This is a genomic window from Streptomyces sp. NPDC002403 (assembly GCF_053593015.1).
In genome coordinates this window covers 111,065-199,242 of sequence record NZ_JBSFBQ010000010.1, presented here as the reverse complement: position 1 = coordinate 199,242, position 88,178 = coordinate 111,065, and the positions used below count along the sequence as shown (strand labels likewise).

Here is an 88,178-nt window from a genome sequence, read left to right as displayed (position 1 = left end):
GGCTGGAGCACGGAACGGATCGGCGCGACGACGACGGAGACCGGGCCGGTCTCCGGGTCGTCCGCCCTCGGGTGCGCCAGCCGCCGCAGCACGGCGAGGCGTCGGCCCACGGTGTCCGAGCGGGGCGAGAGCCGCTCGTGCGGCAGGGTCTCCCAGGACGGGAACTCGGCGATGGTGTCCGGCGGCAGCAGGGTGCGCAGCGCGGCCGCCAGGTCCTCGGCCTCCCGGCCGGTCGCGGTGACGGCGAGCACGGTCCGCCCGGTCTCGCGGGCCAGCGCGGCGACGGCGAAGGGGCGGGCGGCGGGCGGGCCGACGAGGTCGACGTGCATCCGGTGGCCGTCCCCGGCGGCCTTCACCGCCTCGGAGAGTGCCGGGTCACGTACGACGGCATCCAGCAGACCGTGCAGGCTCATGAAGCGCTTCCGTCCGGGTAACGAGGGGGAGGTCCGGCAGCCGGCTGCTGCCAGGCAACACGAAGAGCAACGCGCAGGGCAACGCGAAGCGCCCGACACGTCGCACGGGTCGGGGCTTCCCAGCGTACGACTCCGGTGTGACAGCCGCGCCCGCATTCCGGCCCGGCGGGGTGTCCCGGGGCGGCGTGCCGGACACCGCGCCGCGGGAACCCGGCCTCGGGGCGCGCCTCCCGGACGCACGAATCCGGCCCCGGGGTGTTTGGAGGAACATCCCGGAGCCGGATCAGGTCATCCTACGTCGGTCGTCGCCCGCGCTAGTCCGTGGCGATCGCGTTCAGGACGTTCATCCTGCCCGCCCGGAACGCCGGGACCAGTGCGGCGAACAGGCCCACGAAGGCCGAGGCGACGAAGACCGTGAGGATCGTCGGCCACGGGATCTCCAGGACGCCGAGGCCCTCCAGGGCCAGCAGCTTCTGGGCCGCGGTGCCCCAGCCCATGCCCAGGCCGAGGCCGAGCAGGGCTCCGAAGACCGCGATGACCACCGACTCCAGGCGGATCATCCGGCGCAGCTGGCGGCGGGAGAGGCCGATGGCGCGCATCAGGCCGATCTCGCGGGTCCGCTCGACCACCGACAGGGCCAGGGTGTTCACCACACCGAGGACGGCGACGATGATCGCGAGTGCCAGCAGGCCGTAGACGATGTTCAGGAGCTGGCCGATCTGGTCCTGGAGCTGCTCCTTGAAGTCGGCCTGGTTCTTCACCTCGTACTGCGGGTACTCGGCCAGGGCGCTCTTGAGGGCGGCGTACGCCTCCTTCTCCTTGCCGTCCGCGGCCTTCGCGAACATGAGCATGTTCTGCGGCAGGGTGTCGGCGGGGACGTACCGCGTGGCGGTCGTGATGTTGACGTACATCGCGCCCTTGTCGATGTTCACGTCGTCCGAGGTGATCGCGGCGACCTTCAGCTTCGCGGTCTCGCCGCCCCTGAAGGCGACGGTCATCCGGTCGCCGACCTCGATGTGGTGCTCGGTGGCGTACGTCTCGCCGACGGACATGGCGTCCTTGCCGTACGCGTCGGCCAGCTTCCCGGCGACCGTCTCGCGCCGGACGTCCTCCTGGTACGTGGCGTCGAGGGCGGCCAGGGCCTTGTTCTCGGTGGTGCCGTCGGGGGCGGTCAGACGGGCGCCCAGGACCTTGTAGCCGGTGAGGTGCTCGATGTCCGGCACGGTCTTCAGGGCCTTCGCGGCCTGGTCGACGATGAGTGCGCCGTCGCCGCCGGCCGGCTGGACGATGAAGTCCGCGCCGACGGACTTGTCGAGTTCCTCGGTGGCCGAGGCGACCATGGAGGAGCCGACGACCGAGAGGCAGGCGACCAGGGCGAGGCCGACCATCAGGGCGGCGCCGGTCGCTCCGGTGCGGCGCGGGTTGCGCAGCGCGTTGCGTTCGGCGAGCCGTCCCACGGGGCCGAACATCCGCAGCATGACCGCGCTCAGCACCCGGACCACGAAGCCGGCCAGCAGCGGGCCGATCACGATGAAGCCGATCAGGGTGAGGAGCACGCCCGCGCCGAGGAGCAGCGAGCCCTCGCTCGACTTGTCGGCCTTCGTCGCGGCGAGGAGCGCGGCGCCGCCGGCCAGCGTGAGGACCAGGCCGATCGCGGCCCGGACCCGGCCCGTGCGGCCGTCCGCCGGGGTTCCGGCGTCGCGCAGGGCCGCCATCGGGGAGACCTTTCCGGCCCGGCGGGCCGGGAAGTACGCGGCGACGACGGTGACGACGATGCCGAGCACGAGGCCGACCACGGGGGTCGTCCAGGCGACGGTGAGGTCCTCGGTGGAGAGCTCCATGCCCATGGCGCCCATGAGCTTCATCAGGCCGACGGCGAGGCCGACGCCCGCGCCCACGCCGAGGAGCGAGCCGACGATGCCGAGGAACAGCGCCTCGATCAGCACGGACCGGTTGACCTGCTTGCGGCTGGAGCCGATGGCCCGCATCAGGCCGATCTCGCGGGTCCGCTGGGCGACGAGCATCGAGAAGGTGTTGACGATCAGGAAGATGCCGACGAGGAGGGCGATCCCGGCGAAGCCGAGCATCGCGTACTTCATGACGTCGAGGAAGGAGCCCATCGAGTCCTTGTTGGCGTCCGCGGCCTCCTGCTGCGTCTGGATCTCGTACGCGGCGTGACCGCCGAGCGCCGTGGCGACGTTCTTCTTCAACTGCTCGTCGGCCACGCCGGATTCGGCGGTGACGGAGACCAGGCTGAAGACATCGGGCCTGCCGAGCAGCTTGGTCTGCGCGGTGACGGTGTCGAAGTAGACGACCGCGGCGCCGGGGTTGGTGACCTTGAAGGTGGCGATGCCGCTGATCCGCGCCTTGATGTCGCCGTTGGCGGTGATGGTGCGCAGTTCGTCGCCGAGCTTCAGGTGGTGCTTCTCGGCGGTGTCGGCGTCGACCATGACCTCGGTCGGGCCGCGCGGTGCGTGGCCGGAGGAGATCTCCATCGAACGCAGGTCGTTCGTGGTCCAGTTGCCCGCGATCGTCGGGGCGCCCGTGGTCGAGCCCATGTTCTTGTCGTGGCTGTCGACGACGGTGACGGACATGCTGGAGACCGCGCCCTCGGCCGCCTTCGCGCCGGTGGCCTTCGCGATCTGCCCGACGGCGGACGCGGGGATCGTGACGGGCTTGCCGTTGCCCGGGAGCCGGTCCTCCTCCTCGGGCTTCTTCGGGCTGACCGTGACATCGGCGGCGGTCGCGGCGAAGAGCTTGTCGAACGTGGTGTTCATGGTGTCGGTGAAGACGAGCGTGCCGCACACGAACGCCACCGACAGCAGGACCGCGACGGCGGAGAGCGCCATGCGTCCCTTGTGGGCGAAGAAGTTCCGCCGCGATGTCTTCCAGACGGTCATGACGTCCGCCCGCGCGAGTCGAAGTCCTTCATGCGGTCGAGGACCTGGTCGGCCGTGGGGTTGTGCATCTCGTCGACGATGCGCCCGTCGGCGAGGTACAGCACCCGGTCCGCGTAGGAGGCGGCGACCGGGTCGTGGGTGACCATGACGATGGTCTGGCCCAGCTCGTCGACCGACCTGCGCAGGAAGCTCAGCACCTCGGCGCCGGCCCGCGAGTCCAGGTTCCCGGTGGGCTCGTCGCCGAAGATGATCTCGGGCCGGGCGGCGAGCGCCCGGGCCACCGCGACGCGCTGCTGCTGGCCGCCGGAGAGCTCGGTGGGCCGGTGCTTCAGCCGCTCGGCGAGGCCGACGGTCTCCACGACCTGCCGCAGCCAGGCGGCGTCGGGCCTGCGGCCCGCGATGTCCATCGGCAGTGTGATGTTCTCCAGCGCGTTGAGCGTGGGGAGCAGGTTGAAGGCCTGGAAGATGAAGCCGATCCGGTCCCGGCGGAGCTGGGTGAGCTTCTTGTCCTTGAGCCCGGTGATCTCGGTCTCGTCGAGGAAGATCTGCCCCGAGCTCACGGTGTCCAGGCCGGCCAGGCAGTGCATCAGGGTCGACTTGCCGGAGCCGGACGGGCCCATGATCGCCGTGAACTGCCCGCGGGCGATGTCCACATCGACATGGTCGAGCGCGACGACCCGGGTCTCCCCGGCCCCGTACGCCTTGACGACCTGTCGCGCTCGCGCGGCCACGGCCGTACGCCCACCCGCCACTCGACCGCCGCCCCTCGTCGAGGCGCCGGGCGCCGCGCCTTCCCCTTCGCCCCCGTGCCCGGGAATGGTCACAGCCGTTGTCACGGTTTATCTCCTATGTCGGTCAGCGCTTGGAATGTGTCGACGTACGTACGGAAGTCTGGTGTCGGGAGCGGGTCCCGCGCACTGGTGCCCGGCGCAGTCTCCGGGTGGGGTTTCCCCCACCCCCGCCCCTGCGTGCGACCGCGCCCCACGGTGGGATTCAGCCGCTTTTCGCGGTGTAGGAATACGGTAAGGAACGGGCTCCCGCCGCCACGTCCTCCGCCGGGAGGAAGCACCCCTGGCCAGAAGTAAGGAGCTCCCCCTAAGGGTCTCGGCCCCTGGGTGGAGGCCGGTATCAGGGGCTGGGCCCAAGGGTGCAGTGGCCGTCGCCGCGCGGTCGTCTCCCGAAGACCGCTCCACGCCCGCCGGTCACCCTCCATTCACGGGGCCTCACGCAACTGAGCCATTACCGTGGGTAATTCAGGCCACCCTCTCCCCAACTGCCGTACCCACGAGTAATGTTCGCGCTTCCGACCGCACCCGCACTCCTGCCTTGCCGTCCAGACCAGGACCCGAGCCACGCAAGGAGCAGCACCCCGATGTCGCACGGAAACCCGCCCCCGTCCCCCCACCACCCCGACTATCTGCTCCCCTGGCAGAGCTCGGAACGGACACCGCCCGACCCGCCGCCGGACGAGGCCGGTGTCCCCGCGCCCGCGCCCGGCCGCCACAGCGATCTGCGCCGGCTGCGCACCGCGTACCGGCTGCTGCGGCGCATCGCGGCCCTGACCGCGCTCGGCTACTTCGTGGTCTTCCTGCTGCTCTCCGGATTCGCCAAGGAACTGCTGGACACCCAGCTGTTCGGCGGTCTCAACATCGGCCTGCTGCTGGGGCTCTGCCAGCTTCCCGTGACCCTGCTCGCGATCGTCGTGTACGAGCGGACCGCGCGGCGCACGGTCGACCCGCTCGCCGCCCGGATCCGAAGAGCGGGAGCGGCCCGGTGAACGGATTCGACAACTCCGCCCAGTCGATGTCCCTGGTGGCCTTCCTCGCCGTGGGCACCGTGGCGCTGCTGCTCTGTGTGATGACCGGCCCGGACCGCGACGACCTCGACGAGTTCTACACCGGCTCCCGCTCGCTCTCGCCCCTGCAGAACGGCCTCGCCCTCGCGGGCGACTACCTCTCGGCGGCGACGGTGCTCGGCACCACCGGCATCATCGCCCTGACCGGCTACGACGGGATGATCCTCGCCCTGAGCATCACCCTCTCGCTCGTCCTGCTGATGTTCCTGCTCGCCGAACCGCTGCGCAACACGGGCGGGTTCACCATGGGCGACGTGCTGGTGCGCCGCGCCCCCGGCCGCGCGGTCCGCATCACCGCCTGCGCGGCCACCCTCGCCGCGCTCGTCCCGATGATGGTCGTCCAGCTCGCCAGCAGCGGCGATCTGCTCGCCTTCATCCTCGGCTTCGACACCTCGGGGTTCCGCACCGGCGCCATCATCGGGCTCGGCACCCTGATGATCGGCTACGCGGCCATCGGCGGGATGAAGGGCACCTCGCTGATCCAGATCGTGAAGACCGTCGTCCTCTTCGTCGCCGCCTTCACCATCGCCGTACTGATCATGAACCGGTTCGACTGGAACACCGATTCGCTGCTCTCGGCCGCCCGGCAGAGCAGCGGTGCGGGGGCCGCGTACCTGCGCTCGGGGCTCCAGTTCGACGGCAGCGGGCTGGACATGGTCAGCTCCGAACTGACCGTGGTGCTCGGCGCCGCCTGCCTGCCGCACGTCGCCATGCGGATGGCGGGCGCCCGCTCCACACAGGCCGTCCGGCGCTCGATGTCCTGGGCGGTCGGGGTGGTCGCCGCGATCTGTCTGCTGCTCGTGGTGATCGGCTTCGGCGCGGGGGCCCTCGTCGGCCACGATGTCATCACGGGCGCCGGGGCGTCCGGGAACAGCGCGATCCTCCAGATCAGCGGAGAGGTCGCGAACGGTACGCGGATGGGGGCCCTGATCATCACGACGATGACGACGGCGATCTTCCTCACCCTGCTGGCCTCGGTCGCCGGGATGATCCTGTCCTGCGCCAACTCCCTCGCCCACGACCTCTTCGCGCACGGCCTGCACGGGGTGCGCGACCCGGACCGCAAGCCGCTGCCGGGCCTGTCCGAGATGCGTACGGCACAGTTCTCGGCGATCGTCGTCGGACTGCTCGCCACCGTTCTCGCCGTCGTGGCCAGGCACTGGAACGTACAGGCGCTGGCGACCCTCTCGTTCTGCGTCGGCGCGTCCACGTTCGCCCCGGCGCTCGTCTACAGCATGTTCTGGCGGCGCTTCACCCGCACCGGGCTGCTCTGCACCCTCATCGTCGGCACCCTCACCACCCTGGTGCTGATCACCGGTACCAACCTGGTCTCCGGCTCACCCACCTCGGTCTTCCCCGACCACGACTTCAACTGGTTCCCGTACACCACCACCGGGCTCGTCTCCATCCCGGCCGGCTTCCTGGCGGGCTGGCTGGGAACGGTCCTCCCCCGCCGCACCGCCCCCGCCGCACGCCGGCTCTACCAGAGCGAGGAGCCCCGGATCCTGGCGGGCGCGCAACCGGCACCCCGGCGCTGAACACGGCAGCCGGACAGCGGCCTGTCCGGCACGCGGGACCCACCCCCCGCGTGCCGGTCAGGAGTCGCGCCACGGCCGGGCCGGCTCCGAGGGGGCGGTGAGTCGCCGGAGAGGCGTCGGCCGGGTCAGTCCTCCGCCGGTGTCACCCGTCCGGTGAGCGCCGCGAGCGAATTGCGTACGTGCGCCATGTGCGCCTGCACCTCCTCGCGGCCCTCCTCGTGCTCCCGCACGATCCGCTCCGTCTCCCGGGCCACCCGCTCCTCACGGACCCTGGCCTCCGCGATCAGCTCCGCGGCCCGCGCCTCGGCGTCCTCCTGGCCGTGCCGCGCGGCCTCCTCGGTCTCCGCCAGCGCCCGCCGCGCCTCGGCCAGACGGGCCTCCGCCTGATCGGTCAGCTCGTCGTGGCGCGCCGCCTGCGCGGCCTCGGCACCGGCCAGTTCGCGCTCGGCCGTCTGCCACCGCTCGGCGTGCTCCTGTTCCTGGTGGGCGAGGACGCTCTCGGTACGGCGGACCGTCGCGTCCATCATGGACTCCGCCTGCTCCCGCACCTCCGCGGCCTCCTCGTGGGCCTCTGCGACGGTCGCTTCGGCGGCGCCCCTGGCCGTGGAGAGCGTCTCGTCGGCGTGGGTCACGGCCGCTGCCCGCATGGCCTCGGAGTCCGCCCGCGCCGAGGCCCGGATCCCGCGGCCCGACTCCTCCGCCGCCTCCTGCAGCCCCTGCGCCTCCTCCTGGGCGGCGCCCCGTACGGTCTCCGCCTCGCCCTCGGCGAGCGCCAGGATCTGCTGGGCCCGCTCGCCCAGCGACTCGTAGTTCTGCGGGGCGAGCGTGGCGACGACCTCGCTCAGCCGGACCGACTCCGCCGACAGCTCCTCCACCAGCGCGGTCAGCCGGGACACCTCGTCCAGCGCCGCGTCCCGCTCCGCCGAGAGCCCGGCCACCGCGCGGTCCACCTGCTCCGGGCGGTAGCCACGTCCCCGTGCGCCGACGAAGCCATGTGCGGACACCGGTGCAGAACTCATCCTTGAAGCCTCTTTCCGACTCTCCGACCATCAGCAACAGGTCAAGGATGCGGCAATTAGTACAGAAGTCGGAATCGATCAGCTGCTTTCCGGACGGAAGCGACAGGCATCACAGGCAACACGGACAACGCGTGGCACACAGCACGGCGCCCGGCCCCCTCTCGGGAGCCGGGCGCCGTCCGTGGGACCCGCCGGGTCAGATCAACCCGTCCCACATCTGTTCGAGCAGTACGGACCACCAGCTCTCCGGAGACGCCAGCGCCGCCGCGTCCAGCGCCACCAGCTGGGCCTGGAAGTCGACCGTCCAGCGGCCCGCCTGCTCCGGGTTGAGCCCGAAGCGCAACCGCCACATCCGGCCGAGCAGCGCCATCGAACGCTGGAACTCCGGCAGCCCGGTGTTCACGAACTGCGGCGCCACCGACTGACCGCCCGGCCCCGCCTCGACCGGCACGGCCACGATGTTCGCGGTCCCGTACTGGACACAGATCGCCCGCCCGAAGTCGGACCCCATGACGAGGTACGACCCCGCGTCCGGGGCGGCCTGCACCTGGCGCTGGGCGGCGAGCTCGCCCAGCGTCGGCACCACGGGCTGACCGGGCTGCGCCCAGAAGAACGGCCCGAAGTCGGCGGGCAGCCCCGCCCACACCAGCGTGCGCGCCACGGTCTCGGGCACGCCCTGGCGGGAGACGGCGCGCTGGTCGAAGCGGCAGATGCCCTGCGGCCCGAAGGCCTGCAGCAGCTCGTCCGCGACGGCCTCCGGCGGGACCGCCATCGCGGGCGGCATCTGCGGCAGCGGGGCGCGCACCGGCGCCGGGCGGGCCGGGCCGTCCGCCACCTGGTGCAGCTCGCCCTGGTGGGTGAGCAGATGCTGCATGCCCTGCTGACGGCTGGCGTGGTCGGTGCCGTACGGGGCGACGCTGGTGATCCGCACCTGCGGCCAGGTCTCACGGATCATCCGCGCGCAGTAGCCGCCGGGCAGCTCGCAGGACTCCAGCTCGGTGTGCAGCTCGATGACCTGCTGCGGCGGTACGTTCATCGCCCGCAGCTCGTGCAGCATCTGCCACTCGGGGTGCGGGGTGCCGGGCGCCGAGCGCCGGATCAGCTGCTGCTCGCTGCCGTCCGGCGCGCGGTAGCGCAGCACGGCCTGGTAGCCGGGGCCGACGGTCGGCTGACCGGTCGGCGCCTGCGGATAGCCGTACGCCGGAGGCGGCGGGGTGTGCGGATTCGGCGGTACGGGGCCGGGGGCGCCGCCCTGCGGCAACCCGGGCGGACCGGGGGGCTGCGGCGCACCGGGGCCGCCCATGCTCGGATCGGCGAGCATCGTCGCTGCGTGATGCACCCCACCACCGGGCGGCGGAGGCACCGGAGCACCGGGCGGCGGCACCGGAGCACCGGGCGCACCAGGAGCGCCGGGGACTCCGGGCGGGCCGGGAGGCCGGACTCCACCCGGGCCGCCCATGCTCGGATCGGCCAGCATCGTCGCGGCATGATGCACCCCACCACCCGGCGGAGGCGTCGAACCCGGCGGCGGAGGCGGCACCGGGCCACCGGGCGCACCAGGGGCTCCGGGCGGGCCGGGAGGCCGGACTCCACCCGGGCCGCCCACGCTCGGATCGGCCAGCATCGTCGCGGCATGATGCACCCCACCACCCGGCGGAGGCGTCGAACCCGGCGGCGGAGGCGGCACCGGAGCACCGGGCGGCGGCAGCGGCGCACCGGGCGGCCCCACCTGGGGGGCGAGCTGAGTCGGCAGGTACCCGCCCGCCGGGGCACCGGGCGCACCCGGTCCCGAGGGCGGCGGCACGGGCGGTCCCGGCCTGGCACCCGGGGTCCCGGGGGCACCGGGCGGCGGAGGCGTCGAGGGACCGCCACCACGCGCACCGCGCGGCGGCACGGCGGCCTTGCTGGTGGCCGCATCGGCGATGTCACCGGCAGCCGGCCCCGGACCGCCCTGACCCGGAACACCGGGCGCCGGAGCAGCCGGAGGAACGCCGGGAACAGCCGGAGGCAAGCCCGGAGGCATGCCCGGGGCGCCGCCCTGCGGACCCAGACCCGGTACGAGCGCCGTCCGGGGCAGCTGGCTGCCGCCCGACATCAGGGCGGTCGGCGCATCGGCCGGCACCACCGGCGGCGGGGTGCCGTCGTCGTCGGAACCCGAGAGCGGCGGCGCGAACACCGTGGCCGGCAGCGGCACCGCCCCGTCGTCGGAACCCGCGTTCGTGTCCGTGCCGGCCCAGGGGGTGGACCCGGCGGGCACGTTCGGCGGGGACGCCGGGACACCGTCGTTGGCCGTGGGCTCGTACGCGACCTGCCCACCGGACGAAGCCGACGGTGCGGCGTCCTGACCCCGGTCCTGGTCCCGGCTCTCCCGGCGGTCCGGGATGCCCAGCTTGTCCGCCGCTTCCTGGAGCCACTCCGGGGGGCTCAACAGGAACGACGTCTGGTTGAGGTCGATGCGCTGCGGCGGCTCCGGAGCGGCCGCGGCCGTCGCCTGCGCGCCGTACTCCTCCTCGTACCGCCGGATCACCTCGCCCACCGGCAGCCCCGGCCACAGGGTGGCCTCGCCGCTGTCCCGGGCGATCACCAGCCGCTGCCTGCCGCCGTCCGAGACCGGGCCCTCGGCGCGGTCCTCGCCCCACACCACGAAGCCGAGCTCGAACTCCCGCACCCGCACCTCACGGTGCTGGTACACCGGCACATCGCCGTTGATCCACTCGTCCGCGCGCTCCTGCGCCTGCGCAAAGGTCACCATCGCGCTCACCCCTCCACCGGGACGGCCCGCGCGAAGCCGCCGTCCACCATCAGGTTCGCCACGGTCTCCAGCTCCGGCGGATTGCCCGCCAGGCGCTGCAGGAAGGCGTCGAAGTCACCGCCGCACGGCAGCAGCAGCCGGTCCACCCGCTCCTGCACGGTCCAGCCGTCCCGGTCCCGGGCGTCGTCGTAGGCGCAGAACCAGACCGAGCCGACGCCGTTGCCCTTCACCTTCACCGCGATGATGCCGCCCTGGACGAAGCCGACGCCCAGGTAGTCCTTGGTGAGGTGGTCGCGCAGGCACTTGTTGACGTACACCAGGTCGTTCGCCGCGGCCTGCTCGCGCACCGTGAAGAACGGCTGGTCGACCAGCAGTCCCAGCTCCGCGTCGAGCGCCGCGCCGACCGGCGCCGAACCGCCCGCCGCCTTGAGGAACGAACGGTAGGCGCCGGGCAGCCGGTAGCCGAGGTCCTCCTCGACGTTCAGCACCTGCGCCTCGCTCACCGACACGGCACCCTTCGGCAGCCGGAAGTGCGCGGGCCGGGTCTCCTGCAACGGGCGGGTGCCCCGCTTGCCGTGGTCGACCGCCGTGGCGGCCAGGCCGCCGTGGTGTCTGAGCAGCGCCTTCACCTCGACCGGTACCAGCTCCATGCGCCGGCCGCCGGGCACGTGGTGCCACGTCCAGCCGTGCGGAGTGGCGACCGCCGGGATCGTGTCCCACAGCTCGTGGCCGCTCGCCGCCAGCGCCGCGTTGGCCGAGACGTAGTCGGTGAGCCGGAGCTCGTCGACCCCGAAGCCCTGCGGCGGCTCGGCGATCTCGGCGGCGGCACGCGCGTACGGCGCGAAGTCCGGGCTGCCGTTCTCGTCCATACGCACACCACCGGGATGGCGGGACGCGCGGACCGGGTCCGGGAAATGCACGAGCTGCCCGGCATAGGCCGCGTTCGGTGGCGCGGCTTGCTGCCCGGGCCGACCTGTCGTCATGGCGGTTGCCCCCTGCTGCGTCTGGCTGGTGAGGACCGGCCTGCCCGAGGGGGACGGTCCGGGCACAGCCTATGCGGTGGCGCAAGGGCGGGTCTCGCCCATGTGACCTGTCCTACGGCTCCCCCTCCGCATCCGTCACGAACCGTCACACCCGCGTGACGGACGAGCGACGCGGCCGCCCCGCTCCGGCGACACGGAGACACGTTTCACCGCCCCAGCTTCCCCACCAGCCGGGACATTTGGCAGGCTGTCACCGCAACTCGGGGGCGTGCACATCGCGCAGCTACCGCTGCGGGCACGGGAGGGAAAGCACCATGCACACTTCACAATCAGTCACATCCGGGGATCCGCGCCTCAGCTGGAGCAGCACCGACGCCGACCGCGCACCCCGTCTGCACCACCGTCGCGACGGCATCCTGCCCGCGGTCGCGGCGGCGCTGTCCGTGCGCGGCGAGACACTGACCTGCACCGCGGGCAAGGGCGACCAGCCCCCCGTGCTGCACCCGCTCGTCCAGGACTTCCTCGACACCCTCCCCAGCAGCCGGCGCGAACGTTTCACCGGCCGCTGCCCCGAGGCGATACTGGTCTCCCGGCAGCTCACCGCCGCGGAGGCGACCCGCTCCAAGCGCGCCCAGCGCAAGCCGCTGACCAACGGCGAGGCCCGGCGCGCCCTCAAGCACTCGCGGCTCACCGCACGGCGCATCCGTGAGGACGGCGACCCGATGCACGGCAGCTACGCGCCGCCGTGCCGCTCCTGCACGGCGATGCTCGCCCACTTCGGCGTACGTCCCGTCGACCTCACGACCACCGGGGCGGCGACCACCGCCGAGAAGGGCTGACCGCACGCCGATGCGCGACCGAACCGACCTGCCCGAACAGACGGGCCCCGCCGAACGCGACCGGCACGCCTCCACCCGCTTCCCCGTCGCCGTCGACGCCGCCCTGCGCACCGCGGGCTGGCAGCCCGGCCGCTGGGACATCCGGCAGGCCGAGGAGTGGGCCGACGCTCTGCGCTCGCACACCTCGCCCGCCGGCCACCAGCACGCGGTCTTCCCCGCGGCCGTGGAGGCCTGGGCCGAATTCGGCGGGCTCCGCATCACCGCGTCCGCGCCGGGCCGCCAGATCGCACCCGCCCCGGTGCGCATCGACCCGCTGAGCGGACTCCATCTCGCCCGCACCCTCGGCGACCTCGGCCGGGCGCTGGAGACCGAGGTCAGCCCGCTGGGCGAAGAGGGGGATGGCCAGGCGGTCCTGGCCATCGACACCGAGGGCCGCGTCTACAGCATCGACCACACCGGCGACTGGTACCTCGGCCCGGACATCGACCAGGCCCTGGCGACCCTCATCGCCGGCATCCAGCCGGAACGCCTCGTATCGGGCTGAGCCGTGGGACCGGCCGGTCCCCGATCCGTACGACGCCCCACCGGACCGGCCGGGACCCGAACCCGTAAGACGCCCGGCCGGTCCCACGGCTCAGGCCGCCTCCCCCTGGGCCGGCAGCACCGCCGACACCCGGAAGCCGCCCGCGTCCGTCGGTCCCGAGACGAAGACCCCGCCGAGCCCCAGCACCCGCTCGCGCATACCGACCAGGCCGTTGCCGCCGCTCGGCAGCCCCGCGTCCGCCGTGGCGGCGTCCGACGGGCCGTTCTCCACCTGCATCGCGACCTCCGCGCCCCGGTGCGCCAGCCGGACCCATGTCTTCGCGCCCGCCGCGTGCTTGTGGACGTTCGTCAGCGCCTCCTGCACCACCCGGTACGCGGTCTGCTCGACCTCGGGCGGATACGTGCGCGCCTCGCCGTCCACCGACAGCTCCACCGTCATCCCCGCCGCCCTGGACTCCCCCACCAGGGTCTCCACCTCGTGCAGCCGCGGCCCGTCCTCCGTCGCGGCGGCGGCCGCGGCAGCCGCCGCCTGACCGACCGAGGCCAGCGGCACCTGGGCCGGCCGGGCCGTCACCGGCTCCCCGGCCCGCAGCACCCCGAGCATCTCCCGCAGCTCCGTCAGCGCCTGCCGGCCCATGTCACCGACCAGCGCCGCGTTCCGTACCGCCTTCGCCGGGTCCTTCGGCGCGACGGCCTGGAGCGCGGCGGCGTGCACGACCATCAGGCTGACCCGGTGGGCGACCACGTCGTGCATCTCGCGGGCGATCCGGTGGCGCTCCTCCGTACGCGCCCACTCCGCCCGCTCCTCCGCCCGGTCGGCGAGCAGCGACAGTTCCCGCTCCAGCGAGTCCGCCCGCTCCCGCAGGCTCTCCATCAGCCGCCGCCGGGCCCCTATGTAGAGGCCGAACAGCACGGGCGGCGCGGTGAGCCCCAGCGACATGAAGAGCGAGATCAGCGGCACGTACCAGTCGCCGGGCCCGAAGTCGTCCTGTTCCGCGATGCTCTGCCGCAGCCGTACATAGGTGACGATGAACGTCCCCGCGAAGGACATCCCCGTGAGCACCGCGGTGATCCTGCGCGGTACGTCGGAGGCGGCCAGCGTGTAGAGGCCGACCAGCCCCATCAGGAAGCCCATCTCCGCGGGCGTGGTCGCGATCGCCACCAGCACCACCGCGATCGGCCACCGCCGCCGCAGCACCAGCACCGACCCCGCGAGCAGCCCGAACAGCACCCCCACCGGCACCGGCAACCCGGTGTCCCCGGCGAACGACACCCCCTCCAGCGCGCACTCCAGCGCCGACAGGAGCCCGAGCCCCACGTCCAGGGCGACACCGCGCCGCCGTTCCCACCACCAGTAGCCGCGGGTGGTCGGTCCCGCCGCTTCCCGGTCTGCCCCCGTTGCGGTCATGCCGTCCACCCTACGGGCGGGCGCACCTCATTTTCGGGCGACCCGGACAGCACGTCCGCACGTGGAACGGAGGCGAAACAGCAAGTTATCGCTTGAAATGGCGAATCGAGCAGGCTTTCGCACCGGACGTCCGCATTCCGGACGACGCTCGACACATGACGGAAATCACGAGCAGATATGCAGATTTCGAGGACCTGCGCGAGCAGGCGGTCGCCCTTCGCCGGGAAGGCCTCAGCCTGCGGCAGATCAGGGACCGCCTCCACATCCACAACAACGACATCCTCGGCCGCCTGGTCAAGGGAGAACCGGCTCCGGAGTGGACGAAACGCCCACGCGCCAAGGACGATCTTCGAGAGAAGGCGCGAGAGCTGCGCAGCCAAGGCATGACGTACGACCAGATCCAGGTGGAGCTGGGCTGCTCGAAGAGCTCGATCTCGCTCTGGGTGCGGGATCTGCCGAAACCGAAGCCTCGCTATACCGACGCGGAGCGCCACGCGCTCATGAACGCCGGCCTGTCGCGCCTGCGTACCACCCAGAACGAGGATCGACTCAGGGCCAAGACTCAAGCGCGGGAAGCGGTCGGCCAATTATCGGACCGGGAACTGCTCCTCGCTGGAGTAGCGCTGTACTGGGCCGAAGGCTCCAAGGACAAGACGTACAGCCGTCGAGAGAGCCTCCAATTCATCAACAGCGACCCCAACGTGATCACGCTGTACCTGCACTGGCTCGACCTGCTCGGGGTTCCGCGCGAGCGCATGCGCTTCCGGGTCAGCATCCACGAGTCGGGGAACGTCGCAGAGGCCGAGCGATTCTGGGCAGGCCTGGCGGGCGTTCCCGCCTCCACATTCCAGAGAACGACCCTGAAGAGACACAACCCCAAGACCACGCGCAGGAACACCGCCGAGACCTACCGTGGATGCCTGATCATCTACGTCACCAAAAGCGCTGATCTTTATCGTCGCGTGGAAGGCACTTGGTACGGCATAGTGTTGGGAGCCGCACATTCGGCCAGCTAGCCAGTTGTCCGATTCGACCGCGTTTACCATCCCCTGTGGTGTAATGGCAGCACAGTGGCTTTTGGTGCCATTTGTCCGGGTTCGAATCCTGGCAGGGGAGCTCAGACGCAAGGGCCCCGGCCTCCAAGGCCGGGGCCCTCACCCATGTCCGCCCACCAGCCCCCCGGTATCCTTCGGACGTCCCCCACTCAAAGCCGAAGGACATACCCGTGAGCGCCAACCGCCCGGCAGCCGTCGTCGTCCTCGCAGCGGGTGAGGGCACCCGCATGAAGTCGAAGACCCCCAAGGTCCTGCACGAGATCTCCGGGCGCTCGCTCGTCGGACATGTCGTCGCCGCCTCCCGCGAGCTGGACCCCGAGCACCTCGTCGTGGTTGTCGGCCACGGCAGCGAGCAGGTCACCGCGCACCTCACCGCCGTCGACGACCGGCTGCGGACCGCTCACCAGACCGAGCAGAAGGGCACCGGCAACGCGGTGCGCGTCGGGCTCGACGAGCTGGGCGGCACCGTCGACGGCACCGTGATCGTCGTCTGCGGCGACACCCCGCTGCTCTCCGGTGAGACGCTCGTCGCGCTGGCCGCCACCCACACGGCCGATTCCAACGCCGTCACCGTGCTGACCGCCGAGGTCCCGGACTCCACCGGCTACGGGCGCATCGTCCGCGACCCGGCCGACGGCGCGGTCACCGGGATCGTCGAGCACAAGGACGCCACCGACGCCCAGCGCGAGATCCGGGAGATCAACTCCGGGGTCTTCGCCTTCGACGGCCGGCTGCTCGCCGAGGCCCTCGGCAAGGTCCGTACCGACAACAGCCAGGGCGAGGAGTACCTCACCGACGTCCTCTCCATCCTGCGCGAGGCCGGGCACCGGGTCGGCGCCTCGGTGGCCGGCGACCACCGCGAGATCCTCGGCATCAACAACCGGGTCCAGCTGGCCGAGGCCCGGCGGCTGCTGAACGAGCGGCTGCTGGAGCGGGCCATGCTGGCCGGTGTGACCGTCGTGGACCCGGCGTCCACGCTGATCGACGCCACCGTCACCTACGAGCGGGACGCGATCGTGCATCCGGGCACCCAGCTGCTCGGCGCCACGCACCTCGGCGAGGACGCCGAGGTCGGCCCCAACACCCGGCTCAAGGACACCGTCGTCCGCGCGGGCGCACGCGTGGACAACACGGTCGCGGACGGGGCCGAGGTCGGCGAGGGCGCCACGGTCGGTCCGTACGCCTATCTGCGGCCCGGCACCAGGCTCGGCACCAAGGCCAAGGCCGGTACGTACGTGGAGATGAAGAACGCCACGATCGGCGAGGGCACCAAGGTCCCGCACCTCAGCTACGTCGGTGACGCGACGATCGGCGACCACACCAACATCGGTGCCGCCAGCGTCTTCGTGAACTACGACGGCGTGGCCAAGCACCACACAACGATCGGCTCCCACTGCCGTACCGGCTCGGACAATATGTTTGTGGCGCCCGTCACGGTCGGGGACGGCGCCTACACCGCCGCGGGCTCGGTCATCACCAAGGACGTACCGCCCGGTTCGCTGGCCGTCGCCCGCGGCCAGCAAAGGAATATCGAGGGTTGGGTGGCTCGCAAGCGTCCGGGAAGCGGCGCCGCGCAGGCGGCTCAGGCCGCCGTATCGGAGCGCGACAGCGAAAGCTGACCGGAAACAGGTGCGCCGCGCACGGCGTACCGTGATAGATGCTCACCCCATTTCGGCTGGCTCGTTGCGCATCGGGACACATGCGCGCAGCGCCAGGAACACGTCTGAGGAGACTGTGCTGTGACCGGGATCAAGACGACCGGCGAGAAGAAACTGATGCTCTTCTCCGGCCGCGCCCACCCCGAGCTGGCCGAGGAGGTTGCGCACCAGCTGGGTGTCGGCCTCGTGCCGACGAAGGCCTTCGATTTCGCCAACGGCGAGATCTACGTCCGCTTCCAGGAGTCGGCTCGCGGCGCCGACTGCTTCCTGATCCAGAGCCACACCGCTCCGATCAACAAGTGGATCATGGAGCAGCTCATCATGCTGGACGCGCTGAAGCGCGCCTCGGCCCGCTCCATCACGGTGATCGTGCCGTTCTACGGCTACGCCCGCCAGGACAAGAAGCACCGCGGCCGCGAGCCGATCTCGGCCCGTCTGGTCGCCGACCTGATGAAGACGGCGGGTGCCGACCGCATCCTCACCGTCGACCTGCACACGGACCAGATCCAGGGCTTCTTCGACGGCCCGGTGGACCACCTCTTCGCGCTGCCGATCCTGGCCGACTACGTCGGTGCCAAGGTCGACCGCTCGAAGCTGACGATCGTCTCCCCGGACGCCGGCCGGGTGCGCGTCGCCGACCGCTGGTGCGACCGTCTGGACGCCCCGCTGGCCATCGTGCACAAGCGCCGTGACAAGGACGTCGCCAACCAGGTGACGGTCCACGAGGTCGTCGGCAACGTGAAGGGCCGGGTCTGTGTCCTGGTCGACGACATGATCGACACCGGTGGCACCATCTGCGCCGCCGCCGACGCCCTGTTCGCGCACGGCGCCGAGGACGTCATAGTGACGGCGACACACGGTGTGCTCTCGGGCCCGGCCGCGGACCGGCTGAAGAACTCCAAGGTCAGCGAGTTCGTGTTCACGGACACCCTGCCGACCCCGGGCGAGCTGGAGCTCGACAAGATCACGGTGCTCTCGATCGCGCCGACGATCGCGCGTGCGGTGCGCGAGGTCTTCGAGGACGGTTCGGTGACCAGCCTCTTCGAGGAGCAGTAGGAACAGCGGTACCGAAGATCCACTTTGGGTGCGGCCTCCCCGCCGGGTAGACTCAGCGAGTTGCTCGGCGAGGGAGGCCGTACTCATGTGTACGGCGGTCCGTTATCGACGCGCTCTTCGTAGCAGGCCTGTCGTGGGCCGGGTGACCGTCCGATTTTCGTCACCTCACGAGGAGTGCAGTCATGGCTGAGGTCAAGCTCGCCGCCCAGGTCCGTACCGAGTTCGGCAAGGGTGCCGCCCGTCGCACCCGCCGCGCCAACCTGGTTCCCGCGGTCATCTACGGCCACGGTGCCGAGCCGGTCCACGTCACCCTGCCGGGTCACGAGCTGATGATGGCGCTCAAGACCGCGAACGTCCTGATCGGCCTGGAGATCGACGGCAAGGACGCGCTGGTCATCCCGAAGGCCGTGCAGCGCAACCCGCTCAGGGGCGACATCGAGCACGTCGACCTGCTGACCGTCAAGCGCGGCGAGAAGGTCAACGTCGAGATCGCCGTGCACGTCGAGGGCGACCTCGCCCCGGGCGGCAACCTCCTGGAGTACGTGCAGAACACCCTGCTCGTCGAGGCCGAGGCCACCCACATCCCGGAGTCGGTCACGGTCTCCGTCGCGGGCCTGGACGCCGGTGCGTCCGTTCTCGCCAAGGACATCACGCTGCCGAAGGGCGCCGTGCTGGCCGGTGACGAGGACGCCATCGTGCTCCAGGTCGTCGCCGCGCAGGCCGAGGAGCCGGCCGCCGAGGCCGCCGAGGGTGAGGGCGCGGAGGCCTGAGCCTCGCCCGCACTGCTTGACTGACGGGGTGGCGGTTCCTTGTTCGAGGATCCGCCGCCCCGTTTCCCTGTATCCGGGCCGTCCGGAACCATCCGTACACGAGGAGACCGAGCGCAGATGTCCGACTCCACCGACCCCTGGCTCATCGTGGGCCTCGGCAACCCAGGTCCCGAGTACGCGGCGAACCGGCACAACGTCGGCTTCATGGTGGCCGACCTCCTGGCCGAGCGGATCGGCGGGAAGTTCAAGCGGGCACAGAAGGCGCAGGCGCAGGTCGTGGAGGGCCGCATGGGCCCGCCCGGACCGGCGAACCGGCGGGTGATCCTGGCCAAGCCGATGTCGTACATGAACCTCTCCGGCGGCCCCGTCACGGCGCTGCGCGACTTCTACAAGGTGCCGACCGACCACATCGTGGCGATCCACGACGAGCTGGACATCGACTACGGGGCGCTGCGGCTGAAGCTGGGCGGCGGCGACAACGGGCACAACGGGCTGAAGTCGATGACCAAGTCGATGGGCGCGGACTACCACCGGGTCCGGTTCGGGATCGGGCGGCCGCCGGGCCGGATGCAGGTCGCGGACTTCGTGCTGAAGGACTTCTCGTCCACCGAGCGCAAGGAGCTCGCGTACCTGGTGGACCGGGCGGCCGACTCGGTGGAGTGCCTGCTGGCGGAGGGGCTGGAGCGCGCGCAGAGCGCGTACAACTCGTAGCGGCCGCCGTTGCGCGGTGGCGCGCACAACTCTGACATTCCCGCCGGTACCCCGGCGATTTTCGGCCATGAGTTGACCGGTGGTGCCGGTCTGCCCAAGGATCGCTCCCCATGAAGCGGAGCTCCTCCCACCGCGCCCTGGTCTACGGCCGCAACGCCGCCATGGGCTGTGTCGTCCTGCTGCTGCTGGTGGCGGGTGTGCTGTCGTCCTGGAACGAGGCGCAGCACATCATTCTGGCCAAGGGCCGTGAGCACGGCACGATGACGGTGACGGGTTGCGGCGCCGATGTCTGCACCGGTCCGTTCTCGCCGTCGGGGCAGGCGACCGCGCGTTCCCGGGTGACGGTCGACAGGTCCGTGGCGGCGCGCCGGGGCGACCGGTTCCCCGTGGTGGTGAAGCCGGGCACGGATGACGTGGTGCGTACCGGGACACCGGGCTTTCTGCATGCCTGGGTGCCGCTGGGCGGTGCGCTGGTGCTGGCCGGTCTGGTGATCGGCGGCGGTCTGCGGATGTCGCGGACCGGCTGGTGCACCGGGATCGCGGGCGCGGTCCTGCTCGTGGCGACGTTCTTCGCCCTGTGAGCGGACCGCACCCGCGACCGGGTCGGCTCAGCCGGTGTTGCGCAGACCCGCGGCGACACCGTTCACGGTGAGCAGCAGGGCCCTGGCGAGCAGCGGGTCGGGCTCTTCACCGCGTGCCGCGGCTTCGCGCTGGCGGGCCAGCAGCGAGACCTGGAGGTAGGAGATGGGGTCCAGGTAGGCGTCGCGGATGGCGAAGGTCTGCTGGAGCACCGGGCTGGTGCCGAGCAGTTCGGTGCTTCCGGTGACCTTGAGGACTTCCTGGACCGTCAGGTCGTGCTCGGCCTCGATGGCGTCGAAGACGTGCTTCAGCTCGTCGGGGACGAGGGTGTCGACGTAGTGGCGGGCGATGCGCAGGTCGGTCTTGGCGAGGGTCATCTCCACGTTGGAGAGGAAGTTCCGGAAGAAGTGCCAGTGCTCGTGCATCTCTTCCAGGACGGTGTCCAGGCCGGCTTCGCGCAGGGCCTTGAGGCCGGAGCCGACGCCGAACCAGCCGGGGACGATCTGGCGGGACTGGGTCCAGCCGAAGACCCACGGGATGGCGCGCAGTCCGTCGAGCGAGACGCCCGAGCCGGGGCGGCGGGAGGGCCGCGATCCCAGGTGCAGGTCGGCGAGCTGGTCCACCGGGGTGGAGGCGAGGAAGTACGCCGGCAGGTCCGGGTCCTCGACGAGCTTGCGGTACGCGGCGTGCGCGGCGTCGGAGACGGTGTCCATCGCCGCGTCCCAGCGGGCCAGGGCCTCGTCGGACTGGCGCGGTGCGGTGTGCAGCGCGGAGGCCTGGAGGGTGGCCGCGACGGTCAGCTCCAGGTTCTCCCGGGCGAGCGCCGGGATGAGGTACTTGTCGGAGATGACCTCGCCCTGCTCGGTCACCTTGATCTCGCCTTCGAGGGTGCCCCACGGCTGCGCGAGGATCGCGTCGTGCGAGGGGCCGCCGCCGCGGCCGACGGTGCCGCCGCGGCCGTGGAAGAGCCGCAGCCGTACCCCGTAGCGGTGCGCGACGTCACGCAGCCGGCGCTGCGCCCGGTGGATCTCCCACTGGGAGGTGGTGATGCCGCCGAACTTGGAGGAGTCGGAGTAGCCGAGCATGACCTCCTGCACGTCGCCGCGGAGCGAGACGAGGCGGCGGTACGAGGGGTCGGCGAGCATCTCGTCGAGGATGACGTCGGCGGCGCGCAGCTCGTCGGTGGTCTCCAGGAGCGGCACGATGCCGATCTTGGCCCAGCCGCCGTGCAGGTCGATCAGTCCGGCCTCGCGGGCGAGCACGGCGGCGGCGAAGACGTCGTCGGCGCCCTGGCACATCGAGATGATGTAGGACTCGATGACTTCGGGGCCGAAGCGCTCGAAGGCTTCCTTGACGGTGTGGAAGACGCCGAGGGTCTTCTCGCCGGCGGCGTCGAGCGGGGCCGGGGTCGGGGCGAGCGGGCGGCGGGAGCGCAGTTCCTTGGCGAGGAGCTTCTGCCGGTAGTCGCGGGGCATGTCGGCGTAGCGCCAGGACTCCTCGCCGAGCCGGTCGAAGAGCTGGCCCAGCGCGTGGTGGTGGGCGTCGGCGTGCTCGCGGACGTCCATGGTGGCGAGCTGGAGACCGAAGGCGGCCAGGGTGCGGATGGTGCGGTCCATCCGGCCGTCGGCGAAGAGTCCGCCGCGGTGCTCGCGCAGTGAGGTCTGGATGAGTTCGAGGTCGGCGATGAGTTCGGCGGTGCCGAGGTAGTCGCAGCCGGGGCGGTGCGGGGTGCCGGAGGCGAGGCGCTCGCGGGTGTTGACGAGCTTCTGCCGGATGCAGGTGGCCTTGAGGCGGTAGGGCTCCTCGGCGTTCAGCCGCTTGTAGCGCGGGCTGATCTCGGGGAGGCGTTCGAGGTCCGCTTCGAGGGAGGTCAGCAGCTCGTCGGTGGCGCCGGTGTAGCGGATGGAGTTGGAGAGCAGTCCGCGCAGGTGGTCGATGAGTTCGAGGGCGTCGGTGATGCCGTGCTCGTGCTGGAGGATCAGCACCTCCCAGGTGACGGCGGGCGTCACGTTGGGGTTGCCGTCGCGGTCGCCGCCGATCCAGGTGCCGAAGGTGAGGGGGCGGGTGCCCGCGGGCAGTTCGACGCCGACGCGTTCGAGTTCGGCCGCCAGGTCCTCCAGTACGTCGCCGACTGCGTTGGCGTGCAGCTCGTCGAGGTAGTAGATGGCGTTGCGGGCCTCGTCGGCCGGCTCGGGGCGGACGACGCGCAGCTCGTCGGTCTGCCAGATGAGGTCGATGTTCTCGGCGAGGCGCAGGTCCTGACGGCGCCGGTCGGCCTCGACGACGGGCGTCTCCAGGAGCGCGGCGATGCGGCGCAGCTTGTTGAGCACGGAGCGCCGGGCGGCCTCGGTGGGGTGCGCGGTGAAGACGGGCCGGACGTTGAGGTTCTTGACGGTCTCGCGCAGGTGGGCGGGGTCGGCGTCCTTGAGCCGGTCGGCGGTGCGGGCGAGGAGCCCGCCCTCGGCGGCACGGCGGTCGCGCATCTCGTGGGCGCGGTGGACCTGCTCGGTGACGTTGGCGAGGTGGAAGTAGGTGGAGAAGGCGCGCACGAGCTGCGCGGCGGTCTCCAGGTCCGTGTCGCCGAGGAGCTGGGCCGCGGCCTCGCCGTCGGTGCGGGTCAGGGCGCGGACCCGCTCGACGAGGTCGAGGAGTTCCTGGCCCTCCTGGCGTACGAGGGTCTCGCCCAGCAGGTCGCCGAGGCGGCGGATGTCGGCGCGCAGCTCGGCGCTGGCGGCAGGGGTCTGGTCGGCACTGCTCACGGTGTGCGGCTCCTTGCAGTGGTTGAGCACGGGGGTTCTCCCCGGGGCCGCGGCAGGCAGCGGCCACAGGGGTCTCCGGGGCCACGACAGGCAGCGGTGCTGACGCCACCCCGGGAAAGCAGAGTGCGGACCGCGCTGTCCGACCCCACCAGGATAGGTGTCCACTCCGTCGGCACCGCTCGCGGCCCGATCGGGTTTCCCCTTCGCGGGCGGCCCGTCGCGCTCTCGTGCGGCGGCCCGAGCGCTGTCATACTTACGTTGCCGTAGGTTACGGAACCGTAGCCAGAGCTATCCGTCGTATTCCTCATCCCCAGGGGACTCCCCATGAACACCAGCCCCGCCGTGATCGACGACACCCAGCCACCGGCGGCCGACCGTCAGCCCCTTCCCTCCGCCACGCTCGGCGGGGACAACAAGGGGTCGATCGAGCAGATCGCCCTTCTGCTGTTCATCGTGGTGCCGTTCGTGGCGCTGGTCGCGGCGGTGCCGCTGGCCTGGGGCCGCGGCGTGAGCTGGCTCGATCTGGGTCTGCTCGTGACGATGTACTTCATCGGCTGCCACGGCATCACGATCGGTTTCCACCGGTACTTCACGCATAGCTCCTTCAAGGCGAAGCGCCCGCTGCGCATCGCGCTCGCCGTGGCCGGTTCGCTGGCCGTGGAGGGTCCGCTGGTGCGCTGGGTGGCCGACCACCGCAAGCACCACCGTTTCTCCGACGCGGAGGGCGACCCGCACTCGCCGTGGCGCTTCGGCGAGAGCCTGCCCGCCCTGATGAAGGGCCTGTGGTGGGCGCACATCGGCTGGATGTTCGACGAGGAGCAGACTCCGCAGCAGAAGTACGCCCCCGACCTGATCAAGGACCCGGCGCTCCGCGCCGTCTCCCGCCACTTCATGACCCTCACGGCCGTGTCGCTGGCGTTCCCGCCGCTGGTCGGGGGTCTGGTGACGATGTCGTGGTGGGGGGCGGCGACGGCCTTCTTCTGGGGTTCGCTGGTCCGGGTGGCCCTGCTGCACCACGTCACCTGGTCGATCAACTCGATCTGCCACGCGGTCGGCAAGCGGCCCTTCAAGTCGCGCGACCGGTCCGGGAACGTGTGGTGGCTGGCGGTCCTGTCCTGCGGGGAGTCGTGGCACAACCTGCACCACGCCGATCCGACGAGCGCCCGGCACGGCGTGATGCGCGGTCAGATCGATTCGAGTGCCCGGTTGATCCGCTGGTTCGAGAAGCTGGGCTGGGCGCACGACGTGCGCTGGCCGGACTCCGCCCGGATCGAGTCCCGCCGTATCGACTCCCGGCGCGCCCCCGAGCGCGCCGACGCGGCATGATTGACGACGTGGCGACCGACTCCAGTACCAGCAGCGAGAAAAACCGTCCCTCCTCCCCCCGGCGTACCCGCAGGGTGCGGATGACGGGCAAGGAACGCCGCGAGCAGTTGCTGGACATCGGTCGCACGCTCTTCGCCGACAAGGGCTTCGAGGGCACCTCGGTCGAGGAGATCGCCTCCCGTGCCGGTGTCTCCAAGCCGGTCGTGTACGAGCACTTCGGCGGCAAGGAGGGCCTGTACGCCGTCGTGGTCGACCGCGAGATGCGCCAGCTCCTGGACATGGTCACCAGCGCGCTGACCGCGGGCCACCCCCGCGAGCTCCTGGAGCAGGCGGCGTTCGCCCTGCTCGACTACATCGAGACGTACACCGACGGCTTCCGCATCCTGGTCCGCGACTCCCCCGTGGCCCAGTCGACCGGCACCTTCGCCTCCTTGATCAGCGACATCGCCACCCAGGTGGAGGACATCCTGGGCCTGGAGTTCAAGGCCCGCGGCTTCGACCCGAAGCTGGCCCCGCTGTACGCGCAGGCGCTGGTCGGCATGGTCGCCCTGACCGGCCAGTGGTGGGTGAACGCCCGCAAGCCGAAGAAGTCGGAGGTAGCCGCCCACCTGGTGAACCTGGCCTGGCACGGCCTGGAGAACCTGGAGGCGAAGCCGAGGCTGATAGGGCACCGCAAGAGCTGAACGGGGGGCCGGCCACCCGTTCAGCTCTTTCACCTCGAACGGGGCAGGTGGAGCACTGTTCCCGGCCTCCTCGGCCTGTTCCTGTCAGGGCCACACATGCTTCTGGCCCCAGGTCGGCCGTCGCTGCAACAACCACCGCCGGACCATCGCACACCGCGTCTATCACGTTGCCGAGAAGGACTCACTGAATGATCTGCAGATTCCAGGTGTCCACCACCGGACTGCGCCGATAGAAGACATTCGTCTGAACAGGGTCACACGCGCGGCACCGGCCACGGCCGCCACGAGATCCGCCGCGTTAAGGTGGTCACCGTCAACAACCTGCTCTTCCCCAGCACCCGCCAGGCCGTCCAGATCAAGCGCCGCCGCACCGACCGCAAAACCGGCAAGACCACCATCACCACTGTCTACGCCGTCACCAGCCTGACCACCGAGCAGGCCACCCCCGCCCAGCTCGCGACGCTAATCCGCGACCACTGGAAGATCGAAGCCCTGCACGATGTGAGGGACACCACCTTCGGCGAAGCTCTGCTCCCGAGGCCGATTCGAAGGTCTTGAGTATGGCTCAGCGACGCCTACTGTCGGTCGGTCCTACTCGGCTCCGTTCCTGCTCAGGGCAGTGAGTACGTGATCCAACTCATTCGGCATCACGGCAATGAGAACAGCACCTTCGGAGGAGGTGCACTCAACGATCCTGGACCCACCATTGATCTTCATTGCTTCGCGCAGCAAAGGTGAACGCAGGCCGACCTGCCGCACCCCTGCCGGAAGTGATACTGCCGCACCGGCCCTAGTGCGGGGCTCCCAAGCCATCGTGGAAGGGCCAATCAACATCCGCCCCCGGAGCCATCGGCCTTCAAGCGAGGGATGCCTGAACATACAGGGAACCTTGATCACATTTCCCTGAGTCACACTGTCTGCACGTTGCTTCACCTTCCGGCGAAACAGCCACGTCGTCAACCCTGCCGCTACGAGGAGACCCACTAGTTCGATCACTGGAGCATTCAAGCAGCGCTCAACCCGAGTGCCCACCCCCTCAACGCCTTTTGTGATCCCGTTGCGAAATGAGAACCCGGTCGACAAGCACAGATGCAGGCAGGTAGGAGGCCAAGGCGAGACGGGCGCTGTTGCGGCCGGCCAGGCCAGCGAAGCCATGACGCCGGAGCAGTAGGCTGAGGTACTCGTCACGGAGCGGCAGCACCTCGTCGACGACGAGCAGATCGCATGCTTATCGACATCGGGTCGCTGGCGTGCTGCGCAGCTCGTCGAACTGCTGGACGCTCGGCTTCTCGCCTGTGCACGTGAGCGGGTTCAGCAGATCGTCGGCCCAGTCGCGCAACGGCCGATAGACCACACTGTGCGGCCGCCAGGTACCGGCCAGGGCTCGGTACCTGGCTAGCAGGGTGGGCTAAGCAGTGTCTCCTCGTTGCCCCCAGTCGCTGGGCCAACCGGGCTTTGAGAAAGCCCCGCGAGTACGTGCGTTTGCGGCAGATGCCTTGCTGCTCGAGCCGCACCCGAGGCAGGTGCACCGTTGCCCGATGTTCAGGAGATGTAGTCCACCATCCGAAGGGTCCCCGAAACGGACCTCAGTGCACTACACCTCATTGTGTGCCCCTTCAACCCATTCAGAAGGAAAGATATAAGACACAGGGCAGCAAACAAAACTGCAATAACTGTCGCAGCTTTCCAGCTCAACAAGATTCCGATAATTACTGCTATCGCCACCCAAAGAATTAGAGGCACGCGGCACCCGCTCAAAACTCCCCAAAAGGAAATGCGACCATTCACGCCATTCGCGGATCCAACGCGATCCAAATCTACGTGATGACGCGTCGAGCAATGCACTTTATTCATTCTTGACCCTAATTCACTCGCGGATATAGGCACTCCAATGCGGGAGCACGGCAGGCGCAAAGCCGTAGCGGCTTTGCGCCTGTCGCTTTGAAGGCGACGAATACCTAAGGAAGGAATCCACCACGATTCCACAGAAGCGGCAATCCACCCTTCCTGGGACCAGTAACTATGCTGTTAATTCGAGCATGATCGCCCTTTATCGCCCATCGCGAATAGAACAAATTACCTCCCTTCCTAGCCGCTCCGAGCATTCCTCTACCAAAGAGGGTACCGAAGGCAATTCCCTTAAGTTCAGCTTTTGCCGTTCCGAGCATGTACTTTCCTGCCCCTTGTCTCCGCTCCTCCTCGGAGCTGAGGGCCATATGGGCTGCCAGGCCTCCTGCGTAGAGGGCTGCGGCTCCGACAACGAACAGACCTGCACCGCAAACGACTGACGCAATACAGGCCGCCGTTCCCACAGTGGCAAGAAAGCCGACTCCGATGTTCACCCCCTTATGCTTCCACCAGTCGACACTAGTGAGATTATTCTTCAAATTTCCAAGCTTTCCCATGATGCTGCTCTTGATGCTGTTCTGTTTGCGCTGCTGTTCAGCCTTACGTCGCTGCTCAGCGAGCTTGGCCTGTGCCCGGTACTCCGCCGCTTTGTTCGCCCGCTGCTTCGCGTAGTAGTCGTTGATCAGGTAGCCGCTGGTGTTCTGGCGGTACGCGGCGTAGAGGAACTGGGATTCCGGGTCCTTCTTGGGTGTCTGGTGCCAGACCCACTTGCTGCCCTTCAGGGTGTAGCCGGCGTTAATACCGCGGTCCCGTGCCCAGGCGTCGTCGTTGTACGAGGCTCCGCCGGCCGGACCGTCGGGGCGGAGGCCGTCCGGGTCCGACTTGGTGAGGGGGTTGTTGTGGGCGTAGCTGTACGCGTTCATCTGCGCCGGGTCGTTGACGTCGATGACGGGGTCGACGGAGAGGAAGCGGCCGAGGGTGGGGTCGTATTCGCGGGCGCCGAGGTGGGTGAGACCGGTGGGGTCGTTGGTGCCGCCGACGAAGCCTCGGGTGCCGAACACTGTCGACTGGGTGGTGCGGAGCTGTCCGAAGGGGAGTTGCTTGCGGCGGGTGAGGGCGAGAGTTCCGACCGTGATGGCGGTCATCGCCGTGCCCTGGTGGTCGCTGATGAGGTACGAGGTGGTCGCCCCCGTGCGGACGGCCACGGTTTCGCCGTTGTGCGTGTAGTAGCGGGTGCCGGTCTTGGTGCCGTTGGCGGCGACGGTGAGTTCGTTGCCCTGGGGCAGCGTGAGGGTGCTGGAGCCGTCGGCGTTCTTGGCGATGAGCCGGTTGCCGTCGGCGTCGTAGACATAGCTGCTGGTCTTGCCGGCCTCGGTGAGGGTCGCGAGGTGGCCCTCGGCGTCCCACTTCAGGTCCTGGACATTTGAGCCGGTGGTGCGCTTGGTGGTGTTGCCGTTGTTGTCGTACTCGAAGGCGGTGGTACGGCCGTTGTCGGGACCACCGGTGACCTTGGCCTGCTGGACCGCGTGCGGGCGCTTGGCGCCGGGAGCGGGCTGGGTGTAGTCGGTGGTGACATCCGTACCGGCAGCATCGGTGGCGTGGTCGGTCTGGCTGGTGCGGTTGCCGAGCTTGTCGTAGCCGTAGCTCTGCCAGTACGCGTCGGGGCCTCCGACCGCGGCGGCAGTCGGACCTGTGGGGGCGCACTCGGCCTTTGCTGTCCAGGCCTCGGTGAGCCGGCCCAGCGGGTCGGTGGTGAAGCACTGGGTGTCCACGGACTTCTGGGCGTCCTGACCGCTGGCGGTGGTGACTCCGGTGACGTTGCCGGCCGGGTCGTACGCAAAGGTGGTGTTGTCCACGCGTTGGGGCGCGAGGTCACGGTCGGTGGTCTGCTGTACCACCCGGCCCGTGTGCTCGTCGTACACCAGGGACTTGTATGCCTTCTTACCGAGGGTCGCGCCGTACTCCAGCCGGGAAGGCCGGTTGAACACGTCGTAGAGGGTGTTGCCGACCAGGGCCCCGTTCTGCCCGCTGGTACGGAAGGGCTGGTCGTCACTGTTGTAGTTGGTGATGACCCGTTCCGAAGGAACGTTGCCGACGGCAGGGTCGAGCGTCCAGAGCAGGGCGCCCGTCTCGGCCTTGTAGCCGTATGTCCAGGTGTACGTGCCGGCAGTGCTGCCGGCCTGGGACGGAACGGTGACGGTGGTGGAGGTGGGCTGGTAGCGGTCGTTGAACTCGTCGGTCGCCGTGGTGTAGGCGGCACCATCGACGTAGCGCGTGCTGCTGGTCAACTGGCCCTTGGCGAGGGTGTCGTAGTCCCAGGAGGCAAGCACGGCGTCACCCTGCTTGACCTTTGTCCTGCGTCCCAGCTCGTCGTACTCCGTGGTCAGAGTGATCTCGCGGGCATCGGTAACAGCGGTCGCCCTGCCCAGCTTGTCGTAATCGGTGCGGGTGATCCCGCCATCAGGGTCGTCGACGACCGTCTTCTGGCCGCGGCTGTCGAACGTGTAGCGCCAGGTGTTGCCGTCCGGATCGGTGACGGTGGTGGGCTCGTCGTACTTGCCGTAGCCGTAGCTGGTGCTCTGCGACGTGGTGCGCGCCGCGTCCGTGTACTGGAGCAGTTCGGTGGTCCGGCCGCGGGCGTCGGTCACGGTGGTCGTTGCCGTGCCGCCCTTGGGCGGGATGATCGTGGTGCGGTCGCCTCCGTACACCGTGGTGGTGCGCCACTGTTCGTCACCGAACTTGACGGACAGTACGTCGGTGACCCGGCCGGTTCCGTCGTAGAGGTTCTGGGTCGCGGTGGGGACGGTGTTGACGGCGGCGGTCGCCAGCTTGGCTTCGGGCAGGCCGTTCGCGTAGTAGGGGGCGTACGTCTGCCAGGCCCAGCCTCGGGTGTCGTACATGGTTTCGGTCATGATCCGGTTCTGGGTGCCGGTGGCCGGGGCCTGCGTCTGGCGCTCGCGCAGGAGTCTGTCGTACAGGGCGTAAGTGGTGCGGTAGTCGCCGTTCTGCTTCAGTGTCTTGGTGGTGACGGCGTTGTCGACCGTCTTGGAGATGGTGTAGCTGTATTCGGCCGACGGCTTGTCCGCGTGGTCCGCCTTGGTCCAGCCGGGCTGCCACACCTTGAGCAGTCTGCCGAGTCCGTCGTACACGGCGTCGGTGCGCTTGTCGTTGGCGTCGACCTCGGCAATGGCCACACCGCGGGTGGGGTCATACGTCGTGGTGGTGACGTGGTCACGTGGATTGGTCACCGTGATCGAAGTCGGAGCCTCGACGGTGGTCGGGACGTAGTCGGTCCTGGTCGTCTTCTGGAGTGCGTCGGTCGAGGACTTCTCGCGCCCGTGCTGGTCGTAGGTGTGGGTGGCGGTGGTGAGGTAGCCGGTGCCCTTGTCGTCCTGCTCGTCCAGCCGGGTCACATCGCCCTTGACCGGTGCGGCGGTCGGGCTGGTCGCGTTGTCGTAGTAGTGACGTTCGGCCGAGACCAGGTCGTCGGGAAGCTTCGGGGCCGTACCGCAAGGCTTGGCAACGGTCTTGGACTCGGCGACGAGGTTGAGAATGTTGTTGCCCGTGTTGCGGGCGTAGGTGGTGGTGGTGCACTCCTCGTCGCCGCTCTTGGCCACGTCTCCGAGAGCGGATTCGGTCAGGACCTGGCCGACATCGTCGAAGGTCCGCTCGATCCTGGTGGTGCGCCAGCCTGCTCCGACTGCGGTCCTGGTCTGTTCGCTCTTTCCACCGGTGGCGTACGCCTTGCGGTCGGGCAGGTTCTCCGGCCGCTTCTCGGTGGCCGTTGCGGCGGACAGCCAGGGTTCGTAGCTGGTGGTGGACTCCAGCTTTCCGCCGTCACCGTTGTACACCGCCAGTTCGCGGGTCATGCCGGCGAAGGGTTCCTTGTCGGTGACCGAGATGCCTTCCTGGTCCTTGACCGAGGCGCCGTCGATGCCGCGGAAGTAGCGGAATTCCTGCAGGGTGCGCTTCTCGGGTGCGGCTCCGGTGCGTACCTGTACGCGGCCGTATCCCTTGCGGTCGCTGTAGGTGAGGTGCTTGGCGTCGGTGAACTCGTCGTCCTTGGACTTGGCCCAGGCCATGCCGTCCAGGTAGGAGTAATCCGTCTGCTTGGCGACGGCGCCCGTGGTGTTCGGGTTCTCCAGGATCTGTGTGACCACGTAGGAGTGGAACCAGTCCAGGTAGGGCTCGTACTCCGCGCCCGGAGCGTCCGGCGGCGACCACTTCACCGGGTAGCAGCGCCGGTTGTTGGACTCCGGAGTGGGCACGCTGCCTGCTTTGCAGTCCGTCGGCGAGTAGGTGACGCCGAGAGATCCGCCGCTCTCGGTGTCTATGCCGTAGATGCGGTATCGCCACATCGGGGGTACGGGATCGGGCTTGCCGCCGGTCGTGGCGCCCTCGACCCGGTTGGGGAGGGTGAGGCCCTTGAAGTTCACGGCCGGCAGGCTGACATCACCGGTGCCGGTGTGCCCGGTGCGGGTGACGGAGGTCAGCCAAAGGGCCGGGTCGCTGCCGTCACCGGTGGCGGGGAAGGAGTGATCCAGCTTCCAGGTGTCGACCGGCTTGTAGGCACCACCGGTCAGGACCGACGTGGCAATCCCCGTCAGCCGTTTGCGGCTCCAGAAGGACGGGGAGTAGCGGTCCTTGCACTCCGTACCGGAGGCGCAGTACCGGTCGAACGGTACGTCCGGCCAGTTCTTCGCATGCGCCTTGTCGAAGGTGCCGCAGTCGCTCAGGCAGCGCTCGGCGTGGGTGAAGTCGACCTTGGCCGCGGCCTTGGCCGAGTACATGGTGTTGGAACGCAGACCGTACTCGATGCGCTTGAGATATCCGCCTCGGTCGTAAGGTGTCGCGGTGGAGGCGCCCGTCTCGGGATTCACGTTCCGGCCGTAGTAGTTGGACTCCTTGTCCCAGTAATAGACCATCGTGTCGTCGTGCGTGTCGATGACCACATCGAGGTTCCAGCGCCATGCCTGCTGGCACCAGGAGTCCTTGAAGGCCGCTGCATGACAGGGCTCGTTCGCCTGGTTACCGAAAACAGGCACGGTCCAGGTGGAGTTGGTCTCGTCCTTGCCCGCGGCCCAGCCGCTCGGCCTGTTGTAGCCGAAGTAGTATCGGGTGCCGTCCGGGGTGGTCACCCGCCAGTACTCACCGTCGTCGTCGCCGTTGGCGAGGGCGGTGTTCTTGATCTTGGATATCTTCGTTCCGTCGTCGCTCTCGAGGTGCCACTCACCCGAAGTCGAGTCCTTGACGAGCGTGTTGGTCTGCCCACCGAGGTTGATGACCGCGTTGTCCGTCTTCCAGCACAGATCGCCGACCTTGGCGGTCGTGTTGCTGTTTGTGGTGTCGTCGGCGCACGAGATGTACTGGCGCTCGATGTACCCCGGCTCCATCGACCAGCCGTCACCGATGGCGTTCGCCTGATTGTTCGTGGCGGCGGTGCGTCCGTCGATCGACTGCGAGGAGTATCCGATCTTCAGGTCAGGGGCTGCTCCGCCCGGGACCTCGGGCACGTCGATCGGGTAGTTCCAGGAGAAGGCGCCGTTCGAGCCGCCGGCGGCCCATGAGGCGGACGGGGCGAGGGAAGTCGCGCCGAAACTCCCTGAGGGGCCCGAATCCGACGCCGCTGTGGCTGCCAGCAGCACGGTGCCCTCGGCTACGGCCGGTGTCGAAGCGAGGCGGACCGGAGCGCCGTCCGAGTCGGCGGTCCGAAGTGACGGAGCGGCGCCGGGCATGGGGACCTCAGCAGTGAGGGAGCCCGCCTTGGTGTCGTTGGCCGTGGGCAGTGTGCCGCCGGTGGTGCACCCCTTGCGGTCCGGGGTGGTGAGGGCGCAGGCCGGCAGCGTGCGCAGGGTCAAACGGGATGCCCAGTCACCGCCGTAGGCATGGCGGAAGCCGGAGTAGTCGAGTGCCACTTGCACGGCGCCCGATGCTCCGGCCGTCGGTCGGACGGCGAACAGGACCCCGTCGACACCGGCCTTCTCGGTCATTGCACGGTCGAGCACCTGGACTTGAACCCGGTCCGGGCCCGTCAGACGAGGGGCGGCCTCGATGCCCTGGACCTTCTTGGCGCGGTCGGTTGTGCCCTTGCTCTCGACTCTTTCCGGACGACCGACACTGACGGGCAGAGCACCCACCTTGTCGGCGCCGCTGTCGGGGACGGCAGCGACAACCACCCGGTGGTGCGGGTGTACGAGCTGGACCCGGTGTCCAAGGCGTATGCCCTGACGGGAATCCACCACGACCGGCTCAAGGCGAGCGTGCCGTTCCCGATCGACATCGACATCACCCGGGAGGCGCTGGACGCGCTGTGACGGTCAGCCGTCCACCGGTTCCAGGAACTCCAGCCGGTTGCCCACCGGGTCGTGGCTGAAGAAGCGACGGTGCCCGGGCAGGTCGCCGTCCCACTGCACCGGTGCGCCGTGTGCCTCCAGCCGGGCCGCGTACGCCTCGATGTCCGTGACGCGCAGCCCGGGGTGGGCCTTCTTCGCGGGGCGGAAGTCCTGTTCGACGCCCAGGTGGAGCTGGACCGGGCCCGCCCGGAACCAGCAGCCGCCGCGGGACGCGAGGGCCGGGGGCTTGGGGATCTCGGTCATGCCGAGGATGTCGGCGTAGTAGGCGCGCAGGGCGTCCTCGGAGCCCTTTGGGGCGGCGAGCTGGACGTGGTCGAGGGCGGCGATCATCACGTCTTCCTGTGGGCCACGGCGAAGATGCGGCGGAACGGGAAGACGGTGCCGTGCGGGCCGTGGGGGTAGGCGGTGCGGAGCAGGTCGCGGTATTCGGTGAGGAAGGCGTCGCGGGCCTCGGGGTCGTCGGCCAGCGCGGTCAGGACGGGGCGCAGGCCGGTGCCCTTCACCCAGTCCAGGACCGCGTCCCGGCCGGACAGGAGGTGCAGGTACGTGGTCTCCCAGACGTCCGCCGTGATGCCGGGGGCGGTCAGCGCGTCGAGGTAGGCGGTGGGGGTGAGTACCGCGTCGGCGTGGCGCAGTTCGCCGGCCAGGCGGTCGCGCCAGCGCGGGGAGCCGGCGAGTTCGCGCATCAGTACGTGGCTGGGCTGGTCGAAGTTGCCGGGGACCTGGAAGGCGAAGGTGCCGCCCGGGGTGATCGCGTCCAGCCAGGCCGGGAAGCGGGCGGCGTGGTCGGGGACCCACTGGAGCAGGGCGTTGGAGACGATCAGGTCGTGGCGCTCGACGGGGGTCCAGGTCGTGGCGTCGGCCTCGGCGAAGTCGAGGTGGGGACCGGCGTGGGCGCGGGCCCGCTCCAGCATCTGCGGGGAGTTGTCGTAGCCGGTGATCCGGGCCCCGGGCCAGCGGTCGGCGAGCAGGACGGTGACGTTGCCCGCGCCGCAGCCGAGGTCGGCGATACGCGGTACGGAGGCGGCCGGGAGGTCGGGGATGCGGGCGAGGAGGTCGAGGAAGGGGCGGGTGCGGTGGTCGGCGTGGCGCAGGTACTGCTGCGGGTCCCAGGTGGGTGTGGTCATGGGTTCAGGATCACGCCAGAGATATCTTGATGTCAAGACACTTGAATTCAAGAGACTTCATGTCGACAGACCCTCTACACTGATCCACATGGAGGACGAGGTCGACCGACTGGTCGCTGCATGGCGCCGCGAGCGCCCCGACCTCGACGTGGAACCACTCGAGGTGCTCAGTCGCGTCTCCCGCCTGGCCCGCCACCTGGACCGGGCCCGCCGGATCGCCTTCTCCGAGCACCATCTCGAACCCTGGGAGTTCGACGTACTGACGTCGCTGCGCCGCGCCGGCGCCCCCTACCAGCTCTCCCCCGGGCAGCTCCTCACGCAGACCCTGGTCACCTCCGGCACGATGACCAACCGCATCGACCGCCTGACCAAGAAGAACCTCGTCGAGCGCCTCCCCGACCCCAGCGACCGCCGTGGCGTGCTCGTCCGGCTCACCGCCGAGGGGCGCGACAAGGCCGACCAGTCGCTGGCCGGGCTGCTCGCCCAGGAGCGCGCCATCCTGAGCGAGCTCTCCACCCAGCAGCGGGGCGAACTGGCGGGGCTGCTACGCCAGTTGACCGCCCCGTTCGACAACATTCCCGGCTAGGGCCTGGACCGGTCCGGCCGGGTCGGCCGGGCCGACGCCCGCCCGGCGGGCCAGGGCGACCGCGGCCAGGGTGGAGTGCACGCCCAGCTTCCCCAGCACGTTCTGCATATGGGTACGGACCGTGTGCGGGGAGAGATAGAGCCGCTCGGCCACCGCCTTGCGGCCCAGGCCCGCCACCATGCAGCGCAGCACCTCGCGTTCGCGCGGGGTCAGCGACTCGACCAGCTCCTCGCTCTCGGTGCGGTGCTTGCGCGCCGCCGTCAGCTCCCGCAGCACGCCGGTGAGCAGCGCCGGGGGCAGATGCGTCTCGTCCCGCAGCACCCCCCGCACGACCGCGAGCAGCCGTTGCAGCGAGCAGTCCTTGGCGACCCAGCCGAAGGCCCCGGCCTGCAGTGCCAGCGCGGCGCGGACCGGATCGTCCTTCTCCGCGAGCACCACCGTGCGCACGGACGGCCGGCCCGAACGGACCCCGGCCACCAGGGAGATGCCGTCCACCGGGGTGTGCTCCCCGCCGTCGGGGACCGGGACGGGTGCCCGGTGGTCGCCCGCGATGCCCAGCTCGGCGTCGACCAGCATCACGTCGTAGCCGCGCCCCTCGGCGGCGGCCCGCTCCAGGCACCGTAACGCCGCGGGCCCACTGCCCGCCGCCGACACCTCGACGTCCGGTTCGGCCGCGAGCGCCGCTGCGAGCGACTCGGCGAAAATACGGTGGTCGTCCACCACGAGAACCCGGATACGAACCACAGGCACCCCCATGCCGCGTCTGCTCCCGGGCCACCCCCGGCCCGCCGAAAGGGACCGATCAGTGCGGGTACGGCGCCCGGACCGGGGAGATGGACCATGGTTCCACGGCCGCCGCCGTGCCCCGGCCACCGCCCGCCCCGGGCGCCGCACCCGACTGTCTCGTACCCCTGAATCAGCACCGGCCCCCACCGGTGCTGTGCATCAGGGTACGGCCGACGGGCCGTGGCGGAAGCCGATTCGCAGAACTGATCGGCTCCGGCCGCCCCCGGGATGTGGTGCGTGTTTCGTCTTGCGACAGAAGTGACAAAAAAGCCGCCGGGCCGGCGGAGCTCAGCCGAGCCGGCGGGCTCCCGCCGAGGGCACGGCCGGGAAGATCCGCGGCGTCGCGTGGCCCGCCGCGGCGAAGGCCTCCAGCACGGACTTGGAGACCGCGTCCGCCTGCTCCTCCTCCACCAGCACGATCGCCGAGCCGCCGAAGCCGCCGCCGGTCATCCGCGCACCGAGCGCCCCTGCCTCGCCCGCCGCCGACACCACCAGGTCCAGCTCCGGGCAGGAGACCCGCAGATCGTCGCGGAGCGAGGCGTGCCCGGCGTCCAGGACCGGGCCCGCGGCCCGCGCGTCGCCCGCGTCGAGCAGGGCGATGACCTGCTCGACGCGCTGGTTGTCGCTGACCACATGGCGTACGTAGCGCACCACGGACTCGTCGACGCCGGCCGTGGCCAGGGTGTCCAGGGCCGCGCCGAGGCTCTCGTACGGCACCTCGCGCAGCGTGCGTACGCCGAGCGCCGCCGCGCCCGCCTCGCAGCCGGCCCGCCGCTCCGCGTACGCGCCGTCGCCGAGCGCGTGCTTGACCTGGGTGTCGACCACCAGCAGCCGCAGTCCGCCCGCGGCCAGGTCGAAGGGGACCTGGCGCTGGGTGAGGTCGCGGGTGTCCAGGTACAGGGCGTGGCCCTCGGTGCAGCAGGCGGAGGCCATCTGGTCCATGACCCCGCACGGCACGCCCACGAAGGCGTTCTCGGCGCGCTGGCCGAGGACCGCCAGCTCCTGGGCGGTGAGCCCGAGCCCGAAGAGGTCGTTCAGGGCGAGCGCGGTGACCACCTCCAGCGCGGCGGAGGAGGACAGGCCCGCACCGGTGGGGACGGTGGAGGTGAGCTGGATGTCTGCCCCGGTGACCGGGTGGCCGGCCTCGCGCAGCGCCCAGACCACCCCGGCCGGGTACGCCGCCCAGCCGTGCCCCTGCTGCGGGGCCAGCTCGTCGATCCGGAGCCGGACGACGCCGCCGGGCACGTCGGTGGAGTGGAGCCGCAGTTCGCCGTCGGTGCGGCGGGCGACGGCCGCGCGGGCGGTGTGCGGCAGGGCGAGCGGCATCACGAAGCCGTCGTTGAAGTCGGTGTACTCGCCGATCAGGTTGACCCGGCCGGGGGCCGCCCAGATCCCCTCGGGCGCACGCCCGTAGAGCTCGGTGAAGGAGGCGGTCAGCTCGGTGTTCCCGGTGGGGGAGGTGGTCGGCTCGCTGGTCCCGGTGGGGGAGGTGGTCGGCTCGCTGGTCCCGGTCATGGGGTGGTGGGCTCCTCTCGGCGGGCGAACGTCCAGGCGTCGGTGACGATTCCGGTCAGGTCGGCGCGGGACGGCGACCAGCCGAGCCGCTCCCGGGCGGTGGCGGCGGAGGCGACCAGCACGGCGGGGTCACCGGCGCGGCGGGGGGCCGCGGTCTCCGGGACGGGGTGGCCGGTGACCTCGCGGACGGTCTCGATGACCTCGCGCACCGAGAAGCCGTTGCCGTTGCCGAGGTTGCAGATCAGGTGCTCGCCCGCGGTGGCCGCGTCCAGGGCCAGCAGGTGCGCCTCGGCGAGGTCGGCGACATGGATGTAGTCGCGGACGCAGGTGCCGTCGGGGGTGGGGTAGTCGTCGCCGTAGACGGAGATCGACTCGCGCCGGCCGAGCGCGACCTGGAGGACCAGCGGGATGAGGTGGGACTCGGGGCTGTGCCGCTCGCCGCAGCTGCCGTACGCCCCGGCCACGTTGAAGTAGCGCAGCGAGACCGCGGCCAGGCCGTGCGCGGCCGCCTCGCCGGTGATCATGTGGTCGACGGCGAGCTTGGTGGCGCCGTAGGGGTTGGTGGGCGCGGTCGCGTCGGACTCGGTGATGGGGGTGGTGGCCGGTTCGCCGTAGGTGGCGGCGGTGGAGGAGAAGACCAGGGTCCGCACTCCGGCGTCGCGCATCGCGGCGAGCAGGGCGACGGACCCGCCGACGTTGTTCACCCAGTACTTCTCCGGGTCCGTGACGGACTCGCCGACCTGGGAGTACGCGGCGAAGTGCAGCACCCCGTCGTAGGAGGGGTCCAGCCACTTCGCCGCGTCCTGGATGCGGCCCTCGATGAACTCGGCCCCGGCCGGGACGCCCTCCCGGAACCCGGTCGAGAGGTCGTCGAGAACGGTGACCGCGTGCCCGGCCTCCAGCAGGTGCTGGGCGACCACACTGCCGACGTATCCCGCGCCGCCCGTGACCAGGTACTTCTTCTGGGGCTTGCTCACTCGCTCGCTACCTCTCGCAGTCGCTGGGCCGCGGCTTCCGGCGGCACATCGTTGATGAACACGTTCATGCCGGATTCGGAACCCGCGAGGAACTTCAGCTTGCCGGAGGTACGTCGGATGGTGAAAAGCTCCAGATGGAGCCCGAAGTCCTCCCGTCCGGGGACCCCGAACGGGGCCTGGTGCCAGGCCGAGATGTACGGGGTCGGCGGCTCGCCGGGGCCGAAGATCCGGTCGAATCGCCTCAAGAGTTCCAGATAGACCTGTGGAAACTCCGTGCGCGCGGCCTCATCGAGTTCCCGCAGGTCGGGGACGCGGCGGCGGGGGTGGAGGTGGACCTCGTACGGCCAGTGCGCGGCGTACGGCACGAAGGCGACCCAGTGCTCGCCGTCGAGGACGATCCGCGAGCCGTCCGCCTGCTCACGGGCCACCACGTCGTCGAAGAGGTTGCCGCCGGTCTCGGCGCGGTGGGCCGCCATGGAGCGGAACATCAGCTCGGTGCGCGGGGTGACGAAGGGGTACGCGTAGATCTGCCCGTGCGGGTGGCCGAGCGTGACGCCGATCTCGGCGCCCCGGTTCTCGAAGCAGAACACCTGCTTGACCTGCGGGAGTTCGGCGAGTTCGGCGGTGCGGTCGGTCCAGGCCGCCAGGACCAGGGCGGCCTGTTCCTCGGTGAGGTCGGCGAAGGAGGCGTCGTGGTCGGAGGTGAAGCAGACGACCTCGCAGCGGCCGGAGTCACCGGCCAGCGAGGGGAAGCGGTTCTCGAAGACGGCGACGTCGTAGTCGGCCTCGGGGATCTCGCTCTGCCGGCCGTCCCGCGAGGGGCAGAGCGGGCATTCGTCGGCCGGCGGGTGGTAGATGCGGCCCTGGCGGTGCGAGGCGATGGCGACACTGTCCCCGAGGAACGGGTCGCGACGGATCTCGGACGAGGTCGAGACGGCGTCGAGGGGACGTCGGTCGACGGCCTCCCGTACGACGTCGTCGCGGCTGTCGTAGTAGAGCAGCTCCCGGCCGTCGGCGAGCGTCGTAACCGTCTTCTTCACCAGGTTCCTCCAAACATAACCAAACACAATGAACCACAACTCAACAAAGGCGTCAATGAGCGGTCCACGCCTGACGGCCCGGGGCAGCGCGGTCCGGTGTCAGGCGTCAGGTGTCAGGTTGTGAACGTGGAGGGGTGGGGGCGGCGCGGCTCAGAGGCCCGGCCGCTCCGGCCGGTCGGCCGGTGCCGCGCGGTCCAGCGGCCCCGTGCGGTCCAGCAGCCCCGTGCGGGCCGCGAGTGCCGCGGCCTCCAGCCGGGAACCGACGCCCAGCTTCATCAGCACCCGCTGCACATGCGTGCGCGCGGTGCTCGGCGCGATCCGCATCCCGGCCGCGATCAGCCGGGTGTCCTCCCCCTCGGCCACCCGCATCAGGACCTCGATCTCGCGCGGGGTGAGCAGCTGGAGCAGCCGCTGCCCCTCGTCGTCCGGCGCCGCGGCGGGGTTGAGCAGTTCGGCGAAGGCGCCCTGGAGGAGCTGTGGCGCCACCGCCGCCTCGCCCGCCCGTGCCTTGACCATCGCCCGCTCGACGCCCTCCATCCGCTCGTCGTGGCGGACGTATCCCGCGGCGCCCGCCGCGAACGCCGCCGCGATCCCGCGCGGGCTGGGTACCGGTCCGAGGACCACGACGGCCACCTGCGGGCGCTCGCGCCGGATCCGCACGATCGGGTCGAAGGCGCCGGGTTCGGCGGGCGCCGAGGTGCCGAACAGGCAGACCTCCGGGGCCCTGCTGACCACCAGTTCCGCCGCGCCCGAGGTCGGGGCGGCCGCCGCGAGGACGCGATGGCCCCGCAGTTTCAGTGCCGAGGCGAGCGCCTCGGCCAGCAGTCTGTGATCATCGACCACCATCAGCCGCACGCCCATCGAGCACACCCCCGTAGCACCGGCACACCGGTCCCCCCGGCCTTCCTGACCCGGCAAGCTACACGCTTGTTCGACGTCACGTGCGCCTTCGCGGTCAAATGGCTTCAGAACGCCGAATCGGCTTGCTTTCAGGACCGGTTGACGGTGCGCCATGTCCGACTGATCACCGTTGTGATCTGCCTGCCGACCGTTACGGATCGCTCCCCGGGGCGCACACGCGCGTGGGGGTGGTGCCCGTCGGACGGGCACCACCCCCACGTGTACGGCCGGCTGCTACGGCCTGCTGAAGCTGACCACCAGTCGGCGGCTCGCGTCCAGCGAGCCGCTCGGCTTGCTGACCATCGTGCTGGACAGGTACAGGTGCCCGTTGCTGTAGCGGAATTCGGAGTAGTCCGGCGTGAAGCTGGTCTCCGCGTCACGGATGGACTCGTCGCTCGGGTTCTCCATCAGCACCGTCTGCTTGAACGTGGCGCCGTCGATGGAGACGACCTGGCCGCCCTTGTCGTACGGGGGGACCCGGTAGGCGATGATGTTGCCGCCGTCCATGCGGATCGGGAACATCGTGTAGCGGTCGCCCGCGTCGGCCCGGTCGCTGGTCGGCTTGCCGGTGGTGAGGTCGAAGGAGACGATCTCGTTGGTGTCGCCGTACTCGCCGCTGCCCTCGTGGTCCTCGGTCGGCACGTAGATCCGGTTGTTGCCGACGGCCAGCTGGCTGCAGCCCTCGACCTTGGTGGAGGCACAGCGCGCCGCGTACTTCTCGCCGTCCGCCGCGATCCTGGTGAGCAGCTTGCCGGTGGAGGTGTCGATGGAGAAGAAGTCCGAGATGCCGCTGCCGTCACCGGCGGTGTCGCCGACGTCGGCCGCGACGACCAGCGGCTTGGTGGAGACGATGCTCGCGTAGTCGACGCCGGGCGGCATCTTGTACGAGGAGAGCGGGGCCCCGGTGGTGGGGTTCAGCGCCTGGACGACGAGCTGCGGGTCGTCGTACGTACCGCACTTGCGGACCACCGCGAGGGCCTCGCCGCCGCCGTATCCCATGTCGTAGCAGCCGTCGGTGCTGGCCTTGGGCTTCCAGCGCTCGGCGCCGGTGTTCAGGTCGAAGGCGGCGCCGCCCTCGGTTCCGCCCGCGGCGACCGTGGTGCCGCTGAGCGTGACCTCGTCGAACCTGACCGCCGCGTCACCGCTGGTGGCCGCGGTCACCGACTTGCTCCACATCAGCTTGCCGGTGTTCAGGTCGATCGCGCCGATCTGGTTGCACGGCGGGTACTTGGACGCCTTGCTCGGCTTGCTCTGCTCGAAGGCGATCGCGGTCTTGAAGTCCTTGGACATGTGCCGCGAGGCGGCGCAGACCTGGCCCGCCAGCGGGATGGACCAGAGCTTGGTGCCCTTGGCCGGGTCGTAGGCGACGATCTCGTTCAGACCGGTCTTCACGTACGCCTTGTCGGTCAGCCAGGAGCCGTCGACCTTGGTGACGTCGGTGACCTTCGGCAGCGGCAGCTGGAAGGCGACCTTGGACTTGGGGTCGGCGGGTGCCTTCTCCGTGCCGGCGCCGTCGGGGGCGGCACCGCCCTTGCTCTCGCCGCCCTTGCCCTCGGTGGCGCCGCTGGACGAGGACGCCTGCTCCTTCTTGTCGCCGTCGCCGGAGGAGGCGTACCAGATGCCGCCCACGACGATCAGCACCACGGCGACCGAGGCGGCGACGATGATCTGCATCTGGGTGGAGAGCTTCTTGCCGCCGTTGTTCTGCGGCGGCTGCGGCGGCTGCTGCATCGGCGTGGTCTGGTAGCCGTAGCCCTGCAACGGCGGCTGGCCGGGCGGCAGTCCCTGCGGGAATCCGTAGCCCTGCTGCGGCTGGCCGGGCACGGGTGCCTGCGGGTAGCCGTAGCCGGGCTGCGGGGGCTGGTTCTGCGGGTAGCCGTAGCCCGGCTGCCCGCCCTGCGGGTAGCCGTAGCCGGGGCCCGGCTGCTGCGGGGCCCCGGCGGGCGGCTGGGCGTCCGCGGGCGGCGGCGTCGGGGCGCCGAAGCCGCCTGCGGGCGGGGTGGCCTGCTGCTTGCCGAACGGGTCGGCGGGCGGCGGGGTCGGGGCGCCGAATCCACCCGGCGGCGGGTCCTGCGGGGCGCCGAATCCGCCCTGGGGCGGATCGTTGGGCGGCTGGGGCGGCTGCGTCATGGCGTACGTACCTCTGGGGAAAGGGAGTCGGTGGGACGGTACCGGCGGCGGTCGGTCGTGCTCCGGCCGCCGCCGGTCGTGAGCCGTGGGGCTCCGACGGCCGGGAACTGCCGTCGAAAGGCTTCGTGAGCCGTCAGTTGCCGAAGGCCATCATGGTCTTCGTCTCCAGCTCTTCCTTGTCGTTCCTGGCGCTGACCCGGCCACTCGCGATGAACGAACGGCCGCCCGCGTAGAGGATCTTCGAGTTGTAGAAGGAGTTCTCGATCTCGGCCGTCGACGCGGGGTGCTGCAGCAGCATCCGCGGGGCGCCGCCGGTCGGTGCGAGGGTGGCGATGCCGCCGCCCTTCTCGTAGCCGGACTCCACGTAGAGCAGCACGTTGCCGCCCTCCATGCGCAGCGGCTTCACCGTGCGCTCGGCCGGGGCCGCGGCCTTCCACTTGGACTTGCCGGTGTTCAGGTCGAAGGCCACGACCTTGTTCGTACGGGCGGTGCCGCTGGAGTCCGGCGCGGTCGACATGTAGAAGGTGTTGGCGTCGGCGGCGACTCCGGTGCAGCCGTCGAGGGACTTGCCGAAGATGGCGAAGGCGCTGCCGCAGTCCGGTGCGAACTTGTCGCCCTTGTCGCTGACGATGCCGGAGCGGAAGGACCCGTTGTGCTTCAGCGACAGGATGCTCCACTCCTTGTCCTTCTTCAGCGAGACCACCAGCGGGTCCACCGAGTAGACCCGGTCGATCTCCCAGCCTCGCTTGGGCCGGTAGGTCCACCTGGGCTTCCCGGTGTTCGGGTCGAGCTCCTGGATCTGGTGCTGCGGATTGTCGGTGTTGTCGGTGCGGCAGCTGGAGGCGGCGATCAGCTTGGATCCGCCGGCGAACGCGAACGGCTGGCAGTCGCCCGACGGCTTGCCGAACAGTTCCCTGCCGTCGCTGACCCGGTAGGCGTTGGAGTTTCCGGTACGTCCGACCGTCACGGTGTCGCCGCTGATGGCCAGCGAGATGTCCGACAGGAAGTCCCAGGTGCCGTTCTTCTTGATCGACTTCTTCCAGCCGGCCTTGCCGGTGCCGAGGTCGATCATCTGGAGATCCGCGCAGTCCGCCTTGTCGGTGGTGCCGTTCTTGACCCCGATGACGATCTTGCCGTCGGCCGTGGGCTGCGAGGGCGCCGCGCACAGGTCGGCGGGCAGCTTGAGGGTCCACTTCTGCTTGCCGTCGGCCACCGAGTAGCCGGAGACCGAGCGGTACATGCCCTTGACGATCGTGTCGCCGGCCACCCAGGGGCCGTACACGTCGGAGCCGTTGCGCGGCAGGTCGATGTCGTTCTTCTGCAGCCAGAGGACCTTCGCCTCGCCGGCCTTGCGGCCGGCGTTGAGGTCCTCGCCGGCGCCGCGGCCTTCGCCGTCGCCTTCGCCGTTGCCCTTGTCGACGGAGGGCGAGACGCTCGGCTCGGCGTCCCCGCTCTCGTTCGCGACCGGCTTCTTGTCGTCGTCGTCCCCGCTCGTGGCGACGAAGATGCCGCCGCCGATCACCAGGAGCGCGGCGGCCGCGGCACCGATGATGATCGCGGGCTTGCGCTTGGAGGAGCCGCCGCCGGGACCGCCCGGAGTGGGTGCGCCGGGGTACTGCTGCTGCGGGTGGCCGTAACCGGGCTGCTGACCGTACGGACCCTGCTGCTGGCCGTACGGGCCGGGCTGCTGGCCGTACGGGCCGGGCTGCTGGCCGTACGGACCCTGCTGCTGGCCGTACGGGCCGGGCTGCTGGGCATAGGGGCCCGGCTGCTGCTGCCCGTACGGTCCGGGCGCCTGGCCCGGCTGCTGCGGGTAGCCGTAACCGGGGGCCTGGGCCGGCGGCCGGCCGGGGGCCTGCGGATAGCCGTAGCCCGGCTGCGCGGGCGGCGGGGTCTGCGGAGGGGCCTGGGGCGGCTGAGGACTGCCCGGCGGCGGTTCCTGCGGCGCGCCGAAGCCTCCCTGCGGCGGTTGCTGGCTGGGCGGCTGGCTCATCAGCACGTCCCCCTTCGTGCGGTCCGGTGCCCGGTCCCTTCTCCCCCGCGATTCCGCGGAGCGCCACGGGGCCGAAACCCCCTGAACTCCCCGGAAAGGAGCGAATCAGGCATGGATCCCGCGGCGTTACGTCAGTCGAGCGGGGCTTCTTTGTACCACCCGCAACACTCCGGGCACCGGGTCGGTCCACCCCCTGTTCCCAAGGGAGAACCGCCCCGTGATGCCTCCGTTACGCCTCGGTATCCGTCAGTTGCCGAACATCTCCATCGACTTGGCCCGCTTCTCGTCCTCGTCCTCGACCCCGCTGATGCTCGTACTCATGAGGAGGGAACGGCCGTTCACATAGGCGACCCGGGGCTGGAAGACGGAGCGCTCGGTTCGCACCCCGCCGTCCGGGTGCTCCAGCAGCAACTTCGGTGTGCCACCGGCCTGCGGCAGCGAGGCGATGGCGCCGCCCTTGTTCAACGACGACTCCACGAACAGCAGCAGCCGGCCGCCCTCCACCCGCATCGGCATCATGGTCTGCCCGGCCGGGGCCGCGGCCTTCCACTTGGTCCGGCCGCCGGCCAGGTCGAAGGCGACGACCTTGTTGGTGGGGCCGGAAGCGGACTTGGCGGCCTCGGTCGCCAGGTAGACCGTCCGGTCGTCGGCAGCCACCCCGAGGCAGTTGTCGAGGTTCCCGCCGCCGGTGATGAGGTCGGTGTCGCACTCCACCCGGTAGTTCTCGCTGCCGCCGGCCAGTTGGGAGCGGTAGGCGCCGTTCGCGTCGAGCGTGACGATGGCCCAGTCGCGCTCCTTCTTCAGGGAGACGACCAGCGGGCTGACCGAGTAGAACTGCGAGATCTCCCAGCCCTTCTTGACCCGGTACTTCCACAGGACCTTCCCGGTCACCGGGTCGATCCGCTCCACCAGCTGTTCCTTGTGGTCGTCGGCCGCCGTCTGGCAGCTGGCCGCGGCGATCGCCAGCGGGCCGCTGGCGAAGCCGAACGGCTGGCAGTTGCCCGGCAGTTCACCGAAGAGCACCTTGCCGTCGCCGACCCGGAAGGCGTCCGTCCTGGTCTTGCGCCCGACGGTCACGGTGTCGCCGTTGATCGCCATCGCGGGGTAGGAGAGCAGGTCCCAGGCGCCCTGCCGCTTGTACGTCTTGTACCAGCCGGCCTTGCCGGTCGTGAGGTCGGCCATCTGGAGCCCGTTGCACTCCGCCCGGTTGCCGCTGCCGCTCTCGACCCCGAAGACGATCTTGCCGTCGGCGGTGGCCTGCGAGGGGGCCCCGCACAGTTTGCCCGGCAGCCGGAGGCTCCACTTCTCGCTGCCGTCCGCGACCGAATAGCCGGAGACGGTGTGGAACATCGCCTTGACGACGGTGTCGCCGACGAACCAGGGGCCGTACACGCTCGCGCCGTTGCGCGGCAGGTCGACGCCGCCCTCCTGGAGCCAGAGGACCTTGGCCTCGCCCGGGTCGCGCAGGGTGTTGATCCCGTCGGCCTCCGCGCGCAGGTCGCTCGGCCCCGGGTCCTTCTCCTTGCCCTTGGGCTTTCCGGTGGGGGACGTGTCCGGCCCGGGGGCCTCGCTCTTCTTCGCGGTGGGCTCGGCCTCGTCCCCGCCCGTGGCCAGCCAGACGCCACCGCCGGCCAGCAGCACCACCGCGAGCACGCCACCGATGACCGCCCCGCGCCTGCCCCGGAAGAACCCTCCGCCCCCGCTGCCGCCCGAGGGGCCACCGGACTGCGGTGGCGAGGGCGCACCGTACGGACCGGGCTGCGTCGGTGCGCCGTACGGCCCGGGCTGCGCGGGCACGTTGTACGGACCGGCGGCCTGGCCGGGCGGCTGGGCCGGCGGCCCGTACGAACCGGGCGGGGGGTCGTACGGAGCCCCGAAGCCTCCCTGCGGCGGTTGCTGGCCGGGCGGCTGGGTCATCGGCACGTCCCCCTTCGTGCGGACAGGTCCGGCTTCCACGCCGGGCAAGGTTTCTTTCTATCACCCGCCCCAAAAGCCCCGGCTGTCACATCGGACACACCGTAACGGTCAGGCGTCCTCGGCCAGTTCCAGCCAGCGCATCTCCAACTCGTCCCGCTCGGAGACCAGTTCGCGCAGCTCGGCGTCGAGCTCGGCCACCTTCTCGAAGTCCGTGGCGTGCTCCGCGATCCGGGCGTGCAGCGTGGTCTCGCGGGTGGAGATCTTGTCGAGCTGCCGCTCGACCTTCTGGAGCTCCTTCTTCGCCGCGCGGGCGGCCTGCGGGGAGAGGGCCGCGGCCGGTGCGGCCGTCTCCTTGGCCGGAGTGGGTGCGGCGGAGGGCGTGGCCGTCTCCTCCATCCGCTGCCTGCGCTCCAGGTACTCGTCGATCCCGCGCGGCAGCATCCGCAGCGTGCGGTCGCCGAGCAGCGCCATCACGCGGTCCGTGGTCCGCTCGATGAAGAACCGGTCGTGGGAGATCACGACCATCGATCCGGGCCAGCCGTCGAGGAGGTCCTCCAGCTGGGTCAGGGTCTCGATGTCGAGGTCGTTGGTGGGCTCGTCGAGGAAGAGGACGTTCGGCTCGTCCATCAGCAGGCGCAGGATCTGGAGCCGGCGCCGTTCACCGCCCGAGAGGTCGCCGACCGGAGTCCACTGCTTCTCCTTCGAGAAGCCGAACTGCTCGCAGAGCTGGCCTGCGGTCATCTCGCGGCCCTTGCCGAGGTCGACCCGGTCCCGTACCTGCTGCACCGCTTCGAGCACCCGCAGGTTCGGGTTCAGCTCGTGGACCTCCTGGGAGAGGTAGGCCAGCCTGACGGTCTTGCCGACGACGACCTTCCCGGCGGCGGGCTGTGCGTCGCCCTGGGTGCGGGCCGCTTCGGCGAGGGTCCGCAGCAGGGAGGTCTTGCCCGCGCCGTTGACCCCGACCAGGCCGATCCGGTCGCCCGGGCCGAGCTGCCAGGTGAGGTGGGTGAGCAGCGTCTTGGGGCCGGCCTGGACGGTCACGTCCTCCAGGTCGAAGACGGTCTTGCCGAGCCGGGCGTTGGCGAACTTCATCAGCTCGCTGGTGTCGCGCGGCGGCGGCACGTCGGCGATCAGTTCATTGGCCGCCTCGATGCGGTAGCGCGGCTTGGAGGTGCGGGCGGGGGCGCCGCGGCGCAGCCAGGCCAGCTCCTTGCGCATCAGGTTCTGCCGCTTGACCTCCTCGGTCGCGGCGATCCGCTCCCGCTCGGCCCGTGCGAAGACGTAGTCGCTGTAGCCGCCCTCGTACTCGTGGACCGTGCCGCGCTGGACGTCCCACATGCGCGTGCAGACCTGGTCGAGGAACCAGCGGTCGTGGGTGACGCAGACGAGCGCGGAGCGGCGGGCCTGCAGATGGCGGGCCAGCCAGGAGATTCCCTCGACGTCGAGGTGGTTGGTCGGCTCGTCGAGGACGATGAGGTCCTGTTCGGCGATGAGCAGCTTGGCCAGCGCGATCCGGCGCCGCTCGCCGCCGGAGAGCGGGGCGATGACGGTGTCCAGACCGTGCTCGAAGCCCGGCAGGGCGAGCCCGCCGAAGAGTCCGGTGAGCACGTCGCGGATCTTGGCGCTGCCCGCCCACTCGTGGTCGGCGAGGTCGCCGATCACCTCGTGGCGGATGGTCGCCTGCGGGTCGAGCGAGTCGTGCTGGGTGAGGACGCCGAGCCGCAGCCCGCCGCTGTGGGTGACGCGTCCGCTGTCCGCCTCCTCCAGCCGGGCGAGCATCCGGATGAGCGTGGTCTTGCCGTCGCCGTTACGGCCCACGACACCGATCCGGTCTCCCTCGGACACCCCGAGGGACACTCCGTCGAGCAGGGCACGGGTGCCGTACACCTTGCTGACCTGCTCGACATTGACCAGATTGACGGCCATTTCACTCCTGCCCGGAAGGATCGATCGGCTTCCCAGGGTACGGGGCGGCGGCGGTGCGGTGCCCGCTCGCCCTTGCCGCCCCCGCGGTGGCGGGCGCCGTCAGACGAGCGAGGCGCCCGGTGCCGGGGAGACCGCGGTCCGTGCGTTCCTGCAGGTGCCCGAGGTGAGCAGGGCCTCGGCCACCTTCCGCGCCGACTCCGCGTCCGCCACCAGGAACGCGGTGGTCGGCCCGGAGCCCGAGACCAGGGCCGCCAGGGCACCGGCCGCGGTGCCCGCGGCGAGGGTGTCGGCGAGCGAGGGGCGCAGGGAGAGCGCGGCGGGCTGGAGGTCGTTGGAGAGCGCCCCGGCGAGCGCGGCGGTGTCACCGGTGCGCAGGGCGTCGAGGAGCGCCGGGGAGGCTTCGGGCGCGGGGACGTCGGTGCCCGCCGTGAGCCGGTCGAACTCTCCGTAGACGGCCGGGGTGGAGAGCCCGCCGTCGGCGACCGCGAAGACCCAGTGGAAGGTGGAGCCGACATCGATCGGGGTCAGCCGCTCACCGCGTCCGGTGCCGAGGGCGGCGCCGCCGACGAGGCTGAACGGGACGTCGCTGCCCAGCTCGGCACAGATGGCGAGCAGCTCGTCCCGGGTGGCGCCGGTGGACCAGAGGGCGTCGCAGGCCAGCAGCGCGGCCGCGCCGTCGGCGCTGCCGCCCGCCATGCCGCCCGCGACGGGGATGTCCTTGGCGATGTGGATGTGCACATCGGGTGCGATGCCGTGCCGCTCGGCCAGCGCGACCGCGGCGCGGGCGGCGAGGTTCGTCGTGTCCAGCGGGACCTGGGCGGCGTCGGGGCCCGAGCAGGTGATCCGCAGCCCGTCGGCGGGGGTGACGGTGACCTCGTCGTACAGGCCGACGGCGAGGAAGACATTGGCCAGGTCGTGGAAGCCGTCGGGGCGCGGGGCACCGACCGCGAGCTGGACGTTGACCTTGGCGGGTACGCGGACGGTGACGCTCACTCGCCACTCCCGGAAGGCTCGTTCCCGGCAGCCCCGGTGGGCTTGTGCTCGGCGATGGCGGCGAACTCCTCGACCGTCAGCGACTCGCCGCGGGCCTGCGGCGAGATCCCGGCCGCGACCAGGGCCGCCTCGGCGGCGGGCGCGGAGCCGGCCCAGCCGGACAGGGCCGCCCGCAGGGTCTTGCGGCGCTGGGCGAAGGCCGCGTCGACGACCGCGAAAACCTCGGCCCGGCTCGCCTCCGTCGCGACCGGCTCGGTGCGCCGGACCAGGGACACCAGGCCGGAGTCGACGTTCGGGGCGGGCCAGAAGACGTTGCGGCCGATGGAGCCGGCCCGCTTGACCTCCGCGTACCAGTTGGCCTTCACCGACGGCACGCCGTAGACCTTGTTGCCCGGCCGCGCGGCGAGCCGGTCGGCGACCTCGGCCTGGACCATGACGAGGGTGCGCTCGATGGACGGGAAGCGCTCCAGCATGGTCAGCAGGACCGGTACGGCGACGTTGTACGGCAGGTTCGCGACCAGCGCGGTCGGCGCCGGGCCGGGCAGCTCCCGGACGAGCATCGCGTCGGAGTGCACCAGGGCGAACCGGTCGGCGCGCCCCGGCATCCGCGCGGCGACGGTGGCCGGCAGCGCGCCCGCCAGCACGTCGTCGATCTCGACGGCCACGACCCGGTCCGCGGCCTCCAGCAGCGCCAGGGTCAACGAGCCGAGCCCGGGGCCGACCTCGACGACGACGTCGTCCGGGCGGACCTGAGCCGTCCGTACGATCCGGCGGACCGTATTGGCGTCGATGACGAAGTTCTGGCCGCGCTGCTTGGTCGGGCGTACGCCCAGCGCGGCGGCCAGCTCGCGGATGTCTGCGGGGCCCAGGAGGGCATCGGGCTCAGTGGTACTCACCCGTAAAGCGTAAGTCGAAGCACGCTCGGCTCCCGCCGCCCGGCCGCTCAGTAGTCGAAGGCCCGTGCCGTGTTGTCCGCGATCGCCGCCGCCAGGGTGTCCTCGTCGGTCCCCTTCACCTCGGCCATCGCACGCAGCGTGACGGGGATGAGGTAGGGCGCGTTGGGCCGCCCCCGGTACGGCGCGGGCGTCAGGAACGGCGCGTCCGTCTCGACCAGGACCAGCTCCGTCGGGGCGACGGCCAGGGCGTCCCGCAGCGGCTGGGCGTTCTTGAAGGTGACGTTGCCCGCGAAGGACATGAAGTATCCGGCGTCCGCGCAGATCCGGGCCATGTCGGCGTCGCCGGAGTAGCAGTGGAACACGGTCCGGTCGGGGGCGCCCGCGTCGGCGAGGACGCGCAGCACGTCCGCGTGGGCCTCGCGGTCGTGGATGACCAGCGCCTTGCCGTGCCGTTTGGCGATCTCGATGTGGGCCCGGAAGGACTCCTCCTGGGCGGCGATGCCCTCGGGGCCGGTACGGAAGTAGTCCAGCCCGGTCTCGCCGACGCCGCGTACGTGGTCGAGCGCGGCCAGCGCGTCGATCTCCGCGAGGGCCTCGTGCAGCGCCGCCCGGCCGCCCCCTTCGCGCGCCCCCTGGCGTGCGGTGCCTTCGGGGTCGCCGTGCACGATGCGCGGTGCCTCGTTGGGGTGCAGGGCGACCGCCGCGTGCACGTTCGCGTGCGCGGCGGCGGTCTCGGCGGCCCAGCGCGAGCCGGGCACGTCGCACCCCACCTGGATCACGGTGGTCACATTGACCGCCGCGGCCCTGGCCAGGCCCTCCTCCACGGTCGCGTCCTGCATGTCCAGGTGGGTGTGCGAATCGGCGACCGGCACCCGGAGGGGTTCGGGCAGCGGCGGGGCTTCGGTACGGCTCATGACGACGATCGTACGAGGACACGCCGATGCGCCCCGCTCGCGGTGGAACCGGCGGGGCTACCTCCGGTGGAAGGGGTGCAGCAGGTCGGACAGGTGCCAGTGGTGTCCGGTGCCCGCGGGGGCGGCGGCCACGGCCTCGTCGCCCTGGTCGGCCGGCTGTGCCGGCCGGGGGTTGTTGTGGAGCAGCTGCTGGACGGTCGAGACCCGGCCGGACCGCATGATGCGGACCAGGTGTCCGCCGCAGTTCGCGCAGCTGGGCCTGGACAGGGGGGAGGGAACCCGCTCCCCGTCCGCCTTGTATATGACGAAGGCCTTGTTGGATCCGTCGACGTGGTGCTCTATTTCGTAGGCCTGCTCCCAGCCGTGTCCGCACCTCATGCAGGCGAAGGCGTATGCCTCGTGTGCGGTGGCTGCTGCGATCTCGCTCATGCCCGCTCCTTTGTCCGCTGGACAGGCACTCCGGGCAAGCGCCCCGGAGATTGCGTCCCTGATTCAGTGGACTCCCCCACCGGCGGGAACGCATCGGGCCCTGTCGACTGTTGGAGCGCTTTTGGCCTGCGCGTGGCAGAAAGGCCCGGTACGCGGCTCTCGCTTTGCTTTCTACGCCAGTCCTTTGCCTTCCGCAGGACCGGTTCGCGCCGCGTTCTTTGCCGCCACGACCGCGTCGAACACCTGGCGCTTGGGCAGCCCCGCGTCGGCGGCCACGGCGGCGATCGCCTCCTTGCGCCGCTCCCCCGCCTCCTCGCGCACCAGCACCCTGCGCACCAGCTCCTCGGCGTCCAGTTCCTCGGGCCCGGATTCGGCCGCGCCCTCGACGACGACGGTGATCTCGCCGCGTACCCCTTCGGCCGCCCAGGCCGCCAGCTCGCCCAGCGGACCGCGCTTCACTTCCTCGTACGTCTTGGTCAGCTCCCGGCACACGGCGGCCCTGCGGCCGTCGCCGAAGACCTCGGCCATCGCGGCGAGGGTGTCGTCGAGCCGGTGCGGGGCCTCGAAGAAGACCATGGTGCGGCGCTCGTCGGCGACCTCGCGCAGCCGGCCGAGCCGTTCGCCGGCCTTGCGGGGCAGGAAGCCCTCGAAGCAGAAGCGGTCGACGGGCAGCGCGGACAGCGCCAGCGCCGTCAGCACGGCGGACGGGCCGGGCACCGCGGTGACCTTGATGTCCTTCTCCACGGCGGCGGCCACCAGCCGGTAGCCGGGGTCGGAGACGGACGGCATCCCGGCGTCCGTGACCAGCAGGACGCGGGCGCCGCCGGTCAGTGCCTCGACGAGTTCGGGGGTACGGGCCGACTCGTTGCCCTCGAAGTAGGAGACGACCCGCCCCGTGGTGTGGATGCCGAGCGCCTGGGTGAGGCGGCGCAGCCGCCGGGTGTCCTCGGCGGCGACGACGTCCGCCGTCTCCAGCTCGGCGGCGAGACGCGGCGGGGCGTCCGCCACGTCGCCGATGGGGGTTCCTGCGAGTACCAGCGTTCCAGTCGTTCCAGTCACATGAGCCATCTTCCCAGCCCGGGCGACAGCCTTCGCACAGATGCGTTCCCTACGATGGCGCGGTGACGAGTACTGCGCCCGAAGCCCGACAGGGCCAAGACGCCGGGGAACCGCACGGCGAAGAACCGGCCTCCTGGCAGCAGCGGCTGCGCCGCTTCGGCCATTCGCCCCGGCCCGGGATCGGGCTGCGCGAGCGGCTTGTCCCGCCGTACACCCGGCCCGGCGCCCAGCTGTGGGCGGTGCTCGGGATCTCCCCGCCGACGGCCGAGCGGCTGGTGCGGTGGTCGGCCTGGGGCGGTCCGCTGCTGGTGGCGCTGGTCGCCGGGGTGCTGCGGTTCTGGAACCTGGGCAGCCCGCACGCGCTGATATTCGACGAGACGTACTACGCCAAGGACTCCTGGGCACTGATCAACCAGGGGTACGAGGGCGACTGGCCCAAGGACATCGACAAGCTGATCCTCGCGGACCCGTCGAAGGTGCATGTCCCGGTGGACCCGGGCTACGTGGTGCACCCGCCGGTGGGCAAGTGGGTCATCGGGCTCGGTGAGCACTTCTTCGGGTTCACGCCGTTCGGCTGGCGGTTCATGGTGGCGGTGCTCGGCACGCTGTCGGTGCTGATGCTGTGCCGGATCGGCCGGCGGCTGTTCCGCTCGACGTTCCTGGGCTGCCTGGCGGGCGCCCTGCTCGCCGTGGACGGTCTGCACTTCGTGATGAGCCGCACCGCGCTGCTCGACCTGGTGCTGATGTTCTTCGTGCTGGCGGGCTTCGGCGCGCTCCTGATCGACCGCGACTGGGCACGGCGCAGGTTCGCCGCGGCGCTGCCGGTCGACGAGGAGGGGGTGCTGCGCCCCGACGCGGAGATCGCGGAGCGGCTGCGGCTGGGCTGGCGCCCATGGCGGATCACCGCGGGCCTGATGCTGGGGCTGGCCTTCGCCACCAAGTGGAACGGCCTGTACATCCTGGCCGCGTTCGGGCTGATGACGGTGTTGTGGGACGCGGGCGCGCGGCGCACCGCGGGCGCGGTACGCCCGTATCTCGCGGTGCTGAAGCGGGATCTGCTGCCGGCCTTCGTCTCGACGGTCCCGGTCGCGATCCTCACGTATCTGGTCTCCTGGACCGGCTGGATCGTCACCGGCAAGGGCTACTACCGCAACTGGGCGCAGACCGACGGCCGGGGCGGCAACTGGACGTGGCTGCCGGACTGGCTGCGCAGCCTGTGGCACTACGAGTACCAGGTCTACGAGTTCCATGTGAACCTGACGTCCGGCCACACGTACCAGTCCAATCCCTGGAGCTGGATCGTGCTCGGCCGGCCCGTCTCGTACTTCTGGGAGGAGGAGCCCGGCTGCAAGGCGTCGGCGACCGGCAAGTGCGCGCGCGAGGTGCTGGCGATCGGGACGCCGCTGCTGTGGTGGGCGGCGTGCTTCGCCCTGGTGTACGTGTTGTGGCGGTGGTTCTTCCGGCGCGACTGGCGGGCGGGCGCGATCGCCTGCGGTGTGGCGGCGGGCTGGCTGCCCTGGTTCCTCTACCAGGAGCGGACGATCTTCCTCTTCTACGCGGTCGTGTTCGTGCCGTTCCTGTGTCTGGCGGTGACGATGATGATCGGCGCGATGCTGGGCCCGGCGGCCGGGGCGGGGCCGAAACGGGAGCTGGGCCTGATGAGCGGCGACCCCTCGGGGGAACGCCGGCGGACGCTGGGCGCGATCGCGGCGGGCGTCCTGGTCCTGCTGATCATCTGGAACTTCATCTACTTCTGGCCGATCTACACGGGCACGCCGATCCCGGACGGGTCGTGGCGCGACCGGATGTGGCTGGACACCTGGATCTAGCCGGGCGGAACCACCAGGAGGCCGCAGTCGGTGACTGCGGCCTCCTGGTGCTTGTCGGTCGTCGTCGGTGCCCATCGGCCGCCCCCGGACGGCCCTCGGACGGCATGGCATCGTGGACGACCTGTCCGCCCACAAGGACGACAAGGTCTTCACGATCGCAGCCTGAGCGACCCGGCGACCGATGCGGTCGCGGCAGGTCAGGTCCTTCGCGGGCAGCCGGCCCGTGGTCAGGTACCGCGTGACGTCGGCGTCCGCACAGGACGGGCCGGCCACCACCACGCCGTGGCCCTCACCGCCGGCCACCGTGATCATCCGCGCGCCGCGCAGCGCCCGGCGCATGCCCTGCGCCATGGCCGGCGTCGCCTGCGGGTCCCACTGGTTCTGCACGATCAGCGCGTCGACGTCGCTGTTCACCACGGTGGCCGGCTCCCTTGCCGCCGACTTCCAGAACGCGCACGGCTGAATGTTGGCCCCCAGGTCGCCGGCCAGCGGACGTGGCTCGGTCCCGGATCACGTCCCGGCGGTACTGCTCGGGGTTGCGCGGCCAGCTGCGGGTGTCGTCGCAGAAGACTGCCCACACGGCGGCGGACTGGTTGTCCGCCGGAACGTCCGCGGTGAAGGCCCCCGCATCAGCGGACCGGACGGAAGAAGCGCTCACCTCATCATTCGGGGACACGGTCCAGTTGACGCATCGCGGTGACGAGGGTGGAGGAGACGTGGGCCAGGGCGGGGTCCGCGGCGATGAAGAACGTTTCGACTCCGGCCAGTTCGTGGTTCATGCGGGCCATCGGCATTTCGTAGTCCAGGTCGGAAACGCCGCGGACTCCGCGGATGACGACATCGATTCCGCCTCGGCGGCAGTAGTCGACCAGCAGGCCGCCGGTGTGGGAGTCGACCGTGACGTTGCTCAAGTCGGCTGCTGCCGCGCGGAGCCGGTCCAGCCGTTCCGTGACGGGGATGCGGCCGGTCTTGTTCGAATTGGACATCACGCACACGACGACCTCGTCGAACAGGAGGGCAGCGCGCCGGAGTACGTCCTGGTGCCCTTGAGTGACCGGGTCGAAAGATCCTGGGAAGAGGGCTCGCATGACCGGGAAGAGTAACAAGCGGCCGCCCCCGGCGGTGCTCGTTCGTGGCGCTACCGGATCTGGCCGGACACCTGGATCGGACGGGAGCACGTCGTCCGGATGTGTCCGGATCGACGTGCTCACGCCACACATATCGCGTTCCGATAACAACCGTCCCGGCCTTCCCCGCCGTCCCGTAAGGTGCCTGGCAGCATCTTCTTGAACACGTTCAAGAGGACTCCTGGGGAGGGGACTGCAGGCATGCGCAGTGGAGCGAAGGTCGCGATGGTCGGCGGAGTGTTCGCGGTCGTGGTCGGCGGGGTGGGCTACGGGGCGTACAACATGCTGGACGGGCTGAGCGGCGGGGGCGGCGGTACGGACAGCAAGTCCGCCCCCGCCGAGGTGAAGACGGGCCCGGTCACCAAGGCGGAGATCGACGACGCGTCGAAGAAGTTCCTGAAGGCCTGGGCGAGCGGCGACCCGGACACCGCGTCCCAGCTCACCAACAACGCGGCCGAGGCCGGACCGGCCCTCACCGGTTACCGCGAGAGCGCCCACGTCACCGAGGCGGTGATCACCCCGGGCCCCGCGGTGGGCTCGAAGGTGCCGTACACGGTGAAGGCGACCGTCTCCTTCGAGGGGAAGTCCAAGCCCTGGTCGTACTCCTCCGAGCTGACCGTGGTGCGCGGACTGACCACCGGCAGGCCCCTGGTGGACTGGTCCCCCGCCGTGATCCATCCGGACCTGACGGACGGGGCCTCGCTGAAGACGGGCGAGGCGGCGGCCCCGTCGATCGAGGCCGTCGACCACAACGGCAAGGTCCTCACCAAGGAGAAGTACCCCTCGCTGGGCCCGATCCTGGACACCCTGCGCCAGAAGTACGGCGAGAAGGCCGGCGGCACCGCGGGCGTCGAGACCTGGATCGAGAGTCCGGACGCGGGCAGCCCCGGCAAGACCCTGCTGACCCTCACCAAGGGCAGGCCGGGCAAGCTGCAGACCACCCTGGACGCCGACGCCCAGGCGGCGGCCGAGGTGGCCGTGAAGAAGTTCAGCCAGGCCTCGGTGGTCGCCGTGCGGCCGTCCACGGGCGCGATCCGCGCGGTCGCCAACAACCCGGCCACCGGGTTCAACGCGGCGATGCAGGGCACGCAGGCGCCCGGTTCCACGATGAAGATCGTGACGGCGGCGATGCTGATCGAGAAGGGCCTGACCTCGGCCGACCGGAAGATCGAGTGCCCGCCGACCGTGACGTACTACGGCCGCACCTTCAAGAACCTGGGCGGCTTCTCCATTCCCGACGGCACCCTGACGACCAGCTTCGCCCGGTCCTGCAACACGGCCTTCATCAAGCTGATCGACGAAGCCAAGGACGACGCGGCACTCGCCAAGGAGGCCCGCGACGTCTTCGGCATCGGCCTGAACTGGCAGACCGGCGTCGTCACCTTCGACGGCAAGGTGCCCGAGGAGACCCAGGGCGAGGCGGCCGCGCAGTACATCGGCCAGGGCACGGTCCAGATGAACGCCCTCAACATGGCGTCCATCACCGCCACCGCGCGGACCGGCACCTTCCGCCAGCCGATCATCGTGTCCCCGGAGCTCGACGGCCGGCCGATCGCCACCGCCTCCCGTTCCCTGCCCGGATCCGTGTCCCAGCAGCTCACCAACATGATGCGCCAGACGGCGAGTTGGGGCACGGGAAGGGCCGCGATGGCCTCGGTCGGCGGCGACAAGGGCGCCAAGACGGGCTCGGCGGAGGTGGACGGCCAGGCCACGTCCAACAGCTGGTTCACCGGCTTCAGCAACGACCTGGCCGCCGCCGCGGTGGTCCAGTCCGGCGGCCACGGCGGCGACGCGGCGGGGCCGGTGGTCGCGGCGGTCCTTCGCGCGGGGTCGTGAGATGACTGCTGCCGGGCCCCGGGGGTCGCGCAGGTTCGTTCTCGGAATGTGCGCGTCCGCCGGCGTGGAATCGCGTCGCATGCCCCGCGCGGGATTCGCTAGCGTGCGGGCATGAGCACTTCCGATGCCACCGCCGCCGCCGAAGCCCACCCCCGATTCGCCGAGGCCCTGCGGGAGCTGGGGCTCGATGTCGAGGTCCGCCGCTTCCCCGAGGCCACCCGTACCGCCGCCGAGGCCGCCGCCGCGATCGGCTGCGAGCTGAGCGAGATCGTCAAGTCGCTGATCTTCGAGGCCGACGGGGTCCCCGTGCTGGTCCTGATGGACGGCTCCTCGCGCGTCGACGTGGAGCGGGTACGCGCGGAGCTGGGCGCCGGGAAGGTCAAGCGGGCCGGGGCCGATCTGGTCCGGGAGACGACCGGGTACGCGATCGGCGGCGTGCCCCCCTTCGGGCACCGTACGAGGACCCGGGTGCTGGCCGACCGGGGGCTGCTGGACCACGACGTGGTGTGGGCGGCGGCGGGCACCCCGCACACCGTCTTCCCGCTCGACCCCAAGTCGCTGATCGGGCACGCCGGCGGAACCGTGGTGGACGTGCGCGAGCAGTCGAAGTGACACCGCTGGTCGCGTTCGCGGTCCTGGTCGCGGCCGTCACGCACGCCAGTTGGAACGCGATCGCGCACGCGATCAAGGACCAGCTCCTCTCCTTCACCCTGATCTCCGGCGGCGGTCTGCTGATCGGCGCGGCCGCCGCCTGCTTCGTCCCGCTCCCGGCCGCCGGGGCCTGGCCCTACCTGCTGGTGTCGGCCGCGCTCCATGTGGCGTACATGCTGCTGCTGATGCGTTCGTTCACCCTGGGCGACTTCGGGCAGATGTACCCGATCGCCCGGGGTACGGCGCCGCTGGTGGTGACGGTCCTCGCCGCGGTCTTCGTCGGCGAGCACCCCGACGGCTGGGCCACCGCCGGGGTCGCGGTGGCCTCGGCGGGGCTGGTCGGGCTGGCCCTCTGGGGCATCCGGGGCTCCGGCAGACGCCCCGACTGGCCGGCCCTGCTGGCCGCCCTCGCGACCGGCCTGGCCATCGCCGGGTACACCACGGTGGACGGCGTCGGCGTCCGCGCCTCCGGCACCCCGCTCGGCTACATCGCCTGGCTGATGATCCTGGAGGGACTGGCCATCCCGGCCTACGCGCTGTACCGCCGCCGCGCCGAACTCCTGCCCGCCCTCGGCCCATTCGCCGTACGCGGGCTGCTGGGCGCAGCCCTGTCGGTGACGGCGTACGGCCTCGTCCTGTGGGCCCAGACCCGGGCCGCGCTGGCACCGATCGCGGCGCTGCGGGAGTCGTCGATCATCGTCGGAGCGGCCATCGGGACGCTGTTCTTCAAGGAGCGGTTCGGCGCACCGCGCATCGCGGCGGCCGGGCTGATGGTCGTCGGCATCGGGCTGATGCTGCACACCAGTTGAGCACGACGGCCCTGCGGCTCCGCCCCTTGTTCAATCGGGGTGTACCGAGAGGGTGTACGTGAAGTCGGTGCCGGGGACGACGACGAGGAACGGGTTGCCGCCCTTGATGTGTGCCTGGGCCGCGCGCTGCCCCTGCCGGTCCTCGTACCAGGCACGGAGCTCGGCGGGGCGGTCGGACGTGGAGCCGACCGGCAGCCGTTTCAAGGGCTGCACCCACGCCGAACGCTCCAGGCCCGATCGCTGGCCGAAGCCGGAGTCGGAGGCCGGATCGGCGTCGGGATCGGCGTCGGGATCGGCGTCGATCCGGTCCGCGATCCACAACGCCTGACCGCCCAGCCACCGCAGCGCCAGCACCGGTGAGATGGTCCGGAACGTGCCCAGCACGTGTCTCTCCATCTTCCCGGTGCCCCCGAAGAACTCCATGGCCAGCACCTCGCACCGGTAACCGCCGGGCACCTCCGCCCCGTTCACAGCCCACCCCGGCTGCTCCGCAGATTCCGCAACGCGTTCTCCACGCTCAGCCGCTCGGCCGGAGTCAGCGCCCGGACCCACTCGGGTTCCGCCTCCCATTCCACACCGCCACCGACCGGCCGCAACGACCAGTACGGACCGGCGACCCCACAGAACTCACCCACCCGGTCGCCATGGCCGGAATCCCGGAAAAGCGTTCCGGGCAAGGGGAGTTGAAGGTGTTCGTGACGAGTCAGGGCCCCGTCGTCGTCTTCGGACACGTCAACTCCGCTCCGTAGTCATCCCACTACCAGGAGGCTTCAGCGTGACCTAGAGTCGAGATGTCATCAACATGGCCGAGAGGGAGGACACATTGGTAAACCGCAAGGAGTTGAACCCTGAAGCAAGCCCTCAGGCAGCTTTCGGCGCACGTTTACGCAGGCTGCGCGAAGAGCGCGGCTGGACCCAGGATCACGTCGGTGCGCTGGTCGGCTGCACAGGCAGGCATATCTCAGCCCTCGAAACCGGTCGGAAATCACCGACTCTGCCGTTCTCACGCCGCGTCGACGTGGCATTGGACACGACCAACACCGCCGATTCGTTCGAGCGCGAATGGCGCGAGATCAAGCACGGCAACCTGCTGGAGGGCTTCCCGGAGTACGTCGGATACGAAGGCCGGGCAGCGGAGATCAGACTGTTCCAGATCGGGATCATCCCCGGGCTGTTGCAGACCCAGGAGTACGCGAAGGCTTTGGCGAACGGTGATGTGTGGCGCGGCTCCATCACGCCCGAACAAGCAGAAGAGCGCGTCTCGTTCCTGGCTCAGCGACAGGCCGCATTGACGAGGGCGCGACCGCCCATGCTCATCGTGGTGATGGACGAAAGCTGTATCCGCCGCCCGATCGGCGGCCCCGAGGTCATGGAGTCCCAGATTCAGAAGCTGGCCGATATCGCCGCACTCCCCAACACGGTCCTCCAGGTGGCTCCTTTCGGCATAGGGGAGCGTCGTCCCTTCAACCTGCCGGTCAACTTGCTCACCCTGCCGGACCGGTCCATGGTCTCGTACGCCGAATCCCACTCGCAGGGCAACGTGGACCGCGAAAGCGCTTCCGTTCTGCCTCTGTTGACGGCCTACCATCAACTGCAGGCCGAAGCGCTTTCCCAAACGGCATCCGTGGCGATGATCAAGCAGGCATGAAAGGGAAGATCCGTGACTGACGAGCCTCGCTGGTTCAAGTCTTCGTACAGCTCCAACGGTGGCGACTGCGTGGAGGTTGCCGCCGACCTCGCCGCCCCGCACGGCATCGTCCCCGTCCGCGACTCCAAGAACCCGGGCGGCCCCGTGCTGCACGCCTCCCCCGCCTCCTTCGCCGCCTTCGTGGCGGGCGTCAAGGCCGGGGAGTTCGGCGCCGTCTGACCTGGATCCACCCACACCGCCCCGCCGTGCCACGCACGGCGGGGCGGTCGGGCGTCCAGCTGACGTGGTGCGGTCCGCGCTCAGTTCGCCGGGACCGGCGCCAGGCGGGCCGGCGGTTCCTCGGTGGCCGGGGCCGCAGGGGCCGCCGGGGCCGTCGGCCCGGTGGCCGGGCGCAGGAGCACGGCGCAGGCGAGGGCGGCCAGCAGGGCGAGCGAGGCCGAGACGGTCAGGCACAGCCGCATGCCGTCGAGGAAGGAGTCGCCCAGGGCGGTCAGGGCCGGTCCGGTGGCGGCGTCCAGGTCGAGCCCGGCCACGGCGCCGAGTCCCTGCTCGCGGGCGGTGTCGAGGACGCGGGCCCCGGCCTCGGCGGGCACCCCCGCGCCGGCGAGGCGGCCGGGCAGCGCGTCCAGGGCCCGGGTGGTCAGCAGGGCGCCGAGCACGGCGGGGCCGAGGGCTCCACCGACCTGGCGGAAGGCGTTGTTCCCGGCGGCGGCCATCCCGGCCAGGTGGTACGGGACGGAGGACACCGCGGAGGCGGTCATCGGGGTGAGCACGGCGCCCATGCCGAGGCCCAGCAGGGCCAGCCGCCAGACGATCGAGCCGTAGGAGGTGTGGGCGTCGACGCCGGTCAGCGACAGCATCGCGCCCGCCGCGACGACCAGGCCCGCCGTGATCAGGACCCGGGCGGAGACCCGGTGCATCAGGCGTCCGACGGGTGCGCCGGCGACGAGGGCCACCCCGGACACCGTCACCATCCGCAGCGCCGCCTCGATCGTGGTCAGGTGCTGGACCATGCCGAAGTAGAGACTCAGCACGAAGAAGAAGCCGATCAGCCCGAGGAAGCTGATCATGGCGACCAGGGCGGTGGCGGTGAAGGCCGGGCTGCGGAACAGCGCCAGGTCGAGCATCGGGCTCGCGCTGCGGCGCTCCACGGCGACGAACACGGCCGCGGATATCGCGCCGAGCACCAGGGCCGTCACCACGGCGGGCTCGCCGAAGCCGTCGGCGCCGCCCTCGATCACGCCGTAGACGACCGCGGTGACCGCGACGGCCGCACTGATCTGTCCGGGCCAGTCGAGCCGGCGGCCGTGCGGGGCGCGCGAGTCGGGCAGCAGGAACGCCGCGACGACCAGCACGATCAGGGAGACCGGCACGGGCAGGAGGAAGATCCAGCGCCACGCGACGTGCTCCAGCAGCGCACCCGCGATCAGCGGGCCCACGGCGAGCGAGGCCATCAGGGACATGGCCCACAGGCCGATGAACCTGCCCCGTTCCCGGTGGTCGGGGGCCGCGTGGCTGATCAGCGCCAGCGTCGTGGGCAGCAGCGCCGCCGCCCCCAGCCCGGAGACGGCCTGCCCGGCCCACAGGGCCTGCACCGAGTCCGAGGACAGCGAGATCGCCGCGCCCAGCGCACAGAAGGCCATGCCCGCCTGGAAGACCCGCTTGCGGCCGTGGACGTCGCCCCACACCCCGGTGGTCAGGATCAGCGCGGCCATCGGCAGCACGAAGGCGTCCGAGACCCAGGACAGCTGGGACGTGGAGGCGCCCAGGGCCCGCTGGACGGCCGGCAGGCTCACCGACACGGTGGTCACGGGGAGGTAGGCGACGAAGACGCCCAGGCAGGCCATGACGAGCGTGACGCCCCGCCCTGATCTGTCCTGTGTCGTTGCGGAATTCACGAAGAGGTTCCTTCTGCTGCGGGGGTGGGTGCCGCGCGGGGCACCGGCTGCGATGTGAGCACCGCCGTCCGGCGTGCGCCCGCTCCCGGGTGATCCGGCGTACCACCGCGTTCCGCGCGGTCCGCCGGATCACCCGCAAAGCCGTCGACCAGCTTCGCCCCGACCGTCGATGAATCCCCAAGCGATCCCGGCGAACGTCATGGAACCTCCGGATTTAGGACAACCTATGTGACCATTCATCCATGCCTGACGATCTGGACCGCAAAATCATCCATGGGCTGAACTGCTCACCACGGGTCTCCTTCCGCCGCCTCAGCGAGGTCGTCGGGGTGTCCGAGCAGACCGTGGCGCGCCGCTACGGCGCCCTGCGCCGCGGCGGCGTCGTCCGCGTCGTCGGGCTGAGCAGCCCCGCCGCCCACGGCCGGTCCGAGTGGATCGCGCGGCTGCGCTGCCGCCCGGACGCCGTGGGGCCGCTCGCGGATTCCCTGGCCCGCAGGCCGGAGGTCGCGTACACGAGCATCGCGTCGGGCGGTTCGGAGATCATCTGCATCATCCGTTCGCCCGCCGGGACCGCCGGCGACGACGTGCTGCTGCGGCGGCTTCCCCGGGCGGCCTCGGTCCTCGACCTGAACGTCGATCTTCTCGTCCACGCCTTCGGTTCCCCGGACACGGCCGGCTGGACCGGGCGGGAGGGCTCGCTCACCGACGAGCAGGTGCGGTTGCTGACCGCGGAGCGCCCCGTCCCCGCCGGGCCCCCGCTCACCCCGACCGAGGAGGACCGCCCGCTCCTCGAAGCGCTGGCGGAGGACGGCCGCGCCTCCCACACCCGGCTCGCGGAGGCCACCGGCTGGTCCAAGCCGCGGGTGGCCCGTCGGCTGGAGGCCCTCGAAGCGACCGGCTCGCTGGTCTACGACATCGACGCCGTGCCCGAACGCCTCGGCTACGAGCTCAACGCCACCCTCTGGCTCCAGGTCGACCTGCCCCGGCTCCAGGAGATCGGCGAGGAGCTCAGCGGGCACGACGAGTGCGCCTTCGCCGCCGCCATCAGCGGCAAGCACAACATCATGGCCGTGGTCATCTGCAAGGACACCCCGGACTTCTACCGCTACCTCAGCGGCCGCTTCGCCCGTACCGAGGGCATCAGGGGCTACGAGATCAGTGTGCGCGTGCGCCGTCTCAAGCAGGCCGCCTCCCTCGTCCTCAACGGGCGGCTCGTCCACCCCGCGCTCGCCTGACCCGGGCGCGGGGCGGACCGGGCCCGTATCGGTCGGGACGCGCTCAGGCCACGGCCCGCCGTGGCTCGTCGTCGGCGCCCTCGCCCGCCGTGAACTCCTCGCCCTCCGGCCGCCCCTTCTTCGGGAGCAGGAAGGTCATGGCCAGGAACGCGACCAGCAGACAGGACTGCGCGATCAGCGCGTGCCGGAAGCCGGACGCGAAGTCGCCGCTCCTGGCGTCGGCGAAGAACACGGAGCCGAAGACGGCCACCCCGATCGAGCCGCCGATCGACTGGACCGCGGAGAGCACGCCGGAGGCGGAGCCGATCTCGTGGTCGTCGACGGCCGCGAGGATGAAGCCGAACAGCGCCGCGATGACCATGCCCGCGCCGATGCCCGAGACGACGACGCCGGGGGCGATGTCCCAGATGGAGAACGAGCCGCCCGGGCGGCCGAGTTCGTAACCGAGCAGGGCGGCACCGGCGAGCTGGACGAGCGGGCCGATCTGGAGGACCGCGCGGCCGATCCGGTCCGCGAGCACGGCTCCGCCGACCGCGCCGCCGATGGCGGTCCCCACGGCGAGCGGGAGGTTGCCGAGGCCCGCCTCGCCCGCGGTGAAGTGCCGCCCGATCTGGAGGTAGAGGGTCAGTACGAGCTGGGTGCCGACCAGTCCGGCGAAGAACAGGGCGATGCCTCCGAGCCCCACGGTGAAGGCGGGCTTGCGCAGCAGCGCGGGGGTGACCAGCGGTTCGCGCCCCTTGGCCGCGGTGCTCCGCTGCCGGAGCGCGAAGGCGCCGAATCCGATGACGGAGCCCGCCATGCAGAGCCAGGTCCACAGCGGCCACCCGGCCTCCTGGCCCTGGTTCAGCGGCAGGACGAGCAGCGCGCAGGACAGCGCCACCAGGGCGGCGCCCACCGTGTCGACGACCACCGTGCGGTCGCCCGGCCGCCGGGGGACGAATTTCGCGGCGACGGCCAGGGCGGCGATGCCGATGGGCAGGTTGACCAGGAAGACCAGCCGCCAGCCCAGACCGAGGAAGTCGCCCTGGATCAGGCCGCCGCCCAGGACGGGCCCGATGATGCCGCCGAGCCCCAGGACGGGTCCGAAGATGCCGAAGACCTTGGTGAGTTCGGCGCCGGAGAAGTTCTCCCGCAGCAGCCCGAGCCCCTGGGGCAGGAGCATCGCCCCCGCGGTGCCCTGGAGCAGCCGGAAGGCGATCAGGGACCCGATGTCCGGCGCGCAGGCGCACAGCAGTGAGGTGGCGGTGAACGAGGCGAGGCCGATCAGAAACATCCGGCGCCGCCCGTAGCGGTCGCCGAGCCGTCCGCCGAGGATCAGACCGGCGCCCAGCGTGAGGGCGTATCCGCCGATCACCCACTGGAGCCCGACCGGGCCGGCGCCCAGCGACCGCTCCAGTTCGGGCCCGGCCACATTGACGATCGACGCGTCCAGCAGATCCATGATCTCCGCGACGAGCATCACCGCCAGGATCAGCCACCGCCACCGGTAGGGCGGCGCGGCGGTCGGGTCGGCACTCATTTTACCTCTACTCATTGGTTACCAATTAACTCACCAATAAACTTACCAATACTCTTAGCAATATTGAGCGTATCCTGAGCCCCATGGATGTCAAACCGACCGCCGTCGCCCCCGCCGGGACCCCGGCCGAAGCCCCCGCCGAGGCTTTCGCCGACGCCCCCTCCGGTGCCCAGGCCGACGACGGTGCCATCCGTGAGCAGCTGCGGAATCTGACCCTGCGCCAGCAGCGGTTCGAGCGCCATCTGGGCCGTCGGCTGCGGGTGGACGCGGCCGGGCTCGCCGTGATGGACCATCTCGTGAACGTCGGGCCGACCACCCCCACCGACCTCGCCCGCCGGCTGGACGCGTCGACGGCCGCGACGACGCTGGTGATCGACCGGCTCGTGGCCGCCGGGCACGCCCGGCGGGAGCCCCACCCGACCGACCGGCGCAAGGTGATCGTGGCCCCCGCCGAGCACTGGGAGGCCATGGCGTACGAGCACGTGGCCCCGGTCATCCAGGGCGTCACCGAGGCCGCGGCCGACCTCTCCCCGCAGGACCGGGCCGTGGTGGCGGCGTTCCTGCGGCGAGTGGTCGGCGTCTACGACGGGGCGACCGGCCGCTGACCGAGCACGGCCGAGGGTCTACTCCCCCGAAATCGCGTCCCGGAAGCCGTAGTTGACCGCCGTCAGCCCGCCGTCCACGCGGAGCGTCGTCCCCGTGATCCAGGCCGCGTCGCGCGAGGCGAGGAAGGCGACGGCGGAGGCGATGTCCTCCGGCTCGCCGACCCGGCCGAGCGGGTAGAGGCCGCTCACCCGGGAGAGTTCGGCGTCCCGGCCCGCCCAGGCGTCCGTGCGGATCGTGCCGGGCGCGACGAGGTTGACGCGTACGCCGCGCGGTCCCGCGTGACCCGCGAGGGTGCGGGTGAGGCTGGCCAGGCCCGCCTTGGCGGCGCTGTAGCCGTGGTTGCCGAAGTCCTGTTCGCCGTTGACCGAGCCGATGTTGACGATCGCGCCCCGCCCGGAGGCCACCAGGTGCGGCAGGGCGGCGCGGGCGCAGCGGTAGGGGCCGGTGAGGGTGATGTCCAGGTCGCGCTGCCAGGCCTCGTCGGGCTCGTCCTCGAAGAGCGGGGCGTCGGTGGTGCAGGCGTACGCGTTGTTGACCAGCACGTCGAGGGAGCCGAAGGCGGCGACCGCGTGGGCCACCGCCGCCTCGACGGCCGCCCGGTCGGCCACGTCGCAGAGCAGCGCCTCGGCGGCCCCGCCCGTCCCGCGTATCGCCTCGGCCGTCCGTTCGGCACGGTCCCCGTCCAGGTCGGTGACCAGGACGCGCGCGCCCTCCGAGGCCAGCCGGCGGGCCGTGGCCGCGCCGATGCCCTGGCCTGCTCCGGTGATGAGCACGCCATATCCGTCGAACCGTGAACCAGCGATGCGATGAGGAGTCATAGCGCCGACCGTACTGCCCTGACCAGGGCCTGGGCACGGGGATCGGCGGTTACTCCCTTCTGCAGACCGTTCGTCACATAGCCGAGCGCGATGCCGGATTCGGGGTCGGCGAAGCCGAGCGAGCCGCCCCGGCCGGGGTGGCCGAACGAGCCGGGCGCGAGCAGCGGGGCCGCCGGACCGTGCAGCATGTAGCCGAGGCCGAACCGGGTGTTGACGACCAGGACCCGGTCCGGGCCCGCCGACTCCTCGGTGCGGGCGAGGGTGAGGGTGGCCGGGGCGAACAGGCGGTGGCCGTCGACCGGGCCGATCATCGCGGCGTAGCAGCGGGCCAGCGCGCGGGCGGTGGCGATGCCGTTGGAGGCGGGGAGTTCGGCCGCCCGGTAGCCGGGGTCGTTCTCGTCGGGAAGCGGGTCGATGGCGCCGAAGGCGCGGCGGGTGAGGGACTGCGGGTCGCGGTACGCCTCGACGACGGACCGCTTGGGCCGCACCCGCAGGATGCCGCTGTCGCCCGTGGCGGCGGGCGGTTCCACGGGGCCGATGCGACCGATGCGGTGGGCCTCGTCGGCCGGGAGGCCGAACCAGAAGTCCAGGCCGAGCGGGCGGGCGATCTCCTCGGCGATCCAGCGGCCGACGGTGCGGCCGGTGACCCGGCGCACCAGTTCGCCGACGAGCCAGCTGTAGGTCTGGGCGTGGTAGCCGTGGTCGGTGCCGGGTTCCCACTGGGGCCGCTGGGCGGCGACGGCCTGCGGGCCGGAGATCCCGTCGGCCGCCTCGGAGGGGGTCAGCGGGCAGTCGAGCGCGGGGAGCCCGGCGCGGTGGGACAACAGGTGGCGCACGAGCACGCGTTCCTTGCCGGCCGCCTTGAACTCGGGCCAGTACGTGCCGACCGGGGCGTCGAGGTCGACCTGGCCGCGCTGGTGCAGCAGCAGCGGTACGGCGGCGGCGATGCCCTTGCCCGCCGAGCGGACGATCTGCACCGTGTCCACGGCCCATGGTTCGGTGCCGTCGACGTCTCTCGTCCCGGCCCAGAGGTCGACGACCTTCTGCCCGTCCCGGTAGACCGTGACGGCCGCGCCGCGTTCGCCGCGCTGCTCGAAGTTACGGATGAAGGCATCCCTGACCGGTTCGAATCCGGCCGCCACCGTGCCCCGTACGTCCACGCCTGCTCCTGCGCTCCCGCTCATCCCCCCATGGTGCATCCCGTCGCGGGTGGCAGGTGTGGCGGGTCACCTCATGTTCACAGGCGCGGAACATCCAGGGTGACGGAGCGCGGGTCGAAGCCGAAGGGCAGCTCCAGGCGGTGGGCGCGCATCAGCTTCTCGTCGCAGAGCAGGTCCTGCGTGCGGTCGTCGGCGGCGATGACGCCCTCGCTGAGGATCACCGCGCGCGGGCAGAGCTCCAGGGCGTACGGCAGGTCGTGCGTGACCATGAGCACGGTGACGTCCAGGGACCGCAGGATGTCGGCGAGTTCGCGCCGCGAGGCCGGGTCCAGGTTGGAGGACGGCTCGTCCAGGACGAGGATCTCCGGCCGCATGGCGAGAACGGTGGCGACGGCGACGCGGCGGCGCTGGCCGAAGGAGAGGTGATGCGGCGGCCGGTTCGCGTACTCCTCCATGCCGACCTGCTTCAGGGCCTCGGTGACGCGCTCCTCCAGTTCGGCGCCGCGCAGCCCGGAGGCGGCGGGGCCGAAGGCGACGTCCTCGCGGACGGTGGGCATGAAGAGCTGGTCGTCGGGGTCCTGGAAGACGATGCCGACCCGGCGGCGGATCTCGGCGAGGTTGCGCTTCTCGACGGGGAGGCCCGCGACCCGGACACGGCCCGCGCCGGCGTCGAGGATGCCGTTGAGGTGGAGCACGAGGGTGGTCTTGCCGGCGCCGTTGGGGCCGAGCAGGGCGACCCGCTCGCCCCGGCCGACCGTGAGGTCCACCCCGAAGAGCGCCTGGTGGCCGTCGGGGTAGGCGTAGGCGAGGCCGCTGACTTCCAGGGACGGCGCGGGGGCGGTGGGCTGACTCATAGGGACCATCCCAGCAGACAGATCGCGAGGGCGAGCACGGGGAGTACGGCGGCGTGGGCCCACTGGGTACGGGAGGCCGTCACCTCGTCGATGACCGGCATGGAACCGGCGTAGCCGCGGCTGACCATGGCGAGGTGGACGCGTTCGCCGCGCTCGTACGACCTGATGAAGAGCGCGCCCGCCGATTTGGCCAGGACACCCCACTGGCGTACGCCGCGCGCCTCGAAGCCCCGGGAGCGGCGGGCGATCGACATCCGGCGCATCTCGTCGGTGATCACATCGCCGTACCGGATCATGAAGGAGGCGATCTGGACGAGCAGCGGCGGCAGCTTGAGCCGCTGGAGGCCGAGCAGCAGCGAGCGCAGTTCGGTGGTGGAGGCGAGGAGTACGGACGCGGCGACGCCGAGGGTGCCCTTGGCGAGGACGTTCCAGGCGCCCCAGAGGCCGGGGACGCTGACGGAGAGGCCGAGGACATGGGTCTGCTCGCCGGGCACCACGAACGGCATGAGCACCGCGAACGCGACGAACGGCACCTCGATGAGCAGCCGCTTGAGCAGGAAGCCCGCCGGGATGCGGGCGACCGCGGTGACCGCGCCGAGCAGCACCGCGTACAGCCCGAACGCCCACACCGACTCGCGGGGCGTCGAGACGACGACCACGACGAAGCAGAAGGCGGCGGCGATCTTGCAGTGCGGCGGCAGGTCGTGGACGGGCGAGTGGCCGTGCCGGTAGAGCTTGTGTGCGTGACCCGCGCCCATGTCAGACGGATTCCGTGTGGCGCGTGGTGTCCGTGGGGGTGTCCGGCGTACGGCGGCGGCGGACCACGTAGAAGACTCCGCTGCCGACCACGATCGTGGCGCCGACGCCGATCACTCCGGCGAGGCCGCCGGAGATCCGGGCATTGGAGATGTCCTTGACGCCGTAGTCGGCGAGCGGGGAGTCCTTGGACGCGTGCTCCTCGGTCTTCTTGTCGATGCCCTGGTCGGCGGCGACCTTCTCCAGCCCGTCGGGGTTGGCGGAGGCGTAGTAGGAGACGAAGCCCGCCAGGACGAGGGCGGTGACCAGGCCGGTGGCCCAGATCCCCCGGTGGGAGCGGGCGGCGACCGGGGCGGCCGGCCGCGGGGCGGGGGCGTCGACGAGTTCGCCGTCGATCCGGAGCTTGAGCGAGGAGGTGAGCCCGCGGGCGCCGTGGACCAGGTCGGGGCGCACCGCGATGACGGCGCCGACGGTCAGCGCGGTGATCACGGCCTCGCCGATGCCGATCAGGACGTGGACCCCGACCATCGCGGTGAAGACCTTGCCGATCGGGATGTCGGTGGTGCCGCCGATCCAGTAGATCAGCGTGAAGGCGCAGGCCGCGGCCGGTACGGAGACCAGGGCGGCGGCGAAGGACGCGGCGGTCACGGAGCGGCGGGTCTTCGGCAGCACCTTGAGCAGCCCGCGGAAGAGGGCGTACGCGACGACGGTGGTGGTGATGCCCATGTCGAGCACGTTGACGCCGAGCGCGGTGAGGCCGCCGTCGGCGAAGAGGATGCCCTGCATGAGCAGGACGACGGTGACGCAGAGCACGCCGGTGTACGGCCCGACCAGGATCGCCGCCAGCGCCCCGCCCAGCAGGTGCCCGCTGGTGCCGGCCGCGACCGGGAAGTTCAGCATCTGCACGGCGAAGATGAACGCGGCGACGAGACCGGCGAGCGGCGCGGTGCGCTCGTCCAGTTCGCGCCGGGCGCCCCGCAGGCTGACGGCGACCGCACCGGCCGCGACGACTCCGGCTGCGGCGGAGACGGGCGCGTCGATGAATCCGTCGGGTACATGCATGTGGGGGGCTCCGCTTCCTGCGGTCCTGCGTTGCTGCGGACGATGTCGTGAACCGCTCAATGATAGGACCTTGTTGCGAACCCTTCGCAAGAGCGACTGCGTCACAACTGTTGATCGCCCCGTTTGCGGAAAATATGGGACATTGGATGGCGAAGCAGCACACACAGGAGGAGTCGTTTCCATGCCCCCCGTGATCCATGAACAGGCGGATGCCTGGCTCGTCAACGACACCCCCGACCTCCCGGCCGTCCCGGTCGACCTGCTGTACGACGCGGACAAGGACCCGCGGACCGTCCACGTCGCCTTCCCCGGCGGCGACGAGTGGGCGTTCGGCCGCGATCTGCTGGAGGGCGGGCTGCGCGCCCCCACCGAGCGCGGCGGCGTCCGCGTCTGGCCCTGCGGACGGACGCAGCTGGTCGTGGAGGTCCATTCGAAGGAGGGCGTGGAGGTGGTGCAGTTCGACAGCGCGCCGCTGATCCGCTTCCTGCACCGCACGCACACGGACGGGGGCGCCAGACCCGCGCCCGACGCGACTCCCGCGTGACCGGCCCCACTCGACCGGCCCATTCGGCCGGCCCCGCGTGACGCGCCCGTCCCCGCCGCACGACAGAAGCCCCCGCTCGCACGGGGGCTTCCTCATGTGCCCCGGTCCCCCGTCCCCACAGGTAACCGGCGCGTCCGGGGCCGCGCTCCGCTCAGGCGCGGCCCCGGAGGCCCTTCCACGGCTCCGACGGGCCCTGGGCCCCGCGGCTCAGACCCGGGTCAGCTCGCGCTCGTCCCCGGCGTCGCCGCGGGGCGTCTCGTCGAGCTGCCCGCGCAGCCCCTCGCCCTCCACGTCCACGTTCGGCAGGATCCGGTCCAGCCAGCGCGGCAGCGACCAGGCGCGGTGGCCGAGCAGGGCCAGCACCGCGGGCACGATCGCCATCCGGACCACGAACGCGTCGAAGAAGACGGCGATGGCGAGCGAGAAGCCGATCATCTTGATCATCTGCTCGCTGGAGCCGATGAAGCCGGAGAAGACCGCCATCATGATCACGGCCGCGGCCGTGACGACCCGGGCGCCGTGCCGGAAGCCGGTGACGATCGCCTGGCCGGGCTTCTCGCCGTGGACGTACGCCTCGCGCATCCGGGTCACCAGGAAGACCTCGTAGTCCATCGCGAGGCCGAAGACCACGCCCACCATGAAGATCGGCATCATCGACATGATCGGACCGGTCTGCTCCACCCCGAAGAGCGAGCCGAGCCAGCCCCACTGGAAGACCGCGACGACCGCGCCCAGGGCCGCGACGACCGAGAGCAGGAAGCCCAGGGCCGCCTTCAGCGGCACCAGCACCGACCGGAAGACCACCATCAGCAGCAGGAAGGCGAGTCCGACCACGAGCGCCAGGTACGGCAGCAGCGCGTCGTTCATCTTCTGCGAGAAGTCGATGTTCATCGCGGTGGAGCCGGTGACCAGGACCTCGGCGCCGGTGTCGGACTTGATGTCCTTGCCCGCGTCACGGATCGAGTGGACCACGTTCTCCGTGTCGACGGAGCTCGGCCGGTCCTTGGGGACGACGGTGATCATCGCGGTGTCGCCGGCCTTGTTGAACTGGGCCGGGGTGACGGCGACGACGCCCTTCATGCCGGAGATCTCGTCGGAGACCCGCTGGGCGGCGGTCTTGCCGTCGGAGCTGTTCGCGGTGTCGACGACGACCATCAGCGGCCCGTTGAAGCCGGGGCCGAAGCCCTCGGAGAGCAGGTCGTAGGCGCGCCGCTGGGTGGTGCTGGTGGGCTGGGAGCCGTCGTCGGGCAGACCCATCTCCAGGGAGGCGGCCGGGACGGCGATCGTGCCGAGGCCGATGACGCCGACCAGCAGCACCCACACCGGCTTGCGCAGCACGAACCGCGCCCAGCGGGTGCCCATGTTCGGCTTGTCCTCGGCACGGGCCGGGCCCTCGGCGCCGCCCGGGGCCGCGGCGGCCTTGCGGGCCTTGCGTCCCATGACCCGCTTCCCGGCGAAGCCCATCATCGCCGGGACCAGGGTGAGCGCGATGAGGACGGCGATCGCGACCGTGCCGGCCGCGGCGAAGCCCATCTTCGACAGCATCGGGATGTTCACGACGGCGAGCCCGACCAGCGCGATGACAACGGTGAGACCGGCGAAGACGACCGCGGAGCCCGCCGTGCCGACGGCCCGTCCGGCCGCCTCCTCGCGCTCCCGGCCCTCGGCCAGCTCGGCCCGGTAGCGGGAGACGATGAACAGCGCGTAGTCGATGCCGACCGCGAGGCCGATCATCATCGCGAGGGTGGAGGTGGTGGAGCCCAGATCCAGTACGTTCGCCAGCGCGGTGATCGTCGAGACGCCGATGCCGACCCCGATCAGGGCGGTGAGCAGCGGCAGCCCGGCGGCGATCAGCGAGCCGAAGGTGATGACCAGCACCACCGCGGCGATGGCGACACCGATGATCTCGGTGGCTCCGGTCTCCGGCATCGCCTGGAGCGCGTCACCGCCGATCTCCACGGTCATCCCGCTCTTCTGCGCCGCGTGGCCCGCGTCCTCCAGGGCGTCCCGGGTCGCGTCGGTCAGCTCCATCGAGTTGACCTTGTAGGAGACCGAGACGTACGCGGTGGAGCCGTTCTTGCTGACGGCATCGGCCGTGTACGGGTCGGTGACCGAGGCGATCTGGTCGGAGCCGGACTTCAGCTCGCCGACGAGCTTGCGGACCTCGGCCCTGTTCGCCGGGTCGGTCATCTTCTCGTTGCCGGGGGCCTTGAAGACGACCCGGGCGCTCGCACCGTCGGCGCTGCCTCCGGGGAAGCGCTGTTCCAGCAGGTCGAAGGCGCGCTGCGCCTCCGTGCCCGGGATCGAGAAGGAGCTGGAGGTGGCGGTGGACGCGGAGGCCGCGCCGAATCCGGCGAGCGCCAGCAGTGCCACCCAGATCAGGGCGACATAGCCGCGGCGCCGGAAGGACAGCCGTCCGAGTTTGTAGAGGAATGTGGCCACGGAGAGGTACTCCCGGGTCAGGTCGTGGGTGGAAAAGGGCGTGAGGAACCGGCCCGACGACGAGAGCGGCGTGTCAGGTGGGGCTTGGGGAGGGGGCCGTGCGATGGGGACGGACCGCGCGGGGCGGTCCGGGGGGTCAGACTCCGAGAGCGGGGAGAATCACGGAGTCGACGTAATCGGTGAGGAACGCCTGGTCGACGGCGCGGTCATCGACCAGCTGCCGAGCAGTGAAGGCACCGACCAGCATGTGCGATACATATTTCAGCGCCGGGTTGTCCGGACGCAGTTCGCCCCGGTCCACGGCTCGGCGCACCAGCGTGTCGAGGCCGGTCATCTCCGGCTCGATCAGCAGCTCGCGCAGGGCCTGGAGCAGATCGGGATTGTCGTGGACGGCATGGGCCAGACCCCGCATCAGCGCGGAGTTCTTCTCCATCTGGCAGTCGTCGCTGCGGCTCAGTGCGGCGTGGAAGTCGCCACGCAGCGACCCGGTGTCGATCTCACCGAGGTTCATCGGCTTGTTGTGCCGCAGGGCCGTGACGACCAGCTCGGGCTTGCTCCCCCACTGGCGGTAGAGGGTGGCCTTGCTGGAACGGGTGCGAGCGGCGACGGCGTCCATGGTCAGGGCGTCGTAACCGACTTCGCGGAGCAGGTCGAGCACGGCTGCGAACAGCTCGCTCTCGCGCTCGGGCGTGAGCCGGGTGCGTGCCATGTCTCGACCTCCTGTTCGGGTACTCGTACTTCTACTGCTCGTACGCCAGTCAATCGAACGAAACTGTTTCGTACACATCGACGGTACCCCGCCCACCCAGCGAAACGGAATCGTTTCGCTTGTGTTCCGCACCACAGCCGCTCCCGCACCACGAGTTGCCGGGGCCCTTCCGCACGGAAAGCATTGAAGGGTGAGTGACGACGTCGCGTATCTCCGTTTCCCGCACCTCCACGACGACCTGCTCTGCTTCGCGGCCGAGGACGACCTCTGGGTCGCCCCCCTCGCGCCCGAGGGGGAGCGGCCCGGTCGCGCCTGGCGGCTGACCATCGACCGGACCCGGGTCAGCCACCCGCGCTTCTCCCCCGACGGCAGCCGGATCGCGTACACGAGCTGGCGCACGCTCGATCCCGAGATCCATCTCGCACCGGTCGACGGCGGCCCGGCCCGCCGGCTCACCTACTGGGGCTCGACGGACACCCGGGTCTGCGGCTGGACCCCCGACCCACCGGACGCCGCCCACATCCTCGCCGTGTCCTCGCACAGCCAGCCGTTCTCGCACATCTCCTGGGCCTACAGCGTCCCCACCGACGGCAGCCCCGGCGGCAAGCTGCCCTGGGGCCCGGTCTCCGACATCGCGGTCGCCGACATCGACGGCGAACGGCGCACCCTGCTCCTCACCGGCACGCCCCCGCACGAACCGGCCGCCTGGAAGCGGTACCGGGGCGGCGCGACCGGCCGGCTCTGGCTGCACGGCAAGCGGCTGCTGCCGGACATCGGCGGCCATCTCGCCTCACCGATGTTCGTGGGCGGCCGGATCGCGTTCCTCTCCGACCACGAGGGCGTCGGAAATCTCTACTCCTGCCGGCCCGACGGCACCGATCTGCGCCGCCACACCGACCACGACGCCTTCTACGCCCGGCACGCCTCCAGCGACGGGCACCGGATCGTCTACCAGTGCGCGGGCGACCTGTGGCTGGTCGACGACCTGGCCTCGCCGGACGCGGTGCCCCGGAAGCTGGAGGTCCGGCTCGGCGGGCCGCGCACCGGACGGCGCGTCCACCAGGTCCCGGCCGCCAGCAACATCGACTCGCTCTCCGTGGACGAGACGGGCCGGGCCAGCGCCGTCACCGTACGCGGCAGCCTGTACTGGCTCACCCACCGCGACGGCCCCGCCCGCACCATCGCCGACACCCCCGGGGTCCGGGTCCGGCTGCCCGAGATGCTCGGCAGCGGCGGCCAGGTCGCCTACGTGACGGACGCCGACGGCGAGGACGCGATCGAGATCGCCTACCTGCCGCGCGCCAGCGGCGACCGCGCACCGCGCCGGCTGGCCTCCGGACGGCTCGGCCGGGTCCACGAGCTGATCGCCGACCCCGACGGCGAGCGCCTCGCCATCGCGACCGACGACGGGCGGCTGCTGCTCCTGGACACCGACGAGGAGACCTCCACCGGCGAACCCACCGAGCTGATCCGCTCCATCAACGGCCCGGTCCGCGACCTGGCGTTCTCCCCCGACGGGGCCTGGCTGACCTGGTCGCACCCCGGCATCGGCCGCTCGCTGCGCCAGATCAAGCTGGCCCGCATCATGGGTACGGGCGCGCCCGTGATCGTCGATGTCACCAACGGCCGCTTCGAGGACGAGAACCCCGTCTTCACGGGTGACGGGCGCTATCTCGCCTTCCTCTCCTGGCGCGGCTTCGACCCGGTGTACGACGTCCACACCGGCGACCTCTCCTTCCCGCTGGGCTGCCGCCCGTACCTGGTGCCGCTCTCGTCCGCCACGCCCTCCCCGTTCGCCCTGTCCCCTGAGGGGCGCCCGGCGGCGGGCGGGCTCGACCCGGCCGACGACATCCCCGACGCGGGTACGGGCGAGGGGCCCTCGACGGTCACCGTCGAGTTCGAGGGCCTGGAGAACCGGGTGACGCCCTTCCCGGTCTCCGCCTCCAAGTACTCGGCGCTGCACCCGGTGAGCGGCGGCGGGCTGGTCTGGCTGCGCTGGCCGATCTCCGGCGCGCTCGGCGAGACCTTCGCCAACCCGTCGGACATGTCGGGCCGCCCCACCCTCGAACACTTCAACATCGTCAAGGCCAGGAAGACCGAACTGGTCGGCCACCTCGACTGGTTCGCGGTCAGCGGCGACGCGAGCCGGCTGGTCGTCATGGACGAGGGCGAGCTGCGCGCCGTCCCCGCCACCGAGGTCGGCGACAGCGACTCGACGGTCTACCTCGACCTGCGCCGCATCCTGCACGAGGTCGACCCGGCGGCGGAGTGGCGGCAGGCGTACGAGGAGGGCGGCCGCATCATCCGCTCCTACTTCTGGGACCCGGACATGTGCGGCATCGACTGGACGGCCGTGCTCGACCAGTACCGCCCGCTGGTCGAACGGGTCGCCTCCCCCGACGAGTTCGCCGACCTGATGCGCGAGGTCCTCGGCGAACTGGGCACCTCGCACGCCTATGTGACCCCGGCCCGCCGCAACGAGGGCCCCCCGCACTACCAGCGGGCGATCGGCCTGCTCGGCGCGAACCTGGTGTGCCGGGACGGCGACTGGACGGTCCGGCGCATCCTGCCCGGCGACTCCTCCGACTCCAAGGCCCGCTCCCCGCTGGCCGGTACGGGCATCCGGGAGGGCGCGGTCCTCACCCATGTGGACGGACGCCCGGTCGACCCGGTCGCCGGCCCGTACCCCCTGCTCACCGCGGCGGGCGGCACCACCGTCGAGCTGACCTTCCGCCCGGCCGGGGGCGGGAGCCTCCCCCGCCGCGTCGCCGTCGTCCCCCTGGTCGACGAGAGGCCGCTGCGCTACCAGGACTGGGTCGCCAAACGCCGCGAGGTCGTACGGGAGTTGAGCGGCGGCAAGTGCGGCTACCTGCACATCCCCGACATGGGCGGATCGGGCTGGGCCCAGTTCAACCGGGACCTGCGCATGGAGGTGTCCCGGCCGGCCCTCATCGTCGACGTGCGCGGCAACGCGGGCGGCCACATCAGCGAGCTGGTGGTGGAGAAACTGACCCGCACCATCCTCGGCTGGGACCTGACCCGCAACGCCCAGCCGGTGTCGTACGCCTCCAACGCCCCGCGCGGCCCGGTGGTCGCCCTGGCCGACGAGGCGACCTCCTCCGACGGCGACATGATCACCGCCGCCTTCCGCCTGCTGAAGCTCGGCCCGGTCGTGGGCCAGCGGACCTGGGGCGGCGTCGTCGGCATGACCGGCCGGACCAGGCTCGGCGACGGCACGGTGATCACGGTGCCGATGAACGCGGCCTGGTTCGACACCTACGGCTGGTCCGTCGAGAACCACGGCGTCGAACCGGACCTGGAGGCGCTGCGCACCCCCCTCGACTGGGCGGAGGGCCGGTACGCGGTGCTGGACGACGCGGTACGGGTGGCCCTGGACCTGCTGGCCGCCCAGCCCGCGGCGGTCCCGCCGACGTACGACGACGTCCCGGACCGGCGGCGGCCGCCGCTGCCGCCGCGCTAGACCACGCCGAAGGCCGCCCTTCTCGCGGGCGCCTTCGCCACCCTCTCGGCGCCGCTCAGTCCGGAGCGGTGCGCGTCAGCAGAGGGCGATGCGGAACTTGGTCGTCCAGTCGACCGGGACCAGGCTCCGGCCCCGGGCACCCGCCCGGGGCCGGAGCCCGCAGTTCGCACCAGACGGTCTTCCCGTACGGCCCCTGCTCGACGCCCCATCGCAACGCCAGCGCATCGACGAGCGCCAGCCCCCGCCCCGACTCGTCGCCACCGGACGCGGTGCGCAGTGCGGGCCAGGCGCACGGCTCGGGGTCGCTCAGTTCGACCCGGACCCTGCCGGTACGCGTAGCGCTGACCCGCAGCGTGACCGGCGTCCCCTCGCCGAGATGCACGATCACATTGGTCAGCAACTCGCTGACGCAGAGCAGCAGATCGGGGGAGTCCGCACCACCGCACCGCTCGCGCAGGGTGTGCCGCATCTCCGGTACGGCCTTCGGCACGGCGAGCAGATCCACCGTGAACGGCAGCACAGTCATCCCCCGGCCGCCGAACGCAGCACCTCGGCCATCCGGCGCGCGGTCGCCAGATTGCAGTTCCCGAGCGAGACCAGCGGCGGCCGGGTCCACCGCGCGGCGAAGGTCAGCGGTTCGACACCGAGCGAAGGCAGGGTGATGTCGTGCGCGGCGAGCGCGGCACGGAGCTCGTCGATGTCCGGGCCGATGTCGTGGCCGGTGAGGCCGTACGTGTCGTCCATGGGGGGAAGTCCACCTTTCGTTGCTGACTGTGACGAACGCCTCACAGGCTGCCGCACGGGCCTCTACCGTGAAAGGACTTCTCGCTCCACAAGGCACAGCGCGAAAGGCGGTCGACAGTGGCCACACGCAAGGAGATCGACGGCTCGGCGGGGGTACCGCAGTTCTACGGCAAGGAACTCCGCTTCAAGCGGGAGGAAGCGGGCCTGACCCTGGAGAAGCTGGTGGACGGCAGCTTCTACGGCATCACGTACCTGAGCGAGATCGAACACGGCCACCGCCGGATGCCCGAGGAACTGGCCCGGCACGTGGACCGGGTGCTGGGGACGGACGGGTTCTTCGGTCGGCGGTGCGGGGACGTACGGAAGGCCAAGCGTGGTGCGCATGCCGCTTCCTTCGCCCCGGTGGTGGAAGCGGAGACCCGAGCCCGAGCCATCGATCAGTGGTCCGGCACTCTCATCCCCGGGCTGCTACAGACCAGGCCGTACGCACACGCCGTCATTCGCTTTACGCACCCCCTGGACGCACCGGAGGACATCGAGGCGAAGATCGTCGCCCGATTGGAGCGAGCCCGTCTCTTCGACGACCTCGGGAAGCCCGAGTACTGGGTCGTCCTGCACGAGGCCCTGGTGCGCCACTCCATCGTTTCACCCGAGGAAATGGCGGAACAACTGGAGCACATCGCCGCCCTCGCGCGGCGCAATCGCGTCGTTACGCAGATCCTTCCGTGGAACGGCCCGACCCGCCCCTTCACCGAGCTGCCACTGCTCTTCATGAACTTCGACGACGAAGCGCCGCTGCTCTACACCGAGGGCCCGTACCACGGCCAGACCATCGATGATCCGTCCCTCGTGATGCAGTACCGCAAGGCATACGATCGGCTGAGGGCCGCCGCCTTGCCGCCGGAGGTGTCCCTCGACCTGATCGAGAAGGCGGCTGAGGAGTACCGGAATGGCCAGCATCGGTCTTGATCTCCACCTGGCTACGTGGCGCAAGAGCAGCTACAGCAACGGGAGTGGCGGCGACTGCCTTGAAGTCGCCCAGGAGTTCGCCCGCTGGCGCAAGAGCAGCCACAGCAACACCTCGGGCGGCGACTGCCTCGAAGTCGCGGACGGCCACCGAGACCTCGTCCCCGTCCGCGACTCCAAGCGCCCCGAAGGACCCGTGCTCGTCATCCCCGCGTCGGCCTGGACGCCGTTCGTCGAGGACGTCAAGGCGTCCTGACCGCGGGGCAGTCCGGCGGGGACCGGCGCGTCAGTAGGGCAGCCCCTCGGAAGCCGCGCGCAGTGCAGCGATGAGGCAGGTGGCGATTTCGCTCCCCGCCGCCTCGGGATCCTCCGCGTACCGGCGGGCGAAGTCCTCCGATGCCGCGCGCAGTGCGCCGTTGAAGGTCGCCGCGTGCACCTTGATCCGGAGGTCGTCGGCGCTGGCGCCGGAGCGCTGGGCGAGGAGTTGTCCGAGGACGGGCAGCGCGTCGTCGTGGGCCTGGAGCCAGACGGCGCGCAGTGCCGGGTCGGTGGTGGTCATGCGGATCAGGTCGAGGATGGCCGGGGCCCCGGCGGGCAGCTCGCCGACGCGTAGGGATTGCGTGACGAAGTCCAGCAGGCCGATGTCCGCCGGCCAGTGACGCAGTCGGTCCATGGCGAACTCAAGCCCTGCGGAGAGCAGCGGCAGTACGCAGCTCTCCTTGGTGGGGAAATGGCGCCACAGGGTGCGGGAGGAGATGCCCACGGCCTGGGCGATCTGCTCGCCCGTCGTGCCGGTGACGCCCTGTGAGGCGAACAGTCGGACGGCCTCACCGGCGATCTCGAAGCGGAGAGCCGCCTTGCGTCGCTCGGCGAGCGACGGCCTGACGTCTGCCCGAACTGCCTGCCTGTGTACTGCGGATGGCGCATCGCCCACCCTCGCCCCCGCTCTCCGTTCCTGCTGCCGCAGCATAGCGAGCCATTCGGAAATGGCGCATGCCGACGTCTTGTCACTCACTGACACGCAGACTTACGCTCCAGTAAGTGACTTGCGAGTAACAGTGCTGATTCTCCCGGCACTTGGCGTGCGCGGCCGTACCGGACGAGCTCAGGCGACATCGATCACCCCAACGACGAACGAGGAGCCCACCATGAGCCGCACGAAGACCCGTTCTCGTTCCACCCCCACTCCCGCCCCCTCCCCGGCAACCGGCCGTGGCGCCGGGGCCGGCCTGCGCCTGCTGGCCGGTGTGGTCGTCGCCGGCACCGTCTGCGCCGGCCTCTCGGCCGTACCGGCCACCGCCGCCACGGCGGAACCCGTCGTCTCCCGCGGGGTGACCATCCCCGCCTTCTACACCCCGCCCGCCGAACTGCCCTCGGCCAACGGGGCGTTGATCCGTACCGAGGCCATGCCGCTCGGGCTGAGCATCCCCGGCCTGGACGGCCGCCCGATGCCGGGCACCGCGACCCGCCTGATGTACAGGTCCACCGACTCGGCCGGAGCGCCCGTGGCCGTGACCGGTGCCTACATCGAGCCCTCGGCCACCTGGAAGGGCACCGGGCCGCGCCCCCTGGTCGCGGTGGCTTCGGGCACCATGGGCCAGGGCGACCAGTGCGCGCCGTCCTTCGCCCTGCAGAACCCGCTCACCCTCAACGGCGAGACGATGTCCGTGGGCTACGAGGCCCTGTCGATCTACCGGCTCCTGTCGACCGGGGCCGCGGTCGTCGTGACCGACTACGTCGGCCTCGGCACCACCGACCGCCTGCACACCTACGTCAACCGCGTCGACGAGGCGCACGCCCTGCTGGACGCGGCCCGCGCCGCCCGCGCCGTACCCGGCGCGTCGGTCACCGCGGCTTCGAGAACCGGTCTCTACGGATACAGCCAGGGCGGCGGTGCCAGTGCGGCGGCCGCCGAACTCCAGCCCTCCTACGCGCCCGACGTCCCGCTCTCCGGAACGTACTCCGGCGCGCCTCCGGCGGACCTGACCTCGGTCATGAAGGGGATAGACGGCAGCGCGCTCGCCGGCGCGCTGGCCTGGTCGGTCAGCGGCTTCGCCCAGGCCGACCCCGACCTGCGGGCGGTTGTCGACGCGAACATCAACGCCACCGGGAAGGCCGCCCTGGCGGACGCGTCGACCATGTGCGTCGGCGACGCACTGTTCGGCTACGGCTTCACCAGGAGCAGCAAGTGGACCATCAGCGGCAAGTCCCTCGGCGACATCATCGCCGCCGACCCCCGTGCGAAGGCGGCCCTGGACAAGCAGCGCATCGGCACGCTCAAGCCTGCCGGACCCGTGCGGCTGGCCACCGGCGTCCAGGACGACATCGTGCCCCACTCCCAGGCCCGCAAGCTCGCCGTCGACTGGTGCAACAAGGGCGCCGACGTCACCTACGACGCCATCGTGCTGCCGAACCTCGGCGACAAGATCCTCACCAACCACCTCGTCCCGCTCATCACCGACCAGGGCGACGCCATCTCCTGGCTGACCGACCGCCTCTCCGGCAAGGCCGCCACCTCCAACTGCTGGTCCATGCCCATCCAGCCCTGACCCCACCACCCCCGCACGAATCGGCCCCGCACGAATCCGCCCGCACGAATCCGCCCCGTACGAATCCGCCGCGTCCACCGGAGCAGTACCCCCGGTGGACGCGGCATGGGCCGGGCGGCCCCCCTCGGCGCCCCGTCACATCGGCCTGAATGCCGGTGCGTTGACCCCTTTCTCGTCAGCCTGGTGATCGTGCGTGATCCGAGTGGGTGACTTCCGGGTCTTCCAGGCATTTCCTCAGGCAGTCGGCGATCACGATGACTTCGTTGCTTCACATCTGAAGCACTTGTCCGCCGACTGCCGAACCGAGGAAAACGATGAAGCTCTCCCGCACCCTGTCGATGCTGGCCTCAACGGCTGTTCTGGGCACCCTCTCCGTGGCCGGGCAGGCGGCACCGGCCGCCGCCGACTCCTTCGTGGTCAGCGAAGCCCAGTTCAACCAGATGTTCCCGGGCCGGAATTCCTTCTACACCTACAGCGGCCTGGTCGACGCCCTGAGCGCCTACCCGCAGTTCGCCGCCACGGGCGACGGCGGCACCCGCAAGCGCGAGGCGGCGGCCTTCCTCGCCAACGTCAGCCACGAAACGGGCGGACTGAAGTACGTCGTCGAGCAGAACACCGCCAACTACTCGCACTACTGCGACGCTTCGCAGCCCTACGGCTGCCCGGCCGGGCAGGCCGCGTACTACGGGCGCGGGCCGTTGCAGCTGAGCTGGAACTTCAACTACAAGGCCGCGGGCGACGCCCTGCACATCGACCTGCTGAACGACCCGTACCAGGTGGAGAGGAACCCGGCTGTCGCCTGGAAGACCGGGCTGTGGTTCTGGGACACGCAGTCGGGCGCCGGGTCGATGACCCCGCACGACGCCATGGTCAACAGCAGGGGCTTCGGCGAGACCATCCGCAGCATCAACGGCGCCCTGGAGTGCGACGGCAAGAACCCGGACGAACGCAACGACCGGATCAACCTGTACAAGCAGTACGTCGGCGTCCTGGGCACCGACGTCGGCGGCGGCAACCTCTCCTGCTGAGAGGCCGACCGGCACGGAGCGGGAAGCCGGACGAGCGGGCACCGGACGAGGCGCTCACTTCGTCACGGCGTTCAACGCGTTCACGATCCCCCGCCCGTAGAACCCGTTGTGGTTCCTCGGCCCCTTGCACACGGCGTCGATCCTGCCGTCGGAGTCGAAATCGTACGGATCCGTGCACGGCGTGGTGTCGGCCCCGGAGTACAGCAGGGCCTTCACCTCGCCGGCGGTGGCGTGCGGATGCGTCGACTTGATGAGGGCGGCCACCCCCGCGACGTGCGGGGACGCCATCGACGTGCCCATCGTGTAGGCCCACTTGCCGCCGGGCATCGTGCCGAGGATCCGGCCATCGGTGGCCGGCGCGGGCGGAGACTGGTAGAGGTCGCCTCCGGGCGCGGCGACGTCCACGACGTGCCGACCGTAGTTGGAGAACGACGACTTGACGCCCTTCGCACCGGTCGCGGCCACGGTCACCACACCGGGCAACTGGGTCGGTATGTCCAGGCACTTGTGCGGGTCGATCACGCGGTCCCCCGGCGTGCCGTCGTCCGGTGAGGCGGGGTCGGTGAGGGAGTCCGCGTCCAGGTCGCGGCTCTCGTTGCCCGCGGCCGCGACGTTGACCGTGCCCTTGCGCTCCGCGTACTGCGAGGCCCGGGTGATGGCGTCGACGAGTGCCCTCTGGTCCGGGTCGTCGAGGCAGTTGAATTTCCAGGGGTCGGTGTAATAGCTGTTGTTGGTGACGTCCACATGGTGTTCGGCCGCCCAGACGAAGCCGCAGACCACGGCCTCGGCGTAGATGTAGTCCGCCGGGGTGGCCACCTTGATGCCGGAGACCCGCACGCCGGGCGCGACGCCGGTCATGCCGATGCCGTTCTTGGCTGCCGCGATCTCACCCGCGACATGCGTGCCGTGGGCGGCGCCCTCCGACGCGCCGGGCCGCCAGGCCCCGTCCGCGGTGTCCGGCTTGCCCGAGACGCAGCTGACGGACGCCTCACGGTCGAAGTTCGGGGCGAGGTCGGGATGGGTGTCGTCCACTCCGGTGTCGATGACGGCGACCGTGACGTCGCGGCTGCCGAGCGTCTTCTCGTGCGCCTTGTCCGCCTTGATGGCGGGCAGGTCCCACTGCGTCGGTTCCAGGGGGTCCTGGCCCTCGGCCGCCTGAGCGCTCGCGACTTCCCGGGCACTGAGGACCCGCGTCGCGCCGGCCTCGGTCGTGGACTGCGCGGCAAGGGGCTCGTTGCGGGTGGCGCCGGCCGACCGCACGCCCGGAACCTTGCGGATGGTCCGGGCGAAGTCGGGGTTCGAGGAGTGGACGACGATCACACCGATCCGGTCGTACGAGATCACGATGGTGCCGCCCGCCTCGCCGACGGCCTTCTTCACCGTCGTGGACGGGCGCTTTCCGGCAGTGACGTTGACGACGTAGCTGAGGGAGGTCGTGTCGGCGGTCGGGGCCGCCCCGGCCGCCGACGCCGTGACGTCGGGCAGGAGGGCGAGGGTGGTCGCCACGGCCATCCCCAGCGGAAGGGCGAGGAGGCGATGGGAGCGCATGCGCGGCGCTGTCATAGAGGTCTCCAGTCGGTTCGCGGTACGGGGGGTATGACGCGTGCGGAGGCTCAGCAAGTTGATCCGCGCTGTTGCTCGGCCGCCCGCAGGGCGTCAACCCCCGAAGGCCTTCCGGAGCCGACCACTGAATATGCTGGTGGGTTCAGCGACCACAGAGGTGAGAAGACATGGGCGACCGGGACACCGACCTGTTCGGCAACGACCTCACGTACGACGACATCAAGGCCGCCACCGACCGGACCACCGGGCGCATCCGCCCGGTCACCGTCACCCCCGTCGCGCCCGAGGACCGGCCCGGGCAGCCCTACGAGCTCTGGTTCGCGCTGGAGTTCATGCAGCACACCGGCTCCTTCAAGGCGCGCGGCGCGCAGAACTTCATCCAGGCCCACCGCGAGGCGGGCACCCTGCCGGACGCGGGGGTCACCATCGCCTCCGGCGGCAACGCCGGGCTGGCCTGCGCGTGGGCCGCCCAGCAGCAGGGTGTACGGGCCACGGTGTTCCTGCCGAGCGTCGCCCCGGCGGTGAAGGTCGCCAAGCTGCGCGGCTACGGGGCGGACGTGCGGCTGGTCGGCGCGGAGTACGCCGAGGCCCTCGAAGCGTGCGAGGAGTTCGCCCTGTCGTCCGGCGCGCTCGCCGCGCACGCCTACGACCACCCGCTGATCGCCGCCGGGGCCGGCACCCTGATGGAGGAGATCCACGCGCGGATCCCCGGCCTGGACACCGTCGTGGTCTCGGTCGGCGGCGGCGGTCTGTTCGCCGGCGTCGCCACCGCCGCCCGGCACCACAAGATCCGCACGGTCGCCGTCGAGCCGGAGAACTGCCGGGCACTGAACGCGGCCCTGGAGGCCGGCCGGCCGGTCGATGTCCCGGTCGACTCGGTCGCCGTCGACGCCCTCGGCGCCCGACGGGCCACCTCCCTGGCCCTGCGCGCCGTCCGCGACAACGACGTCCGCTCCGTCCTGGTGCCGGACGGCGAGATCGCCCGCGCCCGCCGGACGCTGTGGGACCACCGCCGCATCGCCGTCGAGCACGCCGCCTCCACCGCACTGGCCGCGCTCACGGCGCCGGACGGCGGCTACCGGCCGGGCGCCGGTGAGCGGGTCGCCGTGGTGCTGTGCGGGGCGAACACCGACCCGGGCGACCTGGCGCACCCGGCGGCCGAGGACTGAGGCCGGGAACGGGACGGGGACCGCTGAGAGCCCCGTCCCTCACCACGCGAAAGGGGCGCACCCGGAGATCCGGGTGCGCCCCTCTCAGGCAACGCGCAGTGTCGCGATCGGCCCGTCAGCGCTCGCGGCGCTCGCGGAGCTCGTCCGTGGTGGCCCGGGCCTTGTCACGGCCCTGCTGCGACGTCTTCGAGGCCCGCTCGGACACGTTCTGCATCCGCTCGCGGCCCTCGGTGCGCGTCCGCTCCTGGCCCTCGGCGCGCGTCCGCTCCTGGCCTTGGCCGCGGCCCTCGCCGGCCTTCTTCTTCGCCTGGTCGGCGAGCTGCTGCGCCTTGTCCTTGAACTGGTCTGCGATAGCCATTCCGTTCACTCCTAGTGGGTGCTTGGGGGACGGTCCGTGAGGACCTCGATCAGCGTCGCAGGCCCCGGCACCCACCGCATGTCGATCACTTACGCTGCGTAGTCGTGGCCCTCGCGGCCTGGTCGGCGGCGCCCCCGGCGCCGACGAGTCCCTTGCTCACGCCGTCCAGCCGCGACCCGAACCTGCGGACCTCCCGCTGCCCGACGACCCCTATCAGCGAGGGCAGGTAGCCGCGCACGGACTGCATCCCGCGCAGCCACCACTGCGCGTACACGTGCGCGGACCGGCGCTCGATGCCGGCCACGATCCGGTCGACGGCGGGGCCCAGCGGATAGGTGCGGTTCGCCGGCCAGGGCAGCCGCTGGCGCAGCTCCCGCATCACGTCGTCCTGGTCGGCGCCGCGCACCATGTCCGTGTCGGTCCAGGACAGGTAGCCGACCCCGACCTTCACGCCCCGGTGGGCGACCTCGGCCCGCAGGCTGTGCGCGAAGGCCTCCACGCCCGACTTGGACGCGCAGTACGCGGTCATCATCGGCGCCGGTGTCATCGCCGCGAGCGAGGCGATCTGGAGGAAGTAGCCGCGGCTCTCCATGAGCACCGGCAGGAAGGCCCGCCCGGTGACCGCGCCGCCGATCAGATTGACCTCGATGACCCGCCGCCACGCGTCGGGGTCCGAGTCGACGAACGGCCCGCCGGAGGCGACCCCGGCGTTGGCGACGACGACGTCGATCTTCCCGAACCGCTGCTTGACCTCCTGGGCGACCCGCGCCATCGCCTCGTGGTCGGTGACGTCCGCGAACCAGTGGTCGCTCTCCGAGTGCAGCCGCTCGGAGACCTTCTTCAGTTCGTCCGGCTCCAGCCCGACCAGCGCGAGCGTGGCGCCGCGCGCCGAGAGCTTGCGGGCCAGCAGTTCGCCCACGCCACGTGCCGCGCCCGTGACGACGACGACCTGTCCTTCGAGACTCCGACTGCCGCTCATGCGACCTCCTCCTTCTCGGCCGTACCGTCCGTGCCTGTGTCCGCACCTGCGTCGGCGCCCGTGCCGCCCGCGGGGAGGTACCCGGTGACTAGTTCCCGGATCTTCGCCGTGACCGCTTCCGGTGCCTCCACCGGCGTCATGTGGCCCATGCCCGTCAGCTCGGTGAGCCCCAGGCAGTCGGGAAGCGCCGCCGCGAGGGCGCGGGCGTGCACGGGCGGCGTCATCCGGTCCTCCGTACCCGCGATCACCGCCGTGGGCACCCTCAACTCCCGTACGCCCGCGTCGAGATCGAGCTCCGCGAGGACATGCCCCCAGGGCGCCCTGGCGCCGCGCGGGCAGGCGTGCACGATCCGGGCGCAGGCGTCCACCCGGTCGGGGGCGGAGCCCGCTCCCATCGTCGCGTACTTGAGTATCCGCCGGGAAACCGGTGTGACCGGTCCGAGCGGGGCCTTCGCACGGAGGATCGCGCGGGTCATCCCGGTCCGGACGGCCCCGGCCCGCACCGGCACCACCAGCGACTCGGCGGCCAGCCGCGAACTGCCGGTGCTGCACAGCAGTACGGCCGCCGCGTGCTCGCGCAGCCCGGCCCGCCGCGAGGCGGCCATGATCGTCATGCCGCCCATGGAGTGCCCGGCGATCACGGCCTGCTCCCCCGGTGCGAGGGTGGCGGCCAGCACCGCTTCGAGGTCGTCGGCGAGGGCCTCGGTGCTGTATCCCTCGCGGCCGACGGCGGGCGAACGGCCGTGGCCCCGCTGGTCGTAGACGACGACCCGGTGTTCCGCCGCGAGGTCCCGGACCTGAGCGGCCCAGAAGCGGGTGCTGCACGTCCAGCCGTGCGAGAGGACCACCGCCGGGGCGCCGTCCCGCCCGTGCACCTCGACATGGATCCGGGCGCCGTCGGCGGAGCGGGCGATCAGCTCGCGCGCGGGGACCGGCGGGGTGGCGTCGCGCCGCAGCAGCCGGCTCATCCCACGACCTCCTCGGCGACGGCCTGCGCCGGGGCGGCGGCCCGCTCCGGGATCCGGACGACCTCGTACTCCGAGAGGTCGACCGACCGCGTGACCTTGCGGAACTCGGCGGTGGTGCCCGGCCAGACGGTGGTGTTGCGCCCATTGGCGTCCAGGTACCAGCTGTTGCAGCCGCCGGTGTTCCACACGGTGCGCTTCATCCGTGTCTGGATGCGGCGGTCCCAGGCGCCGACCGCCGAGGGGCGCGCGTCGAGCGCGACGCGTCCGCCCAGCACGTTGAGCTGGCGCAGGTAGTCGGCCATGTAGTTCAGCTGGGACTCGATCATCAGGACCATCGAGGAGTTGCCGAGCCCGGTGTTGGGGCCGATGACCGTCATGAAGTTGGGGAAGCCGGCGGCGCTGGCGCCGCGCAGCGCCTGCATGCCGTCCTTCCAGGACTCGGCGAGCGTGATGCCCTCCGCGCCCACCACGCGCTCGGCGATCGGCATGTCGGTGACGTGGAAGCCGGTGCCGAAGACGATCGCGTCGGCCTCGGTCTCCGTACCGTCGGAGGCGACGAGCGTGGAGCCGCGCACCTCGGCCAGGCCGGAGGTGATCACGTCCACGTTGGGCTTCGCGAGCGCCGGATAGTAGG

73 protein-coding genes, 1 tRNA gene and 3 pseudogenes (1 of these 77 cut by a window edge) are annotated in these 88,178 nt (G+C 71.0%); 31 read left to right on the top strand and 46 right to left on the bottom strand.

What is annotated here, in order from left to right:
- The 3 genes and pseudogenes from ACWCPY_RS15015 to ACWCPY_RS15005 all read right to left on the bottom strand — a co-directional run.
- Positions 1–413, bottom strand: a pseudogene (locus ACWCPY_RS15015) (transcription-repair coupling factor); the annotation flags it as partial.
- Positions 414–727: 314 nt separating this feature from the next.
- Positions 728–3,313: an ABC transporter permease gene (locus ACWCPY_RS15010; RefSeq protein ID WP_451264928.1), complete on the bottom strand. Its 2,586-nt coding sequence runs from the start codon at positions 3,311–3,313 to the stop codon at positions 728–730.
- The gene (locus ACWCPY_RS15005; protein ID WP_451264926.1) at positions 3,310–4,149 is read right to left on the bottom strand and encodes an ABC transporter ATP-binding protein; all 840 of its coding nucleotides are present in this window, start codon (positions 4,147–4,149) and stop codon (positions 3,310–3,312) included. Before ACWCPY_RS15005 ends, ACWCPY_RS15010 begins: the two co-directional genes overlap by 4 nt.
- A gap of 536 nt (positions 4,150–4,685) precedes the next feature.
- Here ACWCPY_RS15005 and ACWCPY_RS15000 point away from each other — a divergent pair.
- Both ACWCPY_RS15000 and ACWCPY_RS14995 read left to right on the top strand, forming a co-directional pair.
- Positions 4,686–5,090, top strand: a complete 405-nt coding sequence (locus ACWCPY_RS15000) for a DUF485 domain-containing protein (RefSeq protein WP_451264924.1) — start codon at positions 4,686–4,688, stop codon at positions 5,088–5,090.
- A complete protein-coding gene (locus tag ACWCPY_RS14995) occupies positions 5,087–6,706 on the top strand; it encodes a sodium/solute symporter (protein ID WP_451264922.1) in 1,620 nt (539 codons plus the stop codon). Before ACWCPY_RS15000 ends, ACWCPY_RS14995 begins: the two co-directional genes overlap by 4 nt.
- Before the next feature lie 125 nt (positions 6,707–6,831).
- On the opposite strand, the gene ACWCPY_RS14990 is transcribed toward ACWCPY_RS14995, so the two are convergent.
- The 3 genes from ACWCPY_RS14990 to ACWCPY_RS14980 all read right to left on the bottom strand — a co-directional run bounded on the left by ACWCPY_RS14990 (position 6,832) and on the right by ACWCPY_RS14980 (position 11,460).
- The gene (locus ACWCPY_RS14990) at positions 6,832–7,725 is read right to left on the bottom strand and encodes a cellulose-binding protein (RefSeq protein ID WP_451264920.1); all 894 of its coding nucleotides are present in this window, start codon (positions 7,723–7,725) and stop codon (positions 6,832–6,834) included.
- Positions 7,726–7,921: 196 nt separating this feature from the next.
- Complete coding sequence (locus tag ACWCPY_RS14985) at positions 7,922–10,477, bottom strand: SUKH-4 family immunity protein (protein ID WP_451264918.1); 2,556 nt, start codon at positions 10,475–10,477, stop codon at positions 7,922–7,924.
- Between the two features lie 5 nt (positions 10,478–10,482).
- A complete protein-coding gene (locus tag ACWCPY_RS14980) occupies positions 10,483–11,460 on the bottom strand; it encodes an SMI1/KNR4 family protein (RefSeq protein ID WP_451264916.1) in 978 nt (325 codons plus the stop codon).
- Between the two features lie 314 nt (positions 11,461–11,774).
- Between ACWCPY_RS14980 and ACWCPY_RS14975 the strand changes: the two genes are divergently transcribed.
- Positions 11,775–12,299: a YwqJ-related putative deaminase gene (locus ACWCPY_RS14975; RefSeq protein WP_451264914.1), complete on the top strand. Its 525-nt coding sequence runs from the start codon at positions 11,775–11,777 to the stop codon at positions 12,297–12,299.
- Between the two features lie 10 nt (positions 12,300–12,309).
- Complete coding sequence (locus ACWCPY_RS14970) at positions 12,310–12,843, top strand: SUKH-3 domain-containing protein (RefSeq protein WP_362449378.1); 534 nt, start codon at positions 12,310–12,312, stop codon at positions 12,841–12,843.
- Between the two features lie 90 nt (positions 12,844–12,933).
- Here the strand turns inward: ACWCPY_RS14970 and ACWCPY_RS14965 are convergent, their stop codons facing one another.
- Positions 12,934–14,250 (bottom strand): sensor histidine kinase, encoded by a 1,317-nt coding sequence (locus tag ACWCPY_RS14965; RefSeq protein WP_451264912.1) that lies wholly within the window; start codon positions 14,248–14,250, stop codon positions 12,934–12,936.
- Between the two features lie 155 nt (positions 14,251–14,405).
- Here ACWCPY_RS14965 and ACWCPY_RS14960 point away from each other — a divergent pair, with 155 nt between their 5' ends.
- From ACWCPY_RS14960 to ACWCPY_RS14930, 7 genes are all read left to right on the top strand, one after another.
- Positions 14,406–15,266, top strand: a complete 861-nt coding sequence (locus tag ACWCPY_RS14960; RefSeq protein ID WP_451264910.1) for a hypothetical protein — start codon at positions 14,406–14,408, stop codon at positions 15,264–15,266.
- A 29-nt stretch (positions 15,267–15,295) separates the two neighbouring features.
- Positions 15,296–15,366, top strand: a tRNA-Gln gene (locus tag ACWCPY_RS14955).
- A gap of 109 nt (positions 15,367–15,475) precedes the next feature.
- Positions 15,476–16,924 carry a bifunctional UDP-N-acetylglucosamine diphosphorylase/glucosamine-1-phosphate N-acetyltransferase GlmU gene (gene glmU / locus ACWCPY_RS14950; protein ID WP_451264908.1) on the top strand — a complete coding sequence of 483 codons (1,449 nt, stop codon included), beginning with the start codon at positions 15,476–15,478 and terminating at the stop codon, positions 16,922–16,924.
- Between the two features lie 120 nt (positions 16,925–17,044).
- The gene (locus ACWCPY_RS14945; RefSeq protein WP_030976866.1) at positions 17,045–18,019 is read left to right on the top strand and encodes a ribose-phosphate diphosphokinase; all 975 of its coding nucleotides are present in this window, start codon (positions 17,045–17,047) and stop codon (positions 18,017–18,019) included.
- Between the two features lie 182 nt (positions 18,020–18,201).
- Entirely contained in the window at positions 18,202–18,789 is a 588-nt protein-coding gene (locus ACWCPY_RS14940) for a 50S ribosomal protein L25/general stress protein Ctc (protein WP_451264906.1), read from the top strand.
- 117 nt (positions 18,790–18,906) lie between these two features.
- Positions 18,907–19,500, top strand: a complete 594-nt coding sequence (pth, locus tag ACWCPY_RS14935) for an aminoacyl-tRNA hydrolase (protein WP_451264904.1) — start codon at positions 18,907–18,909, stop codon at positions 19,498–19,500.
- Between the two features lie 110 nt (positions 19,501–19,610).
- The gene (locus ACWCPY_RS14930) at positions 19,611–20,081 is read left to right on the top strand and encodes a hypothetical protein (RefSeq protein ID WP_329815202.1); all 471 of its coding nucleotides are present in this window, start codon (positions 19,611–19,613) and stop codon (positions 20,079–20,081) included.
- 27 nt (positions 20,082–20,108) lie between these two features.
- Here the strand turns inward: ACWCPY_RS14930 and ppc are convergent, their stop codons facing one another.
- Positions 20,109–22,838: a phosphoenolpyruvate carboxylase gene (ppc, locus tag ACWCPY_RS14925; RefSeq protein ID WP_451264902.1), complete on the bottom strand. Its 2,730-nt coding sequence runs from the start codon at positions 22,836–22,838 to the stop codon at positions 20,109–20,111.
- A gap of 324 nt (positions 22,839–23,162) precedes the next feature.
- Between ppc and ACWCPY_RS14920 the strand changes: the two genes are divergently transcribed.
- The 3 genes from ACWCPY_RS14920 (at position 23,163) to ACWCPY_RS14910 (ending at position 25,405) form a co-directional block, all read left to right on the top strand.
- Entirely contained in the window at positions 23,163–24,164 is a 1,002-nt protein-coding gene (locus ACWCPY_RS14920) for an acyl-CoA desaturase (RefSeq protein WP_451264900.1), read from the top strand.
- Complete coding sequence (locus ACWCPY_RS14915) at positions 24,161–24,847, top strand: TetR family transcriptional regulator (RefSeq protein ID WP_384750292.1); 687 nt, start codon at positions 24,161–24,163, stop codon at positions 24,845–24,847. Before ACWCPY_RS14920 ends, ACWCPY_RS14915 begins: the two co-directional genes overlap by 4 nt.
- Positions 24,848–25,150: 303 nt before the next feature.
- On the top strand, positions 25,151–25,405 hold the full coding sequence (locus ACWCPY_RS14910; RefSeq protein ID WP_451264898.1) for a hypothetical protein: 255 nt from the start codon (positions 25,151–25,153) through the stop codon (positions 25,403–25,405).
- A gap of 1,400 nt (positions 25,406–26,805) precedes the next feature.
- On the opposite strand, the gene ACWCPY_RS14905 is transcribed toward ACWCPY_RS14910, so the two are convergent.
- On the bottom strand, positions 26,806–32,871 hold the full coding sequence (locus tag ACWCPY_RS14905) for an RHS repeat domain-containing protein (protein WP_451264896.1): 6,066 nt from the start codon (positions 32,869–32,871) through the stop codon (positions 26,806–26,808).
- Between ACWCPY_RS14905 and ACWCPY_RS14900 the strand changes: the two are divergent.
- A pseudogene (locus ACWCPY_RS14900) lies at positions 32,857–33,009 on the top strand (Uma2 family endonuclease); the annotation flags it as partial. The gene ACWCPY_RS14905 and the pseudogene ACWCPY_RS14900 sit on opposite strands and share 15 nt — an antisense overlap.
- A gap of 3 nt (positions 33,010–33,012) precedes the next feature.
- On the opposite strand, the gene ACWCPY_RS14895 reads toward ACWCPY_RS14900, so the two are convergent.
- Together ACWCPY_RS14895 and ACWCPY_RS14890 are read right to left on the bottom strand one after the other, a co-directional pair.
- Positions 33,013–33,378, bottom strand: a complete 366-nt coding sequence (locus ACWCPY_RS14895; RefSeq protein ID WP_451264894.1) for a VOC family protein — start codon at positions 33,376–33,378, stop codon at positions 33,013–33,015.
- Positions 33,378–34,175, bottom strand: a complete 798-nt coding sequence (locus ACWCPY_RS14890; protein ID WP_451264892.1) for a trans-aconitate 2-methyltransferase — start codon at positions 34,173–34,175, stop codon at positions 33,378–33,380. The genes ACWCPY_RS14895 and ACWCPY_RS14890 overlap by 1 nt, the downstream gene beginning before the upstream one ends.
- 88 nt (positions 34,176–34,263) lie before the next feature.
- On the opposite strand from ACWCPY_RS14890, the gene ACWCPY_RS14885 reads away from it, so the two are divergent.
- A complete protein-coding gene (locus ACWCPY_RS14885; protein WP_451264890.1) occupies positions 34,264–34,761 on the top strand; it encodes a MarR family winged helix-turn-helix transcriptional regulator in 498 nt (165 codons plus the stop codon).
- On the opposite strand, the gene ACWCPY_RS14880 is transcribed toward ACWCPY_RS14885, so the two are convergent.
- From ACWCPY_RS14880 to rsmI, 14 genes are all read right to left on the bottom strand, one after another.
- Complete coding sequence (locus ACWCPY_RS14880; protein ID WP_451264950.1) at positions 34,720–35,505, bottom strand: LuxR C-terminal-related transcriptional regulator; 786 nt, start codon at positions 35,503–35,505, stop codon at positions 34,720–34,722. The two genes, ACWCPY_RS14885 and ACWCPY_RS14880, sit on opposite strands and share 42 nt — an antisense overlap.
- A 330-nt stretch (positions 35,506–35,835) precedes the next feature.
- Positions 35,836–37,062: a galactokinase gene (gene galK, locus ACWCPY_RS14875; RefSeq protein ID WP_451264888.1), complete on the bottom strand. Its 1,227-nt coding sequence runs from the start codon at positions 37,060–37,062 to the stop codon at positions 35,836–35,838.
- Entirely contained in the window at positions 37,059–38,039 is a 981-nt protein-coding gene (galE, locus tag ACWCPY_RS14870) for a UDP-glucose 4-epimerase GalE (RefSeq protein WP_451264886.1), read from the bottom strand. Before galE ends, galK begins: the two co-directional genes overlap by 4 nt.
- Positions 38,036–39,079, bottom strand: a complete 1,044-nt coding sequence (gene galT, locus ACWCPY_RS14865) for a galactose-1-phosphate uridylyltransferase (RefSeq protein WP_451264884.1) — start codon at positions 39,077–39,079, stop codon at positions 38,036–38,038. Before galT ends, galE begins: the two co-directional genes overlap by 4 nt.
- Positions 39,080–39,229: 150 nt before the next feature.
- Complete coding sequence (locus ACWCPY_RS14860; protein WP_451264882.1) at positions 39,230–39,940, bottom strand: response regulator transcription factor; 711 nt, start codon at positions 39,938–39,940, stop codon at positions 39,230–39,232.
- 273 nt (positions 39,941–40,213) lie between these two features.
- A complete protein-coding gene (locus ACWCPY_RS14855; protein ID WP_451264880.1) occupies positions 40,214–42,109 on the bottom strand; it encodes an outer membrane protein assembly factor BamB family protein in 1,896 nt (631 codons plus the stop codon).
- A 133-nt stretch (positions 42,110–42,242) separates the two neighbouring features.
- On the bottom strand, positions 42,243–44,102 hold the full coding sequence (locus ACWCPY_RS14850) for an outer membrane protein assembly factor BamB family protein (RefSeq protein ID WP_451264878.1): 1,860 nt from the start codon (positions 44,100–44,102) through the stop codon (positions 42,243–42,245).
- A 246-nt stretch (positions 44,103–44,348) separates the two neighbouring features.
- On the bottom strand, positions 44,349–46,019 hold the full coding sequence (locus ACWCPY_RS14845; protein ID WP_451264876.1) for an outer membrane protein assembly factor BamB family protein: 1,671 nt from the start codon (positions 46,017–46,019) through the stop codon (positions 44,349–44,351).
- Positions 46,020–46,127: 108 nt separating this feature from the next.
- Positions 46,128–47,945 carry an ABC-F family ATP-binding cassette domain-containing protein gene (locus ACWCPY_RS14840; RefSeq protein WP_451264874.1) on the bottom strand — a complete coding sequence of 606 codons (1,818 nt, stop codon included), beginning with the start codon at positions 47,943–47,945 and terminating at the stop codon, positions 46,128–46,130.
- Between the two features lie 99 nt (positions 47,946–48,044).
- Positions 48,045–48,938: a 4-(cytidine 5'-diphospho)-2-C-methyl-D-erythritol kinase gene (locus ACWCPY_RS14835; protein ID WP_451264872.1), complete on the bottom strand. Its 894-nt coding sequence runs from the start codon at positions 48,936–48,938 to the stop codon at positions 48,045–48,047.
- Entirely contained in the window at positions 48,935–49,834 is a 900-nt protein-coding gene (gene rsmA / locus ACWCPY_RS14830) for a 16S rRNA (adenine(1518)-N(6)/adenine(1519)-N(6))-dimethyltransferase RsmA (RefSeq protein ID WP_451264870.1), read from the bottom strand. Before rsmA ends, ACWCPY_RS14835 begins: the two co-directional genes overlap by 4 nt.
- 47 nt (positions 49,835–49,881) lie before the next feature.
- The gene (locus ACWCPY_RS14825; protein WP_451264868.1) at positions 49,882–50,748 is read right to left on the bottom strand and encodes a TatD family hydrolase; all 867 of its coding nucleotides are present in this window, start codon (positions 50,746–50,748) and stop codon (positions 49,882–49,884) included.
- A 57-nt stretch (positions 50,749–50,805) separates the two neighbouring features.
- Entirely contained in the window at positions 50,806–51,177 is a 372-nt protein-coding gene (locus ACWCPY_RS14820) for a hypothetical protein (RefSeq protein WP_451264866.1), read from the bottom strand.
- Between the two features lie 171 nt (positions 51,178–51,348).
- Positions 51,349–52,245, bottom strand: coding sequence for a 16S rRNA (cytidine(1402)-2'-O)-methyltransferase (rsmI, locus tag ACWCPY_RS14815; RefSeq protein WP_451264864.1), 897 nt, complete (start codon positions 52,243–52,245; stop codon positions 51,349–51,351).
- A gap of 53 nt (positions 52,246–52,298) precedes the next feature.
- Here rsmI and ACWCPY_RS14810 point away from each other — a divergent pair, with 53 nt between their 5' ends.
- On the top strand, positions 52,299–54,065 hold the full coding sequence (locus tag ACWCPY_RS14810; protein WP_451264862.1) for a dolichyl-phosphate-mannose--protein mannosyltransferase: 1,767 nt from the start codon (positions 52,299–52,301) through the stop codon (positions 54,063–54,065).
- A gap of 252 nt (positions 54,066–54,317) precedes the next feature.
- On the opposite strand, the pseudogene ACWCPY_RS14805 reads toward ACWCPY_RS14810, so the two are convergent.
- Both ACWCPY_RS14805 and coaD read right to left on the bottom strand, forming a co-directional pair.
- A pseudogene (locus tag ACWCPY_RS14805) lies at positions 54,318–54,479 on the bottom strand (alpha/beta hydrolase); the annotation flags it as partial.
- A 248-nt stretch (positions 54,480–54,727) separates the two neighbouring features.
- Positions 54,728–55,153 carry a pantetheine-phosphate adenylyltransferase gene (gene coaD, locus ACWCPY_RS14800; protein ID WP_385699414.1) on the bottom strand — a complete coding sequence of 142 codons (426 nt, stop codon included), beginning with the start codon at positions 55,151–55,153 and terminating at the stop codon, positions 54,728–54,730.
- A 240-nt stretch (positions 55,154–55,393) separates the two neighbouring features.
- Here coaD and ACWCPY_RS14795 point away from each other — a divergent pair, with 240 nt between their 5' ends.
- The 3 genes from ACWCPY_RS14795 to ACWCPY_RS14785 all read left to right on the top strand — a co-directional run bounded on the left by ACWCPY_RS14795 (position 55,394) and on the right by ACWCPY_RS14785 (position 58,488).
- On the top strand, positions 55,394–57,028 hold the full coding sequence (locus ACWCPY_RS14795; RefSeq protein ID WP_451264859.1) for a penicillin-binding transpeptidase domain-containing protein: 1,635 nt from the start codon (positions 55,394–55,396) through the stop codon (positions 57,026–57,028).
- Between the two features lie 111 nt (positions 57,029–57,139).
- The gene (locus ACWCPY_RS14790) at positions 57,140–57,640 is read left to right on the top strand and encodes a YbaK/EbsC family protein (protein WP_124722881.1); all 501 of its coding nucleotides are present in this window, start codon (positions 57,140–57,142) and stop codon (positions 57,638–57,640) included.
- The gene (locus ACWCPY_RS14785; protein WP_451264857.1) at positions 57,637–58,488 is read left to right on the top strand and encodes an EamA family transporter; all 852 of its coding nucleotides are present in this window, start codon (positions 57,637–57,639) and stop codon (positions 58,486–58,488) included. Before ACWCPY_RS14790 ends, ACWCPY_RS14785 begins: the two co-directional genes overlap by 4 nt.
- A gap of 30 nt (positions 58,489–58,518) precedes the next feature.
- Here ACWCPY_RS14785 and ACWCPY_RS14780 read toward each other — a convergent pair whose 3' ends face one another.
- Together ACWCPY_RS14780 and ACWCPY_RS14775 are read right to left on the bottom strand one after the other, a co-directional pair.
- Positions 58,519–58,911, bottom strand: coding sequence for a hypothetical protein (locus tag ACWCPY_RS14780; protein WP_451264855.1), 393 nt, complete (start codon positions 58,909–58,911; stop codon positions 58,519–58,521).
- A 44-nt stretch (positions 58,912–58,955) separates the two neighbouring features.
- Positions 58,956–59,219 carry a hypothetical protein gene (locus ACWCPY_RS14775; protein ID WP_451264853.1) on the bottom strand — a complete coding sequence of 88 codons (264 nt, stop codon included), beginning with the start codon at positions 59,217–59,219 and terminating at the stop codon, positions 58,956–58,958.
- A gap of 71 nt (positions 59,220–59,290) precedes the next feature.
- Between ACWCPY_RS14775 and ACWCPY_RS14770 the strand changes: the two genes are divergently transcribed.
- Both ACWCPY_RS14770 and ACWCPY_RS14765 read left to right on the top strand, forming a co-directional pair.
- A complete protein-coding gene (locus ACWCPY_RS14770) occupies positions 59,291–60,136 on the top strand; it encodes a Scr1 family TA system antitoxin-like transcriptional regulator (protein ID WP_451264851.1) in 846 nt (281 codons plus the stop codon).
- A gap of 12 nt (positions 60,137–60,148) precedes the next feature.
- Positions 60,149–60,355 carry a DUF397 domain-containing protein gene (locus ACWCPY_RS14765; RefSeq protein WP_451264849.1) on the top strand — a complete coding sequence of 69 codons (207 nt, stop codon included), beginning with the start codon at positions 60,149–60,151 and terminating at the stop codon, positions 60,353–60,355.
- A gap of 80 nt (positions 60,356–60,435) precedes the next feature.
- Here ACWCPY_RS14765 and ACWCPY_RS14760 read toward each other — a convergent pair whose 3' ends face one another.
- Positions 60,436–61,983, bottom strand: coding sequence for an MFS transporter (locus ACWCPY_RS14760; protein ID WP_451264948.1), 1,548 nt, complete (start codon positions 61,981–61,983; stop codon positions 60,436–60,438).
- Between the two features lie 293 nt (positions 61,984–62,276).
- Here ACWCPY_RS14760 and ACWCPY_RS14755 point away from each other — a divergent pair, with 293 nt between their 5' ends.
- On the top strand, positions 62,277–63,269 hold the full coding sequence (locus ACWCPY_RS14755; protein WP_451264847.1) for an Lrp/AsnC family transcriptional regulator: 993 nt from the start codon (positions 62,277–62,279) through the stop codon (positions 63,267–63,269).
- A gap of 43 nt (positions 63,270–63,312) precedes the next feature.
- On the opposite strand, the gene ACWCPY_RS14750 is transcribed toward ACWCPY_RS14755, so the two are convergent.
- On the bottom strand, positions 63,313–64,788 hold the full coding sequence (locus ACWCPY_RS14750) for an MFS transporter (protein WP_451264845.1): 1,476 nt from the start codon (positions 64,786–64,788) through the stop codon (positions 63,313–63,315).
- A gap of 83 nt (positions 64,789–64,871) precedes the next feature.
- Here ACWCPY_RS14750 and ACWCPY_RS14745 point away from each other — a divergent pair, with 83 nt between their 5' ends.
- Positions 64,872–65,393 carry a MarR family winged helix-turn-helix transcriptional regulator gene (locus ACWCPY_RS14745; protein WP_451264843.1) on the top strand — a complete coding sequence of 174 codons (522 nt, stop codon included), beginning with the start codon at positions 64,872–64,874 and terminating at the stop codon, positions 65,391–65,393.
- An 18-nt stretch (positions 65,394–65,411) separates the two neighbouring features.
- Here ACWCPY_RS14745 and ACWCPY_RS14740 read toward each other — a convergent pair whose 3' ends face one another.
- The 5 genes from ACWCPY_RS14740 to ACWCPY_RS14720 form a co-directional block, all read right to left on the bottom strand.
- Positions 65,412–66,212, bottom strand: coding sequence for an SDR family NAD(P)-dependent oxidoreductase (locus ACWCPY_RS14740; RefSeq protein WP_451264841.1), 801 nt, complete (start codon positions 66,210–66,212; stop codon positions 65,412–65,414).
- Positions 66,209–67,372 carry a serine hydrolase domain-containing protein gene (locus ACWCPY_RS14735; protein WP_451264946.1) on the bottom strand — a complete coding sequence of 388 codons (1,164 nt, stop codon included), beginning with the start codon at positions 67,370–67,372 and terminating at the stop codon, positions 66,209–66,211. The genes ACWCPY_RS14740 and ACWCPY_RS14735 overlap by 4 nt, the downstream gene beginning before the upstream one ends.
- 77 nt (positions 67,373–67,449) lie before the next feature.
- Positions 67,450–68,226, bottom strand: coding sequence for an energy-coupling factor ABC transporter ATP-binding protein (locus ACWCPY_RS14730; protein ID WP_451264839.1), 777 nt, complete (start codon positions 68,224–68,226; stop codon positions 67,450–67,452).
- Positions 68,223–68,984, bottom strand: a complete 762-nt coding sequence (gene cbiQ, locus ACWCPY_RS14725) for a cobalt ECF transporter T component CbiQ (protein ID WP_451264837.1) — start codon at positions 68,982–68,984, stop codon at positions 68,223–68,225. Before cbiQ ends, ACWCPY_RS14730 begins: the two co-directional genes overlap by 4 nt.
- Position 68,985: 1 nt before the next feature.
- Positions 68,986–70,044 (bottom strand): energy-coupling factor ABC transporter permease, encoded by a 1,059-nt coding sequence (locus ACWCPY_RS14720; RefSeq protein WP_451264835.1) that lies wholly within the window; start codon positions 70,042–70,044, stop codon positions 68,986–68,988.
- Positions 70,045–70,225: 181 nt separating this feature from the next.
- Between ACWCPY_RS14720 and ACWCPY_RS14715 the strand changes: the two genes are divergently transcribed.
- Positions 70,226–70,588: an SsgA family sporulation/cell division regulator gene (locus ACWCPY_RS14715; protein ID WP_451264833.1), complete on the top strand. Its 363-nt coding sequence runs from the start codon at positions 70,226–70,228 to the stop codon at positions 70,586–70,588.
- A gap of 207 nt (positions 70,589–70,795) precedes the next feature.
- Here ACWCPY_RS14715 and ACWCPY_RS14710 read toward each other — a convergent pair whose 3' ends face one another.
- Both ACWCPY_RS14710 and ACWCPY_RS14705 read right to left on the bottom strand, forming a co-directional pair.
- Complete coding sequence (locus ACWCPY_RS14710) at positions 70,796–73,030, bottom strand: MMPL family transporter (protein WP_451264831.1); 2,235 nt, start codon at positions 73,028–73,030, stop codon at positions 70,796–70,798.
- 136 nt (positions 73,031–73,166) lie between these two features.
- Positions 73,167–73,739, bottom strand: coding sequence for a TetR/AcrR family transcriptional regulator (locus ACWCPY_RS14705; RefSeq protein WP_451264829.1), 573 nt, complete (start codon positions 73,737–73,739; stop codon positions 73,167–73,169).
- Between the two features lie 190 nt (positions 73,740–73,929).
- On the opposite strand from ACWCPY_RS14705, the gene ACWCPY_RS14700 reads away from it, so the two are divergent.
- Entirely contained in the window at positions 73,930–77,220 is a 3,291-nt protein-coding gene (locus tag ACWCPY_RS14700; protein ID WP_451264827.1) for a S41 family peptidase, read from the top strand.
- A 55-nt stretch (positions 77,221–77,275) separates the two neighbouring features.
- On the opposite strand, the gene ACWCPY_RS14695 is transcribed toward ACWCPY_RS14700, so the two are convergent.
- Together ACWCPY_RS14695 and ACWCPY_RS14690 are read right to left on the bottom strand one after the other, a co-directional pair.
- On the bottom strand, positions 77,276–77,746 hold the full coding sequence (locus tag ACWCPY_RS14695) for an ATP-binding protein (protein WP_451264825.1): 471 nt from the start codon (positions 77,744–77,746) through the stop codon (positions 77,276–77,278).
- Entirely contained in the window at positions 77,743–77,964 is a 222-nt protein-coding gene (locus ACWCPY_RS14690) for a hypothetical protein (protein ID WP_451264824.1), read from the bottom strand. The genes ACWCPY_RS14695 and ACWCPY_RS14690 overlap by 4 nt, the downstream gene beginning before the upstream one ends.
- A gap of 117 nt (positions 77,965–78,081) precedes the next feature.
- Between ACWCPY_RS14690 and ACWCPY_RS14685 the strand changes: the two genes are divergently transcribed.
- Entirely contained in the window at positions 78,082–78,933 is an 852-nt protein-coding gene (locus ACWCPY_RS14685; protein ID WP_451264822.1) for a helix-turn-helix domain-containing protein, read from the top strand.
- Entirely contained in the window at positions 78,914–79,186 is a 273-nt protein-coding gene (locus ACWCPY_RS14680) for a DUF397 domain-containing protein (RefSeq protein WP_451264820.1), read from the top strand. Before ACWCPY_RS14685 ends, ACWCPY_RS14680 begins: the two co-directional genes overlap by 20 nt.
- Before the next feature lie 30 nt (positions 79,187–79,216).
- Here ACWCPY_RS14680 and ACWCPY_RS14675 read toward each other — a convergent pair whose 3' ends face one another.
- On the bottom strand, positions 79,217–79,864 hold the full coding sequence (locus ACWCPY_RS14675) for a TetR family transcriptional regulator (protein WP_451264818.1): 648 nt from the start codon (positions 79,862–79,864) through the stop codon (positions 79,217–79,219).
- 214 nt (positions 79,865–80,078) lie between these two features.
- On the opposite strand from ACWCPY_RS14675, the gene ACWCPY_RS14670 reads away from it, so the two are divergent.
- Together ACWCPY_RS14670 and ACWCPY_RS14665 are read left to right on the top strand one after the other, a co-directional pair.
- On the top strand, positions 80,079–81,479 hold the full coding sequence (locus ACWCPY_RS14670; RefSeq protein ID WP_451264816.1) for a lipase family protein: 1,401 nt from the start codon (positions 80,079–80,081) through the stop codon (positions 81,477–81,479).
- 314 nt (positions 81,480–81,793) lie between these two features.
- Entirely contained in the window at positions 81,794–82,507 is a 714-nt protein-coding gene (locus ACWCPY_RS14665) for a chitinase (RefSeq protein WP_451264814.1), read from the top strand.
- Between the two features lie 54 nt (positions 82,508–82,561).
- Here the strand turns inward: ACWCPY_RS14665 and ACWCPY_RS14660 are convergent, their stop codons facing one another.
- The gene (locus ACWCPY_RS14660; protein ID WP_451264812.1) at positions 82,562–84,070 is read right to left on the bottom strand and encodes a S8 family serine peptidase; all 1,509 of its coding nucleotides are present in this window, start codon (positions 84,068–84,070) and stop codon (positions 82,562–82,564) included.
- 167 nt (positions 84,071–84,237) lie between these two features.
- On the opposite strand from ACWCPY_RS14660, the gene ACWCPY_RS14655 reads away from it, so the two are divergent.
- Positions 84,238–85,239 (top strand): threonine/serine dehydratase, encoded by a 1,002-nt coding sequence (locus ACWCPY_RS14655; protein ID WP_451264810.1) that lies wholly within the window; start codon positions 84,238–84,240, stop codon positions 85,237–85,239.
- 115 nt (positions 85,240–85,354) lie between these two features.
- Here ACWCPY_RS14655 and ACWCPY_RS14650 read toward each other — a convergent pair whose 3' ends face one another.
- The 4 genes from ACWCPY_RS14650 to ACWCPY_RS14635 all read right to left on the bottom strand — a co-directional run.
- Complete coding sequence (locus ACWCPY_RS14650) at positions 85,355–85,597, bottom strand: hypothetical protein (protein ID WP_451264808.1); 243 nt, start codon at positions 85,595–85,597, stop codon at positions 85,355–85,357.
- Between the two features lie 85 nt (positions 85,598–85,682).
- Entirely contained in the window at positions 85,683–86,576 is an 894-nt protein-coding gene (locus ACWCPY_RS14645) for an SDR family oxidoreductase (RefSeq protein ID WP_451264806.1), read from the bottom strand.
- Positions 86,573–87,544 (bottom strand): alpha/beta fold hydrolase, encoded by a 972-nt coding sequence (locus ACWCPY_RS14640; protein WP_451264804.1) that lies wholly within the window; start codon positions 87,542–87,544, stop codon positions 86,573–86,575. Before ACWCPY_RS14640 ends, ACWCPY_RS14645 begins: the two co-directional genes overlap by 4 nt.
- Positions 87,541–88,178 carry the final stretch of a flavin-containing monooxygenase gene (locus ACWCPY_RS14635; RefSeq protein WP_451264802.1) on the bottom strand. 886 nt of this gene lie beyond the right edge of the window, so only the last 638 of its 1,524 coding nucleotides appear in the window; its start codon lies off the right edge, out of view; its stop codon occupies positions 87,541–87,543. Before ACWCPY_RS14635 ends, ACWCPY_RS14640 begins: the two co-directional genes overlap by 4 nt.

What these genes read in the sequence shown, in the direction of transcription:
- ACWCPY_RS15010 (WP_451264928.1), bottom strand. Translation starts at nt 3,313, where the DNA reads ATGACCGTCTGGAAGACATCGCGGCGGAACTTCTTCGCCCACAAGGGA.
- ACWCPY_RS15000 (WP_451264924.1), top strand. Translation starts at nt 4,686, where the DNA reads ATGTCGCACGGAAACCCGCCCCCGTCCCCCCACCACCCCGACTATCTG.
- ACWCPY_RS14990 (WP_451264920.1), bottom strand. Translation starts at nt 7,725, where the DNA reads ATGAGTTCTGCACCGGTGTCCGCACATGGCTTCGTCGGCGCACGGGGA.
- ACWCPY_RS14985 (WP_451264918.1), bottom strand. Translation starts at nt 10,477, where the DNA reads ATGGTGACCTTTGCGCAGGCGCAGGAGCGCGCGGACGAGTGGATCAAC.
- ACWCPY_RS14980 (WP_451264916.1), bottom strand. Translation starts at nt 11,460, where the DNA reads ATGACGACAGGTCGGCCCGGGCAGCAAGCCGCGCCACCGAACGCGGCC.
- ACWCPY_RS14975 (WP_451264914.1), top strand. Translation starts at nt 11,775, where the DNA reads ATGCACACTTCACAATCAGTCACATCCGGGGATCCGCGCCTCAGCTGG.
- ACWCPY_RS14970 (WP_362449378.1), top strand. Translation starts at nt 12,310, where the DNA reads ATGCGCGACCGAACCGACCTGCCCGAACAGACGGGCCCCGCCGAACGC.
- ACWCPY_RS14965 (WP_451264912.1), bottom strand. Translation starts at nt 14,250, where the DNA reads ATGACCGCAACGGGGGCAGACCGGGAAGCGGCGGGACCGACCACCCGC.
- ACWCPY_RS14960 (WP_451264910.1), top strand. Translation starts at nt 14,406, where the DNA reads ATGACGGAAATCACGAGCAGATATGCAGATTTCGAGGACCTGCGCGAG.
- ACWCPY_RS14940 (WP_451264906.1), top strand. Translation starts at nt 18,202, where the DNA reads ATGGCTGAGGTCAAGCTCGCCGCCCAGGTCCGTACCGAGTTCGGCAAG.
- pth (WP_451264904.1), top strand. Translation starts at nt 18,907, where the DNA reads ATGTCCGACTCCACCGACCCCTGGCTCATCGTGGGCCTCGGCAACCCA.
- ACWCPY_RS14930 (WP_329815202.1), top strand. Translation starts at nt 19,611, where the DNA reads ATGAAGCGGAGCTCCTCCCACCGCGCCCTGGTCTACGGCCGCAACGCC.
- ACWCPY_RS14920 (WP_451264900.1), top strand. Translation starts at nt 23,163, where the DNA reads ATGAACACCAGCCCCGCCGTGATCGACGACACCCAGCCACCGGCGGCC.
- ACWCPY_RS14915 (WP_384750292.1), top strand. Translation starts at nt 24,161, where the DNA reads ATGATTGACGACGTGGCGACCGACTCCAGTACCAGCAGCGAGAAAAAC.
- ACWCPY_RS14895 (WP_451264894.1), bottom strand. Translation starts at nt 33,378, where the DNA reads ATGATCGCCGCCCTCGACCACGTCCAGCTCGCCGCCCCAAAGGGCTCC.
- ACWCPY_RS14890 (WP_451264892.1), bottom strand. Translation starts at nt 34,175, where the DNA reads ATGACCACACCCACCTGGGACCCGCAGCAGTACCTGCGCCACGCCGAC.
- ACWCPY_RS14885 (WP_451264890.1), top strand. Translation starts at nt 34,264, where the DNA reads ATGGAGGACGAGGTCGACCGACTGGTCGCTGCATGGCGCCGCGAGCGC.
- galK (WP_451264888.1), bottom strand. Translation starts at nt 37,062, where the DNA reads ATGACCGGGACCAGCGAGCCGACCACCTCCCCCACCGGGACCAGCGAG.
- ACWCPY_RS14860 (WP_451264882.1), bottom strand. Translation starts at nt 39,940, where the DNA reads ATGGGCGTGCGGCTGATGGTGGTCGATGATCACAGACTGCTGGCCGAG.
- ACWCPY_RS14855 (WP_451264880.1), bottom strand. Translation starts at nt 42,109, where the DNA reads ATGACGCAGCCGCCCCAGCCGCCCAACGATCCGCCCCAGGGCGGATTC.
- ACWCPY_RS14850 (WP_451264878.1), bottom strand. Translation starts at nt 44,102, where the DNA reads ATGAGCCAGCCGCCCAGCCAGCAACCGCCGCAGGGAGGCTTCGGCGCG.
- ACWCPY_RS14845 (WP_451264876.1), bottom strand. Translation starts at nt 46,019, where the DNA reads ATGACCCAGCCGCCCGGCCAGCAACCGCCGCAGGGAGGCTTCGGGGCT.
- ACWCPY_RS14840 (WP_451264874.1), bottom strand. Translation starts at nt 47,945, where the DNA reads ATGGCCGTCAATCTGGTCAATGTCGAGCAGGTCAGCAAGGTGTACGGC.
- ACWCPY_RS14825 (WP_451264868.1), bottom strand. Translation starts at nt 50,748, where the DNA reads ATGAGCCGTACCGAAGCCCCGCCGCTGCCCGAACCCCTCCGGGTGCCG.
- ACWCPY_RS14820 (WP_451264866.1), bottom strand. Translation starts at nt 51,177, where the DNA reads ATGAGCGAGATCGCAGCAGCCACCGCACACGAGGCATACGCCTTCGCC.
- rsmI (WP_451264864.1), bottom strand. Translation starts at nt 52,245, where the DNA reads ATGGCTCATGTGACTGGAACGACTGGAACGCTGGTACTCGCAGGAACC.
- coaD (WP_385699414.1), bottom strand. Translation starts at nt 55,153, where the DNA reads ATGCGAGCCCTCTTCCCAGGATCTTTCGACCCGGTCACTCAAGGGCAC.
- ACWCPY_RS14795 (WP_451264859.1), top strand. Translation starts at nt 55,394, where the DNA reads ATGCGCAGTGGAGCGAAGGTCGCGATGGTCGGCGGAGTGTTCGCGGTC.
- ACWCPY_RS14790 (WP_124722881.1), top strand. Translation starts at nt 57,140, where the DNA reads ATGAGCACTTCCGATGCCACCGCCGCCGCCGAAGCCCACCCCCGATTC.
- ACWCPY_RS14780 (WP_451264855.1), bottom strand. Translation starts at nt 58,911, where the DNA reads ATGGAGTTCTTCGGGGGCACCGGGAAGATGGAGAGACACGTGCTGGGC.
- ACWCPY_RS14770 (WP_451264851.1), top strand. Translation starts at nt 59,291, where the DNA reads ATGGCCGAGAGGGAGGACACATTGGTAAACCGCAAGGAGTTGAACCCT.
- ACWCPY_RS14760 (WP_451264948.1), bottom strand. Translation starts at nt 61,983, where the DNA reads ATGGCCTGCCTGGGCGTCTTCGTCGCCTACCTCCCCGTGACCACCGTG.
- ACWCPY_RS14755 (WP_451264847.1), top strand. Translation starts at nt 62,277, where the DNA reads ATGCCTGACGATCTGGACCGCAAAATCATCCATGGGCTGAACTGCTCA.
- ACWCPY_RS14750 (WP_451264845.1), bottom strand. Translation starts at nt 64,788, where the DNA reads ATGAGTGCCGACCCGACCGCCGCGCCGCCCTACCGGTGGCGGTGGCTG.
- ACWCPY_RS14745 (WP_451264843.1), top strand. Translation starts at nt 64,872, where the DNA reads ATGGATGTCAAACCGACCGCCGTCGCCCCCGCCGGGACCCCGGCCGAA.
- ACWCPY_RS14740 (WP_451264841.1), bottom strand. Translation starts at nt 66,212, where the DNA reads ATGACTCCTCATCGCATCGCTGGTTCACGGTTCGACGGATATGGCGTG.
- ACWCPY_RS14730 (WP_451264839.1), bottom strand. Translation starts at nt 68,226, where the DNA reads ATGAGTCAGCCCACCGCCCCCGCGCCGTCCCTGGAAGTCAGCGGCCTC.
- cbiQ (WP_451264837.1), bottom strand. Translation starts at nt 68,984, where the DNA reads ATGGGCGCGGGTCACGCACACAAGCTCTACCGGCACGGCCACTCGCCC.
- ACWCPY_RS14720 (WP_451264835.1), bottom strand. Translation starts at nt 70,044, where the DNA reads ATGCATGTACCCGACGGATTCATCGACGCGCCCGTCTCCGCCGCAGCC.
- ACWCPY_RS14715 (WP_451264833.1), top strand. Translation starts at nt 70,226, where the DNA reads ATGCCCCCCGTGATCCATGAACAGGCGGATGCCTGGCTCGTCAACGAC.
- ACWCPY_RS14705 (WP_451264829.1), bottom strand. Translation starts at nt 73,739, where the DNA reads ATGGCACGCACCCGGCTCACGCCCGAGCGCGAGAGCGAGCTGTTCGCA.
- ACWCPY_RS14695 (WP_451264825.1), bottom strand. Translation starts at nt 77,746, where the DNA reads ATGACTGTGCTGCCGTTCACGGTGGATCTGCTCGCCGTGCCGAAGGCC.
- ACWCPY_RS14690 (WP_451264824.1), bottom strand. Translation starts at nt 77,964, where the DNA reads ATGGACGACACGTACGGCCTCACCGGCCACGACATCGGCCCGGACATC.
- ACWCPY_RS14680 (WP_451264820.1), top strand. Translation starts at nt 78,914, where the DNA reads ATGGCCAGCATCGGTCTTGATCTCCACCTGGCTACGTGGCGCAAGAGC.
- ACWCPY_RS14670 (WP_451264816.1), top strand. Translation starts at nt 80,079, where the DNA reads ATGAGCCGCACGAAGACCCGTTCTCGTTCCACCCCCACTCCCGCCCCC.
- ACWCPY_RS14665 (WP_451264814.1), top strand. Translation starts at nt 81,794, where the DNA reads ATGAAGCTCTCCCGCACCCTGTCGATGCTGGCCTCAACGGCTGTTCTG.
- ACWCPY_RS14660 (WP_451264812.1), bottom strand. Translation starts at nt 84,070, where the DNA reads ATGACAGCGCCGCGCATGCGCTCCCATCGCCTCCTCGCCCTTCCGCTG.
- ACWCPY_RS14655 (WP_451264810.1), top strand. Translation starts at nt 84,238, where the DNA reads ATGGGCGACCGGGACACCGACCTGTTCGGCAACGACCTCACGTACGAC.
- ACWCPY_RS14650 (WP_451264808.1), bottom strand. Translation starts at nt 85,597, where the DNA reads ATGGCTATCGCAGACCAGTTCAAGGACAAGGCGCAGCAGCTCGCCGAC.
- ACWCPY_RS14645 (WP_451264806.1), bottom strand. Translation starts at nt 86,576, where the DNA reads ATGAGCGGCAGTCGGAGTCTCGAAGGACAGGTCGTCGTCGTCACGGGC.
- ACWCPY_RS14640 (WP_451264804.1), bottom strand. Translation starts at nt 87,544, where the DNA reads ATGAGCCGGCTGCTGCGGCGCGACGCCACCCCGCCGGTCCCCGCGCGC.